Genomic DNA, 115,343 nt, shown 5'->3' on the forward strand with positions numbered 1-115,343 from the left:
CGATTCGCTGCAGGAAGACGCCGCTCGGTCCGACGCCGGCGTGGCAGCGGCTCTCGGTGACATCAAGAACATCTCTGCCGACGCAGGACTGACGGAGATGACCGGCCCCGGTGTCGTGGTCACCATGACGGACGCCCCGCGCAACGCCGACGGCAAGTATCCGGTCGACGCCACCCCGGACGACCTCGTCGTGCATCAGCAGGACGTCCAGAGCGTCCTGAACGCACTGTGGGCCGGCGGGGCCGAAGCGGTGGGCATGCAGGACCAACGGATCATCAGTACGTCGGCGCCACGGTGCATCGGAAACACCCTCCTTCTTCACGGCCGTACCTACAGTCCGCCGTACGTGATGAGCGCGATCGGCGATGTTGCGCGCCTCGAGGCGGCACTCGCTGCCGAACCGGGCATTCGGATCTACAAGCAGTACGCGACCCGCTTCGGCCTCGGGTACACGCAGGCGACGCCGTCGCAGATCACGGTCCCCGCCTATACCGGCGGATAGCACGGGCGTTTACCCTGCTCTCATGAGGATTCTCGTCGTCGACAACTACGACAGCTTTGTGTTCAACCTGGTGCAGTACCTCGGCCAGCTCGGAACCGAAGCCGTGGTCTGGCGCAACGACGATCCACAACTGACGGCCGACCTCGAGGGTGCAGTAGCTCAGTTCGACGGCATTCTCTTGAGCCCTGGCCCCGGAACCCCGCAGCGTGCGGGAGCGACGATGGATCTGGTGAAGGTCTGCGCCGACACCAAGACCCCGCTGCTCGGCGTCTGCCTCGGACACCAGGCGATCGGTGCGGCTTTCGGCGGAACCGTCGACCGCGCTCCCGAACTGCTCCACGGCAAGACGAGTCTGGTTCACCACAAGGACGTCGGCGTCCTGGCCGGGCTACCCGATCCGTTCACCGCTACCCGATACCACTCGCTGACGGTTCTCGAGGACACCATTCCCGAGGAACTCGAGGTGACTGCACACACCGAGAGCGGCGTCGTGATGGCGATGCGTCACCGCGAACTGCCGATTCACGGCGTCCAATTCCACCCCGAGTCCGTACTCACCCAGGGTGGGCACCGGATGCTCGCGAACTGGCTCGCAGTCTGCGGTGAGGCGCCTCCAGAAGGACTCGTCGCAGCCCTCGAGGCCGAGGTCGCGTCGGCGCTCGGCGGCGCATTGCCCGCAATTCTCTGACATCTGTCCACAAAAAAGTGCCTCCCGGAAATCTCCGGGAGGCACTTTTTCAGTTTGCTAGCGGCCGGGGATTCCGAGCGCTCCGACGCTGACGGTGATCACCGCGTCCTTGGAGATCTCCGATCCCGGAGGCTGCGTCTGCGAGACGATCTTGCCCACCATCTCCGGGGTGAGCGTCGTGCTCTGGTTCTGCACCAGCTGCGACGCAGTTCCCGCCCAACCGGCTGCGCGAAGCGTGCTCAACGCCTCGGACACCGTCTTGTTGGTCAGATCAGGCATCGCGACCTGGTTGCCGTTGGACACTCGCAGCGTCACGGTCGAACCCTTGGTGGCCGACGTGCCACCGGTCGGGTCGGTCGAAACGACCTGTCCCTTCGGCAGTCCCGAATCGATCTCCGTGATTTGGACGACGAACCCGGCACCTTCGATGTTGGGCCTCGCCACCTCTTCACGCTGACCGGTGACATCCGGGACACGAACCTGCTCCGGTCCGGTGCCCACGGTGATCGAGACCGCGGAATCGAGAACCACCGATACTCCGACGGCAGGATCCTGATTGACGATCTTGTCGACCTCGGCGACGGTCGATGCCGCCTTGCCGATGGTCGGATCAAGTCGGAGACCGACGGAGTTGAGCTTCTTCTCGGCGTCGTCCTGGCTCAGGCCGGTCAAGCGCGGGATCGCGACCTGCTCGGGGCCGGTGGACACGTCGATGGTGACGGTGCTGCCCTTCTCGATGCGAACCCCGGCAACCGGACGCGTCGTGATGACGTTTCCGGCAGCGATCACCTTGTCGGTCTTCTGCTGACGCTCCACCTGGAATCCGGCGTTGGTCAGCGTCGCCTCGGCGACGTCGGCGGGCTGGTTGGTCAGGTCACCCGGAACGGTCACCATCTCGACCTTCGGCGAGTTCACCCGAATGAGGAAGAATGTCACCAGACCGATCACCAGAAGCGCCGCGATGCCCATCAGGGCGTAGCGTCCGCCTTTCTTCTTGGCAGGCGGCTCGGCGGCGCGAGTTGTCCGCGCAGGAACCGGCTCGACCGGATCGGGAGCAGTTCGGTAATTCCCGGTGTCGGAGCCGACGGCGCCGAGGATGGTGGTGCGGTCCTCGTCGTTCATCACCATCGGCGCACTCGGACGCTGACCGCCCAGGACACGCACCAAGTCGCTGCGCATGTCGCCGGCGCTCTGGTAGCGGTTGGCCGGGTTCTTGCTCATCGCCTTGAGAATGATCGAATCCAGCTCGCGCGGAATGTCGGGATTGATCTCCGACGGCGTCTGCGGATCTTCACGAACGTGCTGGTACGCCACGGCGACCGGTGAATCACCCTTGAACGGCGGCTCGCCCGTCAGAATCTCGAACAGCACACAACCGAGCGAGTAGACGTCCGAACGTGCGTCCACCTGCTCACCTCGCGCCTGCTCCGGCGACAGGTACTGAGCGGTGCCGATCACGGCGGCCGTCTGCGTCATCGGGCTCGACGCGTCGGAGATCGCGCGGGCGATGCCGAAGTCCATCACCTTCACGGCGCCGGCACGGTTGATCATGATGTTGGCGGGCTTGACGTCGCGGTGCACGATGCCGTTGCGGTGGCTGAAGTCCAAAGCGGCACAGACGTCCGCGATCACTTCCATCGCCTTGCGCGGCGCCATCGGCCCGGTGCTGCGCACGATGTCACGCAACGTGTCGCCGTCGACGTACTCCATGACGATGTACGGCAGCGGCCCGGCGTCGGTCTCGGCTTCACCGGTGTCGTAGACGGCCACGATCGCCGGATGGTTCAGCGCGGCAGCGTTCTGCGCCTCACGACGGAACCGCAAGTAGAACGTGGGGTCGCGCGCGAGGTCTGCACGCAGCACCTTGATCGCGACGTCGCGGCTGAGTCGGAGGTCGCGCGCCAGGTGAACCTCGGACATTCCGCCGAAGCCGAGAATCTCACCCAGCTCGTAGCGGGAGGAGAGATTGCGGGGTGTCGTCATTGGTCTTGTCCTAGCGGTTCTTCAGCGTCTCCGGGATCCGCCAACGGCTCAGTGGTCGTTGTGGTCGTCGTTGTCGTCGTGGTGGTGGTTGTGGTCGTCGGAGTTGTTGTTGTCGTGGTCGGCGTTGTCGTGGTGGTTGTCGGCTCGGTCGTGGTTGTCGTCGGCCGAGTCGTCGTTGTTGTCGGCTCGGTGGTCGTCGTCGTCGGCCGAGTTGTCGTCGTGGTGGGCTTGGTCGTCGTGGTGGTCGGCAACGTCGTGGACGTGACGACGGGCGGCGTCGGGTCGCTCGGACCGTCGGTCGCGATCCAGACTCCGCCGATGATCAACGCCAACAAGATCAATCCGCCGCCGGCCCATGCCACGGCCTTCTGCCCACTGGTCATTCCGCCGGCTGCCGCGTCGTCCGCTGCAGCTGCGCCCGTCACCGGGCCCGCGTACGTCGGCGGCATGACCTGCGTGGCACCCGTTGCCGGCAACGCGCTCGCGGCACCGGTGGCGAGCAGACCGGGCGGCGGTGGACGCCTCCCTGCCCGAACGGCTGCAACGGCGTCGGCGAACTCACCGCCACTGGCGTAGCGGCCGGCCGGATCCTTGGTCAACGTGATGTCGATGAGCTCGCGGATGTTCGGCGGCAGGTCGGCCGGCATCGGTGCCGGGGTTTCCTGCACGTGCTTCATCGCGACGGTCAGCGCGCCGTCACCGGTGAACGGGCGTCGACCCGAAAGTGCTTCGTATCCGACGATTCCCAACGAGTACACGTCGCTCGCCGCGGTCGCGTCCTGACCGAGGGCCTGCTCGGGCGCGATGTACTGGGCGGTGCCCATCACCATTCCCGTACGCGTGACAGGAGAGTTCTCGACGGCCTTGGCGATGCCGAAGTCCGTGATCTTCACCTGGCCCGTCGGCGTGATGAGGATGTTGCCCGGCTTCACGTCGCGGTGCACGACACCGGCGTCGTGTGCGACCTGCAGAGCGCGGCCGGTCTGCTCGAGCATGTCGAGGGCATGCGGAACCGCCAGGCGGCCGACGCGTGCCAGGACGGCGTTGAGCGGTTCACCGTTGACGAGTTCCATCACCAGGTACGCCGTGGAATCGCCCGAGCTGTCGCGGGTCTCGCCGTAGTCGTAGATTCCGGCGATACCGGGGTGGTTGAGCTGCGCGGTGGTGCGGGCCTCGAAGCGGAAGCGCTCCAAGAACTCCGGATCGGAAGAGAACTCGGACTTGAGTACCTTGACGGCGACGCGACGGTTGAGGCGGGAGTCGGTGGCTTCCCACACCTGACCCATCCCACCGGTGGCGATGAGACGGATCAATCGGTAACGATCGGCGATCAAAGCGCCGTTGTTCAACGCCACGGTTCAGCCCCCTTGGATTCCGGCTGCGATGACTGCACGACCGATCGGCGCAGCAACCGAGCCACCGGTAGCGGCAAGTCCGCGGTCACCACCGTTCTCGACGATGACGGCCACGGCGACCGTCGGATTCTGCGCCGGTGCAAAAGCGATGTACCAGGCGTGCGGCGGAGTTTCCCGCGGGTTCACGCCGTGCTCGGCGGTACCGGTCTTGGACGCGATCTGAACCCCGGGGATCTTGCCGTCGCCGCCGGTGAAGTTCTCCGAGCCGATCATCAGATCGGTCAACGTTGCGGCCACTGCTGGCGAGATGGCCTGACCCATCGACACCGGTGACGGCGTACTGAGGTCGGTCAGATCGGGTGCCTGCAGCTGGGAGATCAGGTTGGGCTGCATCCGCACACCACCGTTGGCGACGGTCGCGGCGATCACTGCGTTCTCGAGCGGGGTCACCGCGACGTCGCGCTGGCCGATGCTGGTCTGACCGAGAGCCGCGTCGTCGGAGATGTCGCCGACAGTGCTGTCAGCAACCGGCAGCGGGATCGCGGGAGTGTTGGGTCCGATGCCGAAGGCGCTGGCCTCGTCCTTGATGGCATCGGCGCCGTCCTTGATGCCCAGTTCGACGAACGCCGTGTTGCACGAGCGCGCAAACGCGTCGCGCAACGACGCCGTCGGGTTGGGGCCACAGGTGCTGCCGTTGTAGTTCTCGAGGGTCGTGCTGGTGCCGGGCAGCGTGATCTGCGGAGCCGCGGTCAGCTGGTCGTCCGGCGTCGCACCGTTGCCCAGAGCTGCGGCAGTGGTGAGCACCTTGAACGTCGAGCCGGGCGGGTAGGTCTGCGAGATCGCGCGGTTGACCAGCGGATCGTTGGGATCGGCATTGAGCTCGTCCCACGCCTTGGTGGTTTCGGCGCCGTCGTGGCTGGCAAGCAGGTTCGGGTCGTAGCTCGGGGTGCTGACCATCGTCAGGATGCGTCCGGTGCTCGGCTCGATGGCGACGACGGAACCGGTGTAGCCCTTGCTGGTCAGCTGGTCGTAAGCCACTTGCTGCATCGCCGGATTGAGCGTCGTGACGACGTTGCCGCCGCGCGGATCGCGTCCGGACACCAGGTCGAAGAAGCGCTGACTGAACAACCGGTTGTCCGAGCCGTTCAGAATCGGATCCTCGGTGCGCTCGAGGCCGGCGCTGCCGTACTGCATCGAGTAGAAGCCCGTGACCGGTGCGTAAGGGTACGGATTCGGATACTCGCGCAAGTACTTGTACCGGTCGTCGGTGGCGCGTGAGGCGGCAAGCACCTGACCGGAAGCCGAGATCTGACCTCGCTGGCGTGAGTACTCGTCGAGCAGCACCCGCGAGTTGCGCGGGTCGGCTCGCAGGTCGTCAGCTTTGATGACCTGTACGTACGTGGCGTTGGCGAGGAGCGCGACGACCATCACCATGACGGCCATCGCGACGCGGCGCAGTGGAGTGTTCATACGCGCGGCATCATCTCGGTATTGGCGTCAGCGATTGGGGGCGGACCTTTCTTCTTCGTCACTACCGGCGCACGAGCCGCGTCCGAGATCCGGACGAGGATGCCCAGCAGTAGGTAGTTCGCGAGCAGCGACGAGCCGCCGTACGACATGAACGGTGTTGTCAGACCCGTCAGCGGGATCAACTTGGTGACGCCGCCGACGACGACAAAAATCTGGATCGCGATGGTGAACGACAGACCGGCGGCGAGCAGTTTGCCGAAGCTGTCGCGCACTGCCAACGCCGTACGCAGGCCGCGCACGATGAGAAGCAGGAACAGCATCAGCACAGCTGCCAGGCCGATCAGGCCGAGCTCTTCGCCGATGGTCGCGATGATGAAGTCCGTCTTCGCGAACGGCACCTGGTTGGGCCGGCCACTGCCCAGACCTGTTCCGGCGATACCACCGGTGGCCAGGCCGAACAGCGATTGCGAGATCTGATACCCGGTGTTGGCGTAATCGCCGAGCGGGTCCAGCCAGGTGTCGACGCGCACGCGTACGTGGCCGAACATCTTGTAGGCGAAGAAGAATCCGATGGCGAGCAGTCCGCCGCCGATCACCAGCCAGCCCACACGTTCGGTCGCGATGTAGAGCATCACCAGCACGGTGCTGAAGAGCAGCAACGACGTGCCGAGGTCGGTTTCGAAGACGAGCACGCCCACCGAGACGATCCAGGCGAGCAGGATCGGACCGAGGTCGCGGGCACGCGGAAAGTCCATGCCCAGGAAGTGTTTGCCGGCCGAGGTGAACAGGTCGCGCTTGGCGACGAGTACCGACGCGAAGAAGATGATGAGCAGGATCTTCGCGAACTCGCCTGGCTGAATGCTGAATCCGGGCAGGCGAATCCAGATTTTTGCGCCGTTCACGCTCGAGAACTTCGCCGGCAGGATCGCGGGAATCGCCAGGAACACCAGACCTGCGAGGCCGAGCGTGTAGCTGAACCGCGCCATCAGGCGGTAGTCCTTCAAGAACACGAGCAGCAGCACGAAACCGGTGATCGCCAATGCAGTCCACATGACCTGCTGGTTCGCATCCGGAGACGGTGCCTCGACGCCGTTGTAGAGCGCTGTCTGTTCGTCGGCGAGGTCGAGTCGGTGGATGAGCACCAACCCCAGGCCGTTGAGCAGGGCGACGATCGGCAGCAGCAGCGGATCGGCGTACGGCGCATACCGTCGAATTGCCAAGTGCGCGATCAGGAACAGGCCCGTGTACGCGAGCGCGTACTTGGCGAGGTCCAGCGTGATCTTCTGTTCCTGGCTCGCCTCGACGAGCAGAAGCGAGACCGTCGTGATGATGACGGCAAAGCCCAGGAGCAGTAGCTCCATGTTTCGACGGGTCGACTGGACCGGCGCCGGGGCAAAACCTCCGGGCGGACTCGGAAAAGCCGTCCCCGCAGCTGCGTTGGACGACATCAGTTGACCGTCCTGCAAGTCTGACCGGGAATGTCGGTCGGCGTAGGCGTAGTCGTGGGTGCTGCCGTCGTCGGCGTGGCCGGCTCCGCGGGCGGTACGGGGGGCGGCGTGGTCTCCGGTGCCGGCGGGGGTGTGGGCGCGGCCGTCGTTGTCGGAACCGGCTCGCAACGAGGCAGCAGATCGCCGCCGATGAGACGGATCATCTGGCTCTGCGCATCCTCACGCTTGCCCGACGGCAGCCCGGCGCGCACCTGCTCCTGCGCTGACGGCTGCAGATCGGTGACCTCGAGGATGTTGCAGTCGCTGGGAATCGCGTCGGGGGAGACGAGGGTCAGGACGTCGTCGTCGCCGACGCAACCCACCAGATCCGCGTCTTGCAGTGAGTAACCGAGCACCGAACCGGGGATTCCGCGCAGCACCGTCACGCGGCCGTTGTCTTCGCCGACGTAGTAGTTGTTGCGGATGACGGCGCGGCCGATCACGGCGCCGACGCCGACCAGTGCGATCAGCACCACGGCGAGGACCACCCACCACAACCGGTTCCGCTTCTTCTTCGGTTCCGGTTCGGGTTGGGAGACAACTCGCTTGGGCGTCGCGCGCGGCGGACGCATGGCAGCGGCGCGGCCGGCCGCGGTGTTGGGGGGAGGGGCGTCCTCTTCCTCTTCCGTCGACGCGGCGCCCGCGACGATGGGATGAGACTGGCCGTAATCGAGGTCGATGACATCGGCGACGACGACGGTGACGTTGTCGGGACCGCCGCTGCGCAGCGCCAATTCGATGAGACGGTCGGCGCACTGCTCCTGCGAGCCCTCGCGCATCGTGTTCTCGATGGTCTCGTCGCTGACCACGTCGGAGAGGCCGTCGGAGCAGAGCAGATAACGATCGCCAGCACGGGCTTCGCGCACGGTGAGCGTCGGCTCGATCTCGTTGCCGGTCAACGCCCGCATGATCAGGGATCGCTGCGGGTGAGTGTGTGCTTGCTCGGCGGTGATCCTGCCCTCGTCGACCAACGACTGAACGAACGTGTCGTCGCGGGTGATCTGCGTCAGGTGATCGTCACGCAGCAGGTAGGCGCGCGAGTCGCCGATGTGCACGAGGCCGAGCTTGCTGCCGGAGAAGAGGATCGCGGTGAGCGTGGTGCCCATGCCGTCGAGTTCGGGTTCTTCCTCGACGTGATCGGCGATGGAATCGTTGCCCTCGCGGGTGGCTGCCTCGAGCTTGCCGAGCAGATCCTCGCCGGGCTCGTCGTCGTCGAGATGCGCCAGGGCGGCAATCATCAACTGCGACGCGACCTCACCGGCCGCGTGTCCGCCCATGCCGTCGGCCAAGGCCAACAGGCGTGCACCGGCGTAGACGGAATCTTCGTTGTTGGAGCGCACGAGACCGCGGTCGCTGCGCGCCGCGTAGCGGAGAACAAGGGTCACGGGCGTAGCTCGATTACCGTCTTGCCGACGCGAACCGGAGTGCCCAGCGGCACACGCACCGCAGTGGTGACCTTGGCGCGGTCCAGATAGGTGCCGTTGGTCGAACCGAGATCCTCGACGTACCAGTCAGCTCCGCGCTGCGAGAGCCGCGCATGGCGCGTCGACGCGTAATCGTCGGTGAGAACGAGCGTCGAATCGTCGGCGCGGCCGATCATGACGGGCTGAGAACCGAGGGTGATGCGGGTGCCGGCGAGGGCGCCCTGCGTGACCACCAGGTACCGAGGCACCTTCGCCTTGCCCAGTGAGGGCAGGACCTTTCCGGCGCGGGTGTACCGCGGCGGAACCCTGACCCCGGAGCCGGCATAGATGTCGGAGCGGAGAGTGCGGAGGACTGCCCAGACGAACAGCCACAGTAGGAGCAGGAAGCCCGCCCGTGTGAGTTGCAGAATCAGGCCCTGCACGGCTGTCCACCTCCTTCTATGGCTCGAGCCCCGCCGCAGCGGGGTTCGAGCATTGTCGACTGGCAGCATCATAGGGGGCTCTGGGCCCCGAAGATCACGATACTGACAGCCGCGTGACGGCGGCGCGCCGACGGACCGCCGAATGTTCGATTGTTATCGGAAAAATCCTGGCGTCCGTTTCTCAGCTCAGAGAATGCGAACCAGAATCTCCGAGTGACCTGCACGAATGATGTCGCCGTCTGCCAGCTGCCAGTCCTGGACCGGTGCGCCGTTGACGGTGGTGCCGTTCGTGGATCCCAAATCGGACAGCATCGCGGTGCGGCCGTCCCAACGGATGTCGATGTGACGACGTGAGACGCCGGTGTCCGGGAGGCGGAACTGGGCTTCCTGGCCGCGGCCGATGACATTGCTGCCGTCGCGAAGCTGGAAGTGGCGTCCGCTGCCGTCCTCGAGCTGCAGGGTTGCCGTCAGGCTTTGGGCCGTCGGTGCGTAACCGCCCTGAGGCTGGGCGTAGCCCTGCTGCGGGTAGGCCTGCGTCTGCTCGAAGTTGCCGCCCTGCTCGTAGCCGGCCTGCTCGTACGGCTGCTGTGTGTACGCCTGCTGGTCGTAGCCGCCCTGCTGGTAGCTCTGCTGGTCGTAGCCCGGCTGATCGTAGGACTGGCCGTTGTACGGCTGCTGGTAACCCTGCTGGTCGTAGCCGCCCTGCTGGTAACCCTGCTGGTCGTACCCACCCTGGTACGCCTGCTGGCCGTAGCCCTGCTGGTCGTACGGCTGCTGCTGGTAGCCCTGCTGGTCGTAGCCGCCGCCCTGCTGGTCATAACCCTGCTGGTCGTAACCGGCCTGCTCGTACGGCTGCTGCTGGTTCGGGTACGCCTGCTGGTCGTAGCCACCCTGCTGCTGGTTGTAGCCCTGCTGGTCGTCGCCCGTGCGGTAACCGTCGCCGCGGTCGTAACCGTTCTGGTACGGCGCTTCCTGGCCCTGCGGAGCGGCGTAACCGCCGTCGTCGTGGGAGTACCCGTTCCGTGCCGGCTGCTGCGGTTCGGGCTGGCGACCCGCCGGTTCGCGGCTTGGTTCGTAGCCTGAGTTCTGCGTCATGGGGCCGGCTCCTGGTTGTGACGGGACTGGATTGGAAACAGGGGGAACAATCGGTGCGGGTCGCTGAGGCGGCCGTTGTGGAGGCCGCGACGAAACCTGCGGAACATGCGACGGCGGTGATGCCTGCTCGGCGTCACCATCCGGGTCGACGGTTCCGCGGGTGCGGAACTGACCGGTGTGGAGCGCAGGCGAAGGCTCGAAAGTGACCGAGATGTCGCCGTACGTCTGCCAACCCTGATCGCGGATGAAATCCTGCAGGTGTCGGCTGAAAGCTTTGGTAGTCAGTTCGCGATCAGCTGCCAACTCTTCGTGATCGGAGTTGTTGATGGTGATCACGTAGTTGTTGGGGGCGAGAAGGATTCCGCCGCCGAGGTGCTCGACGCGGTCACGTGCCTCCTGCTGGAGCGCCGCCTCTACTTCCTGCGGCACAACACCACCACCGAAGACCCGCGCGAATGCGTCGCCGACAGCTCCTTGGAGCTTTCGTTCGAAACGCTGCACGATGCCCATCGGGCCCTCCTCTCGCCTCGCATCTACGACGGCAAAATGCTCGGCAAGTAGCGCCGGCACCGCCTTGTCGCGTGTCGTCCAAACTGCTGTACAGGTTCCACGGTACTGTCAAATGTCGCTTCGGCAGTACCTGGCCGCTGTTTCAGCATGGTATCGGTTCTGGGCTTTCGGGTCCTCGGTGTTCATCGATTCGTGCCCTGATCTGCACGAATAGAACTTTCAAAGTTTGTCGTGATAATGTTTCGGCGTTGCTCGGGCGAGTGGCGGAATGGCAGACGCGCTGGCTTCAGGTGCCAGTGTCCTTCGGGACGTGGGGGTTCAAGTCCCCCTTCGCCCACCACAAGACGAGGCCACGAACTCATAAGAGTTCGTGGCCTCCTTTTTTGTTGTCGGCTATCTGGCCAAGGCCTGAATGAAGCTCAGAACGAAGTCCAATGCGGTGCCCGCAAACGGGTTGCCGACTGGTTGAGTGGCCGCGGCGGGCGCAGTGATCTGAGGGTTCATCATCCCTGGCGGCAGTGTGCCGGGTGGGAGATTGATGACGGCGTTGATGTCGTAGATGGTGTTGTCGGGGCCGTTGGTCACCGAGAACGAGAGACTGCCGAAGTCGACGACCGGAGTGTCGGCCGATGCAGTACCAACTGCACTGCCGAAGGTGATCGCGGCAGCGAGCGCGCCGACACCGAGGGCCGCGGTGGTCCGGGACAAACGAGTAGGCGTTGCGGGTCCATTCACAGATGTGCTCCCTTTCGTGGTGACAGCATCCGCGTGGGAACGCGGAGGAGCCACGAGATTGCAACCACTATCGAGGAAGATAACGGACATTCACCCCATGGCGGGGTGGTTCGGCACGAAGTGCTTCGTCGTTCCTAGCAGTCAGAGACTTGGGAGTTGCCCGGGTGACTGCCCAGGAGATTCTTCTCGTCTTGGTTGAACGTCTGTTGGCCGACGGAACCCTCAGTAACCGGGTGGAACGTGACGTTCTCGCTCGACGCTGACCCTTCGTATTTTCGTATATCCGTAGATGCGGACATACGCGGAAAGCTAAATGGGGCCCCACAGGGAGGCAACCCGGCGAGGCTCCAGACCGGGAACCTCTGGAAGGAAAAACCCGATCATGACCGACTTTAGCCTCCGGGCTGCCCGCATCCAGCTAGGCGCATTGCTCGGCGCACTCGCACTCGTCATTGCACTCGGCATCACCACCGGCGCATTCGTACTTTCCTTCGCCGTACAACGCGACCTCGCAAGGCAAGCACTGATCCCCGAACACCTGACCTGAATCTTCCCGACGATCGTTGACAGTGCAATCCTCGGCGCCACCGTCGTCATCATCAGCAAGCTCAACATGAACAAACGCGACAGAAGCTGTCCGTCGATAAGTCGCTCAGCGGCGCCCGCGCCAGTTGCGAAGCGTGGACCGAAGCTCTCACGCCAATCGTCGTCGACGCTATCCGTTCAGGCGCCCTTCGACTGCGTGCAAGCATGTCTCGGCTTGCAGACACTCTATGCGCCGGTTTCGTCGGCGCTGCGCAGGTTGCCGCTAGCCTCGAGAACCACACCATCACCAGACGAGTCGACGATCTGCTGCTAACGTGGCGCGGAACCGACCCGGCCGCAGACCGTATGGTCGAAGAAGCATCCCTGTGAACAGCCCCAACGAACCGGCACACACCCCGGAAAGTCTGGAAAGTGCTTCCACCACGAGAACCCGCCCGCGGATCGGGCGCATCCCCGGCAGCAAGAACTCTGCAATGCAGACCGCGCAGTGCGAACGCGAGAAGCGATTATCGCCGTCGTAGCCCGGCACTTCGACACCGACGGGTACGGCCACACCAGCATCGACACCATCAGCGGTACCGGAAAATTCGCGAAAGGCGAGAAATACCACTTCCCATCCAAAGAAGCGATCGCCGAACACCTCATCTCGGACCGGAACCGCACCTTCGACGAAATCATCCGTGAAGCACTAGCGGCTGGCCCGCGCACCACGCTGGGGGAGAAGCTGTCAGCGATCTTCACGTCCCTCGCTCGTCAGATCGCCGAGAACATCAAGGTGCGGGCCGGCATGAAACTCACCCTCGAACCCACCATCGACAACGGCGCAGCATTCGCACGCTGGGTCGAGGCCATCAATGACATCATCGAAACAGCCATCACCGACGGTGAACTCACCGACACGCCCACCAGTCACCGACTCGCATGGAACCTGTGCGCCGGTACCGTCGGGGCTGCCACCGGAGCCGCTGCACTGCGTGAAGATGTCGACCTCACCACTCGCATCGAGGCCATGGTTACAGCGCACGTGCGCAGCGCCCTGAAGTGACCGCAGGTCGTGAGAATTATCGACATCGCACCGAAATGTGGGGAATCAATTACCTCATGCACACGAGGCACTCATGCTATGGCGCACCTGAATCGAATCCGCTACGCAAGAATTGGTCCGGTTCGAGCCCTTCATCGCCGGCCCGCCATACGGGCGGCGACCTCGTCTTCGAATAACGACTCGACCTGGACCGAATCACCGAGAAGCCCGACCGAAGTGAAACTCAATGTCCTGACCTGCAAGAACCCTTGCAGATTGGTCATATGTGGCGACCTGATTCTCATTCACAACCACAAACCAGAGCTACCGCGACACTGAACGGACTCGCCTCGGCGGCTCCCGCACAAGCATCGGCAGCCAGGAGTCTGTTCGAGGGGCCCATAGGGTCTGTCTCGATAGCGCAACACCTTTGCCCTCCAGACTTCTCGACTGTCCATGGCGGTCTTCGCGGAGGGTATAGATGTTCGAGTTTCAACGATGCCGTAAAAATAAGGGTGCATCGAAGTACCGCAAACTCTGGTGCAATTCACTGCGATTCGATTCTCGTCGTAGGGCTTCGATAGATTTGCTGGGTAATTGTCGGTCGATGAGGTTCGAGACGAAGGCGGCGAGAGTTTGACTGACCAGAAGGTGAGTGCCGCGATCAAACAGTGGCGAGAAGCGCTCGTCAGTCTGACTGCCACTAACCGTTTGCTCAACTACCGCCCGACTCGCGCATCCACGATTGAATTTTCACGGCACTCAGCCAGCGAGGCCTATTATATGGTCGCGTCGGGGGGGAAAACCTTCACGGTGGGCACGCGGCCAGCTGAACCATCGTCCGACGATGGCTCAGCGGAACTTGAGCGGGCAGTCCTTACTCAGTTGCCTGACTTCGATTTCGAAAGCTACCCGGATCACCTTTTCACGGACAAAACCCAGCGTGACGTTGATCGTATACTGCGAAACCTTGCAGGTAGATCCAAGCGTGAGTTCCTCGACAAGGGTCTTAGAACCTTGTACGTGGCGTTGGGGGAGCTTAGGTGGAAAGAGGGATCAGGCGACGAGCGGCGCAGTCCTCTGCTTCTGATGCCGGCAGAACTTGATTCGCTTGGACCGCGTGAGCGAATGTACTTAGAGTTTTCGGACGATGACATTGCGGTCAACCCGGCTCTCGCGCTGCGCGTCTCAGAAGAACACGGCTTGATCCTGCCCTCCGCCGAAGACGTACGTAAAACTCTCGAAACTGAGGGCATGGACCGAGTTCTCGTTCTCTTCTGCGAAATTGCCTGGCCACCAGGATGGGAGATACGTGACTTTGCTGCGCTGGGCACTTTCATGTTCGCGAAAGAAGCGATGTACCAAGATCTTCTCGAACACGAGAAGGAGATCTCAGAATCTGTGCTAGTTCAGGCGCTTTCCGGTGGAATCTCGCCCGACGCATCGCCGTTCGTTTTCGAGCCACACAATGACGAGAGCATTGACGAGGCAGCGCCTCCGGAGACAGTGGCATTGGTGCTCGACGCTGATGCCAGCCAACGGGCAGCAGTGCAGGCTGCAGTCGAAGGACGAAGCTTCGTCCTGGACGGACCTCCTGGCACAGGAAAAAGTCAGACGATCGCAAACATTATCGGCGCGCTCATCGAGAGAGGGAAGACTGTTCTCTTTGTTTCAGAGAAGGCTGTCGCGCTCGATGTCGTGCGCGACCGCCTCACTGAACGTGAACTTGATCCGTTTCTGTTCGAACTCCACAGTAGTAAGGTTGCTCGCAAAGAAGTAGCAACCCGACTAGGACAAGCTCTGCAATCAGAACCTGTTCCCCGACGTGGCATGACTCCTGTGGTAATCGCTCAGCTTCAGGAAACGCGCGCAGCACTCACTCGGTACGTAGTTGCAGCCAACGAAACACGGAGCCCCTTGGAAGAAAGTTTCCACTACGTTCTCGGCCTGTTCGAACGGGTGCGATCCGAACGAGAAGGACCAGGCTTCGCGGGTGACCCCGACGCGCTGTCACCCGGCCAATTAGCGACTATCGAAAAGGCGATCAAACGGGTTGCGCGAAGATGGGTACTCCATCTGCAAGGAAGTCGAGCCGTCTGGTTCGGGCTGATTCGTCGCGAAGTCTCTCCAGTCCTCCTGGAGGATATTTCATCGATTCTCCGACGCCTGGGACAGGTTTTGGATGAGACGCGTACCGTGCGCAGCGCTTTCGACCTAGTCGCGTTCGATGATTTAGGGCGTGCTTCTGCGTTACTTGAAAGCTGGCACAAAGCACCTGAGTTTCAAGACGATTCGTGGCTCGACCAAGACGATTTCGGTGCACTTACAGCGGCAGTTGAGGTGTACGAGAGAGTGACAGCCAACCATGCACAGGCCGCGATCGCTGTCAAAGAGGCTCTCGGTGCCGGTTGGGAGCAGGTTCCGCGCATTACCGTCGATGAGCTACCCGAACTCGACGTTGACCTCCTCGAAGTCCCGGGGGTGTCATTGATGTCCACCGGGGCAACGATTGTCTCCGCCTCGGAGGCGATCGCTGAAAGCAGTGCCTGTCTTGAGGCATTGCGAGTTCGGTCAGAGGCTCTTGCGGCGCATAGTGGCGCGCAAGTTCCACATACGCTCGACGAAGTTCGGAGCCTGCAAACAGCGCTCAATATTTGTTTGTCAGAGTATGCGCCCCCCGCCGAATGGCTCTACGAGTCTCAGAGCCTAGCCGCCGCTCGCACAGCATTTACTGTGACTCGCGCGGCACAACATGCCTTGGATTTGGCAGAACGCGAAGCCTCGCCCTTCTTCACCGAAAAGCTCTTGACATCCGACCTCGTATCAATTGAACAATTGTCAACAACTACTGTGGGCTTCTTCAGGCGCTTCAGCTCGGACCACAAGGTACTGCGCCAGGCACTCTCCGAGATCTCTCCAGTGAAGTGGCAGCAAGCTCTTTCTGAATTACCAAGGGCTCGCACATGGGTAGATGCTCACCAGGCTTACGCGGCTTGCTTCCCCGAGGCGCAGCGTGCGCTCGGTCTCCTCTTCAGCGAGGACCGCTCGACGGACTGGAATCGCATTGAACGTATCATCGAGAACGCAAGTGCCGCATCGACGGTTCACTTTCAGTCTCGAAGCCTGACAGAGTGCATACTCTCCGACATAGCAAGTCAATTGACCGCCAAGGAATATTTGAATTCTTCAGAAGAAGCATTCACAAGCTGGGAATCGAAGTATGGAGTTTGGGCAGCTAAACATGAATCGAGGGGCGAAACCTTTCAAACGCTCAGGCAACGACTTGCCGACCGTTCAAGCCGGATACATGCGTTTGTTCAAATCGTCAAGGCTCAAGCAGAACACCTTGATCCGGAAGCTACGCTGGATTCTCACCTGAACGCAGCTCTTGCCCGGTCCCGTTGGGAAACGACCGCTGAGGCAGTTCGGGCGGGGGCAACCTGTCTCCGTTCATTTTCCGTCGACGTACACAAGTCAGACATCGACGCCGAAACTGCTCGGCGCAAGCTCGACTGGGCGAGGTCAGTGTTGAGCGCACTCCAGGTTGACGGAGATATTCATGGAAGCCTTACTAATGAACAGATCAATGCACTCAAGGAGAGCATCCCTGTTGCTTCGTTCTCGAAAATGTTGAGCGAGTACGAAGCGAGCACCGCGAAGCTCACCCAGTGGTTTGACGAGGATCGCCGGCCAGAACTGTGCGAAGACTTCCGTGACTTCCGGGCGGCAGCCAATCTCATTGACGACTTCCAAAAACACATGGAAGAAACAGAAGACTGGTTCGACCTTGAGAGAGCCCTCGCGGACATCGAAGCGGTCGGGCTTGGAGACGACGCTCGATATGCGCAGAGTCGAGAGATTCCCGACTTCGAAGTCGAAAATTTCTTCCGAGCCAGCGTGTACCGCTCCTGGCTTGACCGCCAAATTCAAAACGATTCACGGTTGCGCGAAACCGATAGTGGAGTGCGCGATGAGCAAGTCCGGGAATTCCGTGATCTTGACGAGAAACTTTCGGACGCAGCGGTGGCAAGGATCATCGACGCGGGCGCAACTCGGAGGCCTAGGTCTACTTCGGGGCAGACTCGTATTATTACTAATGAGGCAGGGAAGAAGCGTAAGCATATCGCCGTTCGGGACCTCATTGGTAGAGCCCGCGATGCCATCCTCGCCGTGCACCCGTGTTTCATGATGAGCCCCCTGGCGGTGAGTCAGTATCTCCCGCCAGAAAGGCTCTTCGACGTCGTCATTTTCGACGAAGCCAGTCAGGTGCTACCCGCGGACGCAATCAACTGTGTCTATCGCGGAATGTCCCTTATCGCAGCAGGTGACCAAAAACAGTTACCCCCGACTTCCTTCTTCACGAAAGTCTCCGACGATCTCGACGAAGATAGCGATGAAGACGTCGCCACCGACTTTGAATCGCTCCTTGAACTCATGAAGTCAAGCGGATCGTTTACCTCGCAATCACTCAAATGGCACTACCGGAGCCGCCACGAAAGCCTGATTGCGTACTCGAACGCATCGTTCTACGATTCTCGGCTAATTACCTTCCCAGGTGCGCTCAGTGAGAGCCCCGATGCAGGCGTTCGATTCTTCAAAGTCCCCGGTATCTACCGTCGCTCCGCTGGTGCGGACAACCCTATTGAAGCCAAGCATGTCGCCGACCGTGTCATGCACCATTTCACTACCCGCCCTGACGAGACACTCGGGGTAGTCGCATTCTCCACGAAACAGCGTGATGCCATAGAAAACGCCCTCGAACTTGCGCGCAGTAAACATCCCGATCTCGATGGCTATTTCGAGGAAGATCGTCTCCGCGGCTTCTTCGTCAAGAGTCTGGAAGAAGTGCAGGGCGACGAGCGAGACGTGATCATCTTTTCGATCGGATACGGACCGGACGAAAATGGCCGAACTTATAAGAATTTCGGGCCGGTCGGTCGGGAGGGCGGAGAGCGGCGACTCAATGTTGCCGTTACTAGGGCGAAGGCGCTGATCGAGGTTGTGACCTCGATGAGCGCCTCAGATATTGGTGAGGTCAACAGTACCGGCGCACGTCACCTTCGTAGATATCTCGACTTCGCCGAGCGTGGACAAGCTGCACTCGAGCTCGAACTCGGCCCTGCGGGCCTTGATACGGATTCCCCCTTTGAAGATGCGGTCGTGTCGTACGTCCGCAGCCTCGGGTTTGACGTTCAACCCCAAGTAGGTGCCGCAGGCTACAGGATCGACATCGGAGTGAAGCATCCAAATCAGCCGGGGGCCTTCATGCTCGGCATCGAATGTGATGGGGCGATGTACCATTCCAGCCGAGCTGCCCGCGATCGGGATCGATTGCGGCACCAGGTGCTTGAGGGACTCGGGTGGCACCTTCACCACATCTGGGGAACCGCGTGGTACCGCCACCCGAATCGTGAGAAAGAGCGTTTGAGTCAGGTTCTCGAAGAGTTCGCTTCGCGACCAGCGATTGGGCGGATAACTGTGGGGCCGGGTGCACCTCTAAAGCCGCAAACTTATCTTGGGGCGACGGTCGAGGTCGTTCGACGAATTCTGGAAGAAAAACCGTCCTGGGCCGAGGACTACAGGGTTGCACGGGTGAAACATATTTCACCGGATATTGATCTGAGCAGTTCGTCCAATGCGCGGAGAATCAGCTCTTTCGTCGAAGAAATTGCTTCCGCTGAAGCTCCGCTGCATTTCAGCGTGCTGGAGCAGCGGCTTCGTGAGCACAGCTCATACGGGCGGATTGGAGCACGAATACGGCAAACCCTGCGACAAGCGGTGCAGTTCGCTGAAGTCCACTTTCAGGACGACTACATTCGTCTTCAAGGGAGCGAGCTGAGTAGGGTACGTCGCGGAACGGATGAGTTCATGCGGACAGCCGAACAAGTGCCTGACGAAGAGCTGCGCCTCGCAGTCAGGCTTTCTGTGAGCGATGCTGTTGGAATCACACGCCCCGAGTTGCTAGCGCGAGTTGTCAGTGTGTTCGGATGGCGGCGTACCGGTGCAGACATCCGTAGCCGGGTTGAGCGTTCCATTGACGCGCTACTCCAAGACGGTGTGATTGAGGATGCTGGTGCCGGCCTGCGACTTAAGGTCAGCTGACCTGGGAAACTCGAAGCTACGCGTTCACCGGCTTCAGGCCGGGCTCTCCCGTCGAACGACACATGATTAGGTTTGGCCTGAGAAGAGTCGCCGAGGACTCCGACAGCTAAAAAAGATCGACCAAGTTTGGGACGAGGGCGCCCATGATCTGACTCCGGACTGGGGAAGGCAGTATTCATCCAGGCTCATACGAAGTTCAAAAGGCATATACGAATATGACGACTTGGTAGGGGTGAGAGCCCCAGCGAAGAGCTTCGAATCCACACCACATCGCAGACCCTCTCCAGCATCGATGACTTCTCGATGTCTTCGAGTTGGCAGATACCCAGGCGCTCGGCGAGATCACTGCCTGGTCCACACGACGCGCCTGCGAGTGTGCAGAGATAGACCAGTGTGATTGGGTTGCAGAACTTTTAGCACTTGTTGACGGGGGCATGATGCTGCCTCGTCGACGCAGCATCATGCCCTTCATCTCGATCCAGGACGGAATCAGACTCATCCAACATCCCTACCGTGAGGTCAGTAATTGCGGCGTGGCCCGTCCACTTCGTTGATGTTCAAACGCACACCCAAACCTTCTCACATCCGAAAACTGCTGCACTCCAAGCAGCTTGGCAACGCTCTACCGCTACCTGTGAAATTTCTGCCGTGCACCATTTCTGGATAGTTGTCCTTGTATTCGGTGGTCTCGTTGTTGGTTTCTTGATTTTCGCCTTCGGCTATGAAAAGTGGACAACCTCCAAGATGATTCGCGAGTGCCGTGCCAGGAACGAAAGACTGCTTGCCCACCAGAAAGGATGCAGCTTGGAACTTACGCAAACGAACAAGAGCCGATAACTTAGATTCTGTCAATCTTTCGATGAAAGATACAGCACTGCAACGAACTACGCAGTAAACGGTGCATCGTCAGTATTGAGTGGCGGCGTCGCTAGCATAGGGAGAGCGGCCGTCCTGCAGCCTCGGCCGCAGCGATGCACTCTTCGACCGCGGCGACGTTCAAGTTCTCCTCGATCCCGATACGGATCGCGGCAGCGATGGCGCGAGTGCGACCCGCGAGCCCTCGAACGTCAGCGAGTGGGCTGGCGATGTTGCGGCGGCGTCGGTGTTGGACCAGCCCAACCGCGAGATGACACCGGACACCACGTAGATGTTCCGAAAACGTCTCAGTGAAGCGGAAAATCGAGACGGCTTGACTGCCTATCCTTTCGTTTAACGTTCAATAGCGAGCTGTGGTGGGGTTCCCGGCTTGTTTGCTTTCAGGAGGATGTCCGCGATCATCGAAGCTCTTTCCTGATCGCCATCAGAGCGGCGGTAGCGGAACAATGAAAACCCGATTGTAATCAGATGCTGTGGCGTTCCGCCGAAGCCTGACACGTCATAGTAGATAGCCGCTTGATCCCCGGGATAGACGAGTACTGCAATTGGTGAACCGACCGCGCTTGCGGTCGCTAGGGTTTGATGCACGTGACTCTCGTTTGGGAGGTTGCCCGGGATTGTGTATTTGCACTCGAATGATGCTGCGACCTTGCTATCTCGGAGTATCAGTCCATCAGGTTCGACACCAAGCTTCTTCTGGCCTCCGATGGATAACAGTGGATAGTTCTGCTTTGGCGCATAGCCCCACCCCTGACCTGTTGATTCGAGTGCTCTCAGTGCCCGAGTGAGCGCAGTTTCCAACAACGGCCACGGTTCGACGGCGACCTCCACACCCACTGCGCGGCCGGGGTCCCCGATGACGGAGCGGTTGCGAAGCAAAGCCGATGCAATGTCCCAAGCAGGTTGGTACTTGCCCCATTGAGGAGGGAGGGAGCGCAACGCAACGTGAGGTGGAACATAGGAAGGAGTAGGTTGTCCGGGAACTATCGCGGTTTGTAGTCTCCGCAGCCGCGCCGCGAGTTGACCATTTTCCGCCGCCCGTCCCAGCAACCCGGCAACTATGGATAGACCGCGCGCAAAATCATTCCCGCTAGTGAGGTGATCACGAGTGAGGGGGAATCGCGCAGGGTTGAGAAGTGCGGTACGTATCCATTCGGTGACATTCAGTTTGCCATCGAGTTTACGATCACGGACATTGACCTGCTCATACGCCAATATCGGGCCATCACTTTGCAACGCGATATCCAGTCTTCGCGCATATTCGAGCGCTAAGGCACCAGATAGAGCACGGCGGGCGGACGGCTCCGAGCGTCGCGACCCGGTCACAGTCATACGGGTACTTGGTTCGAGTAGATCTACGACCGCTTGCGACCAGTCTTGTCCAACAGTCGTTTTGGGTTCGACATCGACAATCGAATCATTCGGCAGACGGAACGATCCGACGATATTTCTGAGTGTGACATTATTTCCGTCGACTTTAATTTGTGGTAGGCGGGGTCGAAGTTGTTCGCGTAGCGTTCTTTCTACTCGACTCAGTTCAGTCTGTATCTCGTGGGAAACTGGCTGAGTGAGGTTTTCGACGAACTGGAGTCTTTCAGCCACTCGTCACAGCCCGGCTTGGCGTCGCAGCTCAATGAACGCTGTATGTAGTGGCAGGTCGGACAGCGGGTGCAGATGTAAGCGATCTGCACCGAAGGTGCCCAGCTCGGTGTCGGCCTTCTGCCAGCGTGCGGCGGTAGCATCTGGTACTGGCGTCGAGGCAGTACCAGCGCGCAGGATGGCCGCCAGCGCTCCGTCGTCGTCCTGGAGGGATAGTCGCAGTGTGGGGACCACACGGTAGTCGAACGCCGCGATGAGAGAGATGAGCGCTTTCTCTACTGTCTGGCCCGCCACATGCCATAGGTGCGACTGGCCGAGTCGAAAGTCAGGTCCGAGCACTGCATCAATCCGAACATTGAGCGCTTTCAATAGCACGACCGACAATTGCCCGACGTGTTCCAATGTCCATGTCTCAAGCGTCGACGTGAGGTCTACGGTGTCGTCAGAGCCGAGATGCTGGGCCAACGCGTCGTAATCAGGTGGCATTTCGTAGATGCTGAACCGGCGCCGTAGTGCGGCATCGAGGGGCGCCACCGAACGATCCGAAGTATTCATGGCTGCAACGATCCACAACGTCTCTGGAAGGGTGAACCGCGCCGAAACCGTGGTGGAGCCCCCCACCGCGAATTCGCTGGGCACATCTATTCCAAGATCTCCGTACGGCAGATCGACGAAGGCCCGCCCCCGCTTGTCCTTGTCGATCAAGGCAAGCGTGTCACCAAGTATTGCAGCAGCATTGCCACGATTGAATTCATCGAGGACAAGCAATGCCCGGTTACCGTCGGCGGACGCGTAGTGGGCCAGGTTAATCAGTGGTCCGGTCGATACACGGATGCCAACACCTTCGCCTGTGGGGTGCGGCAGCAATCCAAGGACGAGGTCACTATATGTATAGCTCGGGTGGAGGACGACGCTACGTGTCTTCCCCATAGGGGGTTCTTCTGTTTCCTGCCAGGCATCGTGGTGGAGATCGGGGTCGAACAGAATCCCGCGCCCTGGATTTTCGATGAAGTCGACGAGTTGTTCGAGGAGGACAGTTTTTCCTGTGCCGGGAGGTCCCATGAGCAGCAGTGCGGGGTTTTCTTCGAGCCGTTCCACCATCGATGTTATTGCCGGAGTCATGACTGCGGCGTGGCTGTCCACCGTTAACCATTTGAAGGTGCGGTTTGGTGTCGCAGCCTCCACGAGTTGGCGCACAGGCACCGGTAGCAATGCGACGTCGGCAAAGGTGAGATCTGGCGTGGGGTTGTCCAGATATACCCGTGTGTGCACGATGTTGGTCTCATCTTTGAGTTTGACTGCGACGAGATACGGTTGAACACCGCTGGCAATGAGTGCTTCAAGTTGCTGGTCAGCTTCTGCGCTGGTGGTTGCGGCAGGATTTCCAGGGATCGTTTCAGGTCCGTCGCTGGTGGGCGTCGGAGTCATCTTCCACGCGGGCGGTGCGCCCTTAGTTTTTAGCCAGGCCAGGTGGGGGCGGTCGGATGATTCGAACTCCACGGATCCATCGATGGATCCACCAGGCCAACGATAGTCGATCTGGGTGGCTTTGCTGCCAGCGTCAGTGCGCGGGAACATCTGTTCGAGCACTTCCTTGAAGGCCCCGTCTTGAATCAGCTGGATATAGTCCTTGGTGTACCCGCCGCCATCTTCGACGTCTCGCCCGTATACAGCTTTGTGTGTTGTTTTCCCGTAGAAAACAACGAATACGGCTTCCACAGGGCGATAAGCCAATGCTCTACCTTCCGATGATGATGGCCTCTGGAGACCGTTTAGCCTCGACGCTGCGCTTGTTCTGTGCTGCTACCGATCGATGAGTGGTGAACGAGACGATATCGGCTTGCGGAAATAGGTTGCGCACGGCATCGGTATCACGGTTCGACATCACCCAGCGAACACCGCGGGAGGTCAGTTGGGAGCACAGCTCGGCAAGCTCTTCCAAGTCAGCTTGTCCGAACACTTTGGCGGTGTACTTGTTGAATTTCGAGGTAGGTTCCTTCTCGCCGGGATTGGTGAAGACTGGAAGATACGGCGGATCGAGGTAGACAAAGTCGTCGGTCTCGGCGCGTTCGAGGGCATCGCGGAAGTCTTCGTGCCGCACATCGGCGATGCTCAACACATTTTTGAGGGTGGTTAGTCGCTCATCATCAAAGTTGCGGAACGGACGGTTCCCCCACGGCGCGTTCATGGCCCCCGTCTTACTGTTCTCGCGCCAGAGGTGGTTCCAACTTGTGGCGTTCAGGTACAGAAACCGGGCCGCCTGTTCAATTGAGCTTTCAGGTTTGGTGGCGCGGACGGTGTAGTAGAACTCCTGTGAGTCGTTCTGTTCGTACCAATCGAGCAGCGGCCGGAGTTCGTCATGGCTGTCCCGGACAGCGTTCCAGGCATGGATCAAATGCCCGTTCAAGTCCGCCAAGTGAGCTCGTGCGCCGATGCGTTCCCTGACGGCGAAAAACATTGCCCCCCCACCAAGGAACGGCTCGTGATAGTTCGCAAACGACGCAGGTACATAGGGCAAAATCTTTGGTAACAGCCTTGTTTTCCCACCTGCCCACCGTACGAAGGGCTTCAACGGCGGCGGAGCCTGAGCAGGCACAGCAGGCTCGGTAGTGCGGGTAATGACAGTCCTCCGTCGTGTCCGACACCCGACGTGGGTGTCACTGGCTAGTGTCATCCTATTGCTGGATGGTTGTCGAGGAACGACGGCCAGTGTTGTATCAAGGAGTAGCGACATGGTCGACGCGGTCGAACTTGTATGGCCGAACAAAGACCTCCCACTTCTGGCCTCCGGGCTCACCTCCTACGAGTGGGTGCAGCCCACGGATCGACGCCTGTCCAAACCACTCAAGAGCGCAGCGATTTACCCGGGCAATTTCGGGCCAACTTCGAACGTGCTTGCTATCGGAGATGGGCTCGATGCCCTGGAAAGTCTGCAGCAGACACACGTTTTCGACGGCGGGAAAGTGCGTCTGGTCTACATCGATCCTCCCTTCAACACAGGCAAGAGCTTCAACCAGTACGGTGACAATCTGGCACGTCCGATGTGGTTGTCGATGCTGCGTGACCGTCTCGCGGCCCTGAAACCTGTCTTGCATGATGACGCTTCAATCTGGGTTCACCTTGACGATTCGGAAGTTCATCGTGCACGGGCTGTCATGGATGAAGTGTTCGGCGAGCGCGCCTTCGTCGCGTCGGTTGTATGGCAGAAGCGAACCACACGTGACTCCCGCGCTGCTTTCAGCAGCAATCACGACACCATCCTTGTGTATGCGCCCAGCGGGCCACGAGCGTGGAAGGCCTCACGAAATTTGTTAAACAAGGACGAGGCTCTGATGCAGAACAGAGATGACGATCCACGAGGGCCCTGGTCCGACGCACCGTTCACAGCCCCAGGCTTCCGTAAGGCCCAGCAGTACGACATTGTCACTCCCACCGGGGTCATCTTGAGGCCTCCGCGCTCGCGATCTTGGTATGCAACCGAGAAGACATTCCAGGACTTGCTGACCGACGACAGGATTTGGTTCCCCAAGGGGGGCAACGGTTCACCGCGCATCAAACTTTTCGCAAATCAGCTGCGCGGGCTGGTTCCTTTCACTGTTTGGGGTTCGTCAGATGTCGGGACCAACGATGATGCGAAGAGGCACCTGCAAGAGCTTTTTCCTGACGTCTCAGTCTTCGATACGCCAAAGCCCGAAGAATTACTGGAACGCATCATCCATATCGCGACTAAGCCCGGCGAACTTGTCCTTGACCTTTTTGCCGGATCGGGCACCACCGCTGCCGTAGCCCATAAGATGGGGCGTCGTTGGATAACTGTCGAAAGGAATACCCAAACCGTTCTCGACTTCACCTTCCCCCGCCTACAGCGAGTAGTTCAAGGCTCCGACCTGGGGGGAATCACTAAGCAGATTCAATGGAATGGCGGTGGAGAATTTGATCTGATGCATGTCAGTCCGCGGATCGGCACGCTCAGCGTCAGTCATCGAGCCCCAACTATCACACGGGAAATCGCAAACAAACGAACTGTTCGACCGAGGACGAAGAGAAAGGCGGGGTAACCCGCGAAGAAGGTGTTCACGTCGAGTTCAGATAGGTAGAAACCGTTCGGCGTTCGCGCTTCTGCAAGAGAGCGTACTCCAAGTTGTCATCTATCCCGTGATCATGTCCTCAGAAATGAGGCGCAAAGATCTTCAAGTCGCTGATCAGCAAGATCACCACTGTCACGAGCGCAGCGGGATGCAAGCCGAAATCGGGTAGCCCACACTCGCCCACTAAGTGACCCGCGAAGCTGTCACCCTGCTTGCCGACGCGACGTGACCGCTGCACCTACGCGGCCAGACGGGCCGCACCGTCACGGGCATCTACATGCCTTTCGGTCGGCAAAAGAGTGTCGGAGTGTACGTGCGAAGCAATGCGGATTCCACCGCGTCTGCGTCCCATCCATTGCGCAACGCATCCCGCAGAGCCTTCGATCGAGCCGCACGGGCGTCGCGATCCGGGCCGTACCAATGCCAGCTCTGCCCCCGGCCGCCGCCGCGACCTTTCGCGCTCACCCCTGCAAGAATCTGCGATTGCGTACTCGCAACCACATGCGGACGTCCGGCGACGCTCGTCGTGGCCCGGACACAGATCGGGTTGTCGCACACTTCGTGGATCGAGAACTCGGAATCGGTCAACTGCAGACCGACTTTGAGCACAACGCGTACCGAATGAGGGCGCACGACTCGTTGCCCAACAAATCTCAGTCGATTTTCGAAGCCATCGGCGCGTTCCTGTCGGAAAGCGAGAAGTCGACGGACTTCGAATCCCGAAGTGGCCTCTTGTCCTCGTCGGCCCGCCCCCAATAGGTGTCGTCGACCATATTTGGTGCGCCGGCCGAGGGCAGTGGTGTCGAGGCTGGATATGAATCCTTCTGTGTTGACGCCGATGACCGCGCCGGGCTTCCCATGGTTATCTTCAATCCCGCTAACGAACGCGCCGCCGTCTACGCTTAGTGACGCAAGGTCTCTCGCTACTCCTGTATTTGCGCAAGCGCCCTTGGGAGGAAGCATCTTCTTCGGCTCAACCCAATGGGTTTCATCAAGGATCCCGTCCGCAGTCAAGCTGACAATGTCGTCCCAACCAGTCGGGTTGAACCTAGGCTTTTGCGGCCCGAGGTAGAAAGAGCAAGTAATCGAACAATCATGAAGCACAGTTCAGACAACACCTGCCTGTCCGAAATGTCGTCCCCATCGGGGACGTCTCAACCCCGCGCCTTCAGCGCCGCCTGCGCGGCATTGAACCCACCCATCCCGTGGACCCCGCCGCCCGGGGGAGTTGCGGACGAGCAGAGGTAGACGCCCTCGACGCCGGTGGCATAGGGGTCGAGCCCGAACCGGGGGCGCGCGATGATCTGCCGCGCAGTGTTCGCCCCCGCAGAGATGTCGCCACCCACGTAGTTGGGGTTGTACGCCTGCATCTGCGGCACATTGCGCACGTGAACGCCCACGATCCGGTCCCGGAACCCCGGCGCGAACCGCTCGATCTGACGCGTGATCGCATCGGTGGCGTCACCCGGATAGTCATGCGGCACATGCGCATACGCCCACACTGGGTGGATGTCTCCTACAGATCTGGAGGGGTCGGCCAAGAACTGCTGGCCCAACAGAATGAAGGGCTTGTCCGGCATCTGACCCCGTACGGTCTGGCGTTCGACAGCAGCAGTTTCCGAAATCGTGCCGGACAGATGCAGGGTGCCGGCCTTGCGGGCATGCGGATTCGTCCACGGCACGACGCTCCCGTCGGAATCACCACGCACGGCGTAGTCGACCTTGTAGGCGGCGGTGCCGTAGCGGAATTTGCGGTAGGCCCGGGCGATGCGGTCGGGCTGCCGACCGTCGAGCAGACGACCGGCGGCATCGGGGGCGATGCCGAGCATGACGATGTCGTAACCGGCGATCTGGGAGTAGTTGGTGACCCAGTTCCCGGTTTCGATGGTGCCACCGAGGCTTCGCAGGATCGACGCGAGGGCGGCTGCAATTGAGCCCGAACCACCTTGTGCCACAGGCCAACCGTGAGCATGAGCGGCCGCAGTGAGCATCGAGCCGACAGCACTGGAGAGAGGAAGGGTGAGCGTCCCGAACATGTGCGCCGCGACGCCACCGAACAGCGCCCGCGCTTGTGGGGTCTTGAACATCCGAGCGAAACCCGTCGCGGGAAGCAGAGCGCCCGTCCCGAAACGGGCGAGCATCAGCGGGTGCTTCGGAACATGCACGATCGGCTGGAAGACGTCCTGCACCAACTCGTCGAAGTTCTCGGATAGGTATCCGAAGACGTCGAGCCAGCGCTTGCCGTCGACACCCAGTCCCTCAGCGGTCCGGTTGATGTCGCGCCACAGAACCCCGGCGGTGCCGTCGTCGAGTGGATGGACCAGATCGATCTCGGGCCACAGCCACGCCAGGCCGTGATCGGCGAGGCCGAATTCGCGGTCGAGTTCCTTGAAGTAGGGAGAGGCCAAGGCCGTGGGATGGAAGGCGGAGCAATCGTCGTGGACGAGTCCGTCGACTATGTATTCGCTACTGCGGGTGCCACCGCCGATCTTGTCCGCACCCTCGATGACATGGACGTCGATTCCGGCGCGGGCGAGTTCGATCGCCGCCGCGAGACCGTTGGGACCACTGCCCACCACTACTGCTGTTGTCATTTGCTCTTCGCCACCCGTCTTCTCAGGTGTGAGCCTACGGAAATTACAGCGATGGCATTCTGCGAGCAAACAATTCAGGCCTAGACCTTGGTTGATCGATCAACTTTTGTTACAGTTCGAGGCGCACTGGCCGCAGCTGATTCTTATCGCTGCGGCCAGTTGTTGCATTCATCGCCCATCGCGCCTGTTTCCTGCGGATTCGGTATCCTGTGAATCGGAACTTCTCTGCACAGACGCAGCTCCGAAATCTGTCGAGGGGCCTTCTGGCTCCCTGCATCGCCGCAGTTCAGAGCAATTATAGGGCTACCTTAGTTGCGCCCGTGCCGGGGTTCTGAATTATCGTTTTCGTTACACGGTTGACTCACAAAAGTTTCAACCGACCGAAGACTCACGTCGCCGGGTGCCAGAACGCACACCATCGCGTCTGCGCAGGGCGGCTACTTCGGTGGTACCGAACACATCGTCGTGTCGGTGCTTTGAAGGACTTGCATTGCAAGTTGATGGCCATCAGCGCTGCTGGTCGTCGGTGCATCTTTATGGCATACGAAGGCTGGGTATGAAGCAACTTCCAGGCCCCCAGGGCCTCTATCACCCGTCCAATGAGCACGACTCCTGTGGAGTCGCATTTGTTGTCGACATGCATGGTCGCCGCAGCAGGGACATCGTCGAAAAGGCGATCACCGCTCTGGTCAACCTCGAGCATCGCGGCGCTGCCGGATCAGAACCCAACACGGGTGACGGTGCGGGCATTCTGCTGCAGGTTCCCGACAAGTTCTTCCGAGCTGTCGTGGACTTCGCGCTGCCCGCCGAAGGCGCGTACGCAACCGGTATCGCATTCCTCCCGCAGGGCGATGCCGATGCACACGAGGCTGCTGATGCAGTCGAGAAGATCGTCGTCGAAGAGGGCCTGAAGGTTCTCGGCTGGCGCGAGGTCGGAACCGACGACTCATCGCTGGGCGCACTGGCGCGCGACGCGATGCCGACGTTCCGTCAGATCTTCATCGGCTCCGAGGGTGACAAGTACACCGGCATGGATCTCGAGCGTCGTGCATACGTGGTGCGTAAGCGCACCGAGCACGAACTCGGCTCCGAAGGCGCCGGCAAGGGTGGCCCGGGTAGCGAGACCGTGTACTTCCCCAGCCTGTCCGGCCAGACGTTCGTCTACAAGGGCATGCTCACCACCCCGCAGCTCAAGGGTTTCTACCTCGACCTGCAGGACGATCGTGTCGAGAGCGCACTGGGCCTGGTCCACTCGCGCTTCTCCACCAACACGTTCCCGTCGTGGCCGCTGGCGCACCCGTTCCGCCGGGTCGCTCACAACGGTGAGATCAACACCGTCACCGGTAACGAGAACTGGATGCGCGCTCGCGAGTCCCTGATCGACAGTGACGTCTTCGGTGGCCGCGAGAACCTGGACAAGATCTTCCCGATCTGCACCCAGGGCGCCAGTGACACCGCTCGTTTCGACGAGGTGCTCGAGATGCTGCACCTCGCCGGCCGCAGCCTCCCGCACGCAGTTCTCATGATGATCCCGGAAGCCTGGGAGAAGCACGAGAGCATGGACCCCGCACGTCGGGCGTTCTACGAGTACCACTCGGCACTCATGGAGCCCTGGGACGGACCGGCGTCGGTGTGCTTCACCGACGGCACCGTCATCGGCGCCGTGCTGGACCGCAACGGTCTGCGTCCGTCGCGTCTGTGGATCACCGAAGACGGCCTCGTCGTCATGGCGTCGGAGGTCGGCGTCCTGCCGATCGATCCGTCCACCGTGGTCCGCAAGGTCCGCCTCCAGCCCGGCCGCATGTTCCTCGTGGACACCGCGCAGGGCCGGGTCATCAGCGACGAGGAACTGAAGAACGAACTCGCTGCCGAGCACCCGTACCAGCAGTGGATCGACGAAGGTCTGATCCACATGGACGACCTGCCGGACCGTCCGTACACGTACATGTCGCACGAGCGCGTCGTCCTGCGTCAGCAGCTCTTCGGTTTCACCAACGAAGAGGTCAACCTGCTGGTCAAGCCGATGGCTCTCTCCGGTGCCGAGGCACTGGGCTCGATGGGTACCGACACTCCGATCGCCGTGCTCTCGTCACGTCCCCGGATGCTGTTCGACTACTTCTCGCAGCTCTTCGCTCAGGTCACCAACCCGCCTCTCGACGCGATCCGTGAAGAGGTTGTCACCAGCCTCGGCGCGACCATCGGCCCCGAAGGCGACCTGCTGCACCCGAATGCGGACTCCTGCAAGCAGATTGCGCTCCCGCAGCCGATCCTGCACAACGACGACCTGTCGAAGCTCGTTCACGTCAACGACGACGGCGAATTCCCGGGCTTCCGCAGCGTCGTGATCCGCGGCCTGTACCCCGTCAAGGAAGGCGGCGACGGTATCCGTCGTGCGCTCGAGGGCATCAAGTACCAGGTCTCGCAGGCAATCGAGGGTGGCGCACGCATCGTGGTGCTCTCGGACCGAGAGTCCACCGAGGACTACGCGCCGATCCCGTCGCTGCTCCTCACCTCGGCTGTGCACCACCACCTGGTTCGTGAGAAGTCGCGCACCAAGGTCGGTCTCATCGTCGAGGCCGGCGACGCCCGCGAGGTGCACCACATGGCGCTCCTCATCGGCTTCGGTGCCGCAGCGGTCAACCCGTACATGGCTTTCGAGACCATCGACGAGTTCCTGCAGAACGGCGAGCTCGAGGGTCTGACCCTCGAGAAGGGCATCGCGAACTACATCAAGGCAGCCGGCAAGGGTGTCCTGAAGGTGATGTCCAAGATGGGCATTTCGACGCTCGCGTCGTACACCGGTGCTCAGCTGTTCCAGGTCATCGGCCTCTCGCAGGAGCTGACGGACGAGTACTTCACCGGTCTGCAGTCGCAGCTCGGTGGCATCGGCCTCGACCAGATCGCAGCCGACGTCCAGGCACGTCACGCCGTCGCATACCTCGATCGCCCCGAAGAGCGCGCTCACCGCGAGCTCGAGGTCGGCGGCGAGTACCAGTGGCGTCGTGAAGGCGAGTACCACCTGTTCAACCCGGACACCGTCTTCAAGCTCCAGCACGCAACTCGCACAGGTCAGTACGAGGTGTTCAAGGAGTACACGACCATGGTCAACGACCAGTCGGAGCGCCTTGCCGCTCTGCGTGGTCTGTTCGACTTCAACATCGGCAAGCGGCCGTCGATCTCGATCGACGAGGTCGAGCCGGCCAGCGAGATCGTCAAGCGTTTCTCGACGGGCGCGATGAGCTACGGCTCCATCTCCGCCGAGGCTCACGAGACTCTCGCCATCGCGATGAACCGTCTGGGCGCCCGCTCCAATTCCGGTGAGGGCGGCGAACATCCGTCGCGCTTCACGCCGGACGAGAACGGCGATCTGCGTCGCAGTGCCATCAAGCAGGTCGCGTCGGGACGCTTCGGTGTCACCTCGCACTACCTGAGCAACTGCACCGACATCCAGATCAAGATGGCGCAGGGAGCCAAGCCCGGTGAGGGCGGCCAGCTTCCGGCTCACAAGGTGTACCCGTGGGTGGCCGAGGTTCGGCACTCCACGCCTGGCGTCGGCCTGATTTCGCCGCCGCCGCACCACGACATCTACTCGATCGAGGATCTCGCTCAGCTGATCCACGACCTGAAGAACGCCAACCCGCAGGCTCGCATCCACGTGAAGCTGGTCTCCGAGGTCGGCGTCGGAACGGTCGCGGCCGGTGTCTCCAAGGCACATGCCGACGTCGTTCTGATCTCCGGTCACGACGGTGGCACCGGTGCCACCCCGCTGACCTCCGTCAAGCATGCGGGCGCACCGTGGGAACTCGGCCTCGCCGAGACCCAGCAGACGTTGCTGCTCAACGGTCTCCGTGACCGCATCGTCGTGCAGGTCGACGGCCAGCTCAAGACGGGTCGCGACGTCGTCGTCGCTGCCCTGCTCGGCGGCGAGGAGTTCGGTTTCGCCACCGCACCGCTGGTTGTCTCGGGCTGCATCATGATGCGCGTCTGCCACCTCGACACCTGCCCCGTCGGTGTCGCGACGCAGAACCCGTTGCTGCGTCAGCGTTTCAGTGGCAAGCCGGAATTCGTCGAGAATTTCTTCATGTTCATCGCCGAAGAGGTTCGCGAGCTTCTCGCGGAACTCGGCTTCCGCACGCTGCTCGAAGCCGTCGGCCAGGTCGACATGCTGGACACCACGCGCGCTCTCGATCACTGGAAGGGAAGCAAGGCAGGCAATCTCGATCTGTCGCCGATCCTGACCCAGGTCGAGTCCGCGTTCATGGACCAGGACGTCCACTGCACCGGCACGCAGGATCACGGTCTCGACAAGGCACTCGATCAGCAGTTGATCGTCTCGGCCCGCAACGCACTCGACAAGGGTGAGGCGGTCTCCTTCGAGTCCGCGATCACCAACGTCAACCGCACGGTCGGCACCATGCTCGGCCACGAGGTCACCAAGGCGTTCGGTGGAGAGGGCTTGCCCGAGGGCACCATCGACATCACGTTCACCGGTTCCGCCGGTAACAGCTTCGGTGCTTTCGTGCCCAGCGGTATGACCCTGCGCCTGCACGGCGACGCCAACGACTTCGTCGGCAAGGGCCTCTCGGGTGGACGCATCGTCGTACGCCCGCCGCTCGATGCAGCGGAAGGCTTTGTCGCCGAGGACAACATCATCGGTGGCAACGTCATCCTGTTCGGCGCCACCAGCGGCGAGGCTCTGCTTCGCGGTGTCGTCGGCGAACGCTTCGCAGTCCGTAACTCCGGCGCCACTGCCGTCGTCGAGGGTGTGGGCGATCATGGTTGCGAGTACATGACGGGTGGAAAGGTGGTCATCCTCGGAGCCACCGGACGTAACTTCGGCGCCGGCATGTCCGGTGGCGTCGCTTACATCTACAACCCCGACAAGGCATTCGAGAAGAACCTCAACACCGAACTGGTGGACCTCGAGGATCTTTCGGGCGACGACTTCACTTGGTTGAAGGGCGCCATCGAACGTCATCGCGACGAAACCGGCTCCGAGGTTGCAACGCGCATCCTCGCTGACTGGTCGCAGCAGGTGGGTCACTTCGCAAAGGTGATGCCCCGCGACTACAAGAAGGTTCTTTTGGCCATCGCGGCCGCAGAGAAGGATGGCAAGAACGTGGACGAGGCAGTTATGGAGGCAGCTCGTGGGTGATCCAAGCGGCTTCCTGAAGCACACGTCGCGCGAACTTCCGGTTCGCCGGCCGGTGCCGTTGCGCCTGCTCGACTGGAAAGAGGTCTACGAGGAGTTCCCGAAGGAAACCCTCAAGACCCAGGCCAGCCGTTGCATGGACTGCGGAATTCCTTTCTGCCACAACGGTTGCCCTCTCGGAAACTTGATTCCCGAGTGGAACGACCTGGTTTACAAGGACCACTGGCACGACGCCATCGAGCGTCTGCACGCGACCAACAACTTCCCGGAGTTCACCGGTCGTCTGTGCCCCGCACCCTGTGAGGCGTCCTGTGTCCTGGGCATCAACCAGGATCCGGTCACCATCAAGCAGGTCGAGGTCGAGATCATCGACAAGGCCTTCGACGAAGGGTGGGTCAAGCCGGTTCGCGCCGCGCACGCCACCAACAAGAAGGTCGCAGTTGTCGGCAGTGGTCCGGCCGGTCTGGCTGCAGCGCAGCAGCTGACCCGCGCCGGTCACGCAGTGACGGTCTTCGAGCGGGCAGACCGCATCGGCGGCCTGCTGCGCTACGGCATCCCCGAGTTCAAGATGGAGAAGCGGCACATCGACCGCCGTCTCGAGCAGATGGAAGCCGAAGGCACCGTCTTCAAGACCAACGTCAATGTCGGCGTGGACATCACCGCGGACGAGCTGCGTGAGCAGTTCGACGCAGTGGTTCTGGCCGGCGGCGCCACCGCAGCTCGCGATCTGCCGATCCCGGGCCGCGAACTGGACGGCATCCATCAGGCGATGGAGTTCCTGCCGATCGCCAACCGCGTGCAGTTGGGTGACCTCGACGCTCCCACCATCACCGCTGAGGGCAAGAAGGTTGTCATCATCGGCGGCGGCGACACCGGAGCCGACTGCCTCGGCACCTCGCACCGTCAGGGCGCGACCAGCGTCCACCAGTTCGAGATCATGCCGCGTCCGCCGGAGACTCGCGCCGAGCAGACTCCGTGGCCGACGTACCCGCTCATGTTCCGCGTGGCTTCCGCTCACGAGGAAGGCGGCGAGCGTCTGTTCTCCGTCAACACCGAGAACTTCGTCGGTGAAAACGGCAAGGTCACCGGTCTCAAGGCTCACGAGGTCGAGATGAAGTCGGGTCGCTTCGAGAAGGTCGAGGGCTCGGACTTCGAGCTCGAAGCCGATCTCGTGCTCCTGGCCATGGGCTTCGTCGGTCCCGAGAAGCCGGGTCTGCTCACCGATCTCGGTGTCGACTTGAACGAGCGTGGCAACGTCGCCCGCACGTCCAAGTGGAACACCAACGTCGACGGTGTGTTCGTGGCCGGCGACATGGGCCGCGGTCAGTCCCTGATCGTCTGGGCCATCGCCGAGGGACGTTCCGCAGCAGCCGCTGTGGACACCTACCTCGAGGGCGTCACGGCCCTTCCGTCACCGATCCACCCGACAGCGGCTCCGCAGCGCTAGAGGCTCTCACAAAGCCGCACCCCACCGCATTCGGTGGGGTGCGGCTTGTTTCTGCAAGCAATTCGCACGATCTGTAACAAACCTTCATCAATCGTGCATCGGACAGACACAACGCCCAGACAGTATGATTCCGGAGCACCGATAGTGGTGTATGGGTTGCTGAAGGTAAATCAGGGGAGTTTCATGCGTGCGAGGCGTCTCGTTGCGGTGTTGTCGGCACTGGCTGCCGCAGTAGTGGTACCGGTTGTCAGTTCTCCCGTGGCGTCGGCTGATCCCTGCCCCAGCCTGTACGTCGTGGCCATCCCGGGAACGTGGGAGCCCTCGGGCACCAGGCCCGGCGCCGGCATGCTCGCCCCGGTGACCAACGGGCTTCCGGGCTCCGTGCGGACCGATTACGTCACCTACTCGGCCACGGCCTTCCCGTGGGAGTCCAACGTCTACGCCAAGTCGAAGCAGCAGGCAGTCGACAATGCCCGCGGCATGATCGGTGCCATGGCTGCTTCGTGCGGAGACACTCGCTTCGCGATCGTCGGATACAGCCAGGGTGCCGACGCGGCAGGCGATCTCGCCGCCGAGATCGGAACCGGCATCGGCGTTGTTCCCCCGACTCGCGTCGAGGGCGTCGGTTTGCTGTCCGATCCCCGTCGTTCCGAGTCCGACGTCCTGATCGGCCCCGCTGTCGGCGGTAACGGTGCCAGTGGCCCGCGCATCGGTGGATTCGGTTGGCTGTCAGGCAAAACGGTGACGCTGTGCGCGGTCGGTGACCTGTACTGCTCGACGCCCAAGGATGACTTCGTGATGCGTCTGGCCGGATTCATGGCTCAGGCGTCCGATCCCACTCCGGCCAGTGCGCTCGCGCTGCGCGACGAAGCCGCCGTGATCGTCAACGATCTGATCACCGCAGGCGGACTCCCCGCTCTGATGGCCCAGCTCGATCCGGGCGCGAACTCGCGGCGCATCGACCAGTTGGTCGACTTCTACGGCTCACAGGTGCACACCGACTACACGCGTTACGTCGTTGACGGCGCGGGCAATTCGGCGACGTCCTGGCTGCACAACTGGTTGGCCGGCAAAGCCTGATCAGCAGTACGTCTGCTCTGCGGTGTCGACGTAGATCTCGGCGATGCGCTGCGAGGACATCGGCGTGATCTGCGAGTACACCTCGCCGACGGAGTTGAACTCCGCGAGTACGTCGGACCGCGGCATACCGTCGGCAAGAGCCTTGCAGGTGCCGTCGGCGTAGAGGATCTCTGCGGAATCCATTCCGGCGGGCGGGATCCCGGCCAGACGCAGAGCGGCGATGTACCGCTGTCCCTTCTCGCCCGCGTTCGCGACGATCTCTTCCGGTGAGCGTGCGTCGATCGGTGCGTTCGCCGGAGGCGCTACCGGTAGTGACACCGCCGGCGGAGTCGATTCGACGACGCTCGGCGCTGCTTCCGCAGGTGCGGCGAGCGGGCTGGTCGGCAGCTCGGAAAGCGTACTGGGGGCAGTCGAACTCGACGTCGCCGCAACCGACGTGCTGGTGGCCGCAGAAGTGGATTCCGATGCGTCGCTGTCGGATTGGCTGCTGCAGCCGCTGAGGAGTAGGCCCGCTGCCGCGACGCAGAGGACCAGTCTGTTCGTGTTCATCACCCGTGAGTGTTACACACCGTACCGCTTAGTTTGTCCGTTTTAAGGAAACTCCCTTTTGCCCTGTTTTTAAGTCGAAGTCCTGTGATATACATCTGTTCAGTTGTTACTTGTGAGTAGGAGCACACCGCAAAGACCTTGTCGGCGGCGGTCGAAACACAAGCAATGACTGCGAGTTTCGTCCCCCATCACATAAACGGCAGGGAGAAATCAGTGCAGAAATCTCACAAGAACGGCAACAGACGTCTCGGCACGCGCGTGGCCGTCATTGCAGGTACCGCAGGTGCGGTCCTCGCGTTCGCGGCGCCGATGGCCTCGGCTCAGGATCCGGTCGACAATTCGATACCCGGTGCCGCGGTGTGCCCGCCCACGGCCGAATCCTGTGTGTCGGTAGTGGTTCAGAGTGGAACCTTCGACAACAACGGCTTCAACCTCCCGATCGGAAAAGGCGACATGATCATCGCCGCCGAGGCCGGCTCCGGTGAAGGTGAGTCCACCGTTCTTCTCCCGCGCGACGACGGACACCACGGTGTCTACTCCAAGCCGTTGACCGTTCCGGGTGGAGTCCTCGGAATCGACCTGCCGTTCGGCAATCTGTTCGGCCTCGCCGCAGTCACCGCCGAGGTGGAGGCGACGGCTGCGCCGACCCTCAACGGCATCATCACCGACATGGATCTGAGCATCCCGGTGCGGATGAAGATCAACAACGCGTTCCTCGGTGACAACTGCTACCTGGGCTCCGCGGCTGCGCCGGTGAATCTTCGTCTCGCGCCTGACCCGTCGGTGGTACCGACCTACACGGTGCTCCCGGACAATGCGCTGAAGGTGAGCCCGGTCGGGAACCAGGCAACCGGCTTCGCGCTGCCCGCCGCCAGTGGTTGCGGACCGTTCGGAGTGCTGAACCCGATCGTCAACTGGCGAGCAAAGGTACCGGCCACGTCCGGAACCTCGCTCAGCACGATCTCCGACGCCTACCTGTACCCGGGCGGCCTCACCGGTAGCGATCCTCTCGACGATCTCGGTGGCGGAACAGGATCCAGCGGTTCCAGTGGCTCGAGCGGTTCGTCCGGAAGCTCCGGTTCCTGAAAACTCGGATGCCTTGAAGCAGCGGTGGTGGCGGAATGTCACCACCGCTGCGGCGTCCGACCTGTAATAACCTGTGCCTCAGGGTGGGCGAAGGCGGCACTCCATCAGGAGGACCTGCGCGGCCACGAAATCACAGGGGAGTCCTCAAACATGTTTCGAGACAGCGTTCTTGCCGGTCCGGTCCTGCGTCGAGGTGTGACGGCGCTGGCAGTTGCAGCCGCGGCCACCATGTTTGTCGGCACCGCAGCAACGGCGGAGCCGGCAGCAGTTGTCGGTGAGGTGTCCGCGGACTCCATCGCGGCAGCCCGTGCGCAGGCCATCGGAACGACGGTCACCGTCGTGGGAACCGCGACTACGCCGTCCGGAGTATTCGAATCCAGCTTCTACGACAAGGGCTTTGGTCTCCAGAGCGGCAATTCGGGCATTTACATCAGCGATCCGAACAACTCCGGGATTGCTCTCGGCGATCAGGTTCAGGTCACCGGAGTCCTCGCGGATCAGGAAGGCCTGCTCGTCGTCCGCCCGACTGCCGTCGAGGTAATCGGCACGACCACCCAGATCAGCCCGGCGCGAGTGCCCCTCAATGCAATCGGTGAGGGCAGCGAAGGTCGTCTCGTGACGGTGTCCGGGATCGTGAGCGGACCCGTCGTCGACGATCTGCCGTACGGCCACAAGATCCTGGTGTCCGGCGTCGAAGGAAACACCGTCATCTTCGTCAACACCCAGACCGACATCGACGTCGACGCCATTGCGGTCGGACGCCCGATCACCGTCACCGGTTTCAGCGGCCAGTACGCCAGCACCTACGAGGTTCTTCCCCGTTCGGAAGCCGATGTGCAGCAGGGTTTCACGGGCAGCCTGAGTTTCGGAAGCTGATCTAGATCTCGAACCGAGCTCCGACGCGCATCGACCCGGGAGACAACCGGCTGATCGTGCGTCCGAGCTTGGCTTCGACGGTCACGGGCACCACAGCCTTGTTCGTGCGAACTGCTTTCACGATCGCACTGGCCACCCGGTCGGGGGTGAAGTTGCGTTTGCGGTAGAAGTTGTCGACCTTGGTCTGATTCTCGAGTTGTTCTTCGGCGGTGGTCCCGGCGAACTCGGTGGTCTTGAGAATGTTCGTGTGCACGAGGCCGGGGCAGATGGTGCTGACGCCGATGCCGTGTGGAAGCAGCTCTGCCCGTAGGCAATCCGAGAGCATGAATACTGCTGCCTTGCTTGTCGAATATGCGGTGAGGGCCTTCTGGGGTGTGTACGCGGCAGCCGAGGACAGGTTGACGACGTGTCCGCCGGTTCCCCGGTCGATCATCATCGGGGTGAATGCCCGGCAGCCGTAGACAACTCCCCAGAAATTGATGTCCATGACGCGCTCGAACTGGCGTTGCTCGGTGTCGGCGAACGTCCCTGAGAACCCGATCCCGGCATTGTTGACGACGATGTCCGGCACGCCGTGATGCGCCGCGACGGTCTCCGCGAACCGAATCACGGCCTGCTCGTCGGACACGTCCACCTGGTAGGCGTGCGAACCGCCACCGAACACCGCTTCGGCTCCGCTGGCCTGAGTGGGTGTGTTGATGAGCGCCGCAGTGTCCTGCGCGCTTTCGAGGTTGATGTCGGAGACGACGACGATAGCTCCCTGGGCCGCGAAGGCGAGGGCCGTTTCACGCCCGATGCCGCTGCCCGCACCGGTGATCACCACCAGCGTGCCGGTGAGATCGCGCAGTCGACGCTGCAACTTCGATCCGCGTCGCCAGCCGGTGACGTCCTTCAGTAGCCCCATTGGTTGCCCTTTTCGTGTGTACGTTTGTGGCGTGCGTCTCTAGCTGACTTCCTCTCTGCGAAAGGTATCCGATGAGCGAGCTTCGTGTAGTTGCAACCATCCCGGCCAAGTCCGGTTCCGAGGACGACGTCCGATCGGCTCTGACAACTCTCGCGGAGGCGAGTCGGTCCGAGGACGGCTGTGTGTCGTACGAACTGTTCGAGTCAGCGGCTGCGCCCGGCACCTTCGTCACGATCGAAACTTGGCGCGGGCAAGAGGAGTTGGATGCCCATATGCAGTCCCCGCATTTGCAGGCAGCGCTTGCCGCTGCTGGTCCGCTCCTCGACGGCGCTCCGGCGATTCATCCGTTGAAAGGCGCCTGAATCAGCATGAATTCCTGACCTTCGCTAAGGGTCTGACCTGCGAATGTCGCTCGAAAACTGACCAATTGTCGCGCTTCATTCCACTGAGCGGGACCTGCGACTAATACCTGTGCCTTAAGTCACAAACTGTCTCGACAATGCTTCACATCACAGTTTCTGACCTGGAGGTTTTGAATGAGTCGCAGTTCTCGGCGCGGTCACCGCAAGGTTGCCGCCGTCGCGCTGGCAGTCTCCGCCGGCCTGTTCGTCTCGTCGTGCGCTGACAGCGGGAACGGGGGTGGGAGCGGCGACGCACCGGACTCCGGTTCAGGATTGTCCATCGGCCCGGTCAACGAGCAATCCGGCGAGGGCGACCCGGTCAAGGGCGGCACGCTCACGTTCAGCGGGTACTCCGCCGTCACGAATCTCGACCCCGCGAAGACTCAGATCGCCGGTTCGGTCGCCGGTTCGGAGTTGGGCGCGATCTACGACACGCTCCTGCGGTACGACCCGGCGTCCAAGGAATTCGTTCCGAAGCTCGCCGAATCGATGGAGCCGAGTTCGGACTTCAAGACATGGACCCTCGAACTGCGCGACGGCGTGAAGTTCAGCGACGGCACCCCGGTGGATTCGGCGGCCGTCTCGGCGAGCCTCAATCGTTACGTCACCAACAAGGGACCGCAGTCGAGTCTGTACGCGTCGAAGGTCGCGTCGGTAGACACTCCGGATCCGTCGACGGTCGTCTTCAATCTCGTCGACCCCTGGACCGGTATCGAGTCACTGCTCTCCACCGGTCCCGGCATGATCGTCGCGCCGAGCGCCCAGCAGGGCGATCAGTTCACCCCGATCGGCGCCGGTGCGTTTACTCTCGAGAAGTTCGCTCCCAACGAGGAATTGATCCTCGACGCTCGGGAGGACTACTTCGACGGCGCCCCGAACGTGGACAAGCTGCGGTTGATCAGCATCGTCGGTTCGCAGTCCACCACCGAATCGCTCAAGAGCGGCGGCACGGACGTCGCGTACATGCGGTCGCTACCGAACGTGCTGGATCTGATCGATTCCGGCTACCCGGGCTTCGTCGACATCCCGTCGCTGTCGTACCTCTCGCTGGTCAACACGGCTCCCGGTCGTCCCGGTGCCGACGTGCGAGTACGCCAGGCCTTGGCCCTCGCAACCGATCCCGTCGCGCTCGACAACCGACTCAACGAAGGTAAGGGTCTGCCCGGGCAGGTCATCTTCCAGGACACCTCTCGCTGGCACAACGACGTCGCTCCGATGGGAGTCGACACCGCCAAGGCGAAGCAGCTTCTCGACGAGGCCAAGGCCGACGGTTTCGACGGCAAGATCACTTACCTGACGCTGCAGGAGAATTCGGCGCAGGCGATGGCTCTGGCTCTGCAGTCGATGGCCAACGCCGTCGGTTTCGATTTCCAGATCGAGTACGTCAACTCGGTTGCCGACGTCGTCAAGCGTTTGTACGCCGACCGCGACTTCGACATGGCAACAGGTTCCGCCAACCTCGCGGAAGCCGATCCGTTCGAGCGTCTGTACTCGAACCTCAAGACCGGTGGGCGAAACAACGCCGCGAGTTTCTCCGACCCCGAGATGGATACGCTGCTCGACCAGCTGGGTGTAGCGACGTCGAACGACGCGAAGATCGAAGTGCTCGCCAAGATTCAGGAGCGCGCCAATGAGGTTGTGCCGTGGCAGGTTTACGGCAACACTCCGTGGCTCGGTGTATGGGGACAGAACGTCCACGGCATTCAGCAGAGTCTCGACGGAATCATGTTCTTCGACAAGGCCTGGAAGAACTGAAGGCCTCTGAAGAACTAGAGAACTGACCAGACCCGAGAAGCGTCCCTGCGGGGACGCTTCTCGGCATCGGAGAGTGTGATTGGTCAAGAAGTGAGATCGAGGGCAGCGCGGACGATGCTGTCGGAGTCGAGGCCGTGGTACCGGTAGACGTCCTCGAGTGAACCGACCTGACCGAACCGGCTCACTCCGAGCGCAGCACCCGGAACGTTGTTGATTCCCGTCAGGAACGCGAGGGTGTGCGGGTGTCCGTCGAGAACGGTCACCATCGGCGCGGACCGGCTACTCGGAAAGACCTGATCCAGGATCCACGACGGACCGTCCGCGAGGCCGCGCCGAGACTGGAGTGCTTCGAAGAGCAAGCCCGGGCTGGTCACGCACACCACGTCGGCGGAAATGCCCTGCTCGCCGAGTCTTTCGGCTGCAACCAGCGTTTCGGTGACAGTGGCACCCATGCCGACCAGAGTGACGGCAGGATCAGGGTTGTGTCGCAGTGTGTATGCCCCGGCGACCACCTGACGTCGACGGCGTTCTCGCGCAGCCGGATCGGTCGGCACCGCGGCCAGGGCCTGATCGACCGGACGGGTCGACAGACGCAGATACGACGAGCTGCCGTCGGGGCGGCCGAGGCGTCCGATGCTGTCGAGGAGCGTCCACTCCACGTCGACGGCGAACGCCGGTTCGAAACTGACGCAACCCGGCTGTTCCAGTCCGATGGAGGGGGTCTTGATCGACTGGTGCGCACCACCTTCGGCAGCCAGGGTCACGCCTGACGGAGTGCCGACCATGATCGACTGTCCACCGGCGTAGATGCCGTACGACCACGGTTCGAGAGCCCGCTCGATGAACGGGTCGTACATCACGCCGATGGGGAAGAGCGGCTGGCCCCAGCGACTCCAGGTTGCACCGAGTTCGCCCATCAGTCCGACCAGGTTGGTCTCGGCGATACCGAGTTCCATGTGCTGCCCGGTGGGCTTCTCACGCCAGTGCATGATCGTTTCGGCATCGTCGGCAAACCAGTTGTGCCGCTCGTCGGGGGACCACACCCCGACCTTGTTCAACCAGCCTGCCAGGTTCGTGGTGGAACTGACGTCCGGACTCAGTGTGACAACACGTTTCGCGGCGTCCGGCGCTTCGCGGCTGAGGTCGAGCAGCACCCGACCGAGAGCTGCCTGAGTGGTGGACGTGCCGGAGGGAGTGCGGCCGATATCTTTCGGAACTGCCGGAGGCACCAGGTGCTCCACCTTCGGGCGAGCCAGGCGCCCAGCGGTTTCGGCGCAGATGCGGCCCGACGGGCTGTCGGTCTCGAACCGTTCCCAGGGCTTCGACGGATTCATGCCGAGTTCCGCCGCCAGGTGCTCGTACTGCTCGATGGTGAGCAGCGACGAGTGGTTCTGCGGATGACCCTGCGTCGGCAGGCCCCGGCCCTTGATCGTGTACGCGATGATCACGGTGGGACGGGTGTCGTCGATCTGCGCGTACGCCTCTCGCAGGGCGTCGAGGTCGTGGCCACCGAGATTGCGGATGGCCGCGAGCACCGTGGCGTCGTCGAGGTCGTTGATCAGCGACGTGATCGCGTCGGCGTCCGCCGCGTCGCCGGGCAGTCTCAGACGTACCTCGTCGGCCGTGCATCGCAGCAGACGCTGGTACTCCGGATTGGGCATGTCCAGGATTCGTTCGCGCAACGCGCTGCCGCCTGGCCGGGTGAACAGTGATTCCAGCAGTGCGCCGAACTTCACGGTGACGACCTGCCAGCCGGCGCCCGAGAACATGCGCTCCAGGCGGGTTGCCGCGATGTTCGGGACCACCCGGTCCAGTGATTGGCGGTTGAGGTCGACGATCCACACGATCTCACCCAGTTCGGCAACCGAATGATCGAGAACTGCTTCCCACACAGCGCCCTCGTCGAGTTCGGCGTCACCGACGAGGGAGTACTGACGTCCGGTTCCGGCGCCGCCGAGGGAGGCGTCGACGTATCGGCGTGCGATGGCGCCCCAGATGGGAGCCGTCGCGCCGATACCCACCGAACCGGTCGAATAGTCCACCGGATCAGGATCTTTTGATCGACTCGGGTAGCTCTGCAGGCCCCCGAACTCGCGCAGCGTTGTCAGGTAGGACTCGTCGAGTTCACCGAGCAGATAGTTGATGCCGTGGAGCACCGGAGCCGCGTGCGGCTTGACGGAAACCCGGTCGCCGGAACGAAGTTGGCCGAACCACAGGGACGTCATGATCGAGACCATCGACGCGCACGAGGCCTGATGACCGCCGACCTTGAGCCCGCTGGGATTCGGCCTAACCCGGTTGGCGTGATGGATCATCGCGGTCGACAACCACAGAACGCGCTTCTCGATCTCCGCCAGTGATTCGGGAGCGTTCTGGTTGATGCTGGGGCTGTTCACGGCCGGTCCTGCCTTCAATAGTTGACATCGATCACCGCACCGCCTGTACCCCAGATCGTGGGGCCGACGATGTGGTTGTGATGTTTGGCAGGACTTCCTGAGGCCGAACCGTTCGGTGCGGCAAAGTCCAGCCGCACCTGTCGATCTGTTGTGCAGATTCTGCGTCAAAGTCCATCATCGGCATACAGATTGGGCAATAGCTACCCGACGGATTGAGCAATGTGCGCAACACCGAGGGCTGTGCGCCGTGACAGGTGGGCACTATGCGCAGTGCACTGCGAGTCGCGCGCGGTCAATCCATCAGGTCGTGGACGTAGCACCAGCGCCAGGATTCGCCGGGCTCGTGCGAGCGCATGACCGGATGCCCGGCGTCGCGGTAGTGGTTGGTGGCGTGCTGATGAGGGCTGGAATCGCAGCATCCGACGTGGCCGCAGGACAGGCACATACGCAGGTGAGACCAGTTATCCTCGCCCAACTCGGCGCACTCCTGGCAGACGCCGGGCGTCAGCGCCGCCGGGTCCGTTTCGGGCGCATTGGTTAGTTCCTCGCAACCGGTCGGAGCGGGTGCGGGCTGCTGCGTGCGAGCTGCTGCTCGCTTCAGGATTTTCTTCATCGCCTTCCATACTGCATGCTGCCAGGGTGAACGGCATATTACTGGGGGTTGTAGTAGCGGCGTTGCTGGTGGCGGCGGTCGCGCGAAGGTTCGGGCTGTCTTCGCCGCTGATCCTCGTCCTGGTCGGTTTGATCGCCTGTCAGATACCGGGTGTTCCGGAATTGGAACTCGATCCCGACCTCGTCCTGTTCGTCGTGTTGCCTCCACTTCTGTACTCGGCAGCACTGGACAGTTCATACCTGGCTTTGCGCTCGAATCTGCGTCCGATCGGATTTCTCGCGGTGGGGCTGCCCCTCGCGACGACGGCAGCGGTGGGCTTTGTCGCCTACCTGATCGTGCCGGAGTTCTCGATAGCGGCTGCTCTGGTTCTCGGCGCCATCGTGGCGCCGCCGGACGCGGTGTCCGCGAGCGCAATCGGACGCAAGCTCGGTCTGCCGCGCCGAATCATGACCCTGCTGGGCGGCGAGAGCCTGCTCAACGACGCCACCGCTCTGACGGCGTACAAGGTTGCTCTCGCTGCCGCCGTGGGTACTGGTGCGACGCTGATCGGCGGCTTCGAGACCTTCCTCGTCGCAGCGGTCGGTGGAACGGTGATCGGCCTGGCGGTGGGCTTCGTCATCTCGAAGGTTCGCGGCAAACTCCAGGATCCGGTGATGGAGAGCGGAATCGGATTGGTCGTGCCGTTCTTCACCTACCTGGCTGCGGAAGAGGTCCACGCGTCGGGCGTCATCGCCGTCGTCGTAGCCGGATTGTTCCTCGGCCAGCGCTCCACCCGTGCGAGCTATGCGACGCGTTTGCAGGACACGGCAGTGTGGAGGGCCGTCGACCTGATCCTGGAGTCTTTCGTCTTCCTGTTGATCGGGCTCCAATTGCCCAGTGTCGTCAACGGATTGCAGGGGTACAGCACCTCGATCGTCGTCTGGGCATCGGTTGCCGTTCTCGTGACCGTCGTGGTGGTCCGGATCGCCTGGGTGTTCCCGTTCACGTACGTACCGCGCTGGCTGTCTCCCCGCATCCGAGCGAGAGAACCGGAGATTTCCGCGCGGGCGGTGTTCGTCGTGTCATGGGCCGGTATGCGAGGAGTCGTGTCGCTGGCGGCTGCCTTCGCGATTCCGTTGACGGTCAACAGCGGCGAAGACTTCCCGGGCCGTTCGCTGATCCTGTTCCTGACGTTTGTCGTCGTGGTCGGCACGCTGTTGCTGCACGGCCTGACGTTGCCGTGGGTCATCCGTGTCCTCGGCGTGCAGGGCGATGAAGAGCAGTCTGACGCACGCGCCGAGGCGGCGGCTCAGGACAAGGCTGCCCGCGCGGCTGCGGCGAGGCTGGACGAGTTGGTCGGAGCCGACGCCGACGACGTCCCTCAGGTCCGGAATCGCGCCGCCGACATCTTGCGAAGCTGGAACACTCACCGCGCGAACTCGGCGTGGGAGCGGCTCGGACGCAGCGACGAGGATCTGGGGGAGAGCCCGTCGAATGCCTTCCGCTCGCTGCGCCTCGAGATGATCGACGCCGAGCGAGGTGTGTTCATCGCCGAGCGCGATGCCGGCCGGATCGACGACGAGGTTCTTCGGAAGGTGCTTCGAGAGCTCGATCTCGAGGAAGCCACGCTCGACCGAGACTAGACCGGCTGGTCTGATGTCGGTGAGGGTATTCGCTGGCCAGGGTCGGTTTACCCGACCGTTGAGGCCTGCAACTTAACCGATTCCACTGAGCGAGACTCGATCCAATTTTCTGTGCCTCCCGTCACAGACTGTTTCGTGTTCAACATCACGTCACGGTCTTACCCCGCCTTGGAGGCATTCGAATGAGTCGTAGTTCCCGCCGCGGAAGTCGCAGATTGGCTGCGGCTGCGCTGGCGATCACCGCAAGCATGTTCCTGGCGTCGTGCGCCGACAACGGCTCGAGCAATGGCGGCGGCGAATCCGCTGATTCCGGTTCCTCGCTGAAGATCGGCATGGTCAACGAGCAGGCCGATCCCGGTACTCCCACCAAGGGTGGCACGCTGACGTTCAGCGGCTACTCGGCAGTCACGACTCTCGATCCCGCGAAGGCTCAGGTTGCCGGCGCCACCGGTGGCAGCGAACTCAGCGCCATCTACGACGTGCTCATGCGTTACGACCCCATCGCGCAGAAGTTCGAGCCCAAGCTCGCCCAGTCGCTCGAAGCGAGTTCGGACAGCAAGACCTGGACGCTGAAGTTGCGCGACGGTGTGAAGTTCAGCGACGGAACGGCTTTCGATTCGAAGGCCGTCGCGGACAGCATCAACCGTTACGTCACCAACAAGGGACCGCAGTCGAGCCTGTGGGCTTCCAAGGTCGCCTCGATCGACACCCCCGATGCGACGACCGTCGTCTTCAATCTCGTTGATCCGTGGACGGGCATCCAGTCGATGCTCGCCACCGGACCCGGCATGATTGTCGCCCCGAGCGCCCAGCAGGGTGACCAGTTCACCCCGATCGGTGCCGGTGCCTTCACCCTCGAGAAGTTCGCTCCCAACGAGGAACTGTTGTTGGCTGCTCGCCCCGACTACTACGACGGCGCACCGAACATCGACAAGCTCAAGCTGATCAGCATCGTCGGCGCTCAGCCCACCGCTGAAGCTCTCAAGACGGGCGGCATCGACGCCGCGTACATGCGTACGCTCACTCCGATCCTGGATCTGATCGAGTCGGGTTACCCCGGCTTCGTCGACATCCCGTCGCTCGGCTACATCGCGAACGTGAACATGGCCCCGGGCCGCCCGGGATCGGATGTCCGTGTCCGCCAGGCGATGGCGCTGGCCGTCGACCCGGAGACGCTGAACACCCGCGTCAACAACGGCAAGGGACTGCCCGGCCAGGAGATCTTCCAGGACACCTCGCGCTGGCACAACGACGTCGCACCGATCGGCGTCGACCCCGCGAAGGCGAAGGAACTGCTCGATCAGGCCAAGGCCGACGGCTACGACGGCAAGATCACCTTCCTCTCCATCCAGGAACCGTCCGCGCAGGCAACGGCACTGGCGATCCAGGCGATGCTCAACGCAGTCGGCTTCGACGCTCAGATCGAATACGTCACCGGTGCAGGTGATCTGGTCAAGCGGATGTACGCCGATCACGACTACGACATGAGCACCGCAGCACTGAGCCTCGCCGAGGCCGATCCCTACGAGCGTCTGTACACGGGCATCAAGTCCGGCGGCCGTAACAACGCGACCGGCTACTCCGACGCCGAAATGGACGCTCTCCTCGACAAGTTGGGCGTCGCAACCACCGACGGCGACAAGAAGGCAGTCCTGGCCCAGATCCAGGAGCGCGCCAACGAGACCGTCCCGTGGCAGGTGTGGGGCAACGTCGCCGCACTCGATGTCTGGAACCAGAACGTTCACGGTCTCGAGCAGAGCCTCGACGGAATCGTGCTCTTCGACGGAGCTTGGAAGTCCTAGAGAGCCTGAAGTTCACGGCCGGCCCCGCGCCCATATCGCAGCGGATCGGGGCCGGCTGCGAACGAAGAAATGAAATCAGAGGAACTGCTGTGTATTGCGAGCTCGCTGTCCGAAGGAGACGAAATCGATGAACATCGGCGCAATAGGTAAGAAATTGGGCCAGCTCGTCATTGTGATCCTGATCGTCAGCTTCGGAACCTTCGTGCTGGCATCACTGATCCCCGGCGATCCCGCTGTCTCCGTTCTCGGGGAAGGCCGAACGCCCGCCGAGTACGAGGAAGTTCGCCAGCAGCTCGGGCTCAACGACCCACTCCTGGTTCGCTATTGGGACTGGCTGACCAGCGCTCTCCAGGGCGACCTCGGCAACTCGCTCGTTCCCCCGCAGCAGGACGTCCTCACCGCGATCAGTTCCGCTCTCCCCGTCAGCGTTCAGTTGGCAGTGATGGGTCTGGTCATCGCCCTCGTCGTCGCAGTTCCGCTCGCACTCTGGTCGGCGCACCACGAGGGTGGCGTCATCGACCGCGTCATCAGCGCCGCGACGTTCGGTGTTCTGTCCGTCCCGAGCTTCCTCGCCGGTCTGTTGCTGATCATGGTCACCGTCAACTGGCTCGGCTGGTTCCCCCGATCACAGTGGGTGCGCATCGGAGACAGCCTCTCCGGAAACCTTTCACACGCAATACTTCCCGCGATCACCATCAGCCTCCTCGAGATGGCGATGTTCACTCGCGTTCTCCGCTCCGACCTGGTGACGACGCTCCGTGAGGATTACATCCTCGCGTCGAAAGCCAAGGGAATGCCCACGCTGCGAGTGCTTTTCAGTGACGCGCTCCGCCCGTCGTCGTTCTCGCTCATCACGATGATGGGTCTGGCTCTCGGCGGCATGATCGGCAGCACCGTGATCGTCGAGACGCTGTTCTCGCTGCCCGGAATGGGCACGCTCATCGTCCGCGCAGCGCAGCAGGGTGATTCACCGATGCTGCTGGGCGCGGTGGTCGTGATCGCAGTCATCTACGTCCTCGTCAACAGCGCGATCGATGTTCTGTACACCTATCTTGACCCGAGGAGTCGTCGTGTCCATGTCTGAAGTGACGCCAGACGGAGCGGCCCCGTCGCCGGCCCCGTCCGAGGTGATGACATACCGGCAGCAGACAGTCCTGCTGGCTCCCGGTCCCGTCGAGACGCTGGAACAGCCCAAGAATCTGGTCCTGATCGGATCGATTCTCACGGTGGTCGGCGTTGCGCTGCTCGGCACCGCGCTCTTCGGTTCGGCCATCATGATGACCGTCCGCATCGTGCTCGCGCTCGTTGCCCTGGTTTTCCTCTTCAAAGGTCTCGGCAAACTCGGTACGTCCAAGTGGGGCAGTCAGTTCGATCTCTCGTACTGGCTGGCGTGCATCTGGCTGGTCGCACTGATCCTGGCCGCGATCTTCGCACCGCTGCTGCCGCTCGGTGAGTACAAGGACACGGTCAAGACCTTGGCCGAGCCGGGCTTCGCCTCGCCGAGCCTGCTGTCAGATCACCCGTTGGGTACCAACAACTTCGGTCTCGACCTGCTTGCCCGCGCTCTGTTCGGTGCTCGAGCATCCTTGACCGTGGCCATCTGCGCCGTACTGATCGGCATGATCATCGGCGGAACCATCGGCGTCATGGCCGGTTACTTCCGCGGCAAGGTCGACGCAGTCGTCGGAATCCTGACCAACTCGCTGCTGGCCATTCCTTCCCTGGTGCTGTTGATCGCACTGGCCGCCGTGCTCACGTCGAACCTGCGCAACATCACCCTTGCACTTTCGATTCTCTGCATTCCCAGCATGGTTCGAATCGCCAGGGCCAACACCATCGTCGTCGCCCAACGGGAGTTCGTGCTTGCCGCGAGGGCGATGGGCGCCACCAAATGGCGCGTCATCTGGCGCGAGCTGGTTCCCAACGTCCTCGTCCCCGTCGCCGCGCTCGGCCTGGTGGCCGTCTCCGGCCTGATCGTCGCGGAAGCGTCACTCAGCTTCCTCGGACTCGGTATCGCACAACCAGATCCGACGTGGGGCAACATGATTGCGGAAGGTCAGGGCGGGATCGTGGAGAAGCATCCGTTCATCGTCCTGGTACCAGGCGTCTTCCTCTTCCTGACGGTGTTCTCCTTCAACCTCATCGGCGAGAAGTATCGGAGTAAGCTGTGACCACTTCAGCTCAGCACGGCGTTCCGCTGCTGCAGGCGGACAACATCAGAACCGTATTCGCCACTCCCCGTGGCCAGTTGCGAGCAGTCGACGGCGTCTCGATCCACGTCTCCGCCGGCGAGACTCTCGGCATCGTCGGTGAATCCGGTTCCGGCAAGTCGGTTCTCGGACGCACCATCATGGGATTGCTCCAGAAGGGTCCGGCTCTCGACATCACCGGAACGGTGACGTTTGCCGGCCGCGACATGTCGACCATGAAGAAGTCGGAGATGAAGCATTTCTGGGGGCCGGAGATCGCCATGGTCTTCCAGGATCCGATGACCTCGCTCAATCCGTTCAAGCGCATCGGTACCCACATCACCGAATCCTTGAAGTTCCACCTGGGACTGAAGAAGGACGCGGCCCGCGATCGCGCTGCGGAACTCCTGTCGATGGTGGGCATCCCCGAGCCGAAGCGTCGGCTCGATCAGTACCCACACGAGCTGTCGGGCGGTATGCGACAGCGCGTCGTCATCGCGATGGCCCTGGCCTGCGAGCCGAAACTGCTGATCGCCGACGAGCCGACCACCGCCCTCGACGTGACCGTGCAGAAGCAGATCCTCGACCTGCTCGCCTCGCTCAACGACAAGCTCAACATGGCCGTCATCCTGATCAGCCACGACCTCGGTGTGGTGTCGGGTCGATCGGATCGCGTCGCGGTCATGTACGCCGGTTCCGTCGTGGAGACGTCGGCAACCGAAGAGCTGTTCACTCGTCCGCGTCACCCCTACACCGAAGCGCTGATGGCCGCGATTCCGCGACTCGAATCACCGACGCACACAGTGCTGCAGACAATCCCGGGTGGGCTCCCGGACATGACGAAGCCGATCACCGGCTGCCGCTTCGCTGCCCGTTGCCGTTACGCCCAGGACGACTGCCTGACCGGCGACCCGGCTCTGGCACCCGGCGGTCCGGGAGACAACACAACCGAAAGCCACACGTTCGCGTGCCACTACCCGGTCGATACCCCGGAAGGCACAACGGCATTGGTCGCCAACGAGAAGGCCGGTACTACCGCAGCGGGCCTCTCGCTCGCGGTGAAGGAGATGGTCTGATGACTGCAGCAACCGATACCAGAAAGCCCGAGACGGTGGACGCGGCCCTGACGGTCGAGGACCTGGTCGTCGAATTCAACGTCGGCAAAGGGCAGACCGTTCACGCGGTGTCCGGGATCAGCTTCACCGTCGCTCCGGGTGAAACCTTGGGCGTGGTCGGTGAATCCGGCTGTGGCAAGTCCACGGCGGGCCGGGCGATCATGCAGCTGCCCTCACCGACGTCGGGTTCCATTCGCCTGGGTGAGACGGAAATGACGGCACTGGGCGCGGAGGAATTGCGTCGCAGTCGCACTCAGTTGCAGATGATCTTCCAGGACCCGATCTCCTCGCTGAACCCGCGACGCAAGGTCAAGGCTCTCATCACCGAGGGTCCGTCGATCTGGGGCGGAAAAGACAAGGCCGCCATCGAAGCTCGGGCGCGCGAGGTTCTTGCCGAGGTCGGGTTGGACCCGGACATGGTGTGGGACCGAACCCCGCGCGAGCTCTCGGGTGGACAGTGCCAGCGCGTGTGCATCGCCCGCGCATTGATGCTCGACCCCAAGGTCCTGATCTGTGACGAGCCGGTCTCGAGCCTCGACGTCTCCGTGCAGGCGCAGATTCTGAACCTGCTCGAGGACGCGAAGAAGCGTCACGGGCTGTCGCTGCTGTTCATTGCGCACAACATGGCCGTCGTGAAGAACATCAGCGACCGCGTGATGATCATGTACTTGGGCCGGGTCTGCGAAATCGTTCCGGCGGAAGACATGCAGAACCGTGCGTTGCACCCGTACACGCAGCTACTGCTGTCGTCCATTCCCGATCCTGACGCCACCGTCACGGCGGCGCAGAACGTCGAGCAGAAGGTCATCGAACTGCCGTCGCCGCTCAATCCGCCCAGTGGCTGCCGGTTCCGCACGCGGTGCCCGCTGGCCACCGATCTGTGCGCGGAGGAAGTTCCCGAACTTCGTCTCGTCGAGGGTGGACACCAGGTGGCGTGCCACAACGTGTGAGTTGAGCTAGACGCGCAACATGTTTCGCACGTGACCGGTTTCGTTGATCGACCCGACCCTTCGGCTTCCATTCCGGGAAACAAGAATTCGAGTGACGGAGACGTACTCGATCGGGAAGGTCAACGGACGCTCCAGCCCGAGCAGTTCCTGCAGAACGATGTTGACGACGCCGCCGTGGCAGAAGATCGCCACGGTGGCGTCGTTGTCGGTCGCCGCGACCACGTCGTCGATCGCGCCGAGTACTCGCTCGCGAAAAGCGTCGGCGTCCACCGACTCGGGTAGCCAGCCGGCTTTGATGCGCGCATACGTTTCCGGTGCGCGTTCCAAGACCTCGTGCATCGGGATGTAGTGGGGCTGCTCGTAGTCGTATTCCGCCAGACCTTCGAGCTGGGTGACCGGAAGTTCCAATACCTGCGCTACCGGGGCCGCGGTCTCGAGCGCACGCTTCTGCGGGCTGCTGAACAGTCCGGTGATCCGGTACGGCGCCAGTGCTGCGGGCAGCCGACGTGCCTGGGCACGGCCTTCGTCGGTGAGCGAGGGATCGGCGCGGCCTTCGGTGACCTCGGCCAGTTCGGGGAGCGCGTGTCGGATCAGGAGTAGTTGCACCCACGTCACCTTGCCATGTAGAGATCGAACGCCACCACGAGGTTTCGGCCTTCGCGTTTCGCCTGGTACATCGCGTTGTCGGCGATGTCGAGCAAGGTCTCCATCCCCGGCATCGCCCGGTCTACCCAGGCGACGCCGATACTGACCGTCCCCGCGAAGCCGCGAATGGAACGGGCGTGGGTCTCCTGGGTCTGCCGGATACGCTCCGCGAGCTGGATGGCTTCCTCGAAGGTGCAATCGGCCATCGCGACGGCAAACTCCTCACCGCCCAGGCGGCCGGAGAGCCCGAGCCCTTCGGCGGTGGCGAGGAGGGTGTTTCCGAATTGTTCGAGGACTGAATCGCCGGTGAGGTGGCCGAGGTTGTCGTTGATCGATTTGAAGTGGTCGAGATCGAGCATCATGACGGCGATCGATCGTTGCGCTGTGTGCTGGGTGTCGAGGAGTTCCTGCGACCGGGTCAAGAACGCGTGCCGACTCAGTGTTCCGGTCAGGGCGTCGCATTCGGCGATGCGTTGGAGTTCGCGCTCAGCGCGCCGCTGCGCTCCCGTGGCGACGGCTACGGCGATGGGGGAGAGTGCCATCAAGATGACGGAGATTCTGGTGGTCACGCCTTCGCTCAGCAGGTGAACCGGATCTGCCAACGCCAGGCGCCCCTTGCCCGCCATGACCAGCGCCCACGCACTCCATCCGGCTGCCAGGAGCGAGGTGCTGAACAGCGAGACGCGCATCGCGCACCACAGGAGCGCCGGCATCGGAAGCAGCAACGCGAGGGCGCCCTGCACCTCCAACGCGAGCGGCAGACAGGCCAGGAGTGCGGCCAGCGGCGCGAGGATCTGTGCGAGCCGCCTGAGCCGGAGGCTTTGACGTACAGAGGGCCCGAGAGTGCGAAGAATGTGTTCGAGCGTCGGTGCCGAAAGAACGATCGGCAGCACGATCAGATACGTACACAGGTCGGCGAAGAACCAGCCCACCAATTCCGTTGCCGCACCGCTTCCTTCGTGGAGTTGAGTGCGGAGTGCGCTGGCGGACCCGGCCGTCAGAGATGCCAGAACCGAAACGAGAAAGATTCTGGTGGTGTATTTCGCTTCGGACACTCGCTGTGGAAAGCAGCCGAGCAAGTTCGCGGCGATCAATCCCGTCGTGACTCCGACCAGGTTGATCGCATTCAGTTCGAAGGCCCGCTGCACGGGGCTTCCGGTCGCAAGATCCGCTGTCATCAGCGCGGCGCCGCCGACAGCCAGCCCGATCGGCGCGAACGAGCGAGGGTTACGAAGGAGAATGCCCAGAAGGATCGCGTTGGCGGGCCAGAAGGTCGAGAGAAACCCGGGCGGACGGGCGGCGATGCCCGCCAGAGCGACAACGAGGATCGCCACGAAAATCAGGCACGAGCGCACCTGACGTGTCGAACGGTCCATGGTCAGCCTGTCGTAGAAAGCAGAAGCTGTCCGAGACTAGCAATGATCCGGCTACTGTCCGAGTTGTAACTTTAAGTGTCATCCCGACGGTTCGGCTGCGTGAGGCGCCGGATCAAGTTCGCCAACTCCTCTGGCTGATCGATCATGGCGTGGTGATGCGCCGGGCGTAGGACGTGAAAGCTCCCGCCGAGGTAGGTGGCGAGTTTCTGTTGTTTCGCCATCCACGCGATGGACCAGGGAGTGGTGTGGCCCGTGTGAGCGGCAACGACGCTGAGGTCGATGTCGGGCAGTGGATGCTTGCTCGAGCGTCGTAAAGCGGTGAGTTCCAGCGCCATATCGGTGTACGCGACGTATTCGATCATCGCCGCTTCGAGGTAGTGCGGTTCGCTGTAGATCTTCCGGACCCATTCGAGGGTGGCTTCGGACGAGCCGCTCGGCGGCACGGACTGGTTGAGGATCTTGCGCGTCGTCGTGCCGAGGAGTCGTTGGAGCCCGGTGGTGCTGAACGAAGCCGCGGCAGCTCGGGAGGCGATCAGGAGAAGGTCGCGGGGGAAGAGACGTTTCGGCTCCTTCTCGGCGCTCGAATCGAGAAGCAGCATGCCCGCCGCCCGCTCCGGGAACAAGCGGGCGAAGCCTTCGACGTAGAAGCCGGCGATGGAGTGGCCGACCACCACAGCCGACCCTGTCAGTCCCAGTGTGTCGAGGACATCGCGGATCCGCTGAGCTTCGCCGCGGACGGTCGGCACGTCGGACGACGGTTCGCTGAGCCCGAAGCCCGGTCGATCGAAGCGGACGACGGTGTGGTCCGACTGAAGATGACGTGCGCAGTCATCCCAGTCGAACCAGTTGCCCGCCAGCCCGCCGCACAGGACGACGACGGGGCCGTCGCCCTCGGCGAGAACGTGCAGTCGGCTCTCGCCGACCTGCAGGATCTCGCCCGGTGGTTTCACGTGGAACAATTCCGGCACGCGAGAATCCGGACTACTGACGCGGTTTCGCGAGGGGGAAGGCCAGTGTCTCTCGGATGCTGCCACCCGTGATCAGCATGACGATTCGGTCGACGCCCATCCCGAGACCGCCCGTCGGCGGCATCGCGTGTTCGAGGGCTTGGAGGAAGTCCTCGTCCAACTCCATCGCCTCGGGGTCGCCGCCCGCCGCGAGCATCGACTGCTCGGTGAGCCGGTTGCGCTGATCCACCGGGTCGGTCAGCTCGCTGTACGCGGTTCCGAGTTCGACGCCCCACGCCACCAGGTCCCACTTCTCGGCGACGCCGGGGATGCTGCGATGCGGCCGGGTGAGCGGCGACATCGAGGTGGGGAAGTTGGTGTAGAACGTCGGGAACTCGGTGTAGTCCTCGACCAGGTGCTCGTACATTTCCTGCGCGATGGCACCGGTATCCCAGCTGGACTGGTACGGGATCTCGTTGGCGTCGCACAGCTTCTGCAGGTCTTCGAGACTTGTCTCGGGGGAGACGTCGACACCAAGTTTTTCGGCGACGGCGCCGTGCATCGTCTTCACCGGCCATTCGCCGGAGATGTCGACCTCGACCAGTTCGCCGTCCGGGCCGGGTCGCATGATGATCTCGCGACCGAAGGCTGCGACGGCCGCCGCCTGGATCAGCTCGCGGCACATCCGCATCATGCCCTCGTAATCGCTGTGGGCTTCGTAGGCCTCGAGGATCGTGAACTCGGGGTTGTGTTTGAAGTCGACGCCCTCGTTGCGGAACACGCGGCCGATCTCGAACACCTTCTCCATACCTGCGACGCACAAGCGCTTCAGGTACAGCTCGGGTGCGATGCGGAGATAGAGGTCGAGGTTGTATGCGTTGATGTGTGTCAGGAACGGAGCGGCGTTCGCGCCGCCGTGCACCTGCTGCAGGATCGGGGTCTCGACTTCGAGGTATCCGCGACCACCGAGTGAATCGCGTAGCGACTTCACGACTGCGCTTCGGGCCTCGAGCAGTTCGCGGGCCTTCGGGTTGAGGGCGATGTCGAGGTACCGCTGGCGGACGCGAGTCTCGGGATCCGAGAGGCCCTTCCACTTGTCGGGCAACGGGTGCAGGCACTTGCCGTTCATGCGCCACTCGACGGCGATGAGCGACAGCTCGCCCTTGCGGCTGCGCCCGATGGTTCCGCTGACCTCGATCAGGTCACCGAGATCGAACTCGGCTGCGAACTCCGCCAGTTTCTCCCGGCCGACATTGTCCTGGTCGACCAGAACCTGGATGTCGCCGGACCAGTCGCGCACGTCCGTGAACACGACTCCGCCGTAGTCGCGAACCCTCAGCAGGCGTCCCGCGATGCGTACGCGGGTGCCCTCCGGCGACTTCGCTGCGGCAGCGATCGTGTGCGTCGGCGGATAGGCGACGGGGTAGGCGGCGATCCCTTCGTCGGCGAGTTGCGCGAGCTTGTTCATGCGTACTCGAACCTGCTCGGGTCGACGCGGACCGTTGGTCGTGAACGACGGCGCCGAGTCCGGTGGGCTGCCGTCAGCATGCAACCCTTCGGACGTCACCAGAGCTGCAGGCACCGCCGCATGCGTTCCGGTGTGCTTGACGACCTGGCTCGACTTGCGCCCGAAACTGGGCAGCACCACGAAGCCTTCGGCGATGGCCGACGCGAATCCGACCCGCGGCAGCTCACGGTTGTCCTCGAAGCAGAGGAAGCGCGGCTCCCAATCCGGCTGGTACTTCACATTCGAGCGGTAGAGCGCTTCGAGTTGCCACCAGCGAGAGAAGAAGACGAGCACCGAGCGCCAGATGCGGAGGATCGGGCCGGCGCCGATGCGCGAACCTTCCTCGAACACCGAGCGGAACACGGCGAAGTTGAGTGAGACCCGCACGACGCCGATCTCGTCCGAACGTGTGGCCAACTCCGAGACCATCAATTCGACGACACCGTTGGGCGCCGTCGGCTTGCGACGCATCAGGTCGAGCGAAACGCCGTTCGGTCCCCACGGCACGAGCGAAAGCATGCCGACGACGCTTTCGTCCTCGGTGCCTTCACCCATGACGGCTTCGACGAGGAGGCAGTCGCCGTCGAGGTGATCGCCCAGTCGGCCGAGTGCCATGGAGAAGCCGCGCTCGGTGTCGGTGTCGCGCCAGTCGTCGGCGCGGATGATGACGGCCGCCATGTCCTCGGGCGGGATGTCGCGATGGCGTCGCATCCGGACGGTGACGCCGTGGCGCCGCACGCGGGTGACGGCCTGACGCACCGGGCGCATGTCGCGTCCGTTGAGGTTGAACTCGCGCGTGCGCAGGATCGCTTCGTCGCCGAGTTGCAGGACGCTCAAGCCTGCCTTCTTGTACGCCGTCGCCCCGGTTTCGCTGGCGCCCATGACGGCCGTCGCCCAGCCGTACTGCGACGCGAGCCCCTGCCACGCTTCGATGGCGTGCGGCCACGCTTCGGGATCGCCGATGGGATCACCACTGGCGAGGCAGACGCCGATCTCGACGCGGTACGTGATCGCGGCCTTGCCGCTCGGCGCGAAGATGACGGCCTTGTCGCGGCGGGTGGCGAAGTAAGCGAGGGAGTCGTCGGCACCGAAGTTCTGGATCAACCCGCGGATCGCGGACTCGTCGTTTCCGGTGAGGGCGTTGTTGGAGCGTTGCGCGCGGAAGAGCGTCATGACCGCGGCGAGTAGCGCGATGGCGCCGAGCAGACCGAGGACCGTGTTGACGAAGACGCGCGGGTGGCCGTCGAACACCTCGTTGTCGACCGAAGCGGCCGCGGTGACGCGGTTCAAGGCCCAGAGGAATCGTTGGTTCTGCGGCAGGTCACCTGGGAAGAGTTCGACAAGGCCCCAACCGATCACGGTCGCGACGGCCATGCCGCCGATCAGAACGCCGAGCGCTTTCCAACCGGCGCCGCGTCGTACGCGTGTGTAGAACTCGGGCCTCGCCGCGATGAGGATTCCGATCACGACAAGCAGAACGACAACGGCGACGGCGTTGTTCGGGTTCTTGTCGACGATCGCGGAGGCGATGTTGGTGAGGGTGATCAGCGACAGGTAGATCGTCAACAGCCACCAGGCGATGCGCTTGCGGCTCGCGAGGGCGGCGGCGAGCAAGGCGACGACGAGCGCCCACGACAGGCTCGTATCCGGTGCGTCGAAGTAGTAGCTGTCGATGTATTCGCGTGGGACGCGGAGGATGTGCCGCAGTACCGGCGAGATGCTCCACAGGAACACCAGTACGGAGAAGACTCCGAGGATCAGTCCCGAGATATGGGGAACCTGGCTGAACCGCCCTTTGCGGAATCGACGCGCCTGGCGCGGATTTTCGGGTGGCGATTCCACCAACTCTGCAGTGGTGTCCGATACCTCGGTCAATGGTGCCATCGAGCTTCCTCTCCTACCGGTCGATCAGATCCTCACGCTAAGTGTGGTCTGTCGTGTCCAGTTTTGTGGGAGGAGGAAGATGATTGACATGACCGACAACATTCCAGCAGTACCCATCCGCGACGAAATGATTCGGCTCGGTCAGTTTCTCAAGCTCGCGAACCTCATCGAATCGGGCGCGGAGGCCAAGGAAGTGATCGCCGACGGCATGGTGTCGGTCAACGGTGAGGTCGAAGATCGTCGTGGCCGTCAGCTTCGTGACGGCGATGTCGTCGAGATCGGCGGGATGGCCGCCAAAGTGGAAGCCCCCGCCTGATCCCGCGACTTCCGACTAGCTTTCGCGAACGACGACGCCGTCCTGGTCGCTGTAGACGATCTCGCCGGGGTTGAACGTGACGCCGCCGATTTCGATCGGCACGTTCTTCTCGCCCGAACCGGTTTGCGTGCTCTTGCGCGGGTTGGTCCCCAAAGCCTTGACGCCGATGTCGAGGGTGCGCAGGATCGCCGAGTCGCGGACGGCTCCATTGACGATGACGCCGGCCCAGCCGTTGTCGACGCCGCGGCCGGCGATGATGTCGCCGACCAGCGCGGTGTGGATGCTCGCGTCACCGTCGACGACGAGGACTCCGCCGTTGCCCGGTTCGCTGAGCGTCTGCTTCACGAGCAGGTTGTCCTGGAAGCACTTGATGGTGGTGATGGGGCCGGCAAACACTTCACGTCCACCGAACTGGGTGAACTGCGTGTCGCAGCTACGGATGTCGGGTCCGATCTCGTCGGCAAGGTCAGCGGTCGCTACAGGCTCGGTCATGCCCCACAGGATAGTCGGCAGGGTTCGGGCCTAGTGGGCCTCGGGGAGGGTTCTCAGGCCAGTACGCCTGACGTGGGGGACGTCTGCGAGTTGCGCGACGGCTTGATCGAAAACCTTTCAGCACCACGCGCCATCCGGTAGACATCGACGGTGGACACTTCGCGTTGGTATCGATCGTTCGCGGAAGTGGAGGCTCGAGGGAACTCCGCGATCTACGAGGAATGGGGCACCGGCGTATCGGAGGATCCAGCAGTCCTCGCTCTGATAGATCGGCTCCCAGAACCCCGCAGGCAACCCAACCTGATATTCGGGGCGTGCCGTCACCTCGGTGCCCCGGTCGCGCCGTATGCGTTGTTTCGCCGGTGGCTGAGCGACAACTGGTCCGAGGTGGAACAACTCGCGCAGACCAGGACTACACAGACGAATGAAGCTGGCCGCTCTGCCGTGTTGCTTCCCGTCCTCGGGTTGTTGAAGGGCCCGCTCTCCCTCATCGAAGTCGGTGCTTCGGCGGGCCTGTGCCTTTACCCTGACCGCTACAGCTTTCTCTACGACGGCACAAAGTATCTGCATCCAGTCGATGGTCCGTCCACCGTTCTGCTGGAGTGTGCGACGACCGGCAGTCCGCCAATTCCGGAGAGAGTCCCAGACGTGGTGTACCGGGCGGGCATCGACCTGAACCCACTCGATGTAGGCGACACAGACGACATGAGATGGTTGGAGAGTCTTGTGTGGCCGGAACAGGACCACCGCCGGCGGCGATTACGCGACGCAGCGGCACTCGCTCGTGTGGATCCGCCTCATCTGGTTCGCGGAGATCTTACGTCGGCTGTTACCGATCTCGTCGCACGTGCGCCACGGGAAACAACGATCGTGGTCTTTCACAGTGCGGTACTCAACTATCTGATACCAACTGCCAGAGATGAATTCGCAGAAGCTGTTCACGCTTTGCCGTGTCGCTGGATAGCGAACGAAGGTCTCGGGGTTTTGCCCGAAGTCGATGCCAAGTTGACGGCATCACCAGAGGCGCGCCGTGGCAAATTTGTTGTCTCTCTTGACGGCACACCCCGCGGGCTAGCTGGTGGCCATGGGCAGTTCCTCGACTGGTTAGACCAAACCCGCACGGCGCCAGCAGGTTAGGTGTTGGGAAGTATGCCGTTCAGCACTATGTCGGCAAGAGAATCGGCAAACGGTCCCGGGTCCGAGACGTCACGAACCGACAGTGCGAAGATGGCCGCGCCCGCCATGATGTCGAGAAGAGCGTCGGCGTCGACGCCGCTTCGGATGTCGCCGCGCTCCCTCGCCGCCTCCAGTCGACGGTTCAGCTCGACTCTGACTCCGGCCAGTTGCCGCACCACTAGAACGTCGCGCAATTCCGCGTTTGTTCGCACCTCGCTCATGAGCCCGGGCGCCGCGGCCCGGGTGGCAGGAGCGGCGAACAGTGCCACCGCGCCCTGCACAAGCGCGCGAATCTGATCCGCGATCGTGCCCTCGGTGCCGAGTTCGGTGTCGATGTCCGCGCCTTGTTCGATGTCGAGCACCGGGTAGATCGCGTCGTTGACGATGTGTGCCTTCGACGGCCACCGACGGTAGATCGCCGGACGCCCCACTCCGGCACGCGTGGCGATGGCGTCGATGGACGTGCCCGCATACCCCTTTTCTTCCAACAGTTGCCTAGTCGCGTCCAGTACTGCGTCGTCGATTGCAGGGTTTCGCTGCGGGCCCAGGCGGTGCTGAGTCTCAAAATCTTTGGACATTTTGGGCAAATCCCTTGCGGTATCGCTGTGATGGCCGTTACATTCTGTCACGGCTTTAGTCGATACATATTGTATCGACTATCGGCACGTGCGCATCGGCGCCACCGAACCACGAGGAGTGGTGATGAACCTTCGAACCGAAACAGAAACCTCAGGCGAAGACCCCGACTACGCCGAATTCGCCAGGCCCGGCGAATCCCGCAACGACCCGGCAGAGATGCGACGCAGCCTCGAAGGCTGGCTTGCCACCGTGCTGTGGCGAGGCTCGAAACCTTCCGTGACCTCGGTCGAGATACCGGCCGCGAACGGCATGTCCAACGAAACTGTGCTTTTCGACGCGACGTGGATCGAGGACGGGGTTCGAGGTGAGCATCGCCTGGTCGCCCGCATCGCCCCGCGCGACAGTGCGGTACCGATCTTCCCGTCGTACAACCTGGACCAGCAGTTTCGGGTCATGAGCGCCGTCGCGGCTCACACATCGGTGCCGGTCCCGCGGGTGTACTGGTCCGAGAGCAACCCGGACGCGCTCGGCGGTGAGTTCTTCGTAATGGAACGGCGCGACGGCGAAATTCCGCCAGACGTCATGCCGTACACGTTCGGATCCTGGCTCTCGGAGGCATCAGAGGACGACTGTTCTCGACTCCAGCAGTCATCGGTCCGGGTGCTCACGGAGTTGCACGCTATGGCCGATCCGCACCTGGCTCTCCCTGAGTTGTGCGGCGGCGGTGCCGAACCGACTGGGGCAGAAGCACTTCGCGCGCATCTTGAGGAGCAGCGCCGCTATTACGAGTGGGCAACCGCCGACGGACCAGGATCTCCGTTGATCGAGCGCGGTTTCGACTGGATCGAGGCGAACTTCCCCACCGATGCCGGTTCCGCAGTGCTGTGCTGGGGAGACTCGCGGATCGGAAACGTCATCTACCGCGACTTCGAGCCGGCGGCGGTCCTCGACTGGGAGATGGCCACACTGGGGCCGCGTGAGCTGGACCTCGGCTGGATGATCTTCCAGCACAGGTTCTTCGAGGATCTCGCTGCCATGGCAGGCCTCCCCGGAATGCCGGACTTCTTGCGTCGTGAGGACGTGGCCGATGCCTACGGCTCGCTTTCCGGCCATCAGGCTGCGGACCTGGATTTCTACATCCTTTACGCCGCGCTGCGGCACGCGGTGATCATGTTCCGAGTACAAAGCCGCGCAGTGGCTTTCGGTCAGGCCGAACTCCCCGACAACCCGGACGAGATGATCCTGCACCACAAAACACTCGAAGCCATGCTCGACGGCACCTATTGGGAATCGCTCGCTACGGCCCCGGTCGCACCAGGAGAAGCACGATGACACTGTCCCCGCTCGACGACTACCCCGTACATCAGATCGCCGAGACCATCCGCCACGTGGGCACCTCGGATCGAAACTTCTACGACCGCTACTACTTCAACTGCCATGCTGGCGTCGACGGCGACAGTGAGCCGCTGTTTCTCATCATCGGTCTTGGCCAGTACCCCAATCTTGGTGTGTGCGATGGCTTTGCGGTTCTTCGGCGCGGCGACGACCATATCGTCTTCCGGGCATCCCGCGCCTTGGGTGACGATCGTATGGACCTGTCAGTAGGCCCGTTGAGGATCGAGATCATCGAGGGTCTGCACCGTCTGCGGGTGGTGTTGGACCCGAGTCCCGAAGCGCCGGACCTGAGCTTCGACCTCGCCTTCGAGTCCGACGGCCCCGCCAATCTCGAGGCCAGACACTTCCATCGCCAGCTCGAACGAGTCACCTTCGACACTCAACGATTTGTGCAGACCGGAACATGGTCCGGATCCCTGACCGTCGACGGCGACGTCATCCCGGTCACCCCGGAGGTGTGGCGGGGTAATCGCGACCGATCCTGGGGTGTTCGACCGGTCGGTGAAGCGGAACCTCCTGGACGCAAGGCGGATCCGTCGATCGCCGGCAGCCAGAACTTCTTCTGGATCTACTCGATCATGCAATTCGGTGACTTCACCGTCGTCACGGTCGTTCAAGAAGATCAGCAGGGACGCCGCATTCTGGAGGATGCGACGCGCGTCTGGGCAGATCGCTCGCGGGAGCCGGAGTGGTTGGGTCGACCGGACCACCAGCTCACCTTCATTTCCGGTACCCGCGAGGTGAAAAGTGGCACTCTGTACTTCCGGCGCCCCGGTGCACCAGGCGAATCCGATCACATCCTGGAGATCACCTGCGAACCGATTCTGCCCAACTACATCGGTGTCGGCACGGGCTACGGACTCGAGCAGGATTGGCGCCACGGGATGTGGCAGGGCGAACTGGTGGTTCAAGGCCTGCGAGAAAAGGTTTCGGACATCGAACCGTGGAAGAAGATGCTGTGCCCGGTCGACAATTTGGCCCGGTTCACCCTTGTGGAAGACGGCGTAACTCGCACCGGGACAGGCTTGTTCGAGGTAGCAGTCATTGGGCCCCACCAGCGATACGGGTTTACCGGAATCGGTGACGTCGCACCGTAACCACAGCTCACCAACCACAAAGAGAGGTACTGCCACATGTCCACACGCTCACGAATGTTGTTCGCTCGCACTGCGAAGGCCGCCGCCCTTGTTGTCACCGGAGGTCTGTTGCTTGCTGCTCCCGCCACGGCCATCCCGCTCGACCTGGGTTCTCTGAACACGGGATCGCTCGGATCCGTCGATCTCGGCTCGCTCGATCCTGTCCTCGCGCCGACGCCGAACTTGGCCTCCGTGGCCAACTTTCGCGACGTCGCCGGCAACGACGGGAGGGGATACGCCACCGTCGACGGCTCACACCTCAAGCGCGGCGTCATCTACCGATCCAATGCGCTGACCGCGACCAGCGACGCAGACAAGGCGACGCTCACCGGCCTCGGACTTGCCGACGCCTATGACCTGCGTGGTGCAACCGAGATCTCCAACCCGTTCATCGGTGGCGCGGACAAGCTCCCGGACGGCGTGACGTACACGAACATTCCGATCGAGTTCAAGGATCTGACCCAGCTCGCGACGACGATCAAGTCGCCGGAGGAGGCCAAGCAGTTCCTGGTCGATACCAACCGCAGTTTTGTCACCGATCCCGTGCGCCGCGCCGGCTTCAAGCAGGTTCTCTCGGACATCGCTGCTGGTGACGGGGTGCAGTTGTTCCATTGCACTTCAGGTAAGGACCGCACGGGTTGGACCGCGATGCTGTTGCAGTCCATTGCCGGTGTCCCCGCCCAGACGATCATGGACGACTATCTGTTGAGCAACACCTACCTTCAGGCGACCAACGAGAAGATCCTTGCGCAGATCTCTCAAGCCCTGAGCCCGCAGGTGGCGACCAACCTCGAGCCGGCCCTCGGTGTCGACGCGTCGTATTTGGAAGCTGGACTCGCGCAGATAGCCAGCGATTACGGAACCGTCGACAGCTACCTCACCGAAGGTCTGGGACTCACTCCGGACACGATCGCACTTCTGAAGGTCAAGCTAGTCGGCTAGTTTCACGCTGCTAGAACCGTTGAACGAACGAGTACCAGTCGCCGTCGAACTCCTGGTAGCCGATGTCGCCGTCATGGCGGGGCGTGCCGAGATATGGTGCGCCGTCCGGTAAGTATGCCAATCCGATCGGATCGATCAGACCACCCTCGATATGGAAGCGGCACCCGTTGCCGACCGGCCAGACCTGCAGGACCCGGTAGACGCCAATTGTTTGGTTTTCCAACGACTTCTGGCAATCCGCGGCCACTGCTTCGAGGGAGTCTTTCGACAGTGCAAACGCAACATGCGAAGGGACGGACAACGTCACGAGCGCGCCGGTGACGAGGACTATCACCGGCGCGATCGTGCTCAAACGCAAGGTTTTGTACTTCATCCAACCAATCAGGCTGAGTATCAACCACACTCCACCCAAACCGAGCAACACTGAGGCGGCGAGTGCAAAGAATGGAAAGTACACAACCGGCGGCATGAAGGACCACACGATGACGCCGCACGTGAGAGCGACAAGCACTGCGGTGACAATCGCAGTCGCCTTCCACCAGGATGCCGGACCTCCACGCTCAGTTGTCGGATCACCATCGGTCATCGGACAACCCTTGCACAAGGCGGTAATTGTGGGGTGGCAACGAATCGAATTCCCACTGATTTATGTCGAGGCCGTCGTGCGTGATTCGAGAATCGGTGCTTTCCAGCATTAGCTATCGCTCTGATGCCGGAGGGTATGGTCGGATTGTGAACCAGGATCTGATCATTCGCCGCTACCTACCCTCGGATGAGGACGTGGTCGTCGACCTGTGGTCGAATGCTGCCCGTGAAGCCCATCCGTTCCTTGTGGGTGAGGGAACGGGCGATCGGGAGCAGAAGATGCGTGAGGTCTATCTGATCCAGGCCGATAATTGGGTGGCTGAGCACAACTCCGAAGTTGTCGGCCTGTTGGGAATGATCGGCTCCGAAATCGGGGGACTGTTCGTCGCGCCGGCATCACAGGGGTTGGGAGTCGGGAGGGCGTTGGTCGAACACGCCACCACCATGCACGACGAGGTGACACTCGAGGTTTACACACTCAACGATCGGGCCCGCAGGTTCTATGCGCTGATGGAGTTCGAAGAAGAGGGGCGTCGACTCGACGCCGAGACCAACCATGAATTGATCACCCTGCGTCGTACGGCGCGAGACTCCTCCGTCACTCGGCCATGAGGGGTACGGATGAGCCCAGCACGGGCCTGACATTGTGCACAGATCTGACGGCTACCGATTGGCTGGTCGATCAGGATCTGCCTTGGTATCAGTTGGCAGGGCGCGGCCCGATCGGATTTCCGAAGTATGCGCGCTTACGGTTCATCCCAGATCCGAGTTTTCCCGGTCAGAAATCGAATGATGTCGATTTCGATCAGACCGGGCCGGAAGAGAAAGTGCTGATCGGCTTTGCCCTGGATGTGTTGTCCAGTTACACAACCACACCCGACGAGTGCTATTTCTGCATGTGGACCGGGTGGGGGTCGGCAGTCGGTGATGACGTTCCGCGGTTCGAGATCCCCAATCGTGACTACTGGCTCTTGCGTGGAACGCTTGCCGACTACGCCGATTGGAGCGTGGAGAACTCAGCTCGTTGGCCGTGGGGTTCTTCCCCTGATCCGGCCTTCATCTGGCCGGCGGATCATGCATGGTGCATAACCAATGATGTCGACCCACATTTCGCGATCATCGCCGCCCCTGAGGAAGCGATCATTCGAATTGTGGCCGATTCGCGGATCGATGCCGTCCTCGACGACCCGGATATCGTTCCGCCGTATTGGCACTGACGACCGATCACGGCCAAGTCTCGAGTTCGACTACCAGCGTGTTCCAGCGGACGCCGAAATTTGTGGGGACCTGACCCGTCTCGCAGTACACCGTCGGCCCGTCGAAGACGACGTTGAAGAGACCGGAATGAATTGTCGTCAAGAGTGTTTCGTGTTGAACGAGGTGGCCGGGCCGCGCTTTCACCCGCACGCGCCCGGTGGGCTCAGTGCGGTATTGCGTCCAGAGATAGCGATCCCACACCAGGCAACCTCTCAACCGCACCTCGCCGACGCTTCCGACATCGTCGCCGATCAGTGTCGTAAATCCGTGTCCGAGATGGGCTATGTGCTCAGTGCGGCCGTCGATTGTCACGGTCGCGATGCGTGCATCGATTTCGCAGCACACCTCGGCAGGAAGGTCCAACATTTCGGGACTGGCCCAGTAGGTCGTCGGTTCGCACGTATCGCCAGGCATGGGGGTGTCGCGCCACGGTTCGAGATCCTCGAGCATCCAGAGTTGCGCCACCGTTCGAGTATCCCAACGCGTCTACGCTTGGGCTTGTTGGTCTGCCTGCAGGTGCTTGACCGGGCACCCCGTGGGGAAGGTGCCGAGGTCTTCGACCTTGTATCCGTTCGGGTAGCTGCGGATGTTGGGCAGCTCGCGGGCGAATTTCCGCTTCGTGCGCACCGGGAAGAACCGCAGCAGACGCGCGCGGACTTTCAGCGCGCCGCGTGAGACGACGCGCATCGCGGTGCTCGGGTGCTTGTAGTGGAAGGCGTCGAGTAGGTGATCGTCCATGAGGGCGAAGGCGAATCCCTTGACCAGAGCCTTCGGCGCCAGATTGTTGGGCGGGAAGGTGCACATCAGATCGAGGGTGGAATCGGCGACCGCCCGAGCGCCGGGGTCGAATGAAAAGTGTTTGCGCTCATAGTCATCGAGAAGTCTGACGAACCCCTCGTAGGTGTCCGGCGTGTCCTTGATGTTCATGTACCTGCCCAAGTGGCGGTAGTAGTTCGTCGACCCGACGATCTCGTTCTCGGTCATCTTTCGCCAGCCGTACTCGTCGAGCCATCTGACCGGGGTGACGACGAAGGTGGCCAGAACGTAGAGCATGTCGTCGTTGGAGATGTCGTACGAACCGTGCATCTGGTTCATTCGACGCACGCTCTTGCGGCCTTCGGTGCTGCTGAGGCCGTGCTCGAGGATGGCGTCGAGGATCAGGCTGGTGTCGTCGTAGCGCTTCTGAACCTTGTCGGTGAACTCCCCGGTGGAGAAGAGAACTTTGCCGATCGAGGGAACGGCGTACGTGCGAAAAAGGGCGAAGCTGAGCGCCTGATTGATGTCCCAGGGAAACTCTTGCGCCGCGAGAATGCGCGACATCTCTTCGTAATCGGTTTCGGGATCGAGTCGATCCGTGCGACTGCGGAGGTCGTAGCGCTTCATCTGAACACTCCCTGGGACTGGTCTGCGCGCGGCAGAGGTAGGTGTGAGCTGCACCACCGACTGTAGTTCTGACAACACGCGTTGTCTAGGGGGTGTGAATAGTCGACTGTCCATCGTTTCGGGCGTTGTACCAGGGGTATCCGGAAAGTGTTGTCGACCCGAGGAGCAGCTATGAGCGTCACACGCACGGCCGGGGTTTTCGCGGCCATCGGACTACCGATTGCCGCGAGCGTCATGTTCGCCGGAGTCGCCTCGGCTGATCCGCCCCATCCTTTCGGTGGCGCCGCCGTCACTATCGGGTGTCCGAATCAGGGGTCGCTGGCATCGCTGACCGGACTCACCGGCCAGTCCGGGCCAGAGTCCAATCCGCCCATCGCCAAGGGTGACATCCGCTTCGATTCGTTCCCGGCAGCTGCGCCCATCCCGGCGGCGGGTCAGGTGACCGTTGCGTGGGTCAACACCGACACGGGCAAGTCCGGAATCGTCGACCTGGTCGGTACTTACCCGTACTTGTCCGCGACGGTGAACACCGGCGTCGGCAATGTCGTTGCGACGGCATTCGGTTCGATCAACTGGGGCAGTAGTCCCATCTGCCAGTCGAATCCGACGATCGGCAGGTTCATAGCCTGATCTATACGGCGTGAACGGGCACAGGGTTGGCGGTATCGCGTGATTATCTGTCATCTCGGAGATACCGCTGTGTCCGCGTCATCCCATATTCTGAAACATGTTATTTGAAAGCATATTTCAGGGATGGAAAAGGTGGCGACGTGAATGGGTCGAGCGCGCGTCAGTTGATGAGCCAGATGCTCGTCGAGAAACGAAACAGTCTTGCGCCCGAGAAGGTCGGCATGCGATGCGAGGGAGCTCGCCGCATGCACGGCCTCAGCCGGCGTGATGTCGCACAGATCGCCGACATCAGTTTCAATCACTACCAGCGGCTGGAACAGGGTACGTCCGTTGGTGTTTCGGCTCCCGTCATCGTTCGTATCTGCGACGCCTTGTTGATGGAAGACGACGAAAAGGCGCGCATGCTGGCGTTGCACCAGGCATGGGCGCGCCCTCGTCGACCTCGGTCCGGATCTCAGGCTGCCGGTGAAATCTCCGGTAGGCAGCGGGCCAGTTCGTCCGGTGTGTAGAAGAAACTTCCGGCGCTCACCGGAGCGCACGGGGCAGCAAACGCTGTCTCGCGCTCGTTGTAGAGCATTCGGACCAGGCGCTTACCGTCCGGTCCGCCGAACACGTCCCACTGCACGTTGGCGGCCATCGGGCTGACCTGCGCTCCGCGCCAAGGGTTGTTCGCATAGGTGTACAGGTCACCCTCGGCCTGCGAGACGGTGCTTCCCGGCAGTTTCAAGAGCGCGGCGAAGGGGATGATCGTTTCTGCGTGTGCAAACCGGAAGTCCGCTCCCGGTACGGCGGCGGCCCCGGTGTGTTCTTGTAAGCCGCGCAGGAACTCGTCGCGCAAGACGGTTGCCATCCGGTAGGTGACGTCTTCACCGGTGAAGCCCGGGCCCTTGGCGTAGAAGTCCTCGGCATCGTTCGTGTACGCGAGCCACTGCGCGTCCGCAGGTTCGATGAACCGCTCGAAATTCCACTTGCCTTCTTCGGCCATGCCCGGAGTGATGATGTACGTGTTGTACAGCATGTACGCGGCGTCGACCTCGTTGTCGATCGTGCTGGAACCCTTGCCGCGGTCGACGAGTGAGAACTCGCCCGCGCTCAGGCGGTTGACGAAGTCCTCGGAGTAGAGCCTGAGCATCATGTGCCGCGAGACCTCGCGGGTGCGGGGAAGATCGGCAATCTGATCGTCGACGGCCTTCAATCGCGGATCGGAATCCTCGTAGTCCTTGTAGTCGGCGTTTGCATCCGAGTCGTGGAAGTAGAGAAGGTCGGCATCCGTGGTCACCGGCGCAACATCGCCGGCGACGGCCGGAAACGCACCGGTCAGGCCCTGGGCGAAGTTCTCGGCGCTGTCCACGGCACGGTCGACACCCGACGAGGTCAACGTGATGGTTCCCTGTTGCGCTGCGATGGCGTCGAACAGTTGGGGGAGGCGCTCGGTGACCCGTGCTCCGAGTTGCCGATGTTCGGTGACTCCGAGTCCGCTGAGGTTGCCGTATCCCAGCTTCTTGTTCGCGGCCATGAGATCGCGAAGCGCCGGTCCGAATTCCTTGCCGACGGAAGTCAATGCGTTCTCGGCTTCGGCGAGTTCCCACAGCTGCAGGCTCAGGTCGTCGTACTTCAGGCTCGACAGTGCCCGGGAGCCGTGGCGCGCAACGCTTTCCGTGTACACGGGCGAGTATCCCGTCGGTGGTGCTTGATAGTCGGCGATACGCTGGCCGGGTGAGTACGGCGTCTTGGACGTGAAACCGCCGTCGGTCGACGCCGGGGTCTCAGCCGAGCCGGAACTCGACGCGGTGTCGAGCGAGCCAAAGGGCGACGCCGCGGCGATGGACTGAGCGCCACTGGTAACGAGCACGAGTCCGACCGCGCCGGCAGCCGCCAGAAAACCGAAGCGTGGGCTTCGCATGGTGTGTGAATCCTCTCCGTCGGTGCCGAGGTGGCACGACGGAAGGAAAGTTAGAACAGCTAAGCGTCCGATTTGCGCCTATTTGTCCATGTGCAGATGGACGCAGGGTGACAAGTTTCGGATTCGCCGAGCTCAGGAGGGTTTGGCGGCGATCCCGATCGAGACGGACAGCGACAACGCGATGAGGGTCATGGCCAGCCACTGGTAGCTCTTGGGCGTGGGCTGCTTCTTACGTCCGAACTTGCTCACTGATGTCTCCCGTTTGTCCGTGGGTACTCAGCACATATTACTGTTCCATTACCCCGATGGCGCGGTCGACGGGAAAAAGTGTGCGATCAGACAGGATCGGTCAAGTTGCAACAGTGACGCTACGGAGGAGCAGTGCGGTTGCGGCAACGATGATCACGTATGTCGTGACCCGATTCGAGGTGAGCAGAGAGATTCTGCGGGCGACCAATGTCCCGAGGGCGTGACCGCACAGCAACAGTGGGGACAGCGCGAGGGCTGTCAGCAGTTCGACGCGAGTGATGCCCACCTGAAACTGCAATGCAGCCAGTGTGGCCGCGGCCATGAGGAGAAAGATCGTCGAGAGCGTCGACCGTAGTTCGGCAGCGTTCGGCGTCCGATATGTCAGTGAAAGTGGCGGGCCGGGCATGGCAGCCAGTGCGCCCATGAAGCCTGCCGCGATGCCGGCGCCGGCGAGTGCATGGCTGGTGCCGCTGAAGGACTTGCCCGTGAGGAGGGCTGCTCCCGCGGCCAATGCGACGACGGCAACCAACACGTGCACGACGGTTACCTCGACGCGGCCGAGGAACCACAGACCCGCAGCAATTCCGGGAATCATTGTGGCACTGGCGATCAGTACCGCTTTCAGGTCGCAGTGCCGGCGTTCCCGGATTGCGACCAAGCCCATGATGGGTAGCGTGAGAAGTAGAAGTGGTGCCGGAACCAGCTGTGGCGCAATCAGAATCAGGGCAGGGCCGGCGACCAGGCCGAAGCCCGATCCCGTTGCCGACTGAATTGCAGACGAGCCGACGAGTACGCAGGCGACCAGGATAAGAATCACATTCCCATTCTCTGGGCAGTCTGGCACTGCCGGAAGATCCAGATCGTGCAAGCATTGAGGGGGCCAGTACCAGGAGGAACCGCAGTTGAGATCACACGAGAATTTGGATGATTTTCTAGCGGGCCGGTCGGCGTATCTCGATGCAGACACCACGATGCCGATGTACCGCCGCGTGCGCGCGATGATCGAAGATCTCCTTGCCCGAGGAGTATTCGACGGCGGACGGCCTATGCCGTCGACGCGGTACCTCTCCCAGGAACTCGGGGTCTCACGTAACACCGTTGCTGCCGCATACGACGAGTTGATTGCGCTCGGTGTGATCGAGAGCAGGCCTCGCAGTGGGCTTTACGCGGCAACGCCGCTGACACGCGCCGCGGCCGAGTCCGTCTCGTCGGCCGAGCCCGTCGATTGGTCCACGTTGCTCCGACCCCGTGAGAGCGTCGAATTCACTCGTACTCTCGGGCATCCCGACGCTTTCGACTACCCGTACCCGTTCATCAGCTCCCAGCCCGAATTGCGTTCCTTCCCCGTGCGCGGTTGGTTGCGCGCCGCGAGTGAGGCAATGACCGGGCCGCATCTGCGATACAGCGTCCGTGACGCCGTCGATCAAGATGATCCGTTGCTCGTCGAGGCGCTCCGCAAGGAGATCCTGCCGTCGCGAGGAATCGAAGCGAGTTCCGACGAGATTTTGGTGACCAGCGGCACCCAGCAAGGGCTTTCGCTGATCGCCGATGTTCTGCTCGGGTCGGGCAAGATAATGGGTTTCGAGAACCCCGGATACCTCGATGCGATGCACATCTTCAAGCGCTCCGGTGTGGAATTGTCCCCGGTCCCGGTGGACGGTAGGGGGGCGGTGTTCGATCGATCGACGGTGTTCGATGCCATGTACCTCACACCGAGCCACCACCACCCCACCAACGTCACGCTGAGTCTGCCGCGCCGGAAGCTACTTCTCGAATTGCTCGAAGAGAGAAACGGTTTCGTGATCGAGGACGACTACGACAGTGAATTCCGCTTTCGCGGTCGGCCGACCCCCTCGCTGAAATCGATCGGAGACAACCGTCGAGTCATCTACCTCGGATCCTTCTCGAAATTTCTCTCGGCGGGTCTTCGGATCGGTTACATCGTCGCCGATGCTCCAGTCATTGCCGCACTTCGGGCCGAGCGTCATCATCGAACCAAACACCTGCCCGGTCACATCCAGCGCTCGCTCGCGCTTTTCATCACCTCGGGGGACTACCACAAGGTTCTGCGCTCGCACCGTCGTCGACTCAAGCAGAATTGGGAGATCATCACCGAGTCGATCAACACGTATATGCCACGTGTGGAAGCATCATCGTTTCCTCCGGGCGGTGTCAGTGTCTGGTACACCGGCCCGGAGGATCTCGACGCTGCAGAGTTGACCGAAAGGGCAGCGAAGCAGGGGATTCTTGTTGCTGACGGATCGCGATACTTCTTTCCCGGCACCGGCTCGCACAATTGCTTGCGGCTGGGCTTCGGTTCGATAGCCCAGCAGTCGATCGAGCCCGGCATCGCCCTGCTCGGGGGTATTGCTCATCGAATGCTCGACGAGACTCGCCGAATCAGTGGGTGAGGCCCCTGGCTCGGTGTGCTCTGGCAACCCGGCCGACCGCGAGAGCCATCGCGGCGCGTCGGAGTGTGGATCCGGTAGTCGCAGCCTGATCGAGTACCGACGACCACGCTGCGGTCATTCGATCATCCAGTCCACGCTCGACGTCGGAGAGCGTCCACCAGTAACCTTGTTGTGCCTGAACCCATTCGAAATACGAGACCACAACTCCTCCGGCATTTGCGAGGATATCTGGCACCACAAGCACTCCGGATCGTTCGAGGATCTTGTCCGCCTCGGCCGTGGTCGGTCCGTTTGCGCCCTCCACGATGATGCGAGCACACACCCGAGATGCATTGTCGGCATTGACAACGCCCTCGACTGCCGCCGGCACCAACAGGTCGACATCCAGTTCGAGTACCGCCGCCGGATCGATCGGGAGTCCTCCACCGAACGCCGCAACTGTGCCACGTTCTTCGGAATGTGCCCGCAGACGCGACAAGTCGAGACCGTCGGTGTTGTGCACTGCGCCGAATCTGTCACTGACGGAGATGATTCGAACCCCCGCCTCGGCAAGGTAGTCCGCGGCATCCGCGCCGACTTTGCCGTATCCCTGAACGACTGCCGTCGCCGAGGACGGTGCAATGCCTTCTTTCGCCAGAGCCAACAGCGAGATGTGAGCGACGCCGCGAGAAGTGGACGTCCGTCGGCCGAGCGAGCCGCCGAGATCAAGGGGCTTGCCTGTCACCACGCCCGGGACACCACGACCCCGAGTTGCGGAATATGCGTCCATCATCCAGGCCATGGTCTGCTCGTCGGTGCCGACGTCCGGAGCGGGAATATCGTTGTCCGGCCCTATGACGGGTGAGATTCCCTGGGTGTACGTCCGGGTGAGACGTTCGAGTTCGGCGGGGGACAGTGTCCGGGGATCGACGTCGACTCCGCCTTTCGCCCCGCCGTAGGGGATGTCGAGAAGCGCACACTTCCATGTCATCCACATCGCCAGAGCACGGACTTCGTCCAGATTTACCTCGGAGCTGTATCGGATCCCACCCTTGGCCGGCCCGCGGGCGATGCTGTGCTGCACCCGGTATCCGGTGAAGACCTCCACGTCGCCGTTGTCGCGGACAAGAGGAACACTGACGGTCGTTTCACGCCTGGCAGCGCCGAGGATGCGGTGCAAACCTTCGGGGTAGCCCAGGACTGCCACTGCCTCCGCGAGTTGAACACGCGCGTCGTCGAGCGCATTCGCCTGAACAGTCGACGCTGTCACCGGGGGCCGTCGTAGTAGGAATCGGCTACGTCCAGCGCAGTGTCGAGCATGGCAAGCGCAGCGTCGACTTGTGCGGGGGTCACGGTGCACGGCGGGACCACGTGGATGCGGTGGTAGTTGTTGAAGACCAGCAGCCCCGCCTCCCGCGCCGCTGTCATGGTCCGACCGATCGCAGCGTTGGTGCCGCCGTACGGGGACAGTGGTTCGCGTGTCTCACGGTTCGTGACGAGATCGAGTGCCCAGAAGACTCCGAGACCTCGGACGTCTCCGACGCTCGGGTGTTTGTCAGTGAGAGCAGCGAGCCCCGGACCGAGTGACGTGCGGCCGATGAACTCGGCATTCTCGACTATGCGTTCCTCGTGCATCGTCGTGATGGTGGCCACGGCGGCGGCGCAGGCGAGCGGGTGGCCGGAGTACGTCATGCCGCCGGGGTAGGGACGCTCGGCAAACGAGTTGTAGACCTTCTCACCGACGATGACTCCGCCGAGGGGCACGTAGCCGGAGTTCACACCCTTGGCGAAGGTGATGAGATCGGGGACGACATCGTAGTGGTCGATTGCCAGCCAGGCTCCGGTGCGACCGAAGCCGGACATGACTTCGTCACAAATCATGACGATGCCGTATCGGTCGCAGATGTCCCGGACACCCTTCAGGTATCCGGGCGGTGGCGGCATGATGCCGGACGTGCCGGGAACCGATTCGACGATGATCGCTGCAAACGCTGACGGACCTTCGAATCGGATCAGAGTTTCGAGGTGCTCCAGTGCGCGCTCGGACTCCTGTTGCTCCGTCTCGGAACGAAACTCGGACCGATAGAGAAACGGACCGTGAAAGTGGACAGCTCCTGAGTTGCCGTAGTCGTTCGGCCAGCGACGGTGATCGCCGGAGAGATTGATAGTCTCCGCCGTCGCACCGTGGTAGGAGCGGTACGCCGAGAGAATCTTGTATCGACCGGTGTGGAGGCGCGCCATGCGGATGGCGTGCTCGTTGGAATCCGCACCGCCACTGGTGAAGAAGACTCGATCCATCCCCTCAGGGGAGATCTCGGCGATCAGTCGCGCCGCTTCGGACCGAGCCTCGTTCGCGTGAGCAGGTGCGATGGTGCACAGTTTCGCTGCCTGTTCCTGGACGGCGGCGACAACCTTCGGGTGCTGATGTCCTACGTTGGTGTAGACGAGTTGCGAGGAGAAGTCGAGATATTCCTTGCCTTCGCCATCCCAGAGGTAGCAACCTTCACTACGTTCGACAACCATGGGTTGCAACGACTTCTGAGCCGACCACGAGTGAAAGACATGCGCTCGATCCAGTTCGTAGGTCCGTTGTGACGTGCTGAGTGCGGGAGCTGCCATGGCAGAAACCTCCTGATCGAGGGTTGAACTTCTTCAGTCCACCCAATGATGGAGAACAGTGGTGGCCCGTCGCCAGATCCAGATCGGACGCGATCTGGAGGGGCCAGTTACACAGAGGAACCATCGCGTTAACACGAGTCGAGTACGTTACGACTGGCCCGAGAAAATGACCCTGCAGGTGGCACTGGAGCAGGTGCCAGATTATGAGCAGACTGGTGAGCAGTTCATTCGATGCCGATGGGAATCTCCCAGGGCATGAACAACATTCACCAGCAGGATTCTGCAGCATCATTCTCGAAGGAGTTCCCCACTATGTCCGTCATGAAGACTCCAGTAGCTGTGGTCACCGGGGCCAGCAGTGGCATCGGCGCGGCGACGGTTCGGCACCTCGTCAAGGAGGGATTCGATGTGGTGATGGGTGCGCGCAGGATGGATCGGCTAGAGGAGTTGGCGGCCGAAACGGGCGCTCGCGCTCTACCTCTCGACGTGACCGACGTCGCCTCGGTTGATGCTTTCTGCAACCTGATTGAGCGCTGTGACGTGTTGGTCAACAATGCCGGTGGCGCGCTCGGCGCAGACAGTATCGCCGATACCGACGAGGCGGACTGGACCGCGATGTTCGATGTGAATGTCCTGGGTGTCCTGCGCGTCACGCAACGGTTGCTGCCACGGTTACGTGAGAGCGGGAACGCCACCGTCGTGAGTATCGGATCGATCGCCGGCCGCGAGCCGTATCTGGGAGGGGGAGGGTACAACGCTGCGAAACATGCTGTGACAGCACTCACTCGGGTGTTGCGACTCGAACTTCTCGGAGAGCCGATCCGTGTCTGTCAGATCGATCCGGGCATGGTGGAGACGGAGTTCAGCATGGTGCGCTTCGGCGGTGACAAGAAGCGTGCCGCCGCCGTGTACGCCGGCGCCGATCCACTGACCGCCGACGATATCGCGGATTGCGTTGCTTGGGTCGTCACTCGCCCGAGTCGGGTCAACGTCGACTCGATGCTTGTACTGGCCCGCGATCAGACCTCGGCTCAGCGAGTACACAGGAGGACCGCATGACCACCACCAGTTCCCCGCCGACCGCGGTGGCGCCTTCGTCGGAGACCGGGAGGCCTGACCGAACACCCCCGCGCAGGAAAAGACAGCTGTCGTCGAAGCGATTGCGGTCCATCGGCGTTCGTGTAGTTGCGTTGCTCGTCTTTCTGGTTCTGTGGTGGGGAATCACTGCTGCCGGTGTGATCGACGAATTGTTCCTCCCGTCGCCGAAGTCGGTATGGGACGCGTTCGTCAGAGCCAACACGTGGCACCAGATTGCGCCCGGTGTGGATCGTGAAGTCCTCGGTGAGCAGAACTACTTCCTGTGGGAGCATCTGATCGCGAGCGGCCAACGGATCGCTGCCGGAGTCGGTGCGGCCGTGATTGTCGGCCCCCTCATCGGTTTCGCCATGGGGATGTCTGCGCCGATACGCACCTTCGTCGAGCCGTACTTGAACTTTCTTCGTGCATTGCCCCCACTCGGCTACATCGGATTGCTCATCGTTTGGTTCGGTATCGGTGACACTTCGAAGATCTGGCTCCTGTTCCTGGCTGCATTCCCTCCGATAGCCATCGCCACGTTGAACGGAGTCACCTCGGTCAAGGTCGACCAGATCAATGCGGCAAAAGCATTGGGTGCAAGCCGAACCCAGGTTCTGACCAACGTGGTCTTTCCGTCGACGCTGCCGGAAGTGATCAACGGCATCCGTATTGCAGTCGGATTCGCGTGGACCACTGTGGTCGCAGCCGAACTCAACAACGGTATTCCGGGCATCGGCGGACTGGCCTATCTGGCCGGAACTCAGCTCGATACGCCGTTGACCATCGCCTGCATCATCGTCATCGGTTGTGCTGCGCTCGTTCTCGACTCCGTGATCAAAGCGATCGGAACAGTCGTGGCGCCATGGAAAGGTAAGGCATGAAAATCAATTCGAGAAAGCTCGTCATCGCCGTCATTGCGTCCGGAACTCTGGGCATGAGCCTGACTGCGTGCGTCGAGACGGGGCGCGGTGAGATGAGTCGATCGACGGGTGCCACGACCAGTTGCCCCGTGACAGTGAACGAGTCGATCACGACTACCGCGCGGATCGGCTACCAGGACATCCCGAACGGCGATCTGATCGTCAAGGATCAAGGTTTGCTGGAAGCATGCATGCCCAATGCCGATATCACTTGGAGCAAGTTCAGTTCGGGGCAGGACGTCGTCCAAGCCTTCGGTTCTGGCAGCCTCGATCTCGGAACACTCGGTTCGAGTCCCGCTACCATGGCCTTGTCGTCGCCGCTGAACATTCCGATGCAAGTGATATGGATTCAGGATGTGATCGGGAAAGCGGAGTCTCTGGTGGTCAGGGATCCGTCGATCACCACGCTGGAAGGGTTGCGCGGCAAAAAGATCGCAACACCTTTCGGCAGCACCTCTCATTACAGTCTGCTGGCCGCGCTCGGCGCGGCGAACATGTCGGCTGACGTCACCTTGATGAGCCTGAAGCCGGATGCGATGCTCGGCGCCTGGCAGGGCGGCCAGATTGATGCGGCGTGGGTCTGGGACCCGACGTTGTCGAAGTTGACAACAGACGGTCGCGTCATCCTGAGTAGTGAGGATGTGGCGAAACAGGGCGCACCCACCTTCGATCTTTCGGGAGCCACAACGGCTTTCACTACATCGAACCCCGAGTTCATGGAGATGTGGACGAAGTTGCAGGACTTTGCGGTCGGACGGATCAACGCCGATCCCACCGCAGCAGCCGTCTCGATGTCTGCACAGCTCGGCATCGCACCGGACGTGATCATTCCTCAGCTCGTGGGGTACACATATCTTTCGGCTGCAGAGCAGGCCGGCCCGGACTATCTCGGTGGGGCTTTTGCGCAGAGTTTGGCAGGAACAGCGGAGTTCCTTCTACAGCAGGGCAATATCGATGCGGTCAGCACGCCCGGCAAGTATGCAGACGGAATCTTCAACGATGCGGTCGCGAAGGTGGGACAGTCATGACAACGGAAGGTACGGACCTCAGTACTCGAGTAGTTCTCACAGAGGTGCGCAAGGAATACGTCACCTCCGACGAAACGGTCGTCGCCCTCTCGTCGACGAGTTTGACCTTCGAGCCCGAGGAATTCGTATGTGTCGTAGGTCCTTCCGGTTGCGGTAAGACTACGCTGCTCCAGATGCTGGCTGGGTTCCAGACGCCCACCGAGGGAACTATCATGGTGGGAAACACCCACATCAAAGGCCCGGACCCGGACCGTGGTGTGGTGTTTCAGCATTCGAATCTGTATCCATGGTTGTCGGTGCGGGGAAACGTCGAGTTCGGGCTCAAGATGAGGGGTGTTCCGCGCCGCGAACGCGCTGACGAAGCCGAACGTGTGTTGGAGCTCGTCGGCCTGGAGCAGTACGGAAACCGAAAGCCGTACGAGCTGTCGGGTGGTCAGCAGCAGCGATGCCAGATTGCGCGCGTCCTGATCACCGACCCACGAATCATTCTGATGGATGAGCCTTTCGGCGCTCTCGACGCTATGACACGCGAGAGGCTGCAACTGGAACTGCTCGAGTTGTGGCGTGAGCGTCGCAAGACGGTTTTCTTTGTCACGCACAGTGTCGAGGAGGCGATTTTCCTCGGCACGCGGGTCATCGTGATGGGAGCGCGCCCTGGACGGGTGATCTACGACCGCAAGGTGTGGTTCAAGAAAGGCAGCCATCGGTCGACCGACACCGAAATCCGCTCGACGCCGGAATTCGTCGCCATGCGAGACGAAGTAGCGGCCAAGATCTACGAAGCACAGGGATTGATCGGCGCCACGGTTGCGCTCCACTGAACGTGAGGATTTTGTAAATGAAAGATGTTCGGAAGAAACGATTTACCCGTACCGCCGGCTGCATCGTCGCCTTGGGTGCGATGGTCTCCATGGTGGCGTGCTCCAACGCGAACGCCGAGGGGTCTCTCTCGTTCGGAGAAGAGCCGCCTGCACCGCTGTCGCCGGGAACATTGGTCACGTCGCACGACTTGACGGAATCGGCCGCATTGCCAAGCGCAGCGAAGAACCAGCGCGTCACTTATATGTCCCAAAGTGCCTCCGGCGAAGCCATTCTGGTATCGGGAGTGGTCGCCATCCCCAAGACGCCGGCTCCGGTAGGAGGTTGGCCGGTTGTCAGTTGGGCGCATGGAACCACCGGCGTAGCCGATGCGTGCGCACCTTCCGCTGATACGCCGAACGGACCGGTCCACGACTACCTCTCGGTGGTCGATCAGACCCTTGACCGGTGGGTCGAAAACGGTTACGTCGTGGTGCAGACGGACTACGAGGGCCTGGGCACACCCGGCGGTCATCCGTACATGAACGGAACCAGTGAAGCCAATGCCGTAACCGACATCGTTCGCGCTGCGCGTCAGATCGACAAGCACGTCGGCAAGGACTGGTTTGCCATGGGCCACAGCCAAGGCGGGCAAGCTGTGGTCTTCACCTCGGCTATCGGCAAGGACCGAGCACCTGAGCTGAACTTGAAGGGTACGGTGTCGATCGCTCCAGGGAACGGAACCGCGCAGATTCCGGAACTGGTCGCGTCCGGGAATCAATCTATGGCAGGTGGAGTGCCATTCGTTCCGATCATTCTTCTCGGAGTCCAGGCAGTCGATCCGTCGGTCGTCCCCGAGCAACTTCTCTCGGATCAAGCGCAACCGCTGCTCGAGGCAGCGCGGACTGGTTGCCTGGCGGCGGTGAGAGCAGTGCCGCCGGTTCCCGTCGACCAGATCTTTCGGGAGGGCGCAGACCTGACAGCTCTGACGGCGAACTTGAACGAACAGGAATTGACGACTGTTGCGCCAAAGGTGCCGACGCTGTTCGCGCAGGGGACGGCTGACGTTCTGGTCTCGGTGGCCAGTACCACCGGTGCGGTAGAGGATTTCTGCGCCAAAGGGTCGGCTGTCGAATTCAAGACCTATGAGGGCGCCGACCACCGTGGCGCAATCGCGGCTTCCTACGAAGACGCGAAGGACTTCACGAGCAGGATCCTCGCGGGTGGTCGCGTGACGCCAGGTACTTGCTGAACGACATGTCGGAGGGCGGGCGAGCCTGGAGGCCCGCCCGCCGTCGGCGTCAAGAGGTCGTGCGCAGTTCCCGTCGCAGTATCTTGCCGGTGACGGTCTTGGGAAGCTCCTCCACCAGCACGACGGACCGTGGGTACTTGTACGCCGCCATCCGCTGCTTGCAGTGATCGATCAGTTCGTCCGGCGTCACCGATGCCCCCGCGACGAGGCTGACGAACGCCTTCACCGTCTCACCGCGGTATTCGTCGGCGATCCCGACGACAGCTGCCTCGCGGACCGCGGGATGTTCGGCGAGAACGTCTTCGACCTCGCGTGGCCACACCTTGTAGCCGGAAGCGATGATCATGTCCTTCTTGCGGTCGACGACGTAGAACCAGCCGGCTTCGTCCATGAACCCCACGTCGCCGGTGTGGAACCACCCGTCGCGAATGGCCGACGCACTCTCCTCCGGCTTGTTCCAGTAACCGCGCACCACCTGTGGACCACGGACGACCAGTTCGCCGATCTCTCCGATCGGCAGGACCGCACCGCCCTCGTCTTCGATGCGGACCACGGTGTTGGGTACTGGAACACCGACGGACAGTGCACCGGACGTGGGATCGACCGGCGTATCCGCGCCGACGGGAACGGCATGGGTCGGCGACGTGGTCTCTGTCAGGCCGTAGATGTTGTGCAGCGCAGCACCGGTCATGGCTCGGACGGCCTCGGCGGCGGTCGGTGAGATGGGTGCGCCGCCGGAATACAGCAACCGCATGGAGGTGAAGTCTTCGGGCGCGCAACCCGGAGTGTTGAGCAGTGCGGTGAACGCAGTGATGGCGCCGACTGTGAATGTCGGGCGGTGCTCACGAATCGCGTCGAGCATCACCTCGGGCTGGAAGCGATAGGCAAGCACCAGCGGCATTCTCGCCAGGACGGACACCGCGATGTGACCGATCAACCCCGTGATGTGGAAGAGCGGTGCGACGCCGAGAACCGTGTCTTTCGGGGTGAGCCCCAGCCAGTCACGGTAGACCTGGGCGTTGAAGGTCATGTTCGCGTGAGAGGTCATCGCTCCCTTCGGCGGACCTGTGGTTCCCGACGTATAGGTCAGTACCGCAATGTCTTCCGGTGCAGCGTCGGTAGTGATCGGATCGCCGAGACGATGCTGGTCGATCAGCGTCGCGAGATCGTCGGTACCGAGATCCTTCTTCACGATTCCGTCAAAAACCCGTGAATCGTTGCGGCTTTGGTACTCGAGTTCCGAGGTGGTGATGACGCGCCTCACCGGCGAGTCCGAGACGACGTTGCGGCCCACGGACTCGTAGAGCCCCTCGAGTGCGATGAGAACGGCAGCGCCGGAATCTTCGAGTTGGTATCCCAGTTCTCGCTCACGGCTCATGGGATTGATCGAGACTGCGACGCCGCCGGCTTTCCAGATTCCGGTGAGGGCGAGCACGAACTGTGGAACGTTCTGCAGGAACAGGGCAACGCGGTCACCCTTCACGAGTCCACCGGCTCGGAGTGCTCGGGCCAGGGCATCGCTCTGATGGTCCAGCTCGGCGAAGCTGAGTTGACCGTCGAAGTACTTCACAGCTGTGGCGTCCGGATCGGAGCGGACCGTGGCCGCCAACATCTCGAGCATCGTGGGGTGCTCGACGTCGATGTCGGGGGGAACGTCGTTGCGGTACAACGCCAACCAAGGGCGATCTTCGTATGTCATTTGATGGCAACCGGATTCACAGGAGATCCGCTGGCCTTGGCGACCTTGAGTGGTGCGGCGACGTACAGGAACGTGTACTGGCCGTCGGATGCACAGTCGGCGGCCAGCTTCTCCAGATCGCAGATCTCGGTGAACACCACGCCGAGGTTGCGCATCAGAGCGTTGTGAAGTACCAGTGCCACACCGTTTTCGGGATCGGTGGTGACCTCGTTTGCGATGGTGTCCGTCACCAGGTTCGGAATCTCCATGTCCTGGAACCACTGGACGAGTTCGGGGCTGTAGATCAGGCCGGGCTCGCAGAATCCCTCGTAGAAGGCTTCACCCTGGTCGAAGAACAGCTTGAGGAAGTTGGTGCGGATGACGAGAATGTCGCGCTTCTCGATGGTGACACCCTGCGCTTCGGCACAGGCCAAAAGATCATGGTGCGTGAAGGTTTCGGCCTTGTCGAGGTTCTCCTTGCCGCGGAACTTCGCCATGTCGAGTAGCACTGCGCGTCCGACGACGCCACGGTCGGCAATCGGTTCGACGCTGGCCTTCTCGAGGCCGCCGACAGTCGTGTCAGCGGAGTATCCGTTCCACAGCGCGCCGTCGTACCAGACGTGGCCGAGTGCGTCGTACTGCGTCGAACCCTGCAGGAACGCGTCGATCTTGTCGTCCGCGTAATGCAGACCGCCGGGGAAGTTGGGTGCGTCGTCGCCGTCCCAGCTGCTCTCGTCGAAGATCTGTGTGCGCTCGGCAGGGCTGCGTCCTGGCCAGACCGGATCACCCTTGGGGTCGCCGATGAGCCGTTGAAGTGTGAACACGGAACCCTGCTTGATGGTTCCGACGCCACGAAGCACCTGTCCGGCGTCGAGGTAGTTCAGTGAACCGACCTCGTCGGACTCTCCCCACTTGCCCCAGTTGCTGGGTGCGTCGCGCAGGAGTTCTCCAAGATATGGCGCCTCGGTCATGGTGATCTGATCCTCTCGCTACCGACACCGAACGATCGCTCGGGCGGACCTGGGTCTTTGTGATCCACATCATGTTCAGGCCGATAATCAGTAGTCAACAGGTTCAGCGATTGCCGTGGTCATGGCATTGTTGGAAATCCTATGTTCGGGAATACTGAACAATGTGACCGAATTCGAGAATGCTGTCCTGATCGGAGCATCGATCCGGCAAGCCCGGCGTCACAGCGGGCTCTCGCTGCGCGAATTGGCCAGGCGTCTCGACGTCAGCGCGGCTACCCTCAGCGCCGTCGAGACCGGAAAGACCAGGGTCAGCGTCGACCGGTTGGCGGCAATCGGCGGGATTCTCGGAGTGCGTTTCGACGCTCTGCTCCCGGCTGCGATAGTGCGTCCGCCGGAACAGCCACGATGGGGTGGCGACGACGCCGACCCGAACACGCATTTTCTTCCGAACGAGTGGCGAAGATTCGGCCCGAGTTCGTTCGATCCGGTGTTGGCGGCCGCGCTCGCGGAGATGGTGAAGACCGGATATCACGGCGCTGCGATGCGTGAGATCGCCAAACGTGCGCAGATGAGTGTTCCGGGTCTCTATCACCACTATTCCAGTAAGCAACAAATGTTGGCCGAAATTCTCGACCTCACCATGGCAGAGCTCAACACGAGATCGTTGGCGGCGATCGACGAGGGCGAAAGTCCCTGCGAAAGACTGGCTTTCCTTGTCGAATGTGTGACCTTGTTCCATATCTATCGGCGCGATCAAGGATTTCTCGGTGCCAGCGAAATGCGCAGTCTCACAGCCGAGAACAGGTTGCGCATCACGGAATCACGCAACTACCAGCAATGGTTGATGACGAAGCAAGTCGATGACGGAATCGCCGCCGGCGTTTTCGAGACGGATCGGCCGCGACAGGCCGCGCGTGCAATCGTCGTGATGTGTGTCTCTGTCGCGCAATGGTATCGGCCGAGCGGACCGCAAACGCCCGAGGAAATTGCACGCGACTACGCGCGTTTTGCGCTAGATCTGGTGCGCCTTCAGCGACCGTGACGGACGTCATCCGGTTCGGGTGATGCGCCTGCGGGCAAAGGGGTCCATGCTTGGAAGGTATCCGTACCGCGACTCGAGTAAGGAACGAAAAACAATGTCTTCCAAGCTGTCTCACAAGGCGTACATGATCGGTGCCGGCATCGGAAATCTTTCGGCTGCCGTCTATTTGATTCGGGACGGTAAGTGGAGCGGTGAGGACATCACCATCATGGGCCTGGACATGCACGGAGCGAACGACGGCGAATCCGCCGCTACTTTCCAGCACCAGTACGGCCATCGCGAGCTAGGCAACGACGCGGGCTTCATCAACCGTGGTGGTCGCATGCTCAACGAGGAGACCTACGAGAACCTCTGGGACGTGCTGAGTGCGGTTCCGTCGCTGGACAACCCGGGAAAGTCGGTGACGGATGACATTCTCGATTTCGACCACGCGCATCCGACACACGACGTTGCACGGTTGATCGACCGCGACGGTATTCGCAACAAGGGCGAGAACGACTACAAGCACATGCAATTCGACAACAAGGATCGATACTTGTTGACGAAGCTGATGACGATGCCGGAGTCGGACGAGGCAAAACTCGACGACATCAGTATCGAGCAGTGGTTCGAGGACACTCCGCACTTTTTCACCACCAACTTCTGGTACATGTGGGAGACCACATTTGCGTTCAAGCGGGTGAGTTCGGCGATGGAGCTGCGCCGGTACATGAATCGAATGATTCTCGAGTTCAGTCGCATTCAGACTCTCGCGGGTGTCACCAGGTCCCCGTACAACCAGTACGAGAGCATCATCTTGCCGATGCGGACCTTCCTCGAAGGCAAGGGTGTGAAGTTCGTCAACGAACTGAAGATCACGGAGTTCGTGTTCAAGGACACCCCGCTTCGCGACGAGATCACCGTGACGGGACTCGACTACGAGAACGTCCGCACCGGTGAGAAGGGCCGAATCGACGTAGCGGAGGGCGATTTCGTCTTCGACACCAACGGCAGCATCACCGACAGTTCGTCGATCGGCGATCTGGATACCCCGATCGTGGAAGACATGAGGTACGCGCCGAGTGCGCTGCTGTGGAAGCAGGCAACCGAGCACTTCTACGATCTCGGGAATCCCGACAAGTTCTTCGGAGATCGGGAGCAGAGTGAGTGGACCAGCTTCACCGTCACCACCTCGTCACACGAGCTCATCAACGAGATTTCCCGAATCACCAAGCAGCTCCCCGGAAATGCGCTCAACACCTTCGTGGACTCGAACGTACTTCTGTCGATCGTGGTTCACCATCAGCCGCACTATCACGCGCAGAAGGAGAACGAAGGAGTCTTCTGGGGCTACTGTCTGTTCCCGCGAAAGAACGGTGACTACGTGAAGAAGCCGTTCATCGAGATGACCGGCCGGGAAATGCTGGAAGAGACGCTCGGACACCTCGAGGCGCTCGACGAGAACGGTGCGCTGGCCGCGCGCAGAGAAGAGATCATGGACAGCGTCGTCAATTCGATTCCCAGCCACATGCCTTACGCCAGTGCGCTGTTCAATCGGCGTGCCGTGGGTGACCGGCCGCTGGTGGTGCCGAAGCATTCCAAGAACCTGGCCTTCATCAGTCAGTTCGCGGAGCTGCCGTTCGACATGGTGTTCACCGAGCAGTACTCGGTGCGCTGCGCTCAGGTGGCCGTCTACAAGTTCCTGGGGATTCCGGAAGACAAGCTCACCAAGATGCATCACTACGAGAAGGACCCGAAGGTTCTCGCCAAGGCCGCAGTGACGATGTTCCGCTGAGGGGTGCTCAGCGACCGTGCCGCTTCTCGTAGTCCTCGCGAGTGCGATCGGCGCGGCGCTGGGCCTTCTCGTCGAGCAATTCGGGATCGAGTCCATGGCTCAGCAGGCGGTGACGGCGGTAGATGGTCCCGAGCGCTACGACGAAGTACGCGAGCGGGATGAGCAACAAGGCCATCATGGCCAAGGGAATCCAGATCGGTCCCGGAATCAAGAGGAACAGCAGAAGGATCAGCGTCGCCGGCACGGTGAAGCGGATGATGTAGCGGGCCTGTGCACCCGGGCCGACCAGATCGTTTCGCACCCAGTCCTGGTACCGGTCGGGGAGGGTCTTTCCCAGGAGGTATCCGCAGTACTGGGGAAAGTTCGGGCGAGTCTGTTCGGCCATGGCTTCCAGGATAGTGCCTGGTACCGCCGCTTACGCGGGTGCCTTGAACGTACGTCGGTAGGCGCTCGGTGAAACGCCGAGCGCCTCGTTCATGTGTTGACGCATCGATGTCGCGGTCCCGAAGCCGGTTCGAGCGGCAATTGCATCGATCGACAGGTCGGATTCCTCCAGCAGTTCGCGTGCTCGATCGACGCGTCTGCTGGTCAACCAGCGGTTCGGCGTCGTTCCGACTTCGTCGCGGAATCGACGACTGAACGTACGGACGCTCATGTTGGCACGCGTCGCCAAGTCCGCCAGGGTGATCGGGTCGCCGAGATGTTCGAGGGCCCAATGCCGAGCGTCGGCAGTCGATTCCGAGGGTTTGTCGGCCAGCGGGCGCCGGATGTACTGCGCTTGGCCACCGTCGCGCCACGGCGGTACGACGCAACGCCTCGCGACGGTGTTCGCCACTTCCATGCCGTGGTCGCGCCTGACGATGTGCAGACAGAGATCGACCCCTGACGCCACACCGGCCGAGGTCAGGATGTGGCCTTCGTCGACGAACAGCACGTCGGGATCCACGTTCACCTTGGGGTAGACACGCTGGAAATGGTCGGTGTTGCGCCAGTGCGTCGTGGCACGAAGTCCGTCGAGCAAACCCGCCGCGGCGAGGATGTACGAACCGGTGCAGATCGAGACCAGTCGAGTGCCCGGGCGGATGTGTCGGAACGCTGCGGCCAACTCGGGGGAGAGGTAACCGTCTTCGTAGGCCGGACCCAGTTCGTACGACGCGGGAATGACGACGGTGTCGGCGGTGGCGAGCAGCTCGCTCCCGTGGTCGACCGAGATGCTGAAGTCTGCGTCGGTCTGCACGGGATTGCCGTCGACGGTGCACGTCAGGATCTCGTAGAGCGGCCGATCCTCGACGTCGAGGGCGCGCCCGAAAATGCGCGCCGGGATACCGAGCTCGAAGGGAATGACTCCGTTCAGAGCCAGTACGACGACGCGATGCGGACCAGACATGGCTCGATTCTTTCATATATTGGCAATCTGGCCACTGTTCTCGATCGAATCCAAACTGCAGAATTCTCTCTGTGACTTCTGAGACCGTTCTCCCCGAATCGGGCCAACAGCAGGTGAGCCCGCCGCGCTTTCACCGCGCCTGGTCCGTCGCGATCGTGGCATTCCTGGCTTTGGTCGGTGCGGCGAGCTTCCGCGCTGCCCCATCCGTGCTGATCGATCCACTGCACGAGGATTTCGGGTGGTCTCGCGCCAGCATCTCGGCCGCCGTCTCGGTCAACTTGATCCTGTACGGGTTGACCTCGCCGTTCGCTGCTGCCCTGATGGAAAGGTTCGGCATCCGGGCGGTTGTCACTTCGGCGTTGGCGCTCATCTCGCTCGGCAGTGGTCTCACGATCTTCATGACCTCGAGTTGGCAGCTCATCCTGCTGTGGGGCGTGTTCGTCGGACTCGGTACCGGTTCGATGGCGCTGGCGTTTGTCGCCACCGTCGTGGATCGATGGTTCGTCGAGAAACGCGGTCTCGTGACCGGCATCCTGACGGCCGGTGGTGCTGCCGGTCAGCTGGTGTTCCTGCCCGTCCTGGCGAAGATCGCGGAAACGTACGACTGGAAGAGCGTCGCCTTCACAGTTTCGTTTGCCGCGCTGGCCGTAGTGCCGTTCGTTCTGCTGTTCCTGCGCAACTATCCGTCCGATGTGGGTACGACGCCGTACGGAGCGCCCGCCGACTACGCCCCACCCGCCAAGCCTGTCTACCAGCGCGGCGGCGCCGGAGGCCGGGCGATCTCGGTACTGGTCATGGCGTCGAAGACCAAGGTGTTCTGGCTTCTCGCCGGTACGTTCGCGATCTGCGGCGCGAGTACCAACGGCCTGATCGGAACGCACTTCGTTCCAGCGTCGCACGATCACGGGATGCCGATCACCACGGCCGCGTCGCTGCTGGCGTTGATCGGAATCCTCGACATGGTCGGCACCATTGCTTCGGGTTGGTTCACCGATCGGATGGACTCGCGAAAACTCCTCGGGATCTACTACCTGTTCCGCGGCATCTCGCTGCTCTTTCTGCCCTTGTTGCTCGCCAACACCGTGAACCCGCCGATGATCGCGTTCGTCATCTTCTACGGGCTCGATTGGGTGGCGACGGTTCCGCCGACCGTCGCGCTGTGCCGTCAGCACTTCGGCGCCGACGCTCCCATCGTGTTCGGTTGGGTGCTGGCATCTCATCAGATCGGCGCGGGTCTGGTGGCCTTCTTGGCCGGCCTCGTTCGCGATCAGATCGGCTCGTACGACGCTGCTTTCTTGGTGGCCGGCGCGCTCTGCGCGATCGCCGCAGTCATGTCGTTGTTGATCGCAAAACGTCCGAAAGAGGCAGTATTGGTTGACTCTGTCTGATTCGGCACTGTGATCGGTACCACCGACGGGGTAAGTTGTGTGTAACTCCAAGAACTACTCACCAGTAGGGGTACTGAAATGCCTGCTCCGTCCGCTGCGACCTTCTCGCGGCTCGCCGATCTGATCGCCATCGACAATGTTGCCGATCGCCCGACGAAGTCCATCACCGAGGTGTTCACCGGCAAGGAGCTGGCGACCATCCCCGTCGGCACCGCCGACGACGCACTTGCGGCCATCGCCCGTGCCCGCGTCGCCCAGAAGGAATGGGCCAAGCGCTCCGTCCTCGACCGCGCTGCCGTCTTCCACCGCTACCGCGACCTCATCCTCGAGAACCGCGACGCCCTCATGGACATGGCTCAGGCCGAGACCGGAAAGTCGCGTACCGCAGCTCAGGAAGAAGTCCTCGACATCTCGATGACGTCGCGTCACTACGCACGTGTGGCGCCGAAGCTGCTGCGCCCGCGTCGCGTCTCCGGCATGCTCCCGGGTCTGACGAAGACCGTCGTCCGCTACCAGCCCAAGGGTGTAGTCGGCGTCATCTCGCCGTGGAACTACCCGATGACGCTGGCCGTGTCCGACGCCATCGCCGCGCTGCTCGCCGGCAACGCCGTTGTCCTCAAGCCGGACAGCCAGACGCCGTACTGCGCCCTCGCCTGCGTCGAACTGCTCTACAAGGCGGGACTTCCCCGCGACCTCTTCGCCGTGGTTCCCGGACCGGGCTCCGTCGTGGGCACCGCGCTGGTCGAGAACACCGACTACCTCATGTTCACCGGTTCCACCGCGACCGGTCAGCTCCTCGCCGAGCAGGCCGGCCGTCGACTGATCGGCTTCTCCGCCGAACTCGGTGGCAAGAACCCGATGATCGTCGCGGCCGGCGCAGACCTGCGCGAGGTCACCGACGCCGCTGTGCGTGCGTGCTTCTCCAACTCCGGTCAGCTGTGCATCTCCATCGAGCGCATCTACGTCGAAGAGTCCATCGCACCCGAGTTCATCCGCATGTTCGGCGACCGCGTCAAGAAGATGAACCTCGCCGCCGGTTACGAATTCGGAATCGAGATGGGCAGCCTCGTATCCGAGGCCCAGGTCAAGGCAATCTCCGCGCATGTCGACGACGCAGTCGTCAAGGGCGCCACCGTCATTGCCGGCGGCAAGGCCCGCCCGGACATCGGACCGCTGTTCTACGAGCCCACCCTGCTCACCGGGGTTCCCGAGGACGCCGAGTGCTACCGCGACGAGACCTTCGGGCCGCTCGTCTCGATCTACCCCGTCAAGGACGTCGAAGAGGCCATCGCGCAGGCCAACGACACCGAGTACGGCCTCAACGCCAGTGTGTGGGCGGGAAGCAAGGCTGCCGGCGAAGCCATCGCAGCGCGCATCCACGCCGGCACCGTCAACGTCGACGAGGGTTACGCACCTACCTGGGGCAGCACCGCTGCACCGATGGGCGGCATGGGCGTCTCGGGCGTCGGACGTCGTCACGGCGCTGAAGGTCTGATCAAGTACACCGAGCCGCAGACCGTTGCTACCACTCGCGTCATGAATCTCGGTGGACCGCGCGGACTTCCGGCCAAGGCGTGGGCAAAGCTCATGCCTCACGCCATCAAGATCATGTCCTGGGTTCCGGGCCGGTAACGGGTGGAAACCGCCAGCGCATACATCGAGGCAACTCCCGTATCGGTGTGGAAGGTTGTCAGCGACATCGAAGGTATGGGTCGCTTCAGTCCTGAAAACACCGGCGGAACATGGACTTCCGGAACCCCGGGAACCGTGGGCGCAAAGTTCAAGGGCACCAACAAGCACGGCCTGATTCGGTGGAGCACGCACTGCACGGTGGTCGACGTGGTCGACTGCCGGAAGTTCTCCTTCGAATCGGACGAGCCGAAAGCGCGGTGGACCTTTGTGCTCGAGCCTTCGGGGACGGGCACTGTGCTTACCGAGACTCGTGAAATCTATGCGACGCCTGCGCTTTACGTGCGCATGATGTCGGGTAGCGGCCTACTCGGCCGGGGTCGAGATCAGCTGATGCAGACCGGAATGGAAACCACTCTGGCGCGCATCAAGGCGTTTCTGGAGAGCTAGGCACCTGCAAAAGTGGGGCTGCACTCGATTCGAGTGCAGTCCCACTTCTGTTTATCGGTTCGACAGCTCGCCGAGGTCGGACGGCGACGCCTGATGCTCATTCTTGTCGGAGTTGCGGAAAGGCATGCCGACTGTACTGAGGTCGATTCCTTTGGTCTCCTTCATGATCAGCGCCGCAACGAGAGAGAGAAGGCAGAGCGCTCCCACGTATACCGAGAACACCCATCCAAGATCTCGCGAGGTCAACCAGGTGTTCAGGTACGGCGCCGTACCGCCGAAGATCGCCACGGACAGCGACGTAGCGAAGCCGACTCCCATCGCGCGTGCACGAGTGGGGACAAGTTCGGACATGAGCGCCGGATACATCGCGGACGCGCAGCACCAGACCGCCAATCCCATCGCCTGCGTCACGAACAAGGTCCACGGCTGTGCCGTCAGGATAGCCGCGATCGGTAGTACGAGGACAGCGCCGGAAATGCCGAAGGCTGCCGCCATGGTGCGCCGACCGTACTTGTCCGAGAGGTGACCTGAGAGTGGAAGTAGCGCCAGCACAACGAGTTGGGCTAGCAAGCTTGCAATGAAGGCTCCGTTGGGATCCATTCCCTTGGCTGAAATTGCATACGCTGACGCGAAGGTGGCCCAGGTGTAGTAGGCCGCGTTCTGCCCAGCAGACAGCATGAGGATCAGCACACCGATTTTTACAATGTCCTTTCGTGCAATCGGAGGTGCCGTAGCTGCAGAATCCGAATTCTCTTCGAAGTGAGGGGATTCCGATGCTGCACGACGCAAGAACAATGCGTAGAGACCGAGTACGGCCCCGATGGCGAAAGCAATCCGCCATCCGTATCTGCTCATGTCGTCTTTTCCGAGGATCCCCGTCAGCAATGCTGCGACGAGAGTCGCCAGCATTACTCCGAAGGTGACAGCCGTGAATACCGAACTGCCCCACAGCCCTCGCCGATCTCGAGGCGAGATCTCACCGACGTAGGTGTAAGAGACGCCGGCCTCTCCTCCGTGCGCAAGGCCCTGCGTCAGTCGTGCAATCAAGAGTGCGAACGACGCCCACACCCCAATGCTCTCGTAGCTCGGGATCAATGCAATTGCCAGACTTGCAACGGCCATCAAGCACATCGTGAGCACCATCGTGAATTTTCGACCCTTACGGTCGGCCAGGCGTCCGAAGACAAGCCCACCGAACGGTCGCGCCACGAATCCGACGGCGAACACCGCAAGTGTCGACAGCAGGGCAGAAGTGGGATCGCTGTCATCGAAGAAATTGGACGCCAGATACGTGGAGAAGATCGCGTACAGAGTCCAATCGAACCATTCGAGGATGTTTCCGGACACGGCTGCCCGCAGCGAACGGGCGCGATCGAGTTCGGGGGTTTGTTCCGGAGGTGCAGAGCTGTTCATGTGAGCCTTCTCGGGATGTCAGTATTTTTGTCGTTCAACAGGTTCGGTAGATATGGGCGGTCAACCCATATGGAGTCCGCCGTTCACATGAATCACTTCGCCGTGCACGAAGCTCGCGGCTGGACTGCACAGGAATCCGACCACGGAAGCAACCTCGGCGGCGCGGCCGAATCGGCCCATCGGCGTCGAGCGGATGAGGTGGTCGTTTTGGCTGTTGACCAAATCTGCGGTCATCGGTGTTTCGATGATGCCGGGCGATACTGCATTGACTCGGATCGATCCACCCAGTTCCCAAGCGAGACTTCGAGTGAAAGCGATTAGTCCGCCCTTTGTTGCCGCATAGTGAGCGTGATTTCGACTGCCGCGATGGCCTGCCATAGACGTCAGATTGACGATCGAACCGCCGTCACGCATCACCGGAATGGCGGCGCGTGTCAGATACATTGCCCCGTCGAGGTTGATGGACATGACCGTCCGCCATTGCTGGTCGGTCATCAACTCCACCGACTGTTCGGGATAGATCCCCGCAGCGACTACGAGGTGGTCGATCCCCCCGAAATGCCTTTGCGCAACCGCAACGAAGTGATCATTGCTTTCAGGTGAAGCAGCATCGAGTTCTGTTGTCGCTATACGATTTCCGTCAGGATCCAGAGAAGCTCTGATCGCGGAGAGCGCTTGTGTATCCAGGTCGCCGAGTACCAGATTCGCCCCTGCTGCGTACATCTGCTCTGATACCTGCCTGGCGATTCCGCCTGCGGCTCCGGATATTGCAATGGTGCGATCGGTGAAGTCGTACAAGTGGCTTTCCTTTGATCAGCGCACTTTCGACGAACCTCCCGGCAAAGAATCAGGGTGGGTGCTGTCGAAAAGTTCGGGATGCTTGGTTAATTCGGTTCTGGTTCTTCGTATGTGGCCGGTCAGGCAGCGTTCGGCATCGATCTCGTCTTTGCGCACGATGGCCTCGATCAGCAAGCGGTGTTCGTAGTTGATGACCCAGGTTCGATCGGGGCCCGTCAGCCGGGCATATGCCCGACGGTAATGCTGAGTCGTATTCCAGAACCGAGTCACCATAGTTATCAACTGAGGAATCTCGCAACCGCTGTAAGTGAGCAGGTGCAACTCCCGGTCCAGTACCAGGAATCGGTCGACATCCTCGTTGGCTTCGATCTCTTCCTGAATACTCCAGAGTCGATCATGCACACTGCTGTTCAGATGCGGGATGCTCTCCGCCAGCGCCATGGGCTCGATCCGTTCGCGAATGCGATAGACGAAATCGCATTCCTGCATATCCATGGAGGACACCCACGCGCCGCTGTTCGCTTTCAACTCGACCAGGCCTTCGGATTCGAGCATGCGCAGCGCTTCTCGTACTGGTAACCGACTCGCGCCGAGTCGTTCGGCTATCTCCTCCTGGCGGATTCGAACTCCAGGCAGTAGGCGTCCGGAAAGTATGTCTTCGCGGATATGGGCTGCGATGCGGTGGCTCGCGACCGTGGTGGGGCCGCTCGCAGAATCGGCTTCGGACAACGGTGCTCCTCGAGATGGGGGACGGGCGCAGTTCTGCTCGGCCGCGGATCGAGCGGGTGCCGGGGTTCATTGTTCACTGCGGACGTGCGGGATGGTGTGCGGGATGATCCGTGTCGCGGATTGGATCCAATTGTGCCTGTTCGCTTGTTTGACCGCAGTTGTGATCTGGCCTGAATGCTCCACAGCTTTGGATCCAATCACTCGAATTTGCTTCTCGGATGAAACTCTCAGCACGTATGTTGCGGGGTATTGGCCCTGTTCGTCAAGTGGGCCAAGCCACATTTACTGCCAATGGAGACCGAGGCAGGTTTGCGAATGGATCCATTCGGTGGCAATGTGAGGCCCAACACGGAAAGCGGACCGCTCTGAGCGAGTCCCTCCGCGCTGTCCAGACGCGCTGCCAAAGCTTGGCCGTCCAAAGGCCTGATCCGGAGACTGACTATGACCACGCACAAGAAACTCACCGCAGCATCACCATGGGTGGAACTGGCAACATCGAACAAGGACTGGGATGCGGCCGACCCGTCGCTCCTCGCCACGATGCTGGCTCAGACGATCTTGATCCGATCCTTCGAGGAATACGTTCTGGAGTTGGCGGGGAAAGGACTGATCCACGGTCCGGCCCACTCCAGCATCGGACAAGAGGGTGGGGCTGTGGGATCGATCGTCGGCCTCACATCCGCTGACTCCATCAACGGTTCCCACCGCGGACATCATCAGTTTCTTGCCAAGGCGCTGGCCCATGTGGCTGTCGACGGTTTGGATCCGACCGCTGAACTCTCGCCGGAGGTCCGTACCGTACTGACCCGCAGCCTCGCAGAGATCTGTGGTCTGTCGCGCGGCTACTGCCGTGGTCGTGGCGGGTCCATGCACCTGCAGTGGAAAGAAGCCGGCGCGATGGGTACGAATGCGATCGTCGGAGGCGGGGTACCGCAAGCTGCAGGTTTTGCCTGGGCGCACCGTCAGGCAGGAACCGATGCCGTCGCAGTTACCTACTTCGGTGATGGCGCGGTCAACATCGGGTCGGTACTCGAATCGTTCAATCTGGCGGCAGCCTGGGATCTTCCGATCTGCTTCTTCATCGAGAACAACCAATATGCGGTATCCACACATGTCGCGGAAGCGACCGGTGAACCGCGATTGTCGGCACGCGGGCTCGGGTTCAACATTCCTAGTTGGAAGGTCGACGGTATGGACCCGCTTGCGGTCCACCTCGCGATGCGGGAGGCCCTCACACACATGCGTTCGGGTAAGGGCCCGACGATCATCGAAGCTGATGTCTATCGCTTCTTTCACCAGAACGGCCCATTCCCGGGCAGCGCTTTCGGCTATCGCACGAAGGACGAAGAAAAGGCCTGGAAAAAGCGCGATCCGCTTCGCCTGCTCACCGATCAAGTGGTCCGTCGGAAGCTGCTGACGGAAGCCGACGTAGCTAAGGCGGTCGCGCAAGCCTCCCGGGTAATGCAGGAGATCGGTGGCGAGCTGCTGGAAAAGGTGCCAGGGGGCAAGCCTGGTGAGGTCAGAATCAAGGCATCGGAATGGCCGGATGTGAACTTCGTCGATGTCGGGATACGCGGTGATCTCAGTGAGTTCGGGGGTGCCCGATTCGTGGAACCAGAGGAGTTCGCCGGCGAGATGGCCGATCGAAAGTTCATCGACGTCGTGGCTGAGGTGATGGACCGTCGCATGGACGCCGACAACTCCATCGTCGTGATGGGTGAGGACATCCATCGCTTGAAGGGCGGAACGAACGGCGCTACAAAAGGATTGGCTGATCGATACCCGGGCAGAGTGCTCGGCACTCCGATCAGTGAGAATGCGTTCGCGGGCCTCGGTGGCGGAATCGCCTTGGACGGACGGTACAAGCCAGTCGTCGAATTCATGTACGCCGATTTCATGTGGGTGGCAGCCGACCAGATCTTCAATCAGATCGGCAAGGCGCGACATATGTTCGGTGGGGACAGCAACGTGCCCTTTGTATTGCGCAGCAAGGTCGCTATGGGGACCGGCTACGGCTCGCAACACTCCATGGACCCTGCAGGCGTGTTTGCAACTGCCCCGGGATGGCGCATCGTCGCACCGTCCACGCCGTACGACTACATCGGATTGATGAACAGCGCTTTGCACTGTAACGACCCGGTGGTGGTCATCGAGCACGTAGACCTTTACGGCACGAGCGGCCAGGCGCCGACCGATGATTACGACTACTTCCTGCCGGTCGGGAAGGCTGCAGTGCGTCGGCGCGGAAGCGATCTCACGATCATTTCCTATTTGTCGATGGTGGGGCATTGCCTCGAGGCAGTGGACGAAATCGGGACAGTCGATGCCGAGGTCATCGATCTCCGTTGGCTCGACCAAGCGAGTATCGACTGGGACACCATCGGCGAAAGCATCAGAAAGACCAACAACGTGGTCATCGCTGAGCAAGGAGCACACGGAACGTCATACGGCGGCTGGCTCAGTGATGAAATCCAACGCCGATTCTTCGATTGGCTTGATCAGCCCATCCAGCGAGTGACGGGGTCTGAGGCATCGCCGAGCATCAGCAAAGTGCTCGAACGTGCGGCAATTGCACAGACGGATGAAGTAGTCGAAGCGTTGAAGAGGATCACTCGATCGTGAACGGACCGAACCGAACCCACTCACCCTCATCGGCAGAAATTCTCTAGGAGCAATCAACCGCCATGGCGACATTACTGCGCATGCCAGAGGTGGCAGCCGGAGCTACCACCGTAATCCTCTCCGAGTGGCCGCTGGCTGTCGATTCGGAATTTGATGTCGACGAACCGTTGGCCGTTCTCGAAACGGACAAAGCGACGGTTGAGATCGAGGCCGAGTCCGCCGGTGTTCTTGTACACACATTCGTCGAACCAGGGACGTCTGTCGACGTCGGTGCACCGATCGCCGTCCTCGCTGATCGGGGCGAAGTCGTGAAGGATATTGCGACATTGCTGGCCGAGCTCGGAGTCTTTGATGCCGATGGGTACTCGGCCAAGATTGAAACATCCACTGCTGTAGACAAACCCGACGGTGCGTCTTCTCCGACCGTGCCGGGCGAGAAAGTGGCCGATGAGAGGGCGCCGCGAATTTTCGCGAGTCCCTTGGCGCGACGTCTAGCGGAATCGGCAGGGCTGAGACTCGGTGACATCGTGGGATCGGGCCCGAACGGACGCGTTGTACGTAGCGACGTGGATGCAGCAATAGCAGCGAAGGCCGCTTCGGCAGAGGCCGTCGCAGTGAAAGATGCTGGTGTGAAGGACGCTGGAGTCAAGGACCGTGGCCCTGTCTTCACGGACACGCCGCACACGAGACTTCGGCGTGCAATTGCTGCTCGGCTGACATCGAGTAAGCAGACACAGCCCCATTTCTACATCTCTGGTTCTGCTCGGGTCGATGCGTTGCTGGAGGCGCGCAGGCAGCTCAACGAAGTCAGCGCTTCCAAGGTGTCGGTCAACGATCTGTTGATAAAAGCGATGGCGAAGGCACATACGCTGGTGCCGGAGATGAATTCGATCTGGGTCGAAGACGCAGTGAGAACCTTTGCCAAGGTGGATATTTCGATCGCGATAGATTCCGATCGCGGATTGCTTACTCCTGTTCTGCGTGGGGTCGACACCATGTCCATTTCCGAAATTGCGAGCGCCACAAAAGAATTAGTAGCGAGAGCCGGTGCAGGGAAGATTCGGCAGGACGAACTCGAAGGTGGATCGACGACAATCTCGAACCTAGGGATGTTTGGGGTCGAGGAATTCTCGGCCATAATCAACCCACCTCAATCGTCGATTCTTGCGATTGGAGCAGCGACCGAGCAGCCCGTTGTCGTCGAGGGACGGCTGGAGGTCGGGACGGTTCTGCGAGTGATCCTCTCGGTTGATCATCGGCCGATCGACGGGGCGATCGCCGCGAAGTGGATGAAGCATTTCACCACAGTGCTCGAGAACCCGATCCAGATCTTCGGCTGAGAAGACATCGCGAGAAAGTGGGAGGCACAGGAATGAATTCGCATTACGACGTGGTCGTACTCGGAGCTGGGCCCGGTGGCTACGTTGCGGCCATCAGGGCTGCGCAACTGGGGCTCTCCATTGCTGTGGTCGAGGAAAAGTACTGGGGCGGAGTTTGTCTGAACGTCGGATGCATTCCGTCGAAGGCACTGCTGCGGCACGCGGAGATTGCGCACCTGGTGACAGACGAAGCCTCGATGTTCGGAATCGAAGGTGTCACTTCGGTTGACTTCGGGGTTGCGTTCGACCGCAGTCGATCCGTTGCGGACGGCCGAACCAAGGGCGTCAACTACCTGATGAAGAAGAACGGTATTCGGCAGTACAACGGTCGTGGCGTATTTCGTGGACCGAACACCCTCGAGGTATCGGGGGTTGAGTCCGCGACGATCACTTTCGACAACGTGATCATCGCTAGTGGTGCAGAGCCACGACTACTTCCAGGTACGACTCGCAGCGACAATGTAGTCACGTATGAGGAGCAGATTCTCACACGTGAGCTACCGAAGAGCGTGGTCATTGCCGGTGCGGGAGCGATCGGTGTGGAATTCGCCTATGTTCTGAACAGTTTCGGAGTTGACGTCACGCTGATCGAGTACGCAGAGCGGATCCTTCCGCTGGAAGATACGGATGTCTCTGCGGAACTGTCGAAGCGATACAAGAAATCCGGGATCACGATTCTGGTTTCCACTGGCGTGGAGGAGATCGTCGATTCGGGCGGCCAGGTCAAGGTGGTAGTGAGGCAGGGCGGCGAGGCGCGAACGCTGCTCACGGACAAGGTGATCCAAGCGATCGGGTTTGTTCCGCGGACCGACGGCTACGGCCTCGAGACGACGGGCGTCGAACTGACCGAGCGGGGAGGCGTGATGGTCGACGAGTACATGCGTACGTCAGTGCCAGGAATCTTCGCAATCGGCGACGTCACTGCTCAGTTGATGCTCGCTCACGTCGCAGAGGCTCAGGGCGTGGTCGCGGCTGAGACGATTGCCGGCGTAGACACCGTCCCCGTCGACTACCCGATGATTCCCCGCGCAACATTCTGTCAACCTCAAGTTGCCAGCTTCGGGTGGACAGAGCAGCAAGCGAGGGACAAGGCCGAGATCTCGGGCTGGGATGTCAAGGTGGCTACCTTTCCGTTCAGTGCCAACGGCAAGGCACATGGTCTCGGGGATGCTGTCGGATTCGTGAAGCTGATCAGTGACGATACGTACGGTGAGTTGCTCGGTGGGCATCTGATCGGTCCGGAAGTGACCGAGCTACTACCAGAGTTGACGCTCGCTCAGAAATTCGAACTGACAGTTGAAGACCTCGTACGCAACGTTCACGCCCATCCCACACTGAGTGAGGCGCTGCAGGAGGCATTCCACGGGCTGGCAGGACACATGATCAATCTGTGAACGGACTGCTGTTGAATTGGTCCGATAACCGAACCGAACGAGGAGTGGCAAGTGATAGGCGTTAAGGCAGACTCGCTCCCTGAACCCTTGCGGGGGAACCCGGTGGCGCAGATCGCCATGATCGTGCCTGACCTGGAATCGGCCGTTGCACTGTGGAGCGGCATTCTCGGCCGAGACGATTGGTCGATCTACACGTATGGGCCCGACAACGTTCCGGAGTTGAGCTACCGAGGTGAGGAAGGGCGATTCGGCATGCGCTTGGCGTTTGTCGGTGCCGGTCCCCAAATCGAGCTGATCGAACTGCTCGAAGGCCCCAGCTCGTACCACGAATGGCATTCGCGTCATGGTTTCGGATTGCACCACCTGGGTTTTGTCGTCCCGTCGATCAAGGACGCGATGATCGAAATGGCGCAATACGACGTCGATTTGATTCAGTCGGGGTACGGCTATGGGGCGAACGGGGACGGAGGTTTTGCGTACTACGACACTCAGGATTCGGTCGGCGCAATCGTCGAACTCATCGAGATCCCATCGACCCGACGACCATCCGAGGTTATGTAGACGCGGCGTCGATGAGCGCGGTATAGACACGCTCCGGTTCTTCGGCAATGCGATTGAGCACGTACAGCCACCACTGTGTTCCGAAGATGACGTATTCGCGTGTGGTGAACCCCGCTGCTCGGAGTGCGTCCAGTTGCTCGGTACCGAGGCCGAGCAGCATCTCGAACTCGACATGGCTCTGTTCCAAGGCCCAACCATGTTCTGCGCGTAATGCTTCGAGGATGTCGCGGTCATGCGTCGCGATGGAAACCTGGTGACCCGAGTCGACGATCCGGGCTGCGTAGTCGAGATACGCCCCGCGCAGTTCGGCACTGCCGCGCGGGTAGGCGACGGATTCGGCTTCGAGGAAGGCGCCCTTCACGAGACGGATGCGACCGGGTCGGTCCAGCAGAGCGGCGAGATCCTTTGCGGTCCGGTGCAGTCGGGCCTGAACGGTGATCCCCACGTGAGTGAAACGCTCGGCCAGTCGCGCATGCATGTCGAGGACCAGGTCGGTGCGATCGGACGCTTCGGCGGAAATGATCAGTTCGGCACCTGCGTGTTCCGTGGCCTCGGCCAGGCGCACGACATTGCGAAAGCACTGCTCCGGATCGATCACCAAGCCGATGTGTGAGAGGTCGAACGACACGGTGCTGTCGACACCCGACGTGCCGATCCGTTCCGCCAGTTCCACGAAAACATCGGTTTCGGCGTTCGCGAGCTCGGGATCCCGGACGCTCTCGCCGGTGTATTCGATGCTCGCCTTGTGCCCTCGGGCGAAGATCGAGGGAAGACGATCGAAGGCGTCGTCGATGGTTTCGCCGCCGATGTAGCGAGCGGCCACTTTCCGTGCGAGTGCTGCCGTTGCAGCGTCCGCCATGGTGCGTTCTTTCAGGGATTCGTCGAGTGCGAGGCGGCGTAGGACGTCGGCGGCCTGGGCTTGTAGATCCATGTTCACGGATTCAGCGTATCCGGATGAGGGGCGGGAATTATTCTCCGAACCCTTGCTTTCGATCTATTGTCGATATATCGTCGATACGTCAAACAAACACCGACAGTCCAGGAGGACAACATGTACGCCCCACACAACAACCCAGAAATGCAAGAACGTCGCGAGCACGGCCGTCGAGGTCCGCATCGTGGACATGGTTTCCGTCGAGGATTCGAGGGAGAGCGCCCCGAGGGTCGCTTCGAAGATCGAGCAGATGGACGTCCTGAAGGACGCCCTGAAGGCCGACGTGGTCGCCAAGGTCAGCGTGAATTCGGTCGACCCGACCAGCGCGGACACGGCCGCCCTCACTTCGGTGAAGCCGGCGCAACTCTCCGCCCCGCGATGGGTCTACTCCGAGGTGCCGCCGTCGCGGTAGCCGCAGGTGGGACCGCTGAGCAGGTAGCCAAGGCAGAGGCAATTCTCGCCGAAGCACGCCGGGCATTGTTCGAGATGCTGGCGGAAAAGCCCGCTGACGTGCAGCCGGCCGACAAAGAGCCGGCTGACGCAGAAGCTACAGTCGCAGAATCTGCCGACACGCTGCCGGCAGAGTGATCACGGGGCTCAGGCGCCGACGGTGACTTCTTCGCTGTTCATGCCGGAAACGTGGCCGTCGACGCCCTCTCGCCAGTACCCGACAACATTGTGCTTGTCGCGAGCGATTCCTCGAACTTCCCTCAGATGCTTACGAATACGACGGCTGGTTGCGCTTTCGCACGCCACCCAGGCGTAGACGTCGGCCGATTCGGATTCGGGAAACTCGACCTTCTCCACAGCCTCGAACAGCGCGCTCGGCGCCTTTCCGAGACCACTCCCCACGAGCCACGTGTACGTGACGTCGCCGCGAGTGACGAATTCCTGTCGATCCTCTTCGGTTTCGACCTCGATGATCGCCTGTGCGACATCGCCCTCTCGAAGTTCTTCGACAATCCTGCCCAGTCCGGGGAGACCCGTGGCGTCTGCGACCAGCAGCTGCCAACGAGGACCCGCCGGTGCTTGGTAATGGGAACGCGAACTGTCCGACCAGAAGACGCCTAGTAGGTGACCTGGTTCGGCCCGCAGGGCCCAATCCGCTGCAATACCGCCAGGGTGCACGACGAAGTCGATGTCCAGACGTCGGCCGCCGTCGTGCACCTTGCGCACGGTGTAGTGCCGCCACGGTGGCTCGGTTCCGAGATCGGCCTTGCCGTAGTCGGGATTGTTGAAGTAGTCGTATTCTGCTTCTGTTTCACCGGGTTTCGGGAACGCGATGTCGATGCGCTCGTCGCCCTGTCCGCCGGTCGGCCAGTGCCAGTCACCTTCTGCTTCGATGCTGATTCGCCGCATGTGCGGGGTCAGTGACGTGACGGTGACAACGCGGGCGGGTTCGCAGAAAGACATTCCTCGACCCTATTGGTCCTGCGTGTCGAAGTGGAGACAGATGCTGTCGCAAGACGGACATCGAGTGCAGCTGAAAACGCCAGCGTATGCCCCGAGGCATGGTTTCTCCCCGGTGCATACGCTGGCATTTTCAGTTATGCCCGTTCAGGCGGCAGTCGGTGGGCTGTTCCCGCCGATCGGCTGCTGATACGGGTCGATCGACATCGGCGGATAAAACACCGACTTCCGATCCGGGCCGATCTCCACTCTCCATTCCGTGTGGTGCAACGTCCGGTGATGATGACCACACAACAAGATCAGATTATCGAGATCCGTTGGGCCACCATCATTCCAGTGAACAATATGGTGAGCATCGCACCACCCCGACGGCGTCCCGCACCCCGGGAACGCGCACCCACCATCCCGAACTGTCAACGCCCGCCGCTGCGGCACCGTCGCGGTTCTCGCTTCCTTGCCGCAGTCGAGCGGAACACCATTCTCGTCCAACAAGATCCGGGTGACCGTGCAGTCGCAGTCCAGCATCCGTGCAGTGTCGATACTGATCGGGCCCACCCAATCCGTCCACGCGAACCCCAGTTCCTCAGTGGACGGCAAGAGACCTTTCAGAGCTTTGAGGTCTGTCATGTCTTTGGCGCTGGCGGTGACCGTGATGTGCGGTTTCACCCCACCTTCGATCGGACCCAACCCCGCCCGCTCGTACCGCCGCAACAACTCGCAAAACCCGTCCGCACGCCGTAATGCCGGAGTGCGGGTGTCTTTGACGCCGTCCTTCTCCGGTGTCGGAGCGGACAGGCTCGACAACAACGTGATCAGACGGGCCCCGTTCACCGCATCCAAGTCACCCTTCACTGTGACCCGCCCGTAAAGGCCTTTCGAGGCGTAGAACTCGTTACGCTCAGAGTCTTCCCCGACCGGGACCCCGTCCTCGCGTGTGCCGTACTGCTTCTCGATCCGCCGAATCGCCGCCCGCACCGCATCACAATCCGCGATGTTCTTCGACGCCAACGACAGCAAAATCCCCCGGGCCTTGTCTACATCGGCCGGGGTCATGTTCTTGGGTGGGTGCTGACAAAACGACGCCACCTGCCGGGCCTTCAACGCATCCACGTCACCGCGATGAAACGCATCGCCCACCACGGGTTCGAGCATCAGCAACCGCGCCAACCCGACCAGCAGACTGCACTCACCGATCTCCAAATTCGTCGACGCGTGCAACCACTGCGCGATCGCCCGAAAACCCTTCCCGCCGAGAACCTCCCGGGAAAACATCTCCACGATCAGCAACACCATCCGCGACTGCAACTCGTGCCGGGCGCGCACCAGATCCAGAACCTCACTCTTGAGGTCCTCACCATCCAGCTGCCATGCTTCCCGACTGTCCATGAAGCAATCATATCCGAACAGAGTTTCGAACACAAGAGAATTGCAAGCGAAAATTACTGCTGTCCAGCTACTTTCGACAATTCGGACAAACGTCAGATCGAACCCAGCTCCCGCGCACGAGCTACCGCCGACGTCCGCGACTTCACGCCCAACTTGCCGAAGATGTGGACCAGATGCGATTTGACCGTGGTCTCGCTCAGGAACAGTTCTTTACCGATCTCGCGGTTGGAGCGTCCTGCCGCCACCAACTTCAGCACTTCGATTTCCCTTGGGCTGAGGCTGGTTTCGGGTTTGCGTACCCGCGTCATGAGCTTCGACGCGATGGCGGGGGAGAGAACGCTGTCCCCGCTTGCGGCGGCGCGGACGGCCGACAGCAGCTCGACCGGTGGAGTGTCCTTGAGCAGATAGCCGCTGGCTCCGGCTTCGACGGCGCTCAAGATGTCCGCGTCCGTGTCGTAGTTGGTCACGACGAGTACGTGCGGCGGATTCGGCAGCGCGCATACCGCGCGGGTGGCGTCGACCCCCGTCTTGCCTGGCCCGAACCGCAGGTCCATGAGCACGAGGTCGACCGGCGTGGTGGCACAGAAGGCTATGGCTTCCTCGGCGGTCCCTGCTTCGCCGACAACCTCGATGTCGGATTCGCTTTCGAGCAGCGCTCGTAGCCCGGCGCGCACGATCGCGTGATCGTCGGCGAGCAGCAGGCGGATCACTGTTCACCGGTTTCGAGGGGAAACGTCACCGCGACGGCGGTGTGTCCCGGCTCGGACTCGATGGAGAACGTTCCGCCCTGCAGCTCGACGCGTCGTCGAATTGCGTTGAGGCCAAAAGATTCTGCCGGTCCACGTTCGAGAACTCTCACGTCGAAGCCGCGGCCGTTGTCGACCACGTCGAGGCTGACTGTGTTGTCGGAATAGGTCAGTGTCACAGCCATTCTGGTTGCATTTGCATGGCGGAGAACATTGGACACCGCACCCTGCGCGATGCGCACCAGTGTTGCTTCGAGGGGCATCGGCAGCCGGATTGCCTCACCTTCGACCACGGAGCGCGCTTCCAGTTCAGGACTACTCGCGCGTTCGCAGATTCGACGAAGCGCATCGGCGAGCGATTGACCGTCCAGGGCCGCGGGTGTCAATTCGGCTATGAGTTGGCGGGTTTCGGCAAGACTGTCCGCAGCGGTTTCCCGTGCGAGGCTGATCTGACGGATGGCCGGGCTCTCCGGATCGGCGCGTTCGGCAGCGTGAAGGAGCATCTGGATGCTCGAAAGTCCTTGGGCCACGGTGTCGTGAATCTCCGCCGCGAGTCTTTCGCGTTCCGCGAATTTTCCGGCATCGCGAGACGTCGACGCCAATTCTTCACGGGTGTTCATCAATTCGTCGATGAGACGACCGCGCTCGGCTGCCTCGCGGTACAGCGCTTGATAGCCGAGACCGATGGCAACCGCCACGGCGGCGCCGATGATCGGGCCGACGGCGCCGGCGATCGTCCATCCACGGTGCAGCCCGGTGCCGATCACGGCGACAGCTGTTGCCGCGGTGACGGCTAGCAGGCTCCAGGGGCGTCGCAGAATATGGAGATAGAGGAAGAAAAGTCCGAACGCGAGGTAGGCGGCGTCGGCGGATACCGCCATCGTCGCGATCCAGACGAGGGTCAGCACCGATAACCACCAGCGGGCAGCGTTGCCGCGCAGCCTTTTGGCAACTCCGAACAGATAGACGGCAACAAAGATCACGGCCAACGCGGTGATTGTCGCGGTCAGGTCGGATTCGTCGATCAGCGCTCGAAGAAACACCACACCGGCCAGCGCCATGACAAGGACATGCAGGCCCAGTTGTAAGCCGGCGAAGACGGGCGTGAGCGGAGATCGGTGCATCTCGCCCAGCTTAGCGAGGTTCGGACCTGGTTCATCCATCAAAAGTTGTAAACCGGGATGGTTCTTTCGAGCGCTGGAATGTCGATCCGAGGTGCGATGGAAAGAGTCTGCATCCGCGAGAGCGTAGAGGCAAGCACAGGAAAGGAATTCACAGTGTTTGTCGCAATGAGGGACTTACGGGCAGCGCGAGGTCGTTTCGCGCTGATCTCCGTCGTGGTTCTGTTGGTTGCACTTCTGGTCAGTTTTCTCAGTGGGTTGACTGCAGGACTTCGCCATCAGAACGTGTCGGCCATCGAGGCCATGAATGCCGACACGGTGGTGTTTGCCGACACCGGAGCTGGGGCGTCGTTCGACGAGTCGGCGCTCACGCAGGACCAGGTCAACGCCTGGGCCGGCGCTGCGAAGGACGTCGATCCCGTCGGAATCGGCCGCGGCAAGGCAGGATTGGCCGACGGAAATCAGAAGTCGGTTGCCCTGTTCGGTGCTGACGGCGGTTTCGGTGACGTAACGCCGTCGGCATCAGGCACGGTGGTGTTGAGCGAAGGTGCCGCCCGCGATCTGGGGGCGGGCGCCGGCGACCAGGTGAGCGTCGGTACGCAGCAGTTCACCGTCAGTGACGTTCGCGGCGACGACTGGTACAGCCATTCGCCTGTCGTCTGGATGACGCTCGATGACTGGCAGGCGGCCAATCCACGCGGCGGAGTTGCGACAGTACTGGCTGTCACCGGAGCCTCCGACGCTTCCGCAACGGACAAGTCAGCCGCGACGACGTCGACGACGGTCAGCGGTTCGCTCGACGCGATCGGTTCGTACAAGTCGGAAAACGGGTCGTTGACCCTGATGACGCTCATGTTGTTCGCGATCTCGGCCCTGGTGATCGGTGCGTTCTTCACGGTGTGGACGATCCAGCGAACCCCGGACATCGCGACGTTGAAAGCGCTCGGCGCAACCACCGGTTCTCTGGTGCGCGACGCACTGGGTCAGGCCCTCATCGTCCTGATTGCCGGCGTCACCGTCGGAATCGGGCTGACGGCCGTGGCCGGCTCGCTGATCGGTGACGCCATGCCGTTTGTCCTGGACGCATCCACCACCGTCGTACCTGCCGTGGCATTGATCGGACTCGGTCTGCTCGGCGCGGCCTTTGCACTTCGATTCCTCTCGACCACCGATCCACTCACAGCATTGGGGAGCGCACGATGACCATGACAACCGGCACCACAGTTCTCGACATCCAGAACGTCGATCTGACGTTTCCGGACGGGCAATCGCGGGTGACGGCGCTGGACGACGTGTCTCTGCGGCTGCACCGCGGCGAGATCGCCGCGATCACCGGACCTTCGGGTTCGGGCAAGTCCAGCCTGTTGGCGGTGGCGTCGACCCTGATCCGTCCGGATTCCGGGCACGTCTATCTCCGGACGCCGGAAGGCAGCACCGACATTGCGGCGCTGAGTCGGCGGGCGGCGTCGGAACTGCGACGCTCGTCGATCGGGATCGTCTTCCAGCAGTCCAATCTCGTGTCGTCGCTGACGGCTCTGGAACAGCTCGAGGTGATGGCGCATCTTGGGCAGTCCGTGTTCACCTCGCGGGCCCGTCGCACAGACGTGAAATCAAAAGCGATGGATTTGCTGGACGCTGTCGGGCTCGCGGATCAGAGCGGAAAACGGCCGTCCCAGCTGTCGGGCGGACAGCGACAGCGGGTCAATCTCGCGCGGGCATTGATGAACGATCCGCAGCTGCTGGTGGTGGACGAGCCCACCAGTGCGCTCGATCAGGAGCGCGGTGCCGCTGTCATGGATCTGATCATCGGGGTGGTGCGGGAACACGAGGCGGCAACCCTTCTCGTGACACACGACCGAAGTCACCTGTCTCGGATGGATACTGTCTATCGTGTTGTTGACGGTTCCTTGGCGGAGGATCAGGAGGCGCTCGCGGCGTGACTCAGGCGGGCACGATTCGGGCATTCGTCACTGCATCCGGGCGGGAAGTCAACCCGCGATTTGCTGGGCAGTTAGACTGTTGTCGACTCGGGCAACTTGAGAGGACGTGTTATGGAACGCCGCCGCAACGTTGCGCAGCCGCCACAATCGCCGATCGCGGATCTGGAGCAGATGCCTGCCCTGATTCTCCTCGACAGGCTTCCAGTGCCGGTCATGGCCGTTCACCGCGACGGCAGCATCGTTTTTGCCAATCCGTCCTTCGCTGACATGCTGGGATATCCCAAGAAGGCCGTCTCGGCGTTGCGTTTGCAGGACATCCTCTACGACAAGGATGCCGACGACGTCAGTGCCGAGCAGGCTCATCGTGAACTGAGTTCGGAGCCGGGCTCGGTCAAGGAGTTCGTGCACTCGGACAGCACGTTGGTGCGGGCGACGGTCAGTCAGTCGCTGCTCCGACGGGACGACGACACGATCACGCTTGCCGTCCTCCACGATCTGACGGAGCGCCTGTGGAACAACCCGCGGCACATCGACGACAAGCCCACCAAGTAGACCCGGTTATTTTCGGGATTTGACCGTCCGGTCCAGGCCGAGGGTTGCAGCAAGGGTGTTGACCACCCATTCTTCGTACTGTTGGCCGGTCCAACCTGCGCTGACCACGAGGTCGGTGTACGTCTCGGGGCTGAGTAGCGTGAGTGCCACGTTGACGGCTGTTTCGAGGTCGACGGTCGGTGCTTTTTCGACGATGCCCACCATCAGATGTTCCTGAACCGTGCGTCGTTGAGTGCGGTTGATTTGCCACAACCGGGCGGCGTCCTCGTCCGCGGAAGCAGCGGCCCGCAGGGCCAACAGGATGTCCGCGGTGCGCTCAAGAATGAGCCGTCCGTGGTGAACCTGAATCCGGAGTTGCCCGAGTGGATGTGGGGCGCCGAGCGCTGCCGCCACCCACGGACGGTCGAGAGTGGCCGTCTTTTCCTCGTCGCCCGCAACGGCCACGTCGAGCAGTGCTGACAGCACGCTCGGCTTGTTGCCGAACACGAAATAGACACTCTGCACCGACACGCCCGCCGCCGCGGCGAGCTGCTTGATCGTGGCGGCCGCGTAGCCTGGATCGACAAAAACTTCGCGCGCTGCCTCGATGATCTTGCGCCGCGCCGACGTGTCTTCCCGAAGTACCTCAGTCATGATTAGAGTTTAACTCTAGAGTCGAACTCTAGCGACTCGGGAGGCGAAATAATGACGAAGGTTCTGGTACTCGGTGGCTACGGTGCCGTCGGGGTTCCCCTGATGAAACAACTCGCGAAGGTCCCCGAAATCTCCGCGTACTCCGCCGGGCGCGATCGTGCTCGCGCTGACGTCGTCGTTGATCTTAAAGAGCCCGGCGCGTATTCGGCTGTGGTTCGAGATTTCGATGTCGTGGTGAATGCCTCGGGTTTCGAGGACCTTCGCCTGGCAGAAGAAGCGGTACGCAGTGGGGCGGCATTCGTCGACGTCACGGCGACCTCGAGCTACTGCGAAGAACTGGAAGCGGTCAACGGACCCGTCCTGATGGGCGTCGGGTTGGCACCCGGATTGACCAGTGTCCTTGCCGCCGAGGCGCATCGACTCGGCGACGGACCCGTGGACATCGTGATCGGCCTCGGCGGTGGAGAACTGCACGGACCGGCCGCGACGGCGTGGACGTACGGGATGTTGGGCACGAGGTTTCCCGATCCCGACGGGCGATCGATCCGGAACTACACCGGAATGAAGAGCTTTCGAATGCCGGCCGATGCGACCGGCTACCGCACCGGCCCTGCTGTGCGGGCCGATTTTTCGGACCAACATGCCCTGACGCGCGACCTTGGCGTACCGGTGCGGGCGTACCTGCGATTGGACACGTCCACCGCGACGCTTGGGCTTGCCGCCATGACGTGGGCGCCCGCTCTCCAGAAGGTAGTGCCGAAGAAGCTGTGGGGTTCCGACCGTTGGGTCGCGATGGCCCGAGCGGATACGGGCCCGGCACTGTGGGTTTCGGGGCGTGGCCAGTCGGCCGCGACGGCAGCAATCGCCGCGCGCGCAGTGCAGGTGCTTGAAGGCGCCGCGATTTCGAAGCCGACGTGGTTTCACTCGCTGGAGACCGCCGAGTCGTTGCAAGCTGCGGTTCCCGAACTGTCGGTGCGGCAATGGGTGGGTGCGAACAGCGAACGGTAATCCACCGTCGTGCCACCAGTTCGAGTCCGAAGTCTTCCGATTCCGGAAGTTCGCCCACCCGATCGAGACTGTAGGCAGGCCGTCAGAACGCCCCGGTTCGACGTCGAGGGCGCGGGAGTTGCCGACTGTGATCTATGGTTTCAGTTGCAGCCCAACATAGTTCAAATCAGCATGATCCAAATGACTTGATACTCGACCCTGTCGAGTCACTCGGATCGGCTCCCGCGTTTCAGTGAGGAAGAACGGAGTGGTGGTCGAACGCACGTCGAACTCAATCGCGCTGATCCCGCTCGAATTCACCTGTAGAAAGGCTCATCATGAGTACACCGTCCGCCGATACACGCCGGGTCGCTCTGGTCACCGGAGCCGCATCGGGAATCGGTAAGGCCACCGTCGAACTGTTCGCCTCGCGTGGGCATGCCGTGGTAGCCGTCGACGTCTCCGAACGTGGGCTGGAATCTCTGAATCGACTCGACGGCGTGGTCACGGTAGTCGGTAGTGTCACCGAGGAGCAGGTCAACAAGGCGGCTGTCGATGCCGCACTCGAACACTTCGGCCGACTCGACACTGCCGTCCTCAATGCCGGGACCGGAGGCACACCTCCGCTCGAGTCTCCCCGTGCCGTCGAGAATGCCGACCGCATCATCGGCGTCAATCTTCGGGGTCCCATTCACGGACTGCGGGCCGCGATTCCGGCCCTACGCGCAAGCCAGGGCTCTGCCGTCTTCACCGCGTCCGTCGCCGGTCTGCGGGGTGATCCCGGTAACTGGGCCTACAACGCCACCAAAGGCGCTCTCGTGAATCTGGTGCGCGCCTTCGCAATCGACTACGCCGGGGTCGGCGTTCGGATCAACGCCCTCGCGCCGGGTCTGACCCGGACCGGGATCACTGCGAACGTCACTTCCGATCCGACACTGCTGGCGGCAATCGAACGACGAATTCCTCTGGGCCGATTCGCCGAACCTCTCGAGCAGGCGGAGGCGATCTGGTTCCTCGCGTCCCCCGCGGCGAGCTACATCACCGGCACGACGCTCGTCGTCGACGGGGGTCTCGACGCCAATCTCGGCATCCTTCCGTTGCCGGAACCGTAAGCCCACGCCATCACGGCCTGAACGAACTGTCAGTGCGGCAACGGGATGGTGCGAGACGGATGTCCGGCAAGACTGTCGACTAGTCGCGGCGATCCGAGAAACGGCAATCCGGCGGCCGCATTGGTGAGACAACCAGGTACGACGACGCGGACGACATGCAGGCCAGTACGGAGAACATCAGTAGTGGTGAGGTCGACCCATGCCGGCCTGAAACCCGAGCCTGTCAGTGCGCTTTCGGTGTCGATGGGTGACGTCAGAGAGTCGAGTTCCACCTCGCCGACGACGGCACCTGCCAGCTCACTCTCGAATCGTGTTTGGATCTCCGGGTCCAGGTGGAGCTGCAAGTGGCATCCGTAGTCCATGACATCGGCAAAGTCCGATCGGTAGACGTCCGCGTAGCGTCGGTCGGCTCGCCACGGCGCAAGCGGGCTGTTCGGGGAGGCTGCGGCTCGACCGATGCCGCTCTCCGGGTCGTCGTAGTCGGCGGAAAGAAGTTGCAGCTGAAGCGCTTCGCCGAGCGACTTGAACGCAGCGGTCTGTGCGTCCTCGTGGCAGGCGGTTCCCATGGTCGAGTATCCGGTGCGGTGGTCGCGGACGAGGGCGCCGAGTACCGGGATCCCGAAATCACTCTCGAATGCCAGCCATCTCGTCGACAGGGTTTCGTGATTGCCCAGTCGAAGGAGCTGCTCTGGCATCCCGGTGACGATCCGAACGCCGCGCCTTCCGGTCCAGGAGAGCGTCATCGCGTCGCGCTCGACTATCTCGCGCAGTGCATTCCGTATCGCGAATCCCGTCGTGGGACCGGCGGCGAGACCCGCCTGAGCCACCGGTGAGATCGCCGGGCCCGTCCGGGCGACGAAATGAGGATAGGAACCCCAGACGAGTTCGGCCGGCACCCAGATATCCGAACCCGTGATCAGGTCGACTCCGAGAGTCCAGTCCATCTCCAGATCGTCGGTTGGTTCGACGAACGGGAACCGTGGCTGCGCGTACTGGGTGGCGCCGAAACGCGCGAGTCGTGACAGGTCGATGCTTGCGCCGATCACCGTCTCGGCTGATCCGCGGACGATCGGTTTGGCGACGATGTTCCCGCAATATCGTTCCACCGCTTCACCTATTGCGGCAGCGGTAGGTCGCGCACGGTCACCGAGATCGAAGCAGTATCCGGCACCCGCCGAGTCGCTGGACCAGGGTGAGAAGCGTGCCGAGTCGGAGACATACGAGTGAATCAGCTTGAACTCCGGCGGAAAGTGCTGGGGAACAACGGCGTCGACCAACTCTCGAATGATCCCGGTTCGGCGGTCGACGAGCAACGACCTCATGCGAGAGGGACCGGCAGATGCAGATGGGTGGTCGATGCGCTGGTCAATCTGCTACCTCCAAGAAGGGGAAAAGCTGCCGGGGCATTGTTGTACAGGCCGGGCGAGTGGACACGGACGACGTGTAACCCGGCGATCGAGATGTCGCGAGTGGTGAGATCGACGGAAATCGGCTGGTGCCCTCGGGACGTCAGGAGAGCAATCAGAGAATTCAGATTCAACGGCGCCTCGTCGGGAATCTCTGATACCGAGCGTGTTTCGGTGTAGTCGAAAAGATGCTCTTCCGCTGCCTCGGCCATCACGGGGTCGAGATACAGCTGGGCGACGGTCGGCAGATCGACGACGTCCTTCCACCGCGCCTCGAATTCGTCTCGGTAACGACGGTCGGCCCGAAAGGGTTTGTACAGGTGCGCGGGCAGCGTTCCGTCCGCCACGCTGCGCCAGGTCGGCCCGTCGGGGTCGGCGAGGTCGATCGTGATGGCCAGTACGGCGTACGCCTCGACAAGGGCCTTCGAGACTGCCGCTTCCACGGTCGGTCGACAAGCCGTGCCCAGGGCGACCAGTCCACGTCGGTCGTCCCTGATCCACACTGCGGCTACGGGAATGCCGAAGGGGGAGGGAAGCAGCAGCACTCTGACGCTTCGAGTGTCGCTCTCCAGATCTCCGAGCTGTCGGTGCGCGGGCAACCGCTCCCAGTCGGCGAGTTCGACTGCCGGCAGTGACCGGTCTCCGCACCACCACAGTGCGGTGGCATCGCGTTCGAGAAGTTCCAGCAGAGCTGACATCTCGGCCTCGGCGCGTGAGCGCCCCGCAGCGATTCCGGCGTACTGCAACGATGCGATCGGTGGTTCTCCGCGACGGGCGCCTGTGTAGTACCCGAGATACGTCAGGGCTGCAGGCACATAGGTGGGCACTTTCTCGTCCATGGTGTGACCGAGTGCCCAGCGAATTTCCAGGGCAGAGGTGAAGGAAACAAAGGGGAACCCGGGAAGGCGGTACTGGTCCTCGCTGTACAGCGCGAAACTCGCCGGATCGACGACCCGTGCACCGGACCGCTCCAGCGCCGACGCGCTGCTGCGGACCAGATCTTCGGGGATCACGTTGCCGCAATACCGCTCGACGGCCTCACCGGTTGCCGCGCCGCGGGCCGCGGCGTCGTCGCGTATCGAAGCCCCGAATCCGTAAGGGTCGGCGCGGAACCGTCTGCTGCCGCCGAAGTTGCGGGTATCGGCCACCCTCGCGGCCCACCCGACCCAACCCGTCGGCATGTCGGAGCGAATGTGGGGGTCGAGTGAGGTCAGTACGCCGCTCCGGGCGTCGACGAGCAAGTCATTCACCGCCAGTTCCTCCGAGTATCGGCAGGGTCAACGACCCGGAAAATGATTGGTGCAGGGCGGTACAGCGGGTTCCCCGATAGCGATCGCCGTCTCCCAGATTGCGTGCGAGGCGGGGGAAGTCCGAGCCGGCGATCTGCAGTGACAGAACGTCACCGGGACGCAGGGTGTGCAACACGGGATCGAGATCTATGGTCAACGTGCCGGAGCAAAGGCTGACGCCGGCCCCACGAGCGATCGACCTGCTGACTCCGGCGCTGTCGACGATGCTCAGCTCGACGATCCAGTCGGCTTCGCCCTCGGGCGAATGCACTGTCAACTCCGCCGAAGGCGTTCCCGACAGCACACACTCGACCTCCATGTCGAAAGTCCAGACAACACAGTCGTTTCGGCCCTCGTCCGCGTGGTGCGTGAAGCTGAAAGGTACCGTCCTCGGATCTGGTTCGAGACGAACGCGATTCGCGCCCATGACATACGGTTCGGTCGACCATTCGCCGGCACCCCGGTCGAACACCCGATTGATGGTCGCGGGCCGCGCCGAGAATATCGATTCCATCCACTCGACCTGAAGGTGGCCGAAACTTGTCTCGCCGACCATTCCGGGGCGGAGGTCATGCGCCCAGGGGCCCACGATCAAACTTTGTGGTCCGCGCTCCACGGATGCGTAGTGTCTCAGCGTCTCCCGGATCATCGCGTCGTCCCAACCTCCGATATGTAGTCCGGCGACATCGAGTTCGGACAGGTCGTCCGCGGAGACGAGATCGTCGCTGCCGTACGGCTGGCGTTCACGAGCCCGGTTGATCGGCGTCGCCCAACCCGGCGAATCGGAGGTCAGGCCGACCTTCTCGATCATCGACTGCACCGGGAGATGTTCCAGCAAAGCTGAATCCGAGCGCATCAGAGCCGGGATGAATCCCTCACGGGAGGACGAGGAATCTCCGTGTTCGCCCCACCACGCCAGATGCTCGGCGAGGAGAAGTATCCCCGACGGATCACGTTTGACGCGATCGCTTCCGATGGTCGGCACTTTGGAGACGACGCCGTCAACGCGAAACGACCGATCGGCGCTGTTGGTCTCGGCAGCAAATGCCCAGGCGGTTCCTGCCGCGTACGAAGCCCCGCTGGCGATGACGCACTTCGGCGTCCATGGCTGATCCTTCAGCCACTCGGCCAGGGCGGCGCCGTCCTCTCGCTCGTGGACGTACGGTTCCCAAGAGCCGGTTGAATCGTGCCGCCCACGCACGTCCTGACAGAGGAACGCAATTCCTCGCGATCGCCATTCGATTCCCTCGGCCAGATGCCACCCACGCCCGTACGGGGTGCGGATCACGATCAGCCCTCGAGGTGAAGACTCTGATGGGAGAAGCACATCCGTAGCGAGCAGAGAACCGTCAGCGGCCGGAACCTCGACACCGAGGGAGATCACCGGAGCGTCGGCAAAGGTTCGAGAACGCCGCCTGGCAGTGGTAACACGGGATGGCGAGTCGTCATGAGGGTTCGTGGATTCATCCGGATCTGGTGGTGAAGGTGTGATTGCGGTGCGCCGTAGGAACCAGCCACGACGTCCGAACATGCAAGTGCACTGACCATTGCGGCTGCGGTGGGCGAAAGTTCAAGCGGACGGCGGTCGCTGCCGGCGAGGTGTTTCCACAGTGCCTGCAGATGATCCGGTACACGCGACGCGGCAAGCCGTCGTCCGCAGACGTCCCGGTAGCTCGAGCTGTCGATTCC

Annotated in this window: 96 protein-coding genes, 1 tRNA gene and 3 pseudogenes (2 of these 100 cut by a window edge); 52 read left to right on the plus strand and 48 right to left on the minus strand. The window is 61.9% G+C overall.

The window, feature by feature from the left end; translation table 11 throughout:
• Together I7X09_RS13170 and I7X09_RS13175 are read left to right on the plus strand one after the other, a co-directional pair.
• Positions 1-502 carry the 3' portion of a DUF881 domain-containing protein gene (locus tag I7X09_RS13170; protein ID WP_020967993.1) on the plus strand. It extends 212 nt beyond the left edge of the window, so the window shows 502 of its 714 coding nt (coding positions 213-714); its start codon lies beyond the left edge, outside the window; its stop codon occupies positions 500-502.
• A 22-nt stretch (positions 503-524) separates the two neighbouring features.
• Entirely contained in the window at positions 525-1,190 is a 666-nt protein-coding gene (locus I7X09_RS13175; protein WP_003942537.1) for an aminodeoxychorismate/anthranilate synthase component II, read from the plus strand.
• Between the two features lie 57 nt (positions 1,191-1,247).
• Here I7X09_RS13175 and pknB read toward each other — a convergent pair whose 3' ends face one another.
• The 7 genes from pknB to I7X09_RS13210 all read right to left on the minus strand — a co-directional run bounded on the left by pknB (position 1,248) and on the right by I7X09_RS13210 (position 10,936).
• Entirely contained in the window at positions 1,248-3,173 is a 1,926-nt protein-coding gene (pknB, locus tag I7X09_RS13180) for a Stk1 family PASTA domain-containing Ser/Thr kinase (protein WP_042453355.1), read from the minus strand.
• The gene (locus I7X09_RS13185; protein ID WP_095969327.1) at positions 3,170-4,528 is read right to left on the minus strand and encodes a protein kinase domain-containing protein; all 1,359 of its coding nucleotides are present in this window, start codon (positions 4,526-4,528) and stop codon (positions 3,170-3,172) included. The genes pknB and I7X09_RS13185 overlap by 4 nt, the downstream gene beginning before the upstream one ends.
• Before the next feature lie 3 nt (positions 4,529-4,531).
• Positions 4,532-5,998 (minus strand): peptidoglycan D,D-transpeptidase FtsI family protein, encoded by a 1,467-nt coding sequence (locus I7X09_RS13190; protein WP_007735774.1) that lies wholly within the window; start codon positions 5,996-5,998, stop codon positions 4,532-4,534.
• Positions 5,995-7,446: an FtsW/RodA/SpoVE family cell cycle protein gene (locus I7X09_RS13195; protein WP_200317203.1), complete on the minus strand. Its 1,452-nt coding sequence runs from the start codon at positions 7,444-7,446 to the stop codon at positions 5,995-5,997. The genes I7X09_RS13190 and I7X09_RS13195 overlap by 4 nt, the downstream gene beginning before the upstream one ends.
• Positions 7,446-8,870, minus strand: coding sequence for a PP2C family protein-serine/threonine phosphatase (locus I7X09_RS13200; protein ID WP_200317205.1), 1,425 nt, complete (start codon positions 8,868-8,870; stop codon positions 7,446-7,448). Before I7X09_RS13200 ends, I7X09_RS13195 begins: the two co-directional genes overlap by 1 nt.
• Complete coding sequence (locus I7X09_RS13205; RefSeq protein WP_003943418.1) at positions 8,867-9,331, minus strand: FHA domain-containing protein FhaB/FipA; 465 nt, start codon at positions 9,329-9,331, stop codon at positions 8,867-8,869. The genes I7X09_RS13200 and I7X09_RS13205 overlap by 4 nt, the downstream gene beginning before the upstream one ends.
• Before the next feature lie 186 nt (positions 9,332-9,517).
• Positions 9,518-10,936: a DUF3662 and FHA domain-containing protein gene (locus tag I7X09_RS13210; protein ID WP_200317207.1), complete on the minus strand. Its 1,419-nt coding sequence runs from the start codon at positions 10,934-10,936 to the stop codon at positions 9,518-9,520.
• Between the two features lie 254 nt (positions 10,937-11,190).
• Between I7X09_RS13210 and I7X09_RS13215 the strand changes: the two genes are divergently transcribed.
• A tRNA-Leu gene (locus tag I7X09_RS13215) sits at positions 11,191-11,276 on the plus strand.
• 53 nt (positions 11,277-11,329) lie between these two features.
• Here I7X09_RS13215 and I7X09_RS13220 read toward each other — a convergent pair.
• Positions 11,330-11,671, minus strand: a complete 342-nt coding sequence (locus tag I7X09_RS13220; RefSeq protein ID WP_200317209.1) for a hypothetical protein — start codon at positions 11,669-11,671, stop codon at positions 11,330-11,332.
• A gap of 382 nt (positions 11,672-12,053) precedes the next feature.
• On the opposite strand from I7X09_RS13220, the pseudogene I7X09_RS13225 reads away from it, so the two are divergent.
• From I7X09_RS13225 to I7X09_RS13235, 3 genes and pseudogenes are all read left to right on the plus strand, one after another.
• Positions 12,054-12,302 (plus strand): annotated as a pseudogene (locus tag I7X09_RS13225) (DUF2637 domain-containing protein); the annotation flags it as partial.
• Positions 12,303-12,704: 402 nt separating this feature from the next.
• Positions 12,705-13,262, plus strand: a complete 558-nt coding sequence (locus I7X09_RS13230) for a TetR/AcrR family transcriptional regulator (protein ID WP_234036907.1) — start codon at positions 12,705-12,707, stop codon at positions 13,260-13,262.
• 615 nt (positions 13,263-13,877) lie between these two features.
• Positions 13,878-19,343: a DUF3320 domain-containing protein gene (locus I7X09_RS13235; protein ID WP_200317211.1), complete on the plus strand. Its 5,466-nt coding sequence runs from the start codon at positions 13,878-13,880 to the stop codon at positions 19,341-19,343.
• A 1,209-nt stretch (positions 19,344-20,552) separates the two neighbouring features.
• Here the strand turns inward: I7X09_RS13235 and I7X09_RS13240 are convergent.
• The 3 genes from I7X09_RS13240 to I7X09_RS13250 are packed head-to-tail and all read right to left on the minus strand — an operon-like array spanning position 20,553 to position 24,552.
• Positions 20,553-21,821 (minus strand): 5-methylcytosine restriction system specificity protein McrC, encoded by a 1,269-nt coding sequence (locus I7X09_RS13240; protein WP_200317213.1) that lies wholly within the window; start codon positions 21,819-21,821, stop codon positions 20,553-20,555.
• A 3-nt stretch (positions 21,822-21,824) separates the two neighbouring features.
• On the minus strand, positions 21,825-23,537 hold the full coding sequence (locus I7X09_RS13245; RefSeq protein WP_200317215.1) for an McrB family protein: 1,713 nt from the start codon (positions 23,535-23,537) through the stop codon (positions 21,825-21,827).
• Between the two features lie 19 nt (positions 23,538-23,556).
• Positions 23,557-24,552, minus strand: coding sequence for a DNA adenine methylase (locus I7X09_RS13250; RefSeq protein ID WP_325100617.1), 996 nt, complete (start codon positions 24,550-24,552; stop codon positions 23,557-23,559).
• On the opposite strand from I7X09_RS13250, the gene I7X09_RS13255 reads away from it, so the two are divergent.
• Positions 24,551-25,876, plus strand: coding sequence for a site-specific DNA-methyltransferase (locus I7X09_RS13255; RefSeq protein ID WP_200317219.1), 1,326 nt, complete (start codon positions 24,551-24,553; stop codon positions 25,874-25,876). The genes I7X09_RS13250 and I7X09_RS13255 overlap by 2 nt on opposite strands.
• Positions 25,877-26,179: 303 nt before the next feature.
• Here I7X09_RS13255 and I7X09_RS13260 read toward each other — a convergent pair whose 3' ends face one another.
• Positions 26,180-26,539: a hypothetical protein gene (locus I7X09_RS13260; RefSeq protein ID WP_234036909.1), complete on the minus strand. Its 360-nt coding sequence runs from the start codon at positions 26,537-26,539 to the stop codon at positions 26,180-26,182.
• A 521-nt stretch (positions 26,540-27,060) separates the two neighbouring features.
• Positions 27,061-28,500, minus strand: coding sequence for a phytoene desaturase family protein (locus tag I7X09_RS13265; RefSeq protein ID WP_200317221.1), 1,440 nt, complete (start codon positions 28,498-28,500; stop codon positions 27,061-27,063).
• A gap of 556 nt (positions 28,501-29,056) precedes the next feature.
• On the opposite strand from I7X09_RS13265, the gene gltB reads away from it, so the two are divergent.
• The 3 genes from gltB to I7X09_RS13280 all read left to right on the plus strand — a co-directional run bounded on the left by gltB (position 29,057) and on the right by I7X09_RS13280 (position 36,179).
• The gene (gltB, locus tag I7X09_RS13270) at positions 29,057-33,655 is read left to right on the plus strand and encodes a glutamate synthase large subunit (protein ID WP_200317223.1); all 4,599 of its coding nucleotides are present in this window, start codon (positions 29,057-29,059) and stop codon (positions 33,653-33,655) included.
• Positions 33,648-35,099 (plus strand): glutamate synthase subunit beta, encoded by a 1,452-nt coding sequence (locus tag I7X09_RS13275; RefSeq protein WP_065456394.1) that lies wholly within the window; start codon positions 33,648-33,650, stop codon positions 35,097-35,099. The genes gltB and I7X09_RS13275 overlap by 8 nt, the downstream gene beginning before the upstream one ends.
• A 183-nt stretch (positions 35,100-35,282) precedes the next feature.
• Positions 35,283-36,179, plus strand: coding sequence for a cutinase family protein (locus I7X09_RS13280; RefSeq protein ID WP_172436506.1), 897 nt, complete (start codon positions 35,283-35,285; stop codon positions 36,177-36,179).
• Here the strand turns inward: I7X09_RS13280 and I7X09_RS13285 are convergent, their stop codons facing one another.
• Positions 36,180-36,728, minus strand: coding sequence for a DUF732 domain-containing protein (locus tag I7X09_RS13285; RefSeq protein ID WP_200317225.1), 549 nt, complete (start codon positions 36,726-36,728; stop codon positions 36,180-36,182).
• 213 nt (positions 36,729-36,941) lie between these two features.
• On the opposite strand from I7X09_RS13285, the gene I7X09_RS13290 reads away from it, so the two are divergent.
• A complete protein-coding gene (locus I7X09_RS13290) occupies positions 36,942-37,814 on the plus strand; it encodes a hypothetical protein (RefSeq protein WP_166810341.1) in 873 nt (290 codons plus the stop codon).
• A 150-nt stretch (positions 37,815-37,964) separates the two neighbouring features.
• The gene (locus I7X09_RS13295; protein WP_200317227.1) at positions 37,965-38,690 is read left to right on the plus strand and encodes a hypothetical protein; all 726 of its coding nucleotides are present in this window, start codon (positions 37,965-37,967) and stop codon (positions 38,688-38,690) included.
• A gap of 1 nt (position 38,691) precedes the next feature.
• Here the strand turns inward: I7X09_RS13295 and I7X09_RS13300 are convergent, their stop codons facing one another.
• Complete coding sequence (locus tag I7X09_RS13300) at positions 38,692-39,594, minus strand: SDR family NAD(P)-dependent oxidoreductase (RefSeq protein WP_124566961.1); 903 nt, start codon at positions 39,592-39,594, stop codon at positions 38,692-38,694.
• A 71-nt stretch (positions 39,595-39,665) separates the two neighbouring features.
• On the opposite strand from I7X09_RS13300, the gene I7X09_RS13305 reads away from it, so the two are divergent.
• Both I7X09_RS13305 and I7X09_RS13310 read left to right on the plus strand, forming a co-directional pair.
• Entirely contained in the window at positions 39,666-39,956 is a 291-nt protein-coding gene (locus tag I7X09_RS13305) for a putative quinol monooxygenase (RefSeq protein WP_003943546.1), read from the plus strand.
• A gap of 174 nt (positions 39,957-40,130) precedes the next feature.
• The gene (locus I7X09_RS13310; RefSeq protein WP_200317229.1) at positions 40,131-41,750 is read left to right on the plus strand and encodes an ABC transporter substrate-binding protein; all 1,620 of its coding nucleotides are present in this window, start codon (positions 40,131-40,133) and stop codon (positions 41,748-41,750) included.
• An 83-nt stretch (positions 41,751-41,833) separates the two neighbouring features.
• Here I7X09_RS13310 and I7X09_RS13315 read toward each other — a convergent pair whose 3' ends face one another.
• Entirely contained in the window at positions 41,834-44,146 is a 2,313-nt protein-coding gene (locus I7X09_RS13315; RefSeq protein ID WP_200317232.1) for a transketolase-like TK C-terminal-containing protein, read from the minus strand.
• A gap of 292 nt (positions 44,147-44,438) precedes the next feature.
• The gene (locus I7X09_RS13320; RefSeq protein WP_200317234.1) at positions 44,439-44,759 is read right to left on the minus strand and encodes a UBP-type zinc finger domain-containing protein; all 321 of its coding nucleotides are present in this window, start codon (positions 44,757-44,759) and stop codon (positions 44,439-44,441) included.
• 26 nt (positions 44,760-44,785) lie between these two features.
• Between I7X09_RS13320 and I7X09_RS13325 the strand changes: the two genes are divergently transcribed.
• The 6 genes from I7X09_RS13325 to I7X09_RS13350 all read left to right on the plus strand — a co-directional run bounded on the left by I7X09_RS13325 (position 44,786) and on the right by I7X09_RS13350 (position 52,437).
• Positions 44,786-46,381 (plus strand): Na+/H+ antiporter, encoded by a 1,596-nt coding sequence (locus I7X09_RS13325; RefSeq protein WP_030536674.1) that lies wholly within the window; start codon positions 44,786-44,788, stop codon positions 46,379-46,381.
• A 182-nt stretch (positions 46,382-46,563) separates the two neighbouring features.
• Positions 46,564-48,183 (plus strand): ABC transporter substrate-binding protein, encoded by a 1,620-nt coding sequence (locus tag I7X09_RS13330; protein ID WP_200317236.1) that lies wholly within the window; start codon positions 46,564-46,566, stop codon positions 48,181-48,183.
• 127 nt (positions 48,184-48,310) lie between these two features.
• Positions 48,311-49,267, plus strand: a complete 957-nt coding sequence (locus I7X09_RS13335; protein WP_003943571.1) for an ABC transporter permease — start codon at positions 48,311-48,313, stop codon at positions 49,265-49,267.
• Entirely contained in the window at positions 49,260-50,354 is a 1,095-nt protein-coding gene (locus I7X09_RS13340) for an ABC transporter permease (RefSeq protein ID WP_007735813.1), read from the plus strand. The genes I7X09_RS13335 and I7X09_RS13340 overlap by 8 nt, the downstream gene beginning before the upstream one ends.
• Positions 50,351-51,448, plus strand: a complete 1,098-nt coding sequence (locus I7X09_RS13345) for an ABC transporter ATP-binding protein (RefSeq protein WP_095969358.1) — start codon at positions 50,351-50,353, stop codon at positions 51,446-51,448. Before I7X09_RS13340 ends, I7X09_RS13345 begins: the two co-directional genes overlap by 4 nt.
• Positions 51,448-52,437, plus strand: a complete 990-nt coding sequence (locus I7X09_RS13350) for an ABC transporter ATP-binding protein (RefSeq protein ID WP_095969359.1) — start codon at positions 51,448-51,450, stop codon at positions 52,435-52,437. Before I7X09_RS13345 ends, I7X09_RS13350 begins: the two co-directional genes overlap by 1 nt.
• A gap of 6 nt (positions 52,438-52,443) precedes the next feature.
• Here the strand turns inward: I7X09_RS13350 and I7X09_RS13355 are convergent, their stop codons facing one another.
• From I7X09_RS13355 to lysX, 4 genes are all read right to left on the minus strand, one after another.
• A complete protein-coding gene (locus tag I7X09_RS13355; protein WP_200317238.1) occupies positions 52,444-53,043 on the minus strand; it encodes a histidine phosphatase family protein in 600 nt (199 codons plus the stop codon).
• A gap of 5 nt (positions 53,044-53,048) precedes the next feature.
• Positions 53,049-54,458 (minus strand): sensor domain-containing diguanylate cyclase, encoded by a 1,410-nt coding sequence (locus I7X09_RS13360; RefSeq protein ID WP_200317240.1) that lies wholly within the window; start codon positions 54,456-54,458, stop codon positions 53,049-53,051.
• A gap of 71 nt (positions 54,459-54,529) precedes the next feature.
• On the minus strand, positions 54,530-55,426 hold the full coding sequence (locus tag I7X09_RS13365) for an alpha/beta fold hydrolase (RefSeq protein ID WP_200317242.1): 897 nt from the start codon (positions 55,424-55,426) through the stop codon (positions 54,530-54,532).
• Between the two features lie 13 nt (positions 55,427-55,439).
• Positions 55,440-58,796: a bifunctional lysylphosphatidylglycerol synthetase/lysine--tRNA ligase LysX gene (lysX, locus tag I7X09_RS13370; RefSeq protein ID WP_124566952.1), complete on the minus strand. Its 3,357-nt coding sequence runs from the start codon at positions 58,794-58,796 to the stop codon at positions 55,440-55,442.
• Between the two features lie 88 nt (positions 58,797-58,884).
• Between lysX and I7X09_RS13375 the strand changes: the two genes are divergently transcribed.
• Positions 58,885-59,112, plus strand: coding sequence for an RNA-binding S4 domain-containing protein (locus I7X09_RS13375; protein WP_003943569.1), 228 nt, complete (start codon positions 58,885-58,887; stop codon positions 59,110-59,112).
• 15 nt (positions 59,113-59,127) lie between these two features.
• Here I7X09_RS13375 and rraA read toward each other — a convergent pair whose 3' ends face one another.
• The gene (gene rraA, locus I7X09_RS13380) at positions 59,128-59,604 is read right to left on the minus strand and encodes a ribonuclease E activity regulator RraA (protein WP_003943552.1); all 477 of its coding nucleotides are present in this window, start codon (positions 59,602-59,604) and stop codon (positions 59,128-59,130) included.
• A gap of 186 nt (positions 59,605-59,790) precedes the next feature.
• On the opposite strand from rraA, the gene I7X09_RS13385 reads away from it, so the two are divergent.
• Positions 59,791-60,741, plus strand: a complete 951-nt coding sequence (locus I7X09_RS13385) for a DUF2332 domain-containing protein (RefSeq protein ID WP_234036950.1) — start codon at positions 59,791-59,793, stop codon at positions 60,739-60,741.
• Here I7X09_RS13385 and I7X09_RS13390 read toward each other — a convergent pair.
• Complete coding sequence (locus I7X09_RS13390; protein WP_200317246.1) at positions 60,738-61,358, minus strand: TetR/AcrR family transcriptional regulator; 621 nt, start codon at positions 61,356-61,358, stop codon at positions 60,738-60,740. The two genes, I7X09_RS13385 and I7X09_RS13390, sit on opposite strands and share 4 nt — an antisense overlap.
• Before the next feature lie 124 nt (positions 61,359-61,482).
• Here I7X09_RS13390 and I7X09_RS13395 point away from each other — a divergent pair, with 124 nt between their 5' ends.
• The 3 genes from I7X09_RS13395 to I7X09_RS13405 are packed head-to-tail and all read left to right on the plus strand — an operon-like array spanning position 61,483 to position 64,832.
• A complete protein-coding gene (locus tag I7X09_RS13395; RefSeq protein ID WP_200317248.1) occupies positions 61,483-62,691 on the plus strand; it encodes a phosphotransferase family protein in 1,209 nt (402 codons plus the stop codon).
• A complete protein-coding gene (locus I7X09_RS13400; RefSeq protein ID WP_200317250.1) occupies positions 62,688-63,851 on the plus strand; it encodes a hypothetical protein in 1,164 nt (387 codons plus the stop codon). The genes I7X09_RS13395 and I7X09_RS13400 overlap by 4 nt, the downstream gene beginning before the upstream one ends.
• A 36-nt stretch (positions 63,852-63,887) precedes the next feature.
• Positions 63,888-64,832: a tyrosine-protein phosphatase gene (locus I7X09_RS13405; RefSeq protein ID WP_200317252.1), complete on the plus strand. Its 945-nt coding sequence runs from the start codon at positions 63,888-63,890 to the stop codon at positions 64,830-64,832.
• Between the two features lie 10 nt (positions 64,833-64,842).
• Here I7X09_RS13405 and I7X09_RS13410 read toward each other — a convergent pair whose 3' ends face one another.
• On the minus strand, positions 64,843-65,418 hold the full coding sequence (locus I7X09_RS13410) for a hypothetical protein (RefSeq protein WP_200317254.1): 576 nt from the start codon (positions 65,416-65,418) through the stop codon (positions 64,843-64,845).
• A gap of 146 nt (positions 65,419-65,564) precedes the next feature.
• Between I7X09_RS13410 and I7X09_RS13415 the strand changes: the two genes are divergently transcribed.
• Both I7X09_RS13415 and I7X09_RS13420 read left to right on the plus strand, forming a co-directional pair.
• The gene (locus I7X09_RS13415; RefSeq protein WP_124566943.1) at positions 65,565-66,029 is read left to right on the plus strand and encodes a GNAT family N-acetyltransferase; all 465 of its coding nucleotides are present in this window, start codon (positions 65,565-65,567) and stop codon (positions 66,027-66,029) included.
• Positions 66,026-66,634, plus strand: coding sequence for a hypothetical protein (locus I7X09_RS13420; RefSeq protein ID WP_200317256.1), 609 nt, complete (start codon positions 66,026-66,028; stop codon positions 66,632-66,634). The genes I7X09_RS13415 and I7X09_RS13420 overlap by 4 nt, the downstream gene beginning before the upstream one ends.
• Before the next feature lie 7 nt (positions 66,635-66,641).
• Here the strand turns inward: I7X09_RS13420 and I7X09_RS13425 are convergent, their stop codons facing one another.
• Entirely contained in the window at positions 66,642-67,139 is a 498-nt protein-coding gene (locus tag I7X09_RS13425) for a hypothetical protein (RefSeq protein ID WP_166810326.1), read from the minus strand.
• Between the two features lie 21 nt (positions 67,140-67,160).
• Positions 67,161-68,057: an oxygenase MpaB family protein gene (locus I7X09_RS13430; RefSeq protein ID WP_200317258.1), complete on the minus strand. Its 897-nt coding sequence runs from the start codon at positions 68,055-68,057 to the stop codon at positions 67,161-67,163.
• Between the two features lie 171 nt (positions 68,058-68,228).
• On the opposite strand from I7X09_RS13430, the gene I7X09_RS13435 reads away from it, so the two are divergent.
• Positions 68,229-68,687, plus strand: a complete 459-nt coding sequence (locus I7X09_RS13435) for a hypothetical protein (RefSeq protein ID WP_003943607.1) — start codon at positions 68,229-68,231, stop codon at positions 68,685-68,687.
• A gap of 140 nt (positions 68,688-68,827) precedes the next feature.
• Complete coding sequence (locus tag I7X09_RS13440) at positions 68,828-69,196, plus strand: helix-turn-helix domain-containing protein (RefSeq protein WP_124566939.1); 369 nt, start codon at positions 68,828-68,830, stop codon at positions 69,194-69,196.
• Here I7X09_RS13440 and I7X09_RS13445 read toward each other — a convergent pair.
• Positions 69,142-70,590: a histidine-type phosphatase gene (locus tag I7X09_RS13445; RefSeq protein ID WP_200317260.1), complete on the minus strand. Its 1,449-nt coding sequence runs from the start codon at positions 70,588-70,590 to the stop codon at positions 69,142-69,144. The genes I7X09_RS13440 and I7X09_RS13445 overlap by 55 nt on opposite strands.
• Before the next feature lie 349 nt (positions 70,591-70,939).
• Complete coding sequence (locus I7X09_RS13450) at positions 70,940-71,656, minus strand: TSUP family transporter (protein ID WP_185564485.1); 717 nt, start codon at positions 71,654-71,656, stop codon at positions 70,940-70,942.
• An 85-nt stretch (positions 71,657-71,741) separates the two neighbouring features.
• On the opposite strand from I7X09_RS13450, the gene pdxR reads away from it, so the two are divergent.
• Entirely contained in the window at positions 71,742-73,250 is a 1,509-nt protein-coding gene (gene pdxR, locus I7X09_RS13455) for a MocR-like pyridoxine biosynthesis transcription factor PdxR (RefSeq protein ID WP_185564482.1), read from the plus strand.
• Here the strand turns inward: pdxR and I7X09_RS13460 are convergent.
• Complete coding sequence (locus I7X09_RS13460) at positions 73,240-74,499, minus strand: Glu/Leu/Phe/Val family dehydrogenase (protein WP_200317262.1); 1,260 nt, start codon at positions 74,497-74,499, stop codon at positions 73,240-73,242. The genes pdxR and I7X09_RS13460 overlap by 11 nt on opposite strands.
• Positions 74,496-75,848 carry an aspartate aminotransferase family protein gene (locus tag I7X09_RS13465; protein ID WP_124566935.1) on the minus strand — a complete coding sequence of 451 codons (1,353 nt, stop codon included), beginning with the start codon at positions 75,846-75,848 and terminating at the stop codon, positions 74,496-74,498. Before I7X09_RS13465 ends, I7X09_RS13460 begins: the two co-directional genes overlap by 4 nt.
• Before the next feature lie 321 nt (positions 75,849-76,169).
• Between I7X09_RS13465 and I7X09_RS13470 the strand changes: the two genes are divergently transcribed.
• Genes I7X09_RS13470 through I7X09_RS13490 form a run of 5 tightly spaced genes read left to right on the plus strand, consistent with a single transcriptional unit; the run spans position 76,170 to position 80,923 of the window.
• Entirely contained in the window at positions 76,170-76,907 is a 738-nt protein-coding gene (locus I7X09_RS13470; protein WP_442800590.1) for an SDR family NAD(P)-dependent oxidoreductase, read from the plus strand.
• Positions 76,904-77,806, plus strand: coding sequence for an ABC transporter permease (locus I7X09_RS13475; protein WP_200317266.1), 903 nt, complete (start codon positions 76,904-76,906; stop codon positions 77,804-77,806). Before I7X09_RS13470 ends, I7X09_RS13475 begins: the two co-directional genes overlap by 4 nt.
• Positions 77,803-78,873 (plus strand): taurine ABC transporter substrate-binding protein, encoded by a 1,071-nt coding sequence (locus I7X09_RS13480; RefSeq protein ID WP_124566933.1) that lies wholly within the window; start codon positions 77,803-77,805, stop codon positions 78,871-78,873. The genes I7X09_RS13475 and I7X09_RS13480 overlap by 4 nt, the downstream gene beginning before the upstream one ends.
• Positions 78,870-79,694: an ABC transporter ATP-binding protein gene (locus I7X09_RS13485; protein ID WP_200317268.1), complete on the plus strand. Its 825-nt coding sequence runs from the start codon at positions 78,870-78,872 to the stop codon at positions 79,692-79,694. The genes I7X09_RS13480 and I7X09_RS13485 overlap by 4 nt, the downstream gene beginning before the upstream one ends.
• A 17-nt stretch (positions 79,695-79,711) precedes the next feature.
• A complete protein-coding gene (locus I7X09_RS13490) occupies positions 79,712-80,923 on the plus strand; it encodes a lipase family protein (protein ID WP_200317270.1) in 1,212 nt (403 codons plus the stop codon).
• A gap of 49 nt (positions 80,924-80,972) precedes the next feature.
• Here I7X09_RS13490 and I7X09_RS13495 read toward each other — a convergent pair whose 3' ends face one another.
• Together I7X09_RS13495 and I7X09_RS13500 are read right to left on the minus strand one after the other, a co-directional pair.
• Positions 80,973-82,622, minus strand: coding sequence for a class I adenylate-forming enzyme family protein (locus I7X09_RS13495; protein WP_200317272.1), 1,650 nt, complete (start codon positions 82,620-82,622; stop codon positions 80,973-80,975).
• Entirely contained in the window at positions 82,619-83,572 is a 954-nt protein-coding gene (locus tag I7X09_RS13500) for a cyclase family protein (protein ID WP_003943547.1), read from the minus strand. Before I7X09_RS13500 ends, I7X09_RS13495 begins: the two co-directional genes overlap by 4 nt.
• Before the next feature lie 115 nt (positions 83,573-83,687).
• Here I7X09_RS13500 and I7X09_RS13505 point away from each other — a divergent pair, with 115 nt between their 5' ends.
• Together I7X09_RS13505 and I7X09_RS13510 are read left to right on the plus strand one after the other, a co-directional pair.
• A complete protein-coding gene (locus I7X09_RS13505) occupies positions 83,688-84,614 on the plus strand; it encodes a TetR family transcriptional regulator (RefSeq protein ID WP_095969375.1) in 927 nt (308 codons plus the stop codon).
• A gap of 94 nt (positions 84,615-84,708) precedes the next feature.
• Complete coding sequence (locus tag I7X09_RS13510; RefSeq protein ID WP_234036910.1) at positions 84,709-86,388, plus strand: oleate hydratase; 1,680 nt, start codon at positions 84,709-84,711, stop codon at positions 86,386-86,388.
• A 7-nt stretch (positions 86,389-86,395) separates the two neighbouring features.
• On the opposite strand, the gene I7X09_RS13515 is transcribed toward I7X09_RS13510, so the two are convergent.
• A complete protein-coding gene (locus I7X09_RS13515) occupies positions 86,396-86,773 on the minus strand; it encodes a DUF5313 family protein (RefSeq protein ID WP_003943558.1) in 378 nt (125 codons plus the stop codon).
• 30 nt (positions 86,774-86,803) lie between these two features.
• Positions 86,804-87,775: a GlxA family transcriptional regulator gene (locus tag I7X09_RS13520; RefSeq protein ID WP_095969377.1), complete on the minus strand. Its 972-nt coding sequence runs from the start codon at positions 87,773-87,775 to the stop codon at positions 86,804-86,806.
• 71 nt (positions 87,776-87,846) lie between these two features.
• Between I7X09_RS13520 and I7X09_RS13525 the strand changes: the two genes are divergently transcribed.
• From I7X09_RS13525 to I7X09_RS13535, 3 genes are all read left to right on the plus strand, one after another.
• The gene (locus I7X09_RS13525; RefSeq protein WP_200317276.1) at positions 87,847-89,163 is read left to right on the plus strand and encodes an MFS transporter; all 1,317 of its coding nucleotides are present in this window, start codon (positions 87,847-87,849) and stop codon (positions 89,161-89,163) included.
• 78 nt (positions 89,164-89,241) lie between these two features.
• A complete protein-coding gene (locus tag I7X09_RS13530) occupies positions 89,242-90,795 on the plus strand; it encodes a succinic semialdehyde dehydrogenase (protein WP_200317278.1) in 1,554 nt (517 codons plus the stop codon).
• A 3-nt stretch (positions 90,796-90,798) separates the two neighbouring features.
• On the plus strand, positions 90,799-91,242 hold the full coding sequence (locus I7X09_RS13535; RefSeq protein WP_166810319.1) for an SRPBCC family protein: 444 nt from the start codon (positions 90,799-90,801) through the stop codon (positions 91,240-91,242).
• A gap of 51 nt (positions 91,243-91,293) precedes the next feature.
• Here the strand turns inward: I7X09_RS13535 and I7X09_RS13540 are convergent, their stop codons facing one another.
• The 4 genes and pseudogenes from I7X09_RS13540 to I7X09_RS29400 form a co-directional block, all read right to left on the minus strand.
• Positions 91,294-92,655, minus strand: a complete 1,362-nt coding sequence (locus tag I7X09_RS13540) for an MFS transporter (protein ID WP_166810318.1) — start codon at positions 92,653-92,655, stop codon at positions 91,294-91,296.
• 60 nt (positions 92,656-92,715) lie between these two features.
• A complete protein-coding gene (locus tag I7X09_RS13545; RefSeq protein ID WP_124566927.1) occupies positions 92,716-93,453 on the minus strand; it encodes an SDR family NAD(P)-dependent oxidoreductase in 738 nt (245 codons plus the stop codon).
• Between the two features lie 15 nt (positions 93,454-93,468).
• Positions 93,469-94,008: a GntR family transcriptional regulator gene (locus I7X09_RS13550; protein WP_234036951.1), complete on the minus strand. Its 540-nt coding sequence runs from the start codon at positions 94,006-94,008 to the stop codon at positions 93,469-93,471.
• A 6-nt stretch (positions 94,009-94,014) separates the two neighbouring features.
• A pseudogene (locus I7X09_RS29400) lies at positions 94,015-94,182 on the minus strand (GntR family transcriptional regulator); the annotation flags it as partial.
• A 441-nt stretch (positions 94,183-94,623) separates the two neighbouring features.
• Here I7X09_RS29400 and I7X09_RS13555 point away from each other — a divergent pair.
• The 5 genes and pseudogenes from I7X09_RS13555 to I7X09_RS13570 all read left to right on the plus strand — a co-directional run bounded on the left by I7X09_RS13555 (position 94,624) and on the right by I7X09_RS13570 (position 100,138).
• The gene (locus I7X09_RS13555; protein ID WP_124566926.1) at positions 94,624-96,804 is read left to right on the plus strand and encodes an alpha-ketoacid dehydrogenase subunit alpha/beta; all 2,181 of its coding nucleotides are present in this window, start codon (positions 94,624-94,626) and stop codon (positions 96,802-96,804) included.
• Positions 96,805-96,884: 80 nt separating this feature from the next.
• Positions 96,885-97,034 (plus strand): annotated as a pseudogene (locus I7X09_RS29405) (lipoyl domain-containing protein); the annotation flags it as partial.
• 96 nt (positions 97,035-97,130) lie between these two features.
• A complete protein-coding gene (locus I7X09_RS13560) occupies positions 97,131-98,144 on the plus strand; it encodes a dihydrolipoamide acetyltransferase family protein (protein WP_234036952.1) in 1,014 nt (337 codons plus the stop codon).
• Between the two features lie 32 nt (positions 98,145-98,176).
• Positions 98,177-99,577: a dihydrolipoyl dehydrogenase gene (lpdA, locus tag I7X09_RS13565; protein ID WP_166810316.1), complete on the plus strand. Its 1,401-nt coding sequence runs from the start codon at positions 98,177-98,179 to the stop codon at positions 99,575-99,577.
• Between the two features lie 51 nt (positions 99,578-99,628).
• Positions 99,629-100,138, plus strand: a complete 510-nt coding sequence (locus I7X09_RS13570) for a VOC family protein (protein WP_166810315.1) — start codon at positions 99,629-99,631, stop codon at positions 100,136-100,138.
• Here I7X09_RS13570 and I7X09_RS13575 read toward each other — a convergent pair.
• The gene (locus I7X09_RS13575) at positions 100,131-101,069 is read right to left on the minus strand and encodes a proline dehydrogenase family protein (protein ID WP_234036953.1); all 939 of its coding nucleotides are present in this window, start codon (positions 101,067-101,069) and stop codon (positions 100,131-100,133) included. The two genes, I7X09_RS13570 and I7X09_RS13575, sit on opposite strands and share 8 nt — an antisense overlap.
• Positions 101,070-101,262: 193 nt before the next feature.
• On the opposite strand from I7X09_RS13575, the gene I7X09_RS13580 reads away from it, so the two are divergent.
• The gene (locus I7X09_RS13580; RefSeq protein WP_200317820.1) at positions 101,263-101,484 is read left to right on the plus strand and encodes a hypothetical protein; all 222 of its coding nucleotides are present in this window, start codon (positions 101,263-101,265) and stop codon (positions 101,482-101,484) included.
• Positions 101,451-101,660: a hypothetical protein gene (locus tag I7X09_RS13585; protein WP_166810263.1), complete on the plus strand. Its 210-nt coding sequence runs from the start codon at positions 101,451-101,453 to the stop codon at positions 101,658-101,660. The genes I7X09_RS13580 and I7X09_RS13585 overlap by 34 nt, the downstream gene beginning before the upstream one ends.
• A 9-nt stretch (positions 101,661-101,669) precedes the next feature.
• On the opposite strand, the gene I7X09_RS13590 is transcribed toward I7X09_RS13585, so the two are convergent.
• The 4 genes from I7X09_RS13590 to I7X09_RS13605 form a co-directional block, all read right to left on the minus strand.
• Positions 101,670-102,485, minus strand: a complete 816-nt coding sequence (locus I7X09_RS13590) for a siderophore-interacting protein (protein ID WP_095969390.1) — start codon at positions 102,483-102,485, stop codon at positions 101,670-101,672.
• A gap of 144 nt (positions 102,486-102,629) precedes the next feature.
• Positions 102,630-103,868 carry an HNH endonuclease signature motif containing protein gene (locus I7X09_RS13595; protein WP_200317284.1) on the minus strand — a complete coding sequence of 413 codons (1,239 nt, stop codon included), beginning with the start codon at positions 103,866-103,868 and terminating at the stop codon, positions 102,630-102,632.
• Between the two features lie 92 nt (positions 103,869-103,960).
• Complete coding sequence (locus tag I7X09_RS13600; protein WP_019746299.1) at positions 103,961-104,578, minus strand: response regulator; 618 nt, start codon at positions 104,576-104,578, stop codon at positions 103,961-103,963.
• A complete protein-coding gene (locus I7X09_RS13605; protein WP_200317286.1) occupies positions 104,575-105,777 on the minus strand; it encodes a sensor histidine kinase in 1,203 nt (400 codons plus the stop codon). Before I7X09_RS13605 ends, I7X09_RS13600 begins: the two co-directional genes overlap by 4 nt.
• Positions 105,778-105,891: 114 nt before the next feature.
• Here I7X09_RS13605 and I7X09_RS13610 point away from each other — a divergent pair, with 114 nt between their 5' ends.
• The 3 genes from I7X09_RS13610 to I7X09_RS13620 all read left to right on the plus strand — a co-directional run bounded on the left by I7X09_RS13610 (position 105,892) and on the right by I7X09_RS13620 (position 108,227).
• Positions 105,892-106,938 (plus strand): ABC transporter permease, encoded by a 1,047-nt coding sequence (locus I7X09_RS13610; protein ID WP_185564480.1) that lies wholly within the window; start codon positions 105,892-105,894, stop codon positions 106,936-106,938.
• Between the two features lie 2 nt (positions 106,939-106,940).
• Positions 106,941-107,675: an ABC transporter ATP-binding protein gene (locus I7X09_RS13615; protein WP_442800599.1), complete on the plus strand. Its 735-nt coding sequence runs from the start codon at positions 106,941-106,943 to the stop codon at positions 107,673-107,675.
• Positions 107,676-107,786: 111 nt separating this feature from the next.
• Positions 107,787-108,227 carry a PAS domain S-box protein gene (locus I7X09_RS13620; RefSeq protein ID WP_003943598.1) on the plus strand — a complete coding sequence of 147 codons (441 nt, stop codon included), beginning with the start codon at positions 107,787-107,789 and terminating at the stop codon, positions 108,225-108,227.
• Between the two features lie 6 nt (positions 108,228-108,233).
• On the opposite strand, the gene I7X09_RS13625 is transcribed toward I7X09_RS13620, so the two are convergent.
• Positions 108,234-108,860, minus strand: a complete 627-nt coding sequence (locus I7X09_RS13625) for a TetR/AcrR family transcriptional regulator (RefSeq protein ID WP_200317290.1) — start codon at positions 108,858-108,860, stop codon at positions 108,234-108,236.
• Between the two features lie 51 nt (positions 108,861-108,911).
• Between I7X09_RS13625 and I7X09_RS13630 the strand changes: the two genes are divergently transcribed.
• Complete coding sequence (locus tag I7X09_RS13630; RefSeq protein ID WP_200317292.1) at positions 108,912-109,868, plus strand: sugar nucleotide-binding protein; 957 nt, start codon at positions 108,912-108,914, stop codon at positions 109,866-109,868.
• Positions 109,869-110,185: 317 nt separating this feature from the next.
• On the plus strand, positions 110,186-110,959 hold the full coding sequence (locus tag I7X09_RS13635; protein ID WP_200317294.1) for an SDR family NAD(P)-dependent oxidoreductase: 774 nt from the start codon (positions 110,186-110,188) through the stop codon (positions 110,957-110,959).
• Between the two features lie 29 nt (positions 110,960-110,988).
• On the opposite strand, the gene I7X09_RS13640 is transcribed toward I7X09_RS13635, so the two are convergent.
• The 4 genes in view from I7X09_RS13640 to I7X09_RS13655 are tightly spaced (each overlapping or abutting the next) and all read right to left on the minus strand, a layout consistent with a single transcriptional unit that may run on beyond the window.
• Positions 110,989-112,281: a YcaO-like family protein gene (locus I7X09_RS13640; protein ID WP_200317296.1), complete on the minus strand. Its 1,293-nt coding sequence runs from the start codon at positions 112,279-112,281 to the stop codon at positions 110,989-110,991.
• Complete coding sequence (locus I7X09_RS13645; RefSeq protein WP_200317298.1) at positions 112,278-113,615, minus strand: YcaO-like family protein; 1,338 nt, start codon at positions 113,613-113,615, stop codon at positions 112,278-112,280. Before I7X09_RS13645 ends, I7X09_RS13640 begins: the two co-directional genes overlap by 4 nt.
• Positions 113,608-115,038 (minus strand): CocE/NonD family hydrolase, encoded by a 1,431-nt coding sequence (locus tag I7X09_RS13650; protein WP_200317300.1) that lies wholly within the window; start codon positions 115,036-115,038, stop codon positions 113,608-113,610. The genes I7X09_RS13645 and I7X09_RS13650 overlap by 8 nt, the downstream gene beginning before the upstream one ends.
• A protein-coding gene (locus tag I7X09_RS13655; RefSeq protein ID WP_200317302.1) for a hypothetical protein crosses the window boundary here: on the minus strand, positions 115,035-115,343 show its 3' end. It continues 504 nt past the right edge of the window; the window shows 309 of its 813 coding nt (coding positions 505-813); its start codon lies off the right edge, out of view — the gene reads right to left on this strand; the stop codon is at positions 115,035-115,037. Before I7X09_RS13655 ends, I7X09_RS13650 begins: the two co-directional genes overlap by 4 nt.

This window comes from Rhodococcus sp. P-2 (assembly GCF_016598535.1).
Lineage (GTDB): Bacteria > Actinomycetota > Actinomycetes > Mycobacteriales > Mycobacteriaceae > Rhodococcus_F > Rhodococcus_F baikonurensis.

Bases quoted from the DNA above. Each gene is read 5' to 3' on its own strand.
- I7X09_RS13175 (WP_003942537.1), top strand. From the start codon at position 525: ATGAGGATTCTCGTCGTCGACAACTACGACAGCTTTGTGTTCAACCTG.
- pknB (WP_042453355.1), bottom strand. From the start codon at position 3,173: ATGACGACACCCCGCAATCTCTCCTCCCGCTACGAGCTGGGTGAGATT.
- I7X09_RS13190 (WP_007735774.1), bottom strand. From the start codon at position 5,998: ATGAACACTCCACTGCGCCGCGTCGCGATGGCCGTCATGGTGATGGTC.
- I7X09_RS13195 (WP_200317203.1), bottom strand. From the start codon at position 7,446: ATGTCGTCCAACGCAGCTGCGGGGACGGCTTTTCCGAGTCCGCCCGGA.
- I7X09_RS13210 (WP_200317207.1), bottom strand. From the start codon at position 10,936: ATGGGCATCGTGCAGCGTTTCGAACGAAAGCTCCAAGGAGCTGTCGGC.
- I7X09_RS13255 (WP_200317219.1), top strand. From the start codon at position 24,551: ATGGTCGACGCGGTCGAACTTGTATGGCCGAACAAAGACCTCCCACTT.
- I7X09_RS13250 (WP_325100617.1), bottom strand. From the start codon at position 24,552: ATGTCGCTACTCCTTGATACAACACTGGCCGTCGTTCCTCGACAACCA.
- I7X09_RS13265 (WP_200317221.1), bottom strand. From the start codon at position 28,500: ATGACAACAGCAGTAGTGGTGGGCAGTGGTCCCAACGGTCTCGCGGCG.
- gltB (WP_200317223.1), top strand. From the start codon at position 29,057: ATGAAGCAACTTCCAGGCCCCCAGGGCCTCTATCACCCGTCCAATGAG.
- I7X09_RS13280 (WP_172436506.1), top strand. From the start codon at position 35,283: ATGCGTGCGAGGCGTCTCGTTGCGGTGTTGTCGGCACTGGCTGCCGCA.
- I7X09_RS13285 (WP_200317225.1), bottom strand. From the start codon at position 36,728: ATGAACACGAACAGACTGGTCCTCTGCGTCGCGGCAGCGGGCCTACTC.
- I7X09_RS13295 (WP_200317227.1), top strand. From the start codon at position 37,965: ATGTTTCGAGACAGCGTTCTTGCCGGTCCGGTCCTGCGTCGAGGTGTG.
- I7X09_RS13300 (WP_124566961.1), bottom strand. From the start codon at position 39,594: ATGGGGCTACTGAAGGACGTCACCGGCTGGCGACGCGGATCGAAGTTG.
- I7X09_RS13305 (WP_003943546.1), top strand. From the start codon at position 39,666: ATGAGCGAGCTTCGTGTAGTTGCAACCATCCCGGCCAAGTCCGGTTCC.
- I7X09_RS13310 (WP_200317229.1), top strand. From the start codon at position 40,131: ATGAGTCGCAGTTCTCGGCGCGGTCACCGCAAGGTTGCCGCCGTCGCG.
- I7X09_RS13320 (WP_200317234.1), bottom strand. From the start codon at position 44,759: ATGAAGAAAATCCTGAAGCGAGCAGCAGCTCGCACGCAGCAGCCCGCA.
- I7X09_RS13330 (WP_200317236.1), top strand. From the start codon at position 46,564: ATGAGTCGTAGTTCCCGCCGCGGAAGTCGCAGATTGGCTGCGGCTGCG.
- I7X09_RS13335 (WP_003943571.1), top strand. From the start codon at position 48,311: ATGAACATCGGCGCAATAGGTAAGAAATTGGGCCAGCTCGTCATTGTG.
- I7X09_RS13340 (WP_007735813.1), top strand. From the start codon at position 49,260: ATGTCTGAAGTGACGCCAGACGGAGCGGCCCCGTCGCCGGCCCCGTCC.
- I7X09_RS13350 (WP_095969359.1), top strand. From the start codon at position 51,448: ATGACTGCAGCAACCGATACCAGAAAGCCCGAGACGGTGGACGCGGCC.
- I7X09_RS13360 (WP_200317240.1), bottom strand. From the start codon at position 54,458: ATGGACCGTTCGACACGTCAGGTGCGCTCGTGCCTGATTTTCGTGGCG.
- lysX (WP_124566952.1), bottom strand. From the start codon at position 58,796: ATGGCACCATTGACCGAGGTATCGGACACCACTGCAGAGTTGGTGGAA.
- I7X09_RS13375 (WP_003943569.1), top strand. From the start codon at position 58,885: ATGACCGACAACATTCCAGCAGTACCCATCCGCGACGAAATGATTCGG.
- rraA (WP_003943552.1), bottom strand. From the start codon at position 59,604: ATGACCGAGCCTGTAGCGACCGCTGACCTTGCCGACGAGATCGGACCC.
- I7X09_RS13390 (WP_200317246.1), bottom strand. From the start codon at position 61,358: ATGTCCAAAGATTTTGAGACTCAGCACCGCCTGGGCCCGCAGCGAAAC.
- I7X09_RS13395 (WP_200317248.1), top strand. From the start codon at position 61,483: ATGAACCTTCGAACCGAAACAGAAACCTCAGGCGAAGACCCCGACTAC.
- I7X09_RS13400 (WP_200317250.1), top strand. From the start codon at position 62,688: ATGACACTGTCCCCGCTCGACGACTACCCCGTACATCAGATCGCCGAG.
- I7X09_RS13405 (WP_200317252.1), top strand. From the start codon at position 63,888: ATGTCCACACGCTCACGAATGTTGTTCGCTCGCACTGCGAAGGCCGCC.
- I7X09_RS13410 (WP_200317254.1), bottom strand. From the start codon at position 65,418: ATGACCGATGGTGATCCGACAACTGAGCGTGGAGGTCCGGCATCCTGG.
- I7X09_RS13420 (WP_200317256.1), top strand. From the start codon at position 66,026: ATGAGGGGTACGGATGAGCCCAGCACGGGCCTGACATTGTGCACAGAT.
- I7X09_RS13430 (WP_200317258.1), bottom strand. From the start codon at position 68,057: ATGAAGCGCTACGACCTCCGCAGTCGCACGGATCGACTCGATCCCGAA.
- I7X09_RS13435 (WP_003943607.1), top strand. From the start codon at position 68,229: ATGAGCGTCACACGCACGGCCGGGGTTTTCGCGGCCATCGGACTACCG.
- I7X09_RS13445 (WP_200317260.1), bottom strand. From the start codon at position 70,590: ATGCGAAGCCCACGCTTCGGTTTTCTGGCGGCTGCCGGCGCGGTCGGA.
- I7X09_RS13465 (WP_124566935.1), bottom strand. From the start codon at position 75,848: ATGGCAGCTCCCGCACTCAGCACGTCACAACGGACCTACGAACTGGAT.
- I7X09_RS13470 (WP_442800590.1), top strand. From the start codon at position 76,170: ATGAAGACTCCAGTAGCTGTGGTCACCGGGGCCAGCAGTGGCATCGGC.
- I7X09_RS13475 (WP_200317266.1), top strand. From the start codon at position 76,904: ATGACCACCACCAGTTCCCCGCCGACCGCGGTGGCGCCTTCGTCGGAG.
- I7X09_RS13480 (WP_124566933.1), top strand. From the start codon at position 77,803: ATGAAAATCAATTCGAGAAAGCTCGTCATCGCCGTCATTGCGTCCGGA.
- I7X09_RS13485 (WP_200317268.1), top strand. From the start codon at position 78,870: ATGACAACGGAAGGTACGGACCTCAGTACTCGAGTAGTTCTCACAGAG.
- I7X09_RS13490 (WP_200317270.1), top strand. From the start codon at position 79,712: ATGAAAGATGTTCGGAAGAAACGATTTACCCGTACCGCCGGCTGCATC.
- I7X09_RS13495 (WP_200317272.1), bottom strand. From the start codon at position 82,622: ATGACATACGAAGATCGCCCTTGGTTGGCGTTGTACCGCAACGACGTT.
- I7X09_RS13500 (WP_003943547.1), bottom strand. From the start codon at position 83,572: ATGACCGAGGCGCCATATCTTGGAGAACTCCTGCGCGACGCACCCAGC.
- I7X09_RS13510 (WP_234036910.1), top strand. From the start codon at position 84,709: ATGTCTTCCAAGCTGTCTCACAAGGCGTACATGATCGGTGCCGGCATC.
- I7X09_RS13515 (WP_003943558.1), bottom strand. From the start codon at position 86,773: ATGGCCGAACAGACTCGCCCGAACTTTCCCCAGTACTGCGGATACCTC.
- I7X09_RS13520 (WP_095969377.1), bottom strand. From the start codon at position 87,775: ATGTCTGGTCCGCATCGCGTCGTCGTACTGGCTCTGAACGGAGTCATT.
- I7X09_RS13530 (WP_200317278.1), top strand. From the start codon at position 89,242: ATGCCTGCTCCGTCCGCTGCGACCTTCTCGCGGCTCGCCGATCTGATC.
- I7X09_RS13540 (WP_166810318.1), bottom strand. From the start codon at position 92,655: ATGAACAGCTCTGCACCTCCGGAACAAACCCCCGAACTCGATCGCGCC.
- I7X09_RS13550 (WP_234036951.1), bottom strand. From the start codon at position 94,008: ATGCTCGAATCCGAAGGCCTGGTCGAGTTGAAAGCGAACAGCGGCGCG.
- I7X09_RS13555 (WP_124566926.1), top strand. From the start codon at position 94,624: ATGACCACGCACAAGAAACTCACCGCAGCATCACCATGGGTGGAACTG.
- lpdA (WP_166810316.1), top strand. From the start codon at position 98,177: ATGAATTCGCATTACGACGTGGTCGTACTCGGAGCTGGGCCCGGTGGC.
- I7X09_RS13575 (WP_234036953.1), bottom strand. From the start codon at position 101,069: ATGGATCTACAAGCCCAGGCCGCCGACGTCCTACGCCGCCTCGCACTC.
- I7X09_RS13580 (WP_200317820.1), top strand. From the start codon at position 101,263: ATGGTTTCCGTCGAGGATTCGAGGGAGAGCGCCCCGAGGGTCGCTTCG.
- I7X09_RS13585 (WP_166810263.1), top strand. From the start codon at position 101,451: ATGGGTCTACTCCGAGGTGCCGCCGTCGCGGTAGCCGCAGGTGGGACC.
- I7X09_RS13590 (WP_095969390.1), bottom strand. From the start codon at position 102,485: ATGTCTTTCTGCGAACCCGCCCGCGTTGTCACCGTCACGTCACTGACC.
- I7X09_RS13595 (WP_200317284.1), bottom strand. From the start codon at position 103,868: ATGGACAGTCGGGAAGCATGGCAGCTGGATGGTGAGGACCTCAAGAGT.
- I7X09_RS13605 (WP_200317286.1), bottom strand. From the start codon at position 105,777: ATGGATGAACCAGGTCCGAACCTCGCTAAGCTGGGCGAGATGCACCGA.
- I7X09_RS13615 (WP_442800599.1), top strand. From the start codon at position 106,941: ATGACAACCGGCACCACAGTTCTCGACATCCAGAACGTCGATCTGACG.
- I7X09_RS13620 (WP_003943598.1), top strand. From the start codon at position 107,787: ATGGAACGCCGCCGCAACGTTGCGCAGCCGCCACAATCGCCGATCGCG.
- I7X09_RS13625 (WP_200317290.1), bottom strand. From the start codon at position 108,860: ATGACTGAGGTACTTCGGGAAGACACGTCGGCGCGGCGCAAGATCATC.
- I7X09_RS13630 (WP_200317292.1), top strand. From the start codon at position 108,912: ATGACGAAGGTTCTGGTACTCGGTGGCTACGGTGCCGTCGGGGTTCCC.
- I7X09_RS13635 (WP_200317294.1), top strand. From the start codon at position 110,186: ATGAGTACACCGTCCGCCGATACACGCCGGGTCGCTCTGGTCACCGGA.
- I7X09_RS13640 (WP_200317296.1), bottom strand. From the start codon at position 112,281: ATGAGGTCGTTGCTCGTCGACCGCCGAACCGGGATCATTCGAGAGTTG.